This window comes from Cellulophaga baltica (assembly GCF_900102165.1).
Classification (GTDB): domain Bacteria; phylum Bacteroidota; class Bacteroidia; order Flavobacteriales; family Flavobacteriaceae; genus Cellulophaga; species Cellulophaga baltica.
The window spans coordinates 1-115,343 of record NZ_FNBD01000003.1 but is presented as its reverse complement, the minus strand read 5'-3'; the positions used below and the strand labels follow the sequence as shown (position 1 = coordinate 115,343).

The window sequence follows — 115,343 nt, the reverse complement described above, 5'->3', positions numbered from 1 at the left end:
TACAGCTAAGAATGGTTGCAAAAGGAAATTGCCCTTCACTTGTGTCATTTACTTGCTCCAGTAAATTACGATTTGCTTTTAAATTATTTTGAAAACGCTGATTTCCTTCTTTTAGAAAATCCAATGCTTTTTGAGGAGTCATTGTAGATTGCGTTTCTCTTGTATGTGCCTTCATATATTTTTAATTTTATTAATTATATTATTTATGGAGACCTAGCTTAAACTTAAGTCAGATTTTGGTCGTTCATTAAAGAACTCAATATAACTTGTAGGGTTTTCCACAGTACCACGCTTAGATACTAATTTAATGTCTATATTTCTTTCTTTTGCTTTTATAGAAAAATCTTCTAAGATTTCTATAATATCATTATCCAAATATCGTGTATTTAAAAGATCTAATTCTAAATAGGTGTCTTTAGGTAAGCTATCCAATTCTTTTAAAATAGCGCCTTTATTAAAGAAGGTTACTTCTTCCGCTAAGGTCATTTTAATTTTGTGCTTTCCATTACTATTGTCTTCAATATGTAGAAAGTGAGAGTTTTGGTAACTTTTTAAAAGAATCACTACGATACCTACGGCTAAACCTAATCCAATTCCTACCAATAGATCTGTAAAAACAATCCCTAAGACCGTTACAAAGAATGGTATAGACTGCTTCCAGCCTAATTGATACATTTTTAAAAACAAGGAAGGTTTTGCTAATTTAAATCCTACAATAAATAGAATAGACGCCAATACAGATAACGGAATCATATTCAAAAATGTTGGGATAAGGATCACAGAAATTAATAATAATAAACCATGAATAATTGCAGATACTTTAGACTTTCCTCCAGATTGGATGTTTGCAGAACTACGAACAATTACTTGTGTTATAGGTAAACCACCAATAAGTCCAGAGATTACGTTTCCTGTTCCTTGTGCTAATAATTCACGGTTGGTAGGGGTTACATTTTTATCAGGGTCTAGTTTATCTGTGGCTTCAACGCACAGTAGTGTTTCTAAACTAGCAACCAAGGCAATTGTAAAACCTGTAATCCAAACTTCTGGATTCGTGATAGCGCTAAAATTCGGAAATTTAAATTGTGCTAAGAATGATGCTGCATCTTCTGGAATAGGAACACTAACTAAGTGCTTCGCAGAGATCGCCAATGTTTCATGGTCTTTTGTTAAAGAGAAATATAAGATGCCAAGAACTACAGCAACCAAAGGGCCCTGAATTATCTGGAAAAACTTCCCCATTTTGGAGAATACTTTATCCCATAATAATAGAATAGCTAAACCTATTATAGCAATTAATGTTGCTCCAGGACTAATATTGTTAATTGTTTTAAAAATTTCAGAAAAGGTATTTTCTCCATCAACTTGAAAAAAGGAAAAATCTCCTTCTGGATCTGGATCATAACCAAAAAAGTGTGGAATTTGTTTTAGAATGATAATAATACCAATACCAGTTAGCATTCCTTTTATTACAGATGATGGGAAATAATAACCAATAACTCCCGCCTTTAAAATACCAAATATAATTTGGATAACTCCTCCAATAACAACAGCTACTAAAAAGTTTTGATATCCGCCAAGCGTACCGATGGCTGTTAATACTATTGCCGCTAATCCTGCGGCCGGGCCACTAACTCCAATTTTAGAGCCAGACAGAGCTCCTACGACAACACCTCCAATAATACCAGAAATTATTCCAGCGAATAATGGTGCGCCACTTGCTAAAGCAATCCCTAAACATAAAGGTAAAGCAACGAAAAATACAACGACACTTGCAGGCAAGTCGTTTTTTAATGTTTTAAACATACATAACTAATTAAGCCTTCATTAAGATTTGGTAAAGGCAGATTTATAAACTACTAAAAAATACTCAGGATTAAATAGTAGCGCCCTCGGGAGGAGGAAGTATAATTTTAGCGGTATGTAATGAATTGTTTAAGGTGGTTCTGTCGTTGACAGAAATATTTCTTTGATCAGAAATGTAAAGTCGGAAAGAAAAATCTGAAGCGATGAATTTTTCTACTTCGTTGATTTTTTTACATTGGTGTTGTTCTTGTTGCTCCTCTTCGTTCATGTTATTTACAAGCACAGAAGAATCATCGTCAATAAAAGTAACGATGGTAGGAGCCGCTAAGGCAAAAAGCCAAAAAGCGAGCAAGATAAACTGGATTGTATTTTTTGAGATACGTAACATAGAAAAGAGTAAAGATAATAGTATTACTATTAAAAACTGTTAAGAAATGTTTAAATATCTTTTAGGAGTTTAATGTCCTCTGCCGAAATCCATCCTGTTTTTCCGTCGGCAATCTTTACTTTATACCAATCATTAAGTGTCTCGAGTACCATAACTTTGGTACCTTCATGTAGTCTGAATGATTCCGAGCTTCTTGCATTGGGTTCGGTTTGTATGACACTCTCTTCTGCAAAAACAATGGCAGGATTATCATTTTTAAACTCCTCATATTTTATATAGGCTAAGGCTATTGATGCTATCGCAACAAATAAAAACACCAAAGAACTTATAAATAAAATTCTTTTTAAAACAGCGCTGGCTAAGAAATAGTATAGGAGGTAAGCAATAACAAAAAGGAAGATTAGAAAAACGCTGGTGTAGGCCCACTGTTCAAAAGAAAAGAAAGAGGTAGCATTCTTATATATTTTCTTAAGTCCCGTTTCTGGTAATATTGTAATTGCATCCAAAGTCATGTTTTGGGCATACGCTAGGTTATTCTTGATGTCAGGATCATTGGGTTTTAAAAGCAGCGCTTTCTCATAATAATAGATACTAGGCGCTATATTGTTTTGCTTATAGTAAACATTTCCAAGATTAAAATAGAGCTCAGATGAGGCCTCATCATTAGTTAATATTTTCAGATAGGTTTTTTCTGCTACTTCATATTTACCGTCATTATAAGCTTTGTTTGCAGCATCAAATAAGGCTGTGCCTTGTGAAAAACCCAAAGCACTTGAGAATAAAATGAATATGAATAGTATGTTTTTCACTTTTTATATATTTTATAATTGCTTATCCATTGTAGAGATTACTTCGCTTGCAGCATTGTAGTCTTGTTGCATTTGAACATTTGAAAAAGGACTGTACCGTGCCATTTCGCAATTCTTTAACAAGGCAATAAACCCATCAGATGTGGCTTGGCTAACTTGCTTTTCTGCCAATAGTTGGGCAATTTTATCTTTGCTAAATTCTGATGTTTCAATTTTTAACTTCGCTTTCAAGTAGTTATGTAGTGCCTTTTCTAGAGCCACATAAAATGCTTCTTTATTTCCTAAGGTTTTCTTTGCTGCCGATAAATATTTTCTAGACAATTTATTCGCCTTTTTGATTTTGTTTCCTTGAACATCACCACGTATTGCTTCTCTCTTTTTGCCGAATAGGATGGCTAGAGGAATGAAAATTAAGGGCGCTAGGAGCCATAATAGATACGCTGTAGAGCCAAAGAAATAACTATTTCCTTTTGGTTTTAATTCCGTTTTAAGTTTAATAAATTGAAATTGATTACCCGTACTGGCTACCTCTTGTTTGTTTGTTGCGCTTACAGTGTTGTTGGAAGCTGATCCGTTAGAAGGGCCTTCTATAACATTTATCAGTATTTGTTCTGATGTTAAACTGATGTACTTTTCTGTTTTGGGATCAAAATAATTAAAGCTAATACTAGGAATGGGGTATTTGCCTTTGTAGCTAGGTACAATCGTGTAATTATTTTTTACGCTGCCCTGCATTCCCGCAATGGTTGTTTTGATACTTTCATCAAACTCTGGCTCATAGACCTCTAGTGCGCTAGGTAAGTTTGGTTCTGGTAATTGAAATAACTTTAGGTTCCCAGAGCCGCTTACTTTTACAGAAGCCTGTAAAGATTCTGATGCGTTTAACGATTTTTTGCTAGTAGTGACAGAGAAATCAAACTTCCCTACAGCTCCACTAAAGTTTTCAGGCTTGCCTTCTAGTGGCAATTCTTTTACGTTTAGTGTTCTTCCCCCTGCAGAAACAGTTTTGTTTGTGGCAGTATACAATGGCCGCCCAAAAAAGTCACGTCTGCTTGTGGGTACTTCTACAGAAACATCTAAAGAAAGAGGTTCAATATCTAATTTTCCAGTTTTCTGAGGATAGAGTACAATACGTTTTAAAATTACATATTGATAAGGCTTACCTTCATAAGTTCCTTGCTGCGCGCTGTACTGTTGTACTGGCATATCTTGGCTCCAGAAATTATTGTATTTGGGGCTATCTATCGGTCTAAAGTTTGTGACCCGGATAGAATTGCTTACATAGAGTTTGTAGACCACGCTAACCGCCTCATTAAGATAAGGATTGCTTTTTGATACTTCTGCTACTAAATGTAAATTATCATCGGCAATAGATTCTGCAGAGGGTGGCGCATTAGGGTCTTCAACAGCAGCACTTACTTCTATTTTTTTTGTGAGTGATTTATAGGCCTTGCCATCTACAATAATACTTGCTTGGCCAATGGTAAATGTTCCTTTCTCCGTTGGCATTAATGTATAAGAATAACTTTTTGAGTAGGACCTTACACCATTTACCCAAGAGTTTCTAATAGATTGAGCTGGGCCCATCACGACGCGGAAGCCTTCAAAATCTGGCGGATTAAAATTATCTCCGTCACGGTTCATTGTGAAGTCTACGCGTAGTCTTTCGTTTAAGCCAAGCTTTTCTTTGCTTACAGCCATTTCAAAAGTTACTTCATCTTCTTGAGCTTTTACTACAAAAGCTAAGAACATTAGGGTAAGTAACGTAATATATTTCTTTAGCGTAAATACCATTACCAGTCTTTTTCGTTTCTTGTTTTAACGCCTTTTACTTTTTGGGCGTCCATCTTTTCTTGTACTTTTTTCTCTTCATTCTGCATGGCTTCTAAGAGATTTTGTACTTGCTGTTTAGATAGTTGACTTGGTCTTTTTTGCTGTTCTCCTTTTTTGTCTTCAGGCTTATCTCCTTTGCTAGGATCCTTTTTTTCATCTTCTTTTTTATCGCCTTCTCCGTCTTTCTTGTCTTCTTCTTGGTCTCCTTTATCGCCTTCGTCTCCCTGGTCTTTATTTTTATCGTCTTTTTGATCTCCTTGATTCTCGTCTTTATTGTCGCCTTCCTTTTTGTCTTCGTCCTGATCTTTTTTATCGTCTTTATCTTGATCTTGGTTTTTCTTGTCTTCTTCCTGTTGCTTTTTAAGCATTTCTTGGGCCAAAGCGAGGTTGTAGCGTGTTTCTTCGTCTGTAGGGTTATTACGTAGTGCTTGCTTGTAAGCTTCTACCGCTTTTTCATATTGCTTTTCTTTCATAAATACATTCCCCATGTTGTGGTATGCTTTATGTTTATCTTCTTTACTCGTGGCTGTTTCACCAGCTTGTTTATAGCGCGTAAAAGCTTCTCCAAAACTTTCATTTGAGTAATACGCATTTCCCAAATTATAAGGTGCAGAGCTATTTTCTGTGCTTTTAGCAATCGCCTTTCGGTATTCTGCTTCGGCGTTTATAAAATCTTTTTCCGATAATGCTTTATTAGCATCCCAAGTATAATTTACAGACTCTTGTAAGTTTTTTAGGCGCAGTTTTTCTTTCTCTTCCTTGTCTTCTTGTCCAAAAGAATAAGTGGCAACAAGAAGTAATAGGTATACTAAGTTTTTCATGTTACTCTTTTTTATTTTCATTAAACAAATTTAGTTTTCTTAACCATTTCGTTTTTCGATCCAAAACAAATATATCTAAGAATAGCAATAGGAAAGCGCCGCCAACAAACCATTGAAATTGGTCTTTATACTCTGCAAATTGCTTCGCTTCAAACTCCTTCTTGTCCATTTGGTTTAGTTGTTCCTTGATATATTCTACAGCTTCACTAGTATTATCTCCATTTATATACTCCCCATTACCTTCTGCTGCAATTTCTTGTAATATAGCTTCATTAAGCTTGGTAATTACTACGTCACCATTCATATCTTTTTTTAAACTCTCTACAATACCATTTCTTTTGATTGGAATTGGAGCACCTTTGGTTTTACCTACGCCGATGGTGAAAATTCTAATACCCTCTTCCGTTGCTTTTTCTACAGCTTCTTCCGTGGTGCCTTCTGCATGATCTTCCCCGTCAGAGATAATGAAAAGTACTCTATTGGTTTGGTTTTCATCATCATAATAAGTAGATGCTAGTTCTATAGCTTCATTAATTGCCGTTCCTTGAGATGAAAGCATATCGGTATTCATACTTTGCAAGAACATTTTAGCCGCACTATAATCGGTTGTAATAGGTAGTTGTGGGTAAGCTTGTGCCGCATAGGCTATAATTCCGATTCGATCACTACCCAGATGATTGATGATTTCAGATACCAATCGCTTTCCTTTTTCTAGTCTATTTGGAGCAATGTCTTCCGCTAACATACTTTTAGATACATCAAGAGCAAAAACAATATCTACTCCTTCTCTTTTAACCGTTTCTAATTTGGTTCCAATTTTAGGATTTACAAGTCCGACAACCAGCAAAGCTAATGCGACTAAGAATAGCACTAATTTTAGGGTAGACTTAAATATAGATTTTGAAGGTGTTAACCTTTTTAATAAGGTAAGATCTCCAAATCTTTTCTGTGCTTTACGTTTCCAAAATTGTAAAAGCACAAAAACCACCACCAATACAGGAATGGTGAACAACAGATAAAAATATATTTTTTCTTCTAATTGAATCATGTTAAAATTCTTGTTGTGCTAAAATATACACTTATATAAAGCTCTTAAATAGGGTGTGTCTTAACAGCCACTCTACGAGTAATAATATACCTGCTAAAAATAACCAAGGCCTATATTTCTCTTCAAATTGTGTGTATTTAAACTCTTCTATTTCTGTTTTTTCTAATTTGTTTATCTCATCGTAAATAGATGCTAAACTTTTATTATTGGTGGCTCTAAAATAAGCGCCGCCTGTTGTTTCTGCTATCTGCTCTAATAATGCTTCATCTATCTCTACTGGTTTCATACCGTATCTAAAAGACCCGTCACTATTAATGGCGATAGGAGATAATGCGTTTCCATTAGTACCTAATCCAATGGTATAGGTTTTTATGTCATATTCTACCGCTAATTCTGCTGCAGTTTGTGGTTCTATAAAACCAGAATTATTGATCCCATCGGTAAGTAGGATGATGACTTTGCTTAAGGCTTTACTTTCTTTTAGTCTGTTTACAGAAGTAGCTAGCCCCATTCCTATAGCTGTACCATCTTCTAAACTACCATAGGTAATTTCTTTGAGCGCATTTAAAACAATGCCTTTATCACTTGTTATCGGTGTTTTAGTATAGCTTTCTCCTGCATATACTACTAATCCTATACGGTCATTAGGTCTTTTTTTGATAAAATCTGCAGCTACTTTTTTTAAGGATGCCAAACGGTTAGGTTTTAAATCTCTAGCAAGCATACTAGAGGAAACATCAATAGCCATTACAATATCTATACCTTTAGTTGTTTTTGTTTTTGTAGAAATATCTTCTGTTTGTGGTCTTGCCATAGCTACGATAATTGCGGCTAAGGCTAGTAAGCGAAGTATAAAAAGAAAAGGCTTTAATTTGGGTAGTAAACTATCTGTAGCAAACCCTTTTATAGTTGTAATCTTTAAGGAAGCTGTTTCTTGTTTACGCTTAAAAAAATACCAAAGCACAGCTACTGGAAGTAGTAAAAACAACCAAAAAAATTGTGGATTAGCAAATTCTATATTCTCAAGCATTTATTATTCTGTTTTTACATCTATGGTTGATAAAATACGGGCTACTACATCATTGGCATAGGTGTCTTCTTCTAACCAAGTAAGTATTATTTGCTGTTGAAAACCTTTACCGCCAAATGTTATAATCGTATATTTTCCATTGACCAATTCATCAGATCCTGGTACTGAAAACTTCCCAGAACCATATGTTTTTAATCCTTTTGCAGCGCTTGCTGTGGTAAATTCTTCGGTTTTGGTTATAATATTTTTTGCTCCTTGTGCTTCAAATTGCTGAATCACAGCATTTACAGAGAGCTCCATATTTGGCTCTACAGGCTTTGTAAATGTTGTGGAAGATACACCAACGCTAAATAGGTCAATAGAACTTCTGTACATAAATACTTGTACCTCTTTTATATCTGCTTTTAATTCTGGGGTAAGCTCAAACTCTTGTCGTATTAAAACTTTAGGAGTTTCTATGGTGATAGGAGGATACCCATAGGTACTCGAGATCCATTCCGTTTCTAAAAGCTCTTTTGTCGGATGCCCTAACACCGTATCTTTTACGTAGCTAAATCCAAAATAACTCACTGCACTTACTATAGAAATTATGACCACAGCGGCTGCAATAACTGCTGTAATGATAATTTTATTGCGGTGTTTTTTGCGTGCTAATTCTTCTAGATATTCCTCACGCTGCAACAATTCTTCTTCGGTAGGCGGGGGAATAGCATCTTTAGTCTTTGTAACGATATTTTCAATAGCCTTTCTGTCTTGCTCAGCTACAGAGGTATCTGGCTTAGATTTAGCAAATTTCACTAAATCTGATGTTTGTAAAATATTTTTAAACTGACGAATGGTTTCTTCATCTAATTTTAAATTTCCAGCATCTTTAAGCATTTCTAGCTTGTTTATCAACTGGTCAGTAGTACTCTCTAATGCAGAAATATGAACGTCTTCTTCAAGATAAGAACGAACAATATCTGTTAGTTCTGAATAGTATTGCTTGTATTCATCCTGAATTAAGTATTTAGAGTTTTCTAATTTTTTAAGTTCAAGCATCGCTCTATCGTAGGGCGGTAATAAAGCAACTTTCTCTTCCTCTGTCAATTTCTTTTTTCTCCAAATGAAGAAATACAGTAATCCTGTAAGGATTAATAGACCTGCTATGATTGCAAAAATCCAAAACCAAGGAAAACTGCTTTTCTTTTCAACATTAATCATATCCTTAATGTCAAAAAGTTGTTGTGCTATGGTGTCTACAGGCACAGTGTTTACGTAAATGTTTACAGAATCTGTAGTAAACATTTTTTCGTTAATGATGATCTTTTGAGGCGGAAGCGTATAAGAACCAGAATCAAATTGTGTTAATGCGTATTTCTTTATTAAAGTAAGCTTCCCATTTTCTGGAATGGTATCTATGGCAAAAGACTCTACCATTTCTAGAGGAGCAAAGGACTGTGCCTCTTCAGGAAATGTTACCTGGTCTACTTTATCTACACTCACATTTACCGTGAAGTTTATTTGCTCTCCAATTTTAATATCTTTTATATCAACAGCAGAAGCTACTTTGGAGTCTGACTGTGCAAAGCCAAATGCGCTTACAAAAAGTAAGCACAGTAATATGTATCGCTTGTGTAACGAAAAGTAAGAAATAAGTATGGTGTTATGTTTTATCATTTTTATCCTCTTCGCTTAAAATAACCTAATAGTTTTTTGACATAGCTTTCATCTACACGACATGCAAGAACACCGCAACCAGATTTTGAAAATGTAGTCTGAAAATAAGAGATGCGCTCTTGGTAATATTTACCATAATTAAGGCGCACCTTTTTAGATTGTGTGTTTACTAATTGTAACTGGCCAGTTTCTGCATCTTCCATTTGTACCATTCCAATGTTAGGGATGGTTTCTTCGCGTTCATCATAAATGCGAATTCCTGTAACATCATGCTTTTTACCGGTAATACGTAAAGTTTGTAAGTAATCGTCTGTAATAAAATCAGAAAGAACAAAAACAATGGCTTTCTTCTTCATTACATTGGTCAAATACTTCAGAGCAACCGCTAGATCTGTCTTATTGCTTTTAGGTTTAAATTCAATAAGCTCTCTGATAATTCTCAGCACATGACTCTTTCCTTTTTTAGGCGGAATAAACAGTTCTATTTGGTCTGAGAATAATATTAATCCCACTTTATCATTATTCTGTAAAGCAGAAAATGCAAGGGTAGCAGATATTTCTGTAATTATTTCGTTTTTAAATTGATTAGAAGAGCCAAAAAGTTCGGAACCACTCACATCTACCATAAGCATCATGGTGAGTTCTCTTTCTTCTTCAAAAACTTTAATGTAGGGTTCGTTATATCTTGCCGTTACGTTCCAATCAATAGCGCGCACATCATCACCAAATTGGTATTGACGTACCTCGCTAAATGTCATCCCTCTGCCTTTAAATGTGGAGTGGTATTCCCCTCCAAAAATATGGTCAGAAAGACGACGCGTCTTTATCTCGATTTTACGAACTTTTTTTAATAACTCTTTGGTATCCATTTTCCTCTCTCTACCCTTTCTCCAGAAGAGAAAGGTCTTTTAAAAACTTAAATTTTTAGTACCCCTAGTAAAATACTTCCTGATGGGAAGGACTTTAGGATGAGATTTAAGGAACCTCTATTTCATTTACAATTTTGTTAATGATATCTACTGAAATTATATTTTCTGCTTCCGCTTCGTAAGTAATTCCAATTCTGTGTCTTAAAACATCATGTACCACAGCTCTAACATCTTCAGGAACAACATATCCTCTTCTTTTTATGAAAGCGTAACATTTAGCAGCATTTGCTAAATTGATACTCCCTCTTGGAGAGGCTCCAAAACTGATTAATGGTTTTAAATCTTCTAACTTATATTTTTCTGGGTAACGTGTAGCAAATATGATATCCAAGATATATTTTTCAATCTTTTCATCCATATACACTTCTCTTACCGCTTTTTGAGCGCTAAGAATTTGTTCTGTAGTTACTACCGCATTTACCGTTTCATAGCTTCCTGTTAGATTTTGACGCATAATTAATTGCTCCTCATTCATTTTAGGATAATCAATTACTGTTTTCAACATAAAACGGTCAACTTGGGCTTCTGGTAACGGGTAAGTTCCTTCTTGCTCTACGGGGTTTTGTGTTGCCATTACTAAAAATGGTTTGTCTAATACAAAGGTTTGATCACCAATGGTTACCTGCTTTTCTTGCATCGCTTCTAAAAGAGCCGATTGCACTTTTGCAGGTGCACGGTTAATTTCATCTGCTAAAACAAAGTTGGCGAAAATAGGACCTTTTTTAATAGAAAAATCATTGTCTTTCATATTAAAAATCATAGTACCAACAACATCTGCAGGTAATAAATCTGGTGTAAACTGTATTCTACTAAAACTACCTTTTACTGCTTTCGCTAAGGTGTTAATCGCTAAAGTTTTTGCTAATCCAGGAACACCTTCTAGTAAAATGTGTCCTTGACCTAAAAGCCCAATTAGCAATCTTTCAACCATATACTTTTGACCAACAATAACCTTGTTCATCTCCAGCATTAATAAATCTATAAAAGCACTTTCTTGCGCAATTTTCTCGTTGATAGCACTAATATCGATTGAAGTATTTTCTTCCATATGCATTATATATTTGGACAAGCTAATAAATAGATACGCAAATTGAAAATTTATTTAGATATCCGCTGTTAACAATTGGTTAAAAATTAACAAAAGCCCTAAGTTTTATGAAGGCTTTAAGGTATTTATTTTTTAATTTCACATTCTGATTGGAAATAAGACAAATTATTCGAAAATTATAGCAGGAACCATGACTTGGGGAAGTTGGGGAAAACAACTTTCTACGGAAGAAATGGTGGTATTAATGGAGAAATGTCTGGCGCTGGGAATAACTACATTTGATCACGCAGATATTTATGGGGATTATGGAACGGAAGCAGCTTTTGGAAAAGCATTTAGAGCTAGTACTATTGATAGGTCTAAAGTGCAGTTTATAAGTAAGTGTGGAATTCAAATGACCTCAGGAAGGGAAAATAATGTAAAGCATTATCAATACGATAAAGATTACATTATTTCATCTACAGAAGCATCCTTAAAAAAGCTTAATACAGAATATTTAGATATGTTATTGTTGCATAGGCCAAGTCCGCTTTTACAACCAGAGGAGGTTGCAGATGCTATATTGAGTCTTAAAGATTCAGGAAAAATTAAAAAATTCGGTGTATCTAATTTTACACCTTCTCAAATAGGCTTGCTAGAATCAGAAATAACCGTGTCTTCAAATCAAATAGAATTCTCTTTAACTCAGAATGATGTTATGGATAACGGTACGCTAGATGATTGCATGTTGCATAAACGGATGACCATGTGTTGGAGTCCTTTAGGGAGTTATTTCAGGGAACATAGCGCAAAATCAGAACGTATAGCCTTAGTGCTTAAAACACTTACGGAAAAATATAATGCCTCAGAGAGTCAGCTACTCTTAGCCTGGTTGTTGAAACATCCAGCATCAGTACTTCCTGTAGTGGGCACTACTAATTTTGAACGCTTGTCTGAATCTGTAGCCGCTGTTGAAATAAATTTAGAATTACAAGATTGGTTCTTACTATTAGAGGCAAGTCAAGGAAAGGAAGTCGCATAATTAATTTTTAAAAATAAGCATGAATAAAACAGTTTTAATTACCGGAGCAACCAGTGGAATAGGAAAATCTACAGCTATTTTATTCGCTGCTAATAAATTTAATTTAGTGTTGTGTGGTAGAAGACAAGAGCGCTTAGATGCCTTGCAGCAAGAGTTAGGTAAAGAAACAAAAGTACATACCTTAAATTTTGATGTGAGGGATAAAGTAGGGGTTTTTGCCGCAATACAATCCTTGCCATCAGATTTTGCTACTATTGATATCCTTATCAATAACGCAGGGAATGCTCATGGTTTAGATACTATTGATGATGGAAATACAGAGGATTGGGACGCAATGTTGGATATTAATGTAAAAGGATTACTCTATGTTTCTAAGGCTGTTATTCCTAAGATGACCGCTAGGAAATCTGGACATATAATTAATATAGGTTCTACAGCAGGCAAAGAAGTGTATCCTAAAGGCAATGTGTATTGTGGTAGTAAACATGCTGTTGATGCCATCACGAAGGGAATGTTGATAGACTTAAACCCTTACGGGATTAGAGTAGGTGCTGTTAATCCTGGTTTGGTAGAAACAGAATTTAGTAAGGTTCGGTTCAAGGGTGATGAAGATAAAGCAGAAAACGTCTACAAAGGATTTCAACCTTTAAAACCAGAAGATATAGCAGATATTATTCATTTTGTAGTCACCAGGCCTTACCATGTAAATATTGCTGACTTAATTGTGATGCCAACAGCTCAGGCGAGCTCAACAATTGTAAATAAAAATTTATGATTAATAAACGCTTGCTTGTGAAAAACCTTCTTGCACACAATGACGAGAATAGTTTTTACGATAAAAAGCGTTTTATAAGTATTGGAGAGCGCGAGGGAAAGGCTAAGTTTTTAAAACATGTTTGCGCCCTTGCAAATAGCAATCCTAAAAATAATTCTTTTATAGTTATTGGGGTAGAAGATGAGGATAATAAAATTGTTGGCGTAGATTTTTTCGATGACAGCAAAATTCAAAACCTAGTTAATGCCTATTTAGATCAGCCACCATTAATTTCCTATGAAAATATTCCTTTTCCTAATTTGCCAGAAGGAAAAGTAGTTGGTTTGGTGACCATAAAGTCTGCGGGTAAAGTCTGTTCACTCCGTAAAAATATCTGGAAATATTATGGAGGCTCTGTGTTTTTTAGAGAGGGGAGCATAAGTTTGCCAAAGGCCTACGATATTGAATTAAAAGACATGAATTCTGAGGCTGTAGCTACCATTGAGTTGCATGCAAGAAATAATATCGAATTAACTTTAGATGGTGTTATAGATTTTATAAACCATCGTCATAAGGATTTGAGCAGCAGCTATAAAGTCTTTAAAGAACAATTTGTAGTTTGCTGGGCGGGTAATAAAAAAAAGGTAGCAAATGAAACCTATTATTCACGTGTAGATATTGAGCTTATAAATGAGCAGGTAAAACTTTTTTATTCTGCCTTAGATGAAATTACTATTCATTATGATGAGGATTCTTTCAATACGGTAGAGTATGTTCAATTGGGGTTAGGAGAACAGCAAAAATATTATCCTTTAGAAAAGGTGAAAATTACCTTTCATGAGAATGGCACCTATACCATCCATAGTCAGTTGGTTTTTGAGGCTCCGCAGTATGATAAAAAAGTGTTACATCATATTTATAATTCCAATGGTGTACTGTTGCAGAAGTTAGAGAAAAATATGGCGTTATCACGATCAGAAACTAAAGATCTAGAATTATTGCCAGCGACCTATCTAATTTGCTTTTTAAACGGATTTGAAGAAGCAAAAGATTTCATGGAAAGTGCAAGGCCGCTTCTGAAAAAAATAAATGGGAAGGTGTATCAGTCTTTAAAAGAATCTTTGCGAATAATGAGAAAAGTAAAATATAATTAATAATTACATCTATTGGTGCTTTTTAAGGAATTAGGTATCTTGATAAAAAATAAATAAACACAAACCGAAATGGGACTATTTGACGAAATAAAGAAAAAACTGAGTCACGAATTTATAGATATTATAGAGTGGCTTGATACTACAGATGATACTATTGTGCATAGATTTGAAAGGTATCAAAATGAAATAAAGAATCAGGCAAAATTAATTGTTCGTGAAGGCCAAGTAGCGGTATTCATTAATGAAGGGCAATTAGCAGATGTTTTTAAACCAGGTACGTATACTTTAGATACTCAAAATTTACCATTGCTTACAACCTTGAAAGGGTGGAAATATGGGTTTGATAGTCCGTTTAAAGCGGAGGTGTATTTTGTAAATAAACATTTATTTACAGATGAAAAGTGGGGTACAAAAAATGCGATTATTTTAAATGATGATCGTTTTGGATTAACTGAAATTAGAGCTTTTGGTACATATAGCTTCCGCATACAAGATGCAGGAAAATTTGTAGTAGATGTGGTAGGTACGGATGGTAATTTTACCAATTATGAAGTCAATGAGCATTTAAAGAGTCTAATTGTTACTCGTTTTACAGATACCGTGGGAGAGGCTAATTTACCTATAGAATTGTATGCTGCAAATACCTCAGAATTGTCTGAAACTTGCCAGGAGGTTATGCAGCCAGAATTTGGTCGTGTCGGTATTCTATTAGAGAAATTCTATATCGAGAACGTTTCTATGCCCGAAGAGCTTAAAAAAGAAATCTTCGAATATTCTAGATTGGATAAACTAGATATGGGCAAACTTACACAGTTCAAGACGGCAAAAGCCATAGAGGAAGCTGCTAAAAATGAAGGTGGTACCGCTGGCGCAGGAATGGGCATGGGTATGGGCTTTGCTTTAGCACAACAAATGGGTGGAATGATGAATCCGCAAATGACACAACAGAGTAATCCTAATATGCAGCAAGCAGCTGTTCCACCACCTATGCCAGTGCAGGTACTATATCATTACGCTGTAAACGGTGCGCAGATGGGGCCTGTTCCTTTTGAGAAATTAAAAGAGCTTTTTGCAAATAGAACGGTAAATAAAGATTCTTTGGTTTGGAAGCAAGGAATGGCCAATTGGTCTGCTTTGCAAGAAATAGAAGAGCTTAAATCGTTTTTAGGAGGTAATACACCACCACCGCTTCCTGTCTCATAATCCTATTTAAATAAAAATAAGTGTTGGTGTGCCATAAATCCAATGTACAGTTTAATGGTAATTCATGGAAGAAACATTTTTAAGTGAACATAAGAAATCATGTGCCAGCTGCGGTGCGGAGCTTAAATTTAAGCCAGGTTCTGATCAGCTAAAATGTGAATATTGTGGTTATGAAGAATTTATAGAGCAAGCAAAAAGTAGCTTTGAAGAGCTAGAGCTTCAGCATTATCTCAAAGTAGTTGGAGACAATGCGTATACAGAAACAATAGAATTACTTCATTGTAAAAACTGTGGTGCCAATCAGCATGTAGAAGAGAATTACAAATCTTTAGATTGCGTGTATTGTGGGGATCCTTTGATTCGAGAAGATGTTGTAAAAGAAGGGTGGATTTTACCCGGGGCATTAGTGCCTTTTCAAATTGATGCTAAAAAAGCCAAAGCGACTTTTAAAGCATGGGTTAGTGGCCTTTGGTTTGCTCCAAACAAATTAAAAAAAGCGGCCTTAGATGCAGAAGGCTTGCATGGTTTGTATGTGCCTCATTGGACTTTTGATGCCAATTTATATGCTACCTATCAAGGACAAAGAGGGGACTATTACTATGAAACACAACGCTACAAAACAAAAAGCGGAACACAAACTAGGCAAGTGCGTAAAACGCGTTGGTCTAGCGCATCTGGTTCTGTAAATGGTTTTGTGGATGATATTTTAATAAATGCTTCTCAAAAAAAGAGAAGAGATATTCCTGCCAAAATTGCACATTGGAACCTGAAGGAATTAGTAGGGTTTAATTCAAAATATTTGTCTGGTTTTGTTACCGAAAAATATACTATTTCTTTAAAAGAAGGGCACCATCAATCTTTTCAGGAAGCAAAAAATATTGCCTATAGTTGGATTCGTGGAGATATAGGCGGAGATACACAAAGGGTAGATCATGCAGATATTAAACTGTCTGATGAAACCTTTAAACATATTTTAGTACCTGTTTATATAAGCTCATACAGCTACAATGGTAAAGAATATCAATTTTATGTCAACGGGCAAACGGGTGCCATTAGTGGCGTGAGGCCTTATTCTTTTTGGAAAATATTTTTTTTAGTACTTTTTATCATCATTATTATAGCAGTTATTGCGATTTTTACACAATCATGAGAGTATTAGCCATAGGAGATATCCATTCAGGATTAAAAGCATTAGAGCAGGTTTTAGCAAAAGCAGAAGTGACCACAGAAGATCAATTGATTTTTTTGGGGGACTATGTGGATGGTTGGAGCCAAGCTACGGAAACCATAAATTACTTGATAGGTTTAAAGAAAACACATAACTGTATTTTTATCCGGGGCAACCATGATGAATTGTGTAAATCTTGGTTAACAGAAGGAAAAGATAATCCTACGTGGTACCAACATGGTGGTGAGGCTACCGCAAATTCTTATGCAAAATTAGACAAGCGCTCTAAAGAATTGCATATTGATTTTTTTAATACATTGGAAGACTATCATTTAGATGAAGATAAGCGTTTGTTTCTTCACGCAGGATTCACTAACTTAAAGGGAGTAGATTTTGAATATTTTTCAAAAACTTTTTACTGGGATAGAACATTGTGGGAATTAGTACTTTCGTTAAATCCTAATTTAACGCCAGATCATGAGTATTACCCCCAACGGTTAATTCATTATTCAGAAATTTTCATAGGGCACACACCGGTAACAAGAATAGGTAAAACTACACCACAGAACGCAGCGAATGTGTGGAATGTAGATACTGGAGCGGCATTTAAAGGTCCTCTTTCTGTTATTGATATTGAAACAAAACAAGTATGGCAAAGTGATCCTGTTTATACATTTTACCCCGATGAAAAAGGGAGAAATTGATTGCCTAAAATATAAAAAGATTATAACCTAATTATAAGTATTATTACGAACTTTGAAAAAAACAGAATATGTCAGCACAAAATATTAGAATAGAAGTAATGCGGGCGATTGAGGAAAAAGTTAATGGTTTTATCGATCAGTACTTAATCCCAATTCAAGACATTTGGCAACCAACAGATTTTTTGCCAGATCCGCAAAGCGATGGATTTCTTGATGCTGTAAAGCAAATACAAGAAGAGTCTAAAGAGCTAGGGTATGACTTTTGGGTTACCATGGTTGCAGATACCGTTACAGAAGAAGCATTGCCAACCTATGAATCTTGGTTGATGGATGTTGAAGGTGTAGATCAGCATGGTGAAAACAAAAATGGTTGGTCTAAATGGGTACGCCATTGGACTGCGGAAGAAAACCGCCATGGAGACGTTTTAAACAAATATTTATATCTATCTGGAAGAGTTAATATGCGTGAGGTAGAGATTACTACACAGCATTTAATTGCAGATGGTTTTGATATAGGTACCGATAGAGATCCTTATAAAAACTTTATATATACTTCTTTTCAAGAGTTAGCTACCAATATTTCGCATAAGCGTGTTGGGCAGATGGCTAAGAAGAAAGGTAATGTTTTATTAGGTAAAATGTGTACGATCATTGCGGGAGATGAGATGCGTCATCACTTGGCTTATAGGGAGTTCGTAAAATCTATTTTTGAGCATGATCCAAATCAAATGATGTTGGCGTTTGCCGATATGATGAAAAAGAAAATTGTAATGCCTGCGCACTTTTTACGTGAGTCTGGTGGTACAATTGGTTCTGCATTTGAGAATTTTTCTAATTGTGCACAACGTTTAGGAGTGTATACGGCATTAGATTATATTGATATTCTTAAGAAATTAAATGCTTACTGGGAGTTAGGTAATATTCGTGCTTTGAATGACGATGGTGAGCGTGCTAGAGATTATTTAATGAAATTACCAGATAGATTGGAACGTATAGCAACGAGAATGAAATTTCCAGAAGATCAGTACCATTTTAAGTGGGTTGATGCTAACGGAAGGTTATAAAAGCAGTAAAGGCGATATTTTAATATCGCCTTTACTATTTAAAGTAGTTTGTATAGAATTACAACTTACCATGCTTATGTTCGTCTTGCCATTTGGTTAATTCAGTCCATTTACCTTCATAACACATTTTTGCTTGCATAGGCCATGAGGCAGGATCATGAATTTTATATCTATTACCTCCGCCATCAAGAACTTTTTGACAATCAGCAACAGATGCGTCAGATAATGCTTTCCATGTTTTAATGCCACTTTCTTTAAACATAGATTCAATTTTCGGCCCAATTCCTTCTACTAATTTTAAGTCATCTTGTTTAATTGTTTTGCCAAAAGCTGCTTTTGCTGCTGCGGCATCAAATGCAATTGCTGGTATTACAGGTGTCACAGGAGTTACTGGGGTTATGGGAGCAACAGCGGCAGGTGGTTCAGGTGCTGCAAAGTTGGAAACAGGAGCAGGTGCTACGGGTTTCGCATTTAATTTCTGCTGACAGGCATATAAATCTGCTTTTAAGCGTGCATTTTTTTCTTCACACATGTTCAAATCTGCAGAATTATCAATAGTAGTATTCCCTGATTTTCCTAAAAGATACCCTAAGATTGCACAAATAATTCCGACTAAAGCTGGGATGATCCAACACCAAATATTTAAGTTTTCAAAATTCATTTTAATATGTATTTATTGTTTAGGTGATTATTTAGTTTAAGGTGATAACCGTTCTTCTGTTTTGACTGCGACCTTCTTCGGTATCATTGGAAGCAATTGGACTGTCTGGCCCTTTTGAGGTAGCTATGATTTTTGAAGCCTCAATACCGTTGTCACTGAGGTATTGCTTTGCGAAGTCTGCGCGTTTTTGTCCTAAGCCAATATTTGTAATTCTATTTCCTTGGCTGTCGGTATGGCCAACAACACTGCAATTGGCCCCTGCTACCTTATCAAGATATTTAGAGATGTCTGCAATTTTTTGACGCTCATCAGCGGTAAGGTTTATAGAGGCTTCGCCAGTATTAAAGTAAAGTACTAGTGGGTCTGCTTTAATCTTGTCATAAAGCGCTTTCATCTCGTCTTCTAGGTCTTCGTGCTCATTTGAGAAAGCGTAGCTTACAGGTCCTAGAAATACGTTTTCAGAAGAGCTTATCATGTCTTCCTTCAGTGCTCCTAAAATATTTAAGGAAGATGAAGGTATCCCTTGTGCAACCAAATGATTTTTAATGGCATTTGCTCTGGCGATACCTAGATTTGGAAAAGCAGATTTATTAGCTTCATCGCTAGTATAAAAGCCTGTAATGTCAAATACTTTACTTGCATTTTCTCCTAAATAAGATTTAATTCCGTCAATGCCTTCCGTTACTTTTGCTGATAAAGGCATTAAAATGGAAGAGGAAGATCTGTTGAAATTAAAATTATCATTGGTTTCATAAGAAAAAGACCCATCCGAAAATTTAAAAGGATATGCCGTTGCTTCTGGCAGGCTTTCTTCTGCAACCTTAGTTTCTGTAATTTCTGTGGTTTCCTCACAACAGCTACAACAGGTCATAAAGAAATAGGTGCCTAGTAGAATGGTAATGATTATTCCTAAGAGGTAAAAGGTTTTTTTTGTCATTGTTAATGGTTATTTAGGGTTAACTACACCAAAGTATTAAAAAAAACCTTAAAATGTTAAATTTTTCTATATTAAATATTCATTATCAAACAGATAACTAATTGTGAGTGTTAAATTATGTTGCGGAAGTAGGAAGTTAAAAATCATCAAACCATACAGTTTTTCCTACCATCTGTACGAAAATAGGCGTGTTTTTAAACTTAATTTTAGATATTAGAACTGTAAAAAAGAAACCCTTATTTCTCCCGACAAAGTTCCGGCATTGAAATAAGGGTTTTTATATAAAGAAGCAGTTTTTATAAAAATAAAAATTGCTTTAAACTTTTTTGATTAGTTAGTTGTAAGCCACGTAATATGTAATAAGATATTATGTGGCTTTTTTACAACTTAAAGATCAAATTTGATTCCTTGAGCAAGAGGGAGCTCTGTAGTGTAATTTATGGTGTTTGTTTGTCTACGCATATAAACTTTCCAAGCATCTGATCCAGACTCACGTCCTCCGCCAGTTTCTTTTTCTCCTCCAAAAGCACCACCAATTTCGGCACCAGAAGTACCAATGTTTACATTGGCTATACCGCAATCAGATCCTTGTACAGATAAGAAAGCTTCTGCTTCACGTAAATTGTTGGTCATTACGGCAGACGATAAGCCTTGAGCAACTCCGTTTTGAAGTTTTAAAGCATCATGAATATCTCCGGTGTATTTTAGTAAATATAGAATAGGAGCAAAAGTTTCATGCTGAACAATTTCAAAATTATTTTTAGCTTCTGCAATGGCTGGTTTTACATAGCATCCAGATTCATAACCTTCACCAGAAAGTACGCCACCTTCAACTACAATAGTACCACCCTCTGCTTTTACTTTCGCCAATGCAGCTTCGTACATTTTCACAGCATCCGTATCTATAATGGGGCCCACATGATTATTTTCGTCTAATGGGTTGCCAATACGTAATTGTCCATATGCTTTTACTACAGCATCTTTAACGGTATCATAAACAGATTCGTGGATAATTAAACGTCTTGTAGAGGTGCAACGTTGTCCTGCGGTACCTACGGCACCAAAGACCGCGCCAATAACCGTCATTTTAATATCTGCGTCTGGTGTCACAATGATGGCATTGTTTCCGCCTAATTCTAATAAGGACTTTCCTAAACGGCCAGCAACAGTTTGAGCAACAATTTTGCCCATTCTTGTAGATCCTGTAGCCGAAATTAATGGTATTCTAACATCGCTAGTCATATACTCTCCTACCTTATGGTCACCATTTATTAGGCAAGAAATACCTTCAGGTAAGTTGTTTGCTTTAAGAACTTCGGCTGCAATATTTTGGCAAGCTACACCACATAAAGGTGTTTTTTCTGATGGTTTCCAAACACAAACATCACCACAAATCCATGCTAAAGCAGTATTCCATGCCCAAACAGCAACAGGAAAATTAAAAGCTGAGATAATACCAACCACTCCTAAAGGGTGATACTGCTCATACATTCTATGTCCTGGACGTTCAGAGTGCATGGTAAGTCCGTGAAGTTGTCTTGACAATCCAACAGCAAAATCACAGATATCTATCATTTCTTGAACCTCACCTAGCCCTTCTTGGTATGATTTTCCCATTTCATAAGAAACCAATTTTCCTAAGGCTTCTTTTTTCTCTCTCAATTTATCACCAAATTGTCTTACAATTTCCCCTCTTTGTGGAGCTGGCATCGTTCTCCAAGTTGCAAATGCTTTAGTCGTAGCATCCATCACTTTGTCGTAATCTGCTTTTGTGGTTGTGGTTACTTTAGCAATTAATAGACCATCAACTGGGGAGTAAGAAGAAATCTCTTCGCCTGAGCTAAAAAATTCTGATCCTGTTGAGGTTCCTAAATTACTATCTGAAATACCTAAGGTCTTCAGGGCAGTATCAATTCCAAAGTTTTCTGCTATTTTTGACATTTTATAACTTTTTAGACGTGTTTTGTTACATTTGTTTCAAAGTTACAAATATTATCTTACAAAAATGTTATTGGAGAAACACTAAAATTATACCAATAAGGGCAGGGATAGTTTGTACAAACATAATTTTCTTATCTACTGTTGCGGTGCCATATATTCCAGCGATAGCCACGCAACTTAGGAAAAATAGGGCAATATTATTTTGCCATTCTAGGGTATCTATAAAAAAAGTCCATAGAAGTCCAGCTGCTAAAAAACCATTGTATAAGCCTTGATTGGCAGCCATGGCTTTAGTGGGTTCAAATAAGTCTTTTGGAAAACTACTAAAGACTTTTCTTCCTTTGGTAGTCCAAGCAAACATTTCAAACCATAGAATATAAATGTGTATGAAGGCAATGAATCCAATACAAATTTTGAGTGCGATATTCATAGTTTATTTTTTTGCTATAAAGCGTTCATCAACAGGCATTACCGTACCACAGTTATCACAAGTTCGTAATGCTTTAGAACTGTAGAAGTGTTTAAAATGTGCTAAAAAATCTTTTTCAATATCATTAAGTGTAAAGTAGGTTTCATATAATTTGTGATTGCAATTATCACAAAACCAAAGTAAGCCATCATCTACGTTCATGTGGTTTCTTTTTCGTTCAATCACAAGGCCAATAGAATTGTCTTGTCTTGCAGGAGAATGCGGAACTTTGGCTGGGTGCAAATACATGTCTCCAGGACCTAAAGCCATGGTTTTCTTTACACCATCTTCCTGTATGTGTACTTCAATATTACCTTCTAATTGGTAAAATAATTCTTCCGTTTCATTGTAATGGTAATCTTTACGTGCATTAGGTCCTGCAACGATCATAACAATATAATCGCCAGCATCTTTATATAAATTTTTATTACCAACCGGTGGTTTTAGAGAAGCTCTGTTTTCTGAAACCCACTTATTCAAATTAAAGGGAGGGGCAATTGCCATAGTATTAGTTTTTTTACGAAAGTTAAAAAAACTAATACTAAAACGGTAGAAAATTAACTGATATTGCTAAATATAATGGGTGTAACCAATGATCAGCATTTAAGCTTGATCCTTTTAGAGGTGCGATAAACTGTTTACTTATAATAAAGTTGTGTAAAATAATATGTGCCATCAGTGGCTGTTTTAACACTTACGGCAGAATGTGTAAAATCGCCTTCAATAGCTTTTCTATGTACATTACTGGCCATCCATGCATTAAATGTGCTAAGGGCGTCGGTATAACTTTTCGCTACGTTTTCGGAGATTAAAGTAGCGTTCACTTCAGAGGAAAAATTGGAAGCTCTAGCGCTAAAATTGTCATGACTGGTGCTGCCATTTGAAATCATGTAATCTGTATGTAAATTGGCATATTTGTAAGCGATACTGCTATATTCCAAATTTTTCAGATCGTTCTTAACTCTATAGTTGTTCACTAGAGTCATTAATTCATTTTCTACGGTAATCACATTCTTAGATTCTATTATAACTGTATTGCTTAAAGACTCTGTACTACAAGAGTAAATAACGAATACAAATAAAACTAAGATTGCCGGTTGCATTCTCATTTTCATATAAGTTCTATTTGTAAGTAGTAAGAGGTAGAAATGGGGGGATTTCTAGTGTTCTTTTGGTTCTCGTAAACCGTTCTTCTAAGATTGTGAAAATAAACAAAACAAGCTGTATAATGTGTTGTTTTTTCGATGAAATACATGGTTTTTAATAAATATGACACTTTTTGTCATAAATAGTTGGCATTAATATAATAGAACTCTGATTCTTATGTTTAAGGAATAGTCGGTGCGGTAAATTTTCTAATATTTCACTGTTTTCAGTGATTTAGATCTTTATAAACCCTTTATATTTACAAGTAGTAAAAAACCAACCTATGAAACTAAAATACCTTCAAATTGTCAGTTTACTTTTTCTTGTCCTTGCCGGATGTAAAGACAAAGTAAATACCATGGAAAATCAATCAGACAACCTCAATAAGTATCAGGAGTATGTTAGTGAGGTTACCCACGGAATTATTTCTGCAAGAAGCGAAGTAAGGCTTGTTATGAAACAACCTGTAGCTTCATGGGAAAGTGGCAAAGAATTGAATGATGTTTTAACTGTTTCTCCAAAAGTTAGTGGGAAAGTTGTTGTTTTAGATGACAGGACTATCTCGTTTGTTCCTGAAAAAGCATTTAAGCAGAATACAGAATATGCTTTTACGTTTGATTTAGAACAGGTGATCACAGATGTTCCTGAAGATTTAGAAGAATTAACGTTTGTCATCAAAACTTTGGAACAACAGTTTTCTATATACACGAATCCTATACAGTCTTATTCAAAGGAGAAACAATACATAGAAGGACAATTACGTAGTGCAGATGTGTTGTCTTTGGAGGTAGCAAAACAATTGGTAAACGTTACGCAAAATGGAAAAGAGATAAAAATAAAATTTGATGACACGGTAAAAGAAGGAATGCTTTTTCAATTTAAAATTGATAGTATACAGCGTTTTGAAGAAGATAGTGAGTTGCAGATTTCTTGGGATGGCGCTAAACATGATATAGCTACCAAAGGAGAAAATAAAATAGTAATTCCGGGTAAAAATAACTTTGTTGTTCTTGATGTTGTCGTAAAGAACACAGGAAAGCCGCAAGTGTTGATTAATTTTTCTGATCCTCTTAAGAAAGATCAGAATTTCAAAGGTTTGGTGGTTTTAGAAGGCGATAATTCTTTAAAGTATAGTGTGTCAGGAAACACGCTTAAAGTATATCCTTCTAATGAAATTAACGGCACAGCACAATTAGAGGTGTTTGATGGAATTTCTAGTGCAGATGGTTTTAAACTGAAAACTAAATTTAAAGAGTTGATTGCTTTTGAGCAAATAAAGCCACAAGTAAGATTGCTTTCAAATGGATCTATTTTACCTTCTTCCAGTAATCTTAAAATTAATTTTGAGGCCGTAAATTTAAAGTATGTAGATGTTTCTGTGCTTCGGGTGTATGAGAATAATGTACTTCAATTTTTGCAGAATAATAACCTTAATGGTAACTACGGCTTAAAACAAGTAGCGAGACCAATAGCCACTAAGCGTTTAGAATTGGTGAGTAACTTAAGTGTTAATACTGGTAAATGGTCTGCACACGCTTTAGATTTAAAAGAATTAATTACTCCAGAACAAGGAGCTATCTACCGTGTAGAATTTTCGTTTAAGCCTTCTTATAGTACCTATAGTTGTGAGGAGACTAATTATGAGGACGAGGAAGATGTTGAAGAAAGTTATGATGAAGAATCAGAAGCTAGTTCTTGGGATGGTGTAGAAGAGTATTATGATGATTACTCGTATAACTATGATTGGAGTGAGCGTGAGAATCCTTGTCATACTTCTTATTATTATGATAAAAAAGTAGGAGTAAATGTTTTGGCTAGTGACCTTGGGGTTACCGTGAAAAAAGGATTAAATAAGAGCTATTTTGTGGCCGTTAGTGACATCGTTACAACAAAGCCTGTCTCTGGAGCAAAGGTTACTTTTTATAATTATCAGCAACAAGCTGTAGGAACCGTTACTACAGAAGCAAACGGTACTTCGTTTTTCGATGCAGAAAATAACCAAGCTTATTTTGTGGTAGCAGAGAATAATGGACAAAAAACATATGTAAAAATCAATGACGGTAATGTATTGTCTGTAAGTAAATTTGATGTTTCTGGAGTTTCTTTACAAAAGGGAATAAAAGGATTTATTTTTGGAGAGCGTGGTGTTTGGAGGCCGGGTGATAATATCTTCTTATCATTTATGTTGAATGATAATGCAAATAAACTACCTGCAAATCATCCTGTGAAATTAGAATTGATAGATCCTTATAATAAAGTGGTTCATCGTGAAGTGAAGACCTATGGTTTGGATAATTTTTATCATTTTAATTTAAAAACAGATGAAAATGCACCTACGGGTAATTGGTTGGCGAAAATATCTGTTGGTGGTGCTTCCTTCACCAAGACGATAAAAATAGAAACCATCAAGCCAAATCGTTTAAAAATTAAAACCGAATTTGATAGTGAGATTTTAGGAGGTTCAAGTCCTATTCACGGAACAATGGAGGTAAAGTGGTTGCATGGCGCGATAGCTAAAAATTTAAATGCGGATATAACTGCAAAATTTAATGCAACAACCACAAGCTTTAAATCGTTCCCGGGGTACATTTTTGATGATCCTACACGTAGCTTTTCATCAGAAGATCAAGTAGTTTTTGATGGTAGCGTAGATGGGGAAGGGAAAGCAAGCTTTAGTATTAATCCGCAATTAAACGGTAATGCTCCTGGAATGCTAAATGCTGCGTTTATTACTAAGGTGTATGAAAACGGAGGCGATTTTAGTACTGATGTGTTTACAAAAACCTATGCCCCATTTAAGACCTATGTGGGTATAAATGTTCCTAAAGGCGATAAGTCAAGAGGAATGCTTCTTACAGATGTAAAACATAAGTTTGAGGTAGTTACGGTAGATGAAAAAGGAAAACCTAAATCAACGAGTAATCTTAAAGTATCTATACATAAAGTAAGCTGGAGATGGTGGTGGGATAATTCTGCTGATAATTTATCATCTTATAGCAGTAGTGAATACCATGAACAAGTTTATGAAGAAACAATCAGTACTTCTTCTAATGGGAAAGGTTCTTTTAATTTTGAATTAAAGTATCCAGACTGGGGTCGTTATTTAGTGCGCGTAGAAGATCAGTCTGGCGGGCATGCTACTGGAAAAGCTGTATATATAGATTGGCCAGGGTGGGCAGGAAAATCACGTAAGAATGATCCTTCTGCAGCTACGATGTTATTGTTTTCAACCGATAAAGAAAAATATAATGTAGGGGAGGATGCTACCATCACTTTCCCAAGTTCAGAAGGTGGCAGAGCATTAGTAACTATAGAAAATGGGAGTGAAGTCTTAGAATCTTTATGGGTAGAGACGACTAAAGGTGAAACTAAATTTAAGTTACCAATAAAGGAAATTTATACGCCCAATGTGTATATAAATATAGCCTTGTTACAACCACATGCCTCTACCTTGAATGATTCTCCTATTCGTATGTATGGTGTGGTAGGAATTGGAGTAGAGAATCCTAAAACAAAACTAGAACCTCAGATTATGATGCCAGAAGTACTGCGTCCTGAGGAAAGTATTACGGTAAAAATTGGAGAAAAGAATAGCAAGGCCATGACCTATACGATTGCTATTGTAGATGAAGGTCTTTTAGATTTAACGCGCTTTAAAACTCCAGATGCCTGGAGTACTTTTTATGCCAGAGAAGCTTTAGGTGTAAAAACTTGGGATATTTATGACGATGTGATAGGTGCCTTTGGTGGGAAAATTAACCAAGTATTTGCTATTGGTGGTGATGATGAACTAGCAGGAGCAAAAAATAAGAAAGCCAATAGGTTTGAGCCAATGGTGGTTCACTTAGGACCGTTTACACTAAAAGCAGGTGAAACTAAATCGCATAAAATTGCCATTCCTAAATATGTAGGTTCTGTAAGAACAATGGTAATTGCAGGGAATGCAGCCAGTGAAGCTTATGGTCTAGCAGAAAAAACAACTCCAGTAAGAAAGCCTTTAATGATCTTGGCTTCGTTACCTAGAAAAATAACGCCAGGTGAAAAAGTAACATTACCAGTGACTGTATTTGCGATGGAGTCTAAAGTGAAAAATGTTACGGTTAAGATAAAACAAGACAAAGCATTTAAGGTGTCTGGGAGTGCTACGCAAACGCTTACGTTTAGTCAGCCAGATGAGAAAATGGTGTATTTTGATTTAGATGTGGCAGATTTTAAAGGGATAGGAAAAGTAGTTGTAGAAGCTTCGGGAGGAGGAGAAACAGCATCTTTTGAAATACCAATAGATGTCGTGAATCCGAACCCTATGACTTCTGAGATTCAAGATATTGTTCTTGAAGCAAATGCAAGTAAGCAAATAGATTTAGAAACTTTTGGTATTGCCGGTAGCAATTCTGTTCAAGTAGAATTTTCAACTTTGCCACCTATGAGTTTCAATGGGCGCATGCAGTACCTAATAAGGTATCCGCATGGTTGTGTAGAACAAACTACTTCTGCTGCATTTCCGCAATTGTTTTTGAGTGATATCTTTGATTTAAGCTTAGCAAAAAAATCAGAAACACAAAAAAATGTTGAAAATGCTATAAAACGCTTAGGAGGGTTCCAGCGACCGGGAGGTGGATTTTCATATTGGCCAGGACTAAGTTCTACAGATGATTGGGGTACAACCTATGCAGGTCATTTTCTGTTAGAAGCAGAGAAGAAGGGGTATGTAATGCCTATCTCCTTTAAATCAAATTGGGTAAAATACCAACAAAATACGGCTAAAAACTGGCGTTCAGGAAGTTCATCTTCAGACCTAGCGCAAGCGTACAGGTTGTACACTTTAGCACTTTCAGGGAATGCAGATATTGCTTCTATGAATCGTTTAAGAGAAACTAGTGGTTTATCTGATGAAAGTAAATTTAGATTGGCAGCTGCTTATGGTTTAATTGGACAAGCAAGCGTGGCACAGCAAATTTTAAAAACAGCGTCATTAACGTTTGAAGCTAGTAAGAATGATTATTATAGTTATGGCTCTTCAGAAAGAAATAGAGCAATGGCATTGGAGACCTATATTTTACTAAAAGATAAAGCAAAAGCACAAGAGTTGGCTAAGGCTATAGCGGCGAGCTTAAAAGAGCAACGTTGGATGAGTACGCAGAGTACTTCGTATAGTCTTCTAGCTATGGGTAAATTTGCCAAAATGGTAGGTGGTAGAGGAATAAAAACGTCGGTAGCTGTAAATGGGAAAACAGAAAGTATTACAACGAGTAAAACTTTAGCCAGCAGAACATTAGAAATAAAGAAAGGAACCAATAGCCTAAGTTTAAAAAACTTAGAAGGTACTATGGTTTATGTAAGTATCATCAATAACGGAATTTTACCTGTAGGAAGTGAGAAAGAAATTCAACGTAATCTAGTGGTAAAAACAGCTTTTAAAAGCCGTGATGGTTCAAGAATTGATGTCTCTGCTATTACTCAAGGAACAGATTTTGTTGCTGAGGTTACCATAACCAATACTACAGGGAGCGCTGTTAAAAATATGGCTTTATCTGAAATATTCCCTAGTGGATGGGAAATTGTAAATACGCGTTTTACAGACTTTGGAAATTTTGCGCAGAATAACGTAACGCATACCGATTTGAGAGATGATCGTGCTAATTTCTATTTTGATTTTAGACTAGGTGAGACAAAAACATTTAGAATATTGTTAAACGCATCCTATTTAGGAACGTATTACCTTCCTGGAGTTCAGGTAGAGGCTATGTATGATAGTGATTATATTGCTAGAACAAAAGGGCAATGGGTAAAAGTAGTTCAATAGGAACATACTAGTAGTGTCTTTTAAGATGGCTATAAAATGTAATAAAGTGTCTATTAATTTAATAGGCACTTTTATTTGTTGTAGAATGAAAATTAGTGTGATTTCAAAAGACATTCTTAGAGGTATTACAATTAATGTCTTTAATTTGATGAGTTTGCAGAGTTGTACAAAGCAATTATTCTTGGAATACAGTTGTTGTTTAATTGGAAGAAGAAACTAAACATTCTTTTTTAGCCCATTCAATAGCATCTGTTAAACAGGTATAACGATAGATATTGGCATTCATAAATAGTTTTTCTAATAGGGTATTGGAATACCCTTTTTTAGAATAGGTAACAATAACATAAGCTTTAAGTCTATAACTACTTTTAAAATACTGTAACCACCCTACAGGATTTACAGAATATTTCTCTACTCTATTGGTAATATAAATTAATCCAGAGCCATTTTCATCGTATAAATTTCCGATATCTTCAGTGACAGTTTTTCCATGATCTTCCCAAGAGAAAACAACACCTTCATTGATCTCAGCAACAACATAACCGGCAAACAGATAAAACGTACCAAATGGGTAGGAAAGTTCGTTGAATGCTTCTTTGTAATAAGGGCTATTTTTAAGCTTTTGCAATATTTGTGTTTTAGAAATTATCATATTAATAAAACAAATGTACTTTGGACGCCTATTATTAGAAGAAAACTATCGTTGAATAACAGAAATATATGCCTGAAATCACCAAATCACTAAATTCGCCACTCGTAAATGAGGAAAATTCGTACATATAAATTTTAATAACCTAGCTTTCAGTCGGTTCAAATTTTAAAATATTACTAAAAATTAGCGCCCCGATTGCTTTTAAAGGTTCGTAGAGTTTAGATTCTTTCTTGGTTTCTTCGTTAATAAGATTGGTGGTTTCTGCCATCGAACTAAAAAAGAGAAGTAGTGCGCCAATGATAATAGATACTTTCAGAGCTCCAAAAATTCCACCAGCTATTTTATTCAAAAATCCAAGCATGGCAAAATCAGCAATCTTGGTCAACAGTTTTGCTGATAAATGAATTAAAACAACAATTATAATAAAGGTTATAACAAAAGAAGCAATATTCATATACTGTTCATTCCAATCCATATTTTCTGCTAAATACGTTCCAGTGATGTAGGAGAAATGTATTGCGCCATAAATACCAGCAATAAGCGCTATGATAGATGCTATTTCAACAAATAAGCCGTTTTTAAACCCTATATAAAACCCCCAAACAAGGATTAATCCAAAAACTATATCTAAAAAATTCATATTGCTTGCTTTAAGGCAAATATAAAACTTTGATTTGTACCTTTGAAAAGAATTAAAAATACTGTGTACCTATTAAGATAAGAATTGTCATAGGTAGTATATGAAGTGCTATTTTTATTCATTGAGATAAATGAAACTATAATGTCAAGAGATATACAATTAAAAGAACGTTGGGATGTGTTGCTAGAAAAATTATCAGCACAATTTGCAGACGGCGATACATTAGAATTAGACGCTATTATTTATTTGGTAGGTGTTCAGGAATTAGGAAAATACCATAGGTCCTACAAAAAGGACGAAAAGCTAGATCTTATGCATATAGCAATTTGTCGTTTATTGGAGCCTTATGGTTTTTATACGTTTGATTATTTTGATGAAGAAGGTTGGCCGCATTATATTATGAAAGAAGAATTACCGCCACTTAAGGCAGGAGAACAATCGGTATTAATGAAAGAAGCGATTGTAAATTACTTTATAGAAAAAGAATATATTAAATAGACGCACCATGAAAGAGCCTTACTATGCCGTAATTTTCACATCTACAAGAACAGATGGTGATCATGGATATGGGGAAATGGCTCAGGAGATGGAGGCCCTTGCGGAAAAAGAACAAGGTTTTATAGGTATTGAAAGTGCAAGGGAAGAAGTGGGTATTACGGTAAGTTATTGGACAAGTTTAGCAGCTATTGCAACTTGGAAAAAAAATTTAGACCATAGGTTTGCTCAGAAAAAAGGTCAAAAAGAGTGGTATTCTTGGTATAAAGTTCGGATTTGTTTGGTTGAAAGAGAGTATGAATTCAATACCCTCACTACTTGAAAGAAAGGCTATTTAAGATTCTAAAAAAGCACCCTAAAAAACTGTTAGTCCTAGCAGTGTTTTTAATTGCCTATTATTTTTGTTTGCCCACAGTATTGTTTAATGCACCCACCGCTACAGTCGTAGAAAGTAAGCAAGGAGAATTATTAGGGGCAAAAATTGCAGATGATGGTCAATGGCGCTTTCCTGTAGTAGATAGTGTTCCTTTTAAATTTAAAACATGCCTTCTTAATTTTGAAGATGCTTATTTTTATAAGCATCCTGGTTTTAATCCGGTTTCAATGTCTAAGGCTATTGGAGCAAACGTAGCAGCAGGAAAAACAGTTCGAGGAGGAAGTACACTCACACAACAAGTAATACGCTTATCTAGAGAGTATAAAAGTCGCTCTTACGCTGAAAAATTTGTAGAACTAATACTAGCAACGCGCTTGGAGTTTAGCTATTCTAAAGAAGAGATTTTAAATCTTTATGCTAGCCATGCTCCGTTTGGAGGAAATGTCGTTGGATTAGAAGTGGCTTCTTGGCGTTATTTTGGACTCTTACCACATCAATTATCTTGGGCAGAATCTGCAACCTTAGCAGTATTACCTAATGCTCCAAGTTTAATATATCCAGGAAAAAATCAATCTAAATTATTATTGAAGAGAAATAGGTTGCTGTTGAAACTCTTCAATCAAGGTGTCATAGATGGGACCACGTACAATTTAGCTTTGTTAGAAGACTTGCCTCAAAAACCTTATGCGTTGCCGCGTTATGCATCACATTTTGTGCATTATGTTGCTAAAACCAAAAAAGGACAACGCATTAAAAGCAGTATCAACCAAGAGCTGCAAAGAAATGTAAATGCTATCGTTCGCAAACAGTATAATACTCTAAAACAAAATCTAGTTTATAATACGGCAGTGTTGGTATTAGATGTAAAAACCAGAAAAGTACTGGCTTATGTGGGTAATGCACCAACAGATAAAGATCATGAGAAAGACGTAGATATGGTGCAAGCCAATAGAAGTACGGGAAGTGTGCTAAAACCTTTGCTTTATGCGGCTATGTTAGATGGTGGGGAATTGTTGCCAGATATGCTAGTGCCAGATGTGCCTACGCAAATTGCGGGGTATACTCCAGAAAATTTTAATGAATCGTATAGTGGTGCTATCGAAGCAAAAAAAGCATTAGCACGGTCGCTGAATATCCCTGCAGTACGTTTATTACAGTCTTATGGTTTAGAAAAATTTAGAGATCAATTAAATGTTTTTGAATTAGGCGGCTTGAATAAAACGGCAGACCATTACGGGTTGACCTTAATCTTAGGGGGGGCAGAAAGTAACCTGTGGGATTTGTGTAAAACCTATGCAAACCTTGCTTCTACCGTAAATCATTATAATAAAAGCTCTAGCGAGTATTTTAAAAATGAATTTACAGAGCCCACCTATTTTCATAATAGTACTTTAGATTTTGGTGCTAAATCTCAAAGCAAAACTGTTTTTGATGCAGGTAGTATTTACCTGACTTTTGAAGCGATGAAAGAAGTGAACAGGCCAGAAGGCAGTGAGTCTTGGGAATTTTATGATTCTAGCAAAGAAATAGCGTGGAAAACAGGAACTAGTTTTGGGAATAAAGATGCTTGGGCAATTGGGGTAACTACAGACTATGTGGTAGGTGTTTGGGTAGGAAATGCAGATGGAGAAGGAAGACCAAATACCACAGGGGTATCTAGTGCCGCGCCTATTTTGTTTGATGTTTTTGATGTGTTACCCAATTCTACTTGGTTTTCTAAGCCTTTAGATGAATTTGTTTCTGTAGTGGTGTGTGCTGAAAGCGGATATTTGGCTACAGAGGTTTGCCCTAAAAAAACGATTGATATTCCTAAAAAGCAAAACTATGTAAGTGCTTGCACCTATCATGAATTGGTTCATTTAGATCAGCATAGGCAGTTTAGAATCAATTCTTCCTGCGAAGATTTATCAAACACAGTTACAGCGTCTTGGTTTGTACTTCCTCCCTTAATGGAGTATTATTACAAGCGCACACATCCATCGTATAAAACACTGCCTGAATTTAGAAATGATTGCGTTTCTGTTATGGTGCCAACTATGGAGTTCATCTATCCTAAAGATAGAAGTCGCATTACTTTAGCTAAAAATTTTGAAGGGAAAAAAAATGAGCTCGTTTTAAAATTGGCACATGCGAAGCCCGAGACAAGAGTATTTTGGTATTTAAATAGTACGTACCTTAAAGAAACTAAGGATTTTCATGAACTTGCTATTTTACCAGATGAAGGTGATCATACGATATCAGTAGTTGATGAACTAGGAAATGAGGCTAGCATCGTGATCACCATTCAATAGGAATTGAGCTTAATCCAATTTATCGGTTAGGTCTTTGAATATTTTCTTGGCATTTTTATCATTGTAAAGCACTTGATAAACAGCATCTAAAATGGGCGTTTTAGATTTCTTTTTTCTATCGTTGTTTAGTTTGTAGGCACTTTTTGTTGCGTAGAACCCTTCTGCAACCATTTTCATTTCCATCATGGCACTTTTAACCGTGTAGCCTTTTCCTATCATATTCCCAAACATCCTGTTTCTACTAAAAACAGAATAGCCGGTTACTAATAAGTCGCCCAAATAGGCAGAGTTATTAATATTACGTTTCATGCTATGTACTCTTTTAATGTAACGTTTCATTTCGCGAATAGCATTACTCATAAGGACACTCTGGAAATTATCGCCATATCCTAAGCCATGAGCAATTCCGGCAGCAATAGCATAGATGTTTTTTAGCATTGCAGCGTATTCTGTACCTATGATATCATCAGAAATCTTTGTTTTGATATAATCGCTACTTAAATGTTCTGCTACAATTTCTGCTTTATGTTTGTCACCACATGCAATGGTTAGGTAAGATAAGCGCTCTAAAGCAACCTCTTCTGCGTGACAAGGACCCGTAATTACTCCAATATTTTCATAAGGAATAGTGTATTTTTTATGTAAATGCTCTCCAACAATGAGTCCAGTTTCTGGAACAATACCTTTAATTGCAGAAAACAAGGTCTTTCCTTTTAAAGAAACGGTTAGTTTAGATAGTTCTGCCTCTAAAAAAGCCGAGGGTACTACAAAAATGATAATATCAGCATTGCTTACGGCAATATTAATATCATTGGTTAATTGTAATTGCGTAGTATCAAACTCTACAGAGCTTAAATAATTAGGATTATGTCCTTGTGTTTCTATATGTTCTATGGCATCCGTATTGCGCATAAACCATTGTAAGGTGTCTACATTTTCTGTTAACATTTTTACAATTGCAGTTGCCCAACTTCCACCGCCCAAAACGGCAAATTTCAAATCTCTATTCATAATTCAATCTTTAAAAAATTAAAGTATTGTCTTTCTCCAAGGCTTAATAAAACCCATCTGTCTTTTGCAAAATTAGTCAAAATCAAGATAATATAAAATGATGATAATCAGTACTATAATATTTTTGGCACGAGAATTGTTTTATACCTAGCAACCATAAAATTTTAGATTATGAAAATAAAATTACTATTCGGATTTGTATTCCTAGGATTATTAGCTTCTTCATGTTATACAGAAGTTATTGTAGCAGATGATTTTATTGAGGAACCAGTGTTTAACGTTAATCAGGTTCTAGCATCAAAAGATTTATGGTACATAGATATTAATGCAACACAAGGAAATGGCGAAGTGCCATTTTTACAAAGAGCATTTACAGTTTCTTTTGTTGGGGGTACATTATATGCAAATAATAACTTAGTAGGTATTGGTAAATCTGGAAACGGCTTTGGTATAGATGTAGGCGTCTATGATGGCGCTCGTGGTCTTTTAGAAATAGATCACGACCTAGATGGCTTTTATGATCTAGAAGTTTTTGTAGTGAATAATGCTACAATAGAACTATACCATAGAAGAACAGATACGTCTTATTTTTTAAGGGGATACCAACGCAGCAATTTTGATTATGATATGGTGTTCTACGAGAATATTAAGTATTTCTTACAAGAATATGATGCATGGGAAAAAGTATTTACCAGTCAGGCAGGAGCAATAAACGATTTTGATAATGAGCATTTCTTACAATTTTTATCCGGAGACAATGGTGACTTTTTTAGATCATCTATAGATGGGCCAGGAACTAGTGTTGGTAATTTACAGTGGGATTTTGAAGGGGATTATCAAGTATATGATATAGCAAATGATGACTCTTTAAAAGCATTAACCTTAAGTTATGATTTTATAGGTGATGATTATTTTGAATTATATGTAATTAATGATGGTACTATAGAATTGTATCATCCGGATAGCGGAACTTCTTATGAATTTAAAGGACGTGGGTATATTCAATACTTAAAATCGGAGGATGCTGCTAATGCCAAAAAGAGGGTAAAAGTTTCTAACCCTACAATGAAGGTAACAAGACAGAAAAAATAGAAGAATTTTTAGTTGGTAGGTTGTTTAAACCGCTGTGAGAGTAAGCTCTTGCAGCGGTTTTTTAGTATAAAATTTTTAATTCTATTTAAGAATTGCTAAAAAGTAAAGGGCTAATCTGTTAATTATGTTATAATTAGAGGTAGGTGGTATTGCGCAGTTGAAAAGTGGTACTTTTGCAACTTCAAAAAAATTAGTACAAGAAATGAATTTTATCAAAAAACTTACTTCCAATCCTAAAAACGATTTTTTCGCAGGAGTTACAGTTTCCCTAGCGATGATTCCTGAGGTAGTTGCTTTTGCTTTTGTGGCAAACATAGACCCCTTAGTTGCCTTGTCAGGTGCATTTATTATTGGATTAATTACGGCCATATTTGGGGGTAGACCAGGGTTAATTTCTGGAGCTGCGGGTGCTGTAGCTGTAATTTTTGTAAACTTAATTAAAGAAGGTCATGTAAGAGGTTTAGAATTTGATATTCCGGTGGAAAATATGGGCTACTATTACCTATTAGGAGCCGTTATTTTAATGGGGATAATTCAAATATTTGCTGGGGTTTTAAAACTGGGTCGCTTTGTGCGTTTAATTCCGCATTCTGTAATGATGGGATTTGTAAACGGTTTAGCTATTGTAATATTCATGGCTCAAGTAAAAATGTTTAGCCATAAAGTGCCTAATACAGATCCTGATGCTGTTGAGAAATATATGAGTGTATTTATGCATGGCCCTGAATTATTTTTTATGATTGGGTTGGTGTTATTTACGATGGCTATCATTCATTTTTTACCAAAGCTTACCACGAAAATTCCTGCTGCGTTAACCGCTATTTTGATTACCACATTTGGAGTTATTCTTTTAGATTTAGATGTAACTACAGTAGGATCTTATATTAGAGAAGGTGGTGGAGATGGTTTAAGTGGTGAATTTCCAACACCAAATAAAGAATTATGGCAATTGTTGCCTTTCAATTTAGATACGTTTACGTTTATCTTGCCTTACGCTTTCTTAGCAGCTAGTGTGGGTTTAATTGAAAGTTTAATGACCTTAAATTTAGTAGATGAATTAACTGATAGCCGCGGTAGAGGTAATAAAGAATGTGTTGCACAAGGTATGGGTAACATTGCTAGTGGTTTACTAGGAGGTACTGGTGGTTGTGGTATGATTGGCCAAACGGTAATTAATATCAATGCTAAAGGTAGAGGTCGTTTATCAGGTATTGTAATGGCATTAACCTTACTTTCATTTATTTTATTTGCAGATACCTATATAGAGCAAGTTCCAATAGCAGCGTTGATTGGAGTGATGTTTATGATGGTAATAGAAACTTTTGCATGGTCTAGTTTTAGAATCTTAAAGAAAATACCTAGATCGGATGCTTTTGTATTAATAGCAGTATCAGCAATCACTGTATTTTTCGATTTAGCAATAGCAGTATTCATTGGTGTTATTATATCAGCTCTTGCGTTTTCTTGGGAAAATGCTAAGCGAATTAGGGCTAGAAAAAGTACGGATGAAAACGGAGTTAAAACCTATGAAATATTTGGTCCATTGTTCTTTGGTTCTACCACTGGTTTTACAGAAAAGTTTGACGTTGCAAATGATCCTGAAGAGGTTGTTATAGATTTTAAAGATAGTCGTATTGCAGATATGTCTGGGATTGAAGCGATTAATAAACTTTCAGAACGCTACAAGAATGCAGGCAAGAAATTGCACTTAAAACACTTGAGTAAGGATTGTATTAAATTATTAGCTACAGCAGATGATATTGTTGATGTGAACGTTTTAGAAGACCCTAAATATAAAGTTGTTGCAGATGGTTTTAATTATGATGATTAAATAAAGATTACCAAAACTTATAAAAATGATGTAGCGGGCCATGACCTTTTCCAAGGATATGGCTCGTACTATTTATAATCGCTTGTTCTAAATATAACTTACCTTCTTTTACCGCTTCTTCTAGAGAATTTCCTTTCGCTAAAAAAGTAGCAATAGCAGCTGAAAGCGTGCACCCAGTGCCATGCGTATTTTTAGTAACTACTTTCTTAGATGGTAATTCAATCAAAGTATTGTTTTCATTATTGTACAGAACATCTATAAGAAAGTTGTGATTTAAATGTCCAGCTTTTAATAATACAGAGGTGTTGTATAACTTCCCTAGTTTTTTGGCTAATACCTTTAAATCAGAAGTTTCTGTAATGGTTGTGTTGAGTAATAATGCACATTCTGGAATATTGGGAGTAATTAGTCTAGCAAGAGGGAAAAGATTGCTTTTTAAAGCGGTAATAGCGTCCATTCTTAAAAGTGTATCTCCTGAGGTGGCTACCATAACAGGGTCTACGACAATATTTGGTGTTTGGTATTTTGTTAGAGCATCAACTACCGTGTGTATTGTTTCTGCATTGTGCAGCATGCCAATTTTAAGAGCATCCGTTCCAATATCATCCAGAACAGCTTCAATCTGACTTTTTAAATGTTTTGCGGGAATTGGGTGAATGTCAAAAACGCCCAAAGTATTTTGCGCGGTAAGTGCCGTAATTGCTGTGGTTCCATAGCCTCCGCAAGCGCTTATGGTTTTTAAGTCAGCCTGTATGCCGGCTCCAGCTCCAGAGTCGCTACCAGCAATAGCCAATACGGTTTTAAATTTTTTCACAGCCATTTTGTGCTAAATTAAAGTCACAAAAGGAGCGGCTGCATAAATAACAGGTGTGTTGTTATTAAGCAATACTCGTTTCCCTTCGTTGCAATTAAACAAATCAGGTTCAAAGGGTAGTTTCTCAGCCCATACAGAGCACCCCTAACGAACACGTAAAGCTAAATGTACTATTATAAAGTTCTTAGATACTCGGCAATAGCTCTTGTATCTTCGTCAGACAAATTACTATCTAACATGATAGCATTGTTGTATTCTTTAAGTAAAGCTTTTGCGATAGGATCTTCTTTGATCATTTGTGTTGGGTTACTAATCATATTCATTACCCAAGAAGCATTTCTTCTTTCGTAAACACCAGATAAAGCAGGTCCAATTAAACGTTGATTAGGCATATGGCAAGCCGTACAAACTCCGTTGTATTTAGCTTCGCCTTTCGCTGCTAATTCAGTATCTATATCTTCAGGGAATGAAATGCCTTTAAAAGGGCCAATACCTTCATTGTCCATATCTACAGGAACTTCTGCATTGGTTTCTTCAGCTTTCTTTTCTGTTTTAGTACGGTTCATTTCAAAACCATCTTTTTTCTCTTCCTTTTTCTCACCACAACTAGCTAAAAGGACTGCTAATGCTAAAACGCCAACTATTTTTTTCATTTTTAAACATGAGTTAATTAATGTACTAAGATAAGTATTCTAATTATTTATTAGAGTTCATTCAAAAAATTTAAACATCTTTTCTCTGTGTAGGTGGTATTTTTAACGCCGTAAAAGCCCACATGACCGCCAAAATTAGGGGTTTCAAGAAACAGCTTTTCATTATTTTTTGCTTCGGCGTATGGGTAGCATTCCGGTCCTAAAAAAGAATCGTTCTTGCTATTAATAATCAAGGTTGGTATATTAATGCTAGGTAAAAATTGACGGCAGCTAGATTGGGTATAATAATCAATGGCATCCGTAAAACCATGTGCTCTACTGGTGTAGATATCATCAAAGTCTTTGAGTGTTTTGATGCTGTTAATATCTTGGTCTGATATTTTATCAGGGAAAAGTTTTTGTTTTGATTGTAATTTTTCTACCAAATGTTTCTTAAATCTAGCCGCATACAAGGCATTCTTAGGGCGCAACAATTGCTTTAAGGAACTATGAAGATCGCAAGGAACAGAAACCGCTACGGCACCTTTTATTTCTTTAGGAATTATCCGTTCTTCTCCTAAGTATTTTAAAGTTAAATTTCCACCGAGACTAAAGCCTTTGATAAAAATTTCAGTGTAGGATTTATTTTTTAATAAGTGATCAATTACGGCTTCTAAATCTTCTGTGGCGCCAGAATGATACGATCTAAATAAATAATTTGGGACACCGCTACAGCTTCTTAAATTAATAGCGCAAGCATCATAACCATTTTGATTAAAAACTTTTGCGCTACCTGTGATATACGGCCGCTGGGCGCTGCCTTCTAAACCATGTATAAGAATAATAACTTTATCTGACTTTTGTGTAGCAAAGCTCCAGTCAAGATCTAGAAAATCTGTGTCAGATAAAGTAATTCGTTCTCTTTCTTGTACAACACCGTCTATTTTTCTAAAAATACCAGAATAAATGGTAGATAAATGTCCGTTTTTAAATAAGATTGGAGGGTTGTAGTTAGAGGCTACTAAGGGCATATTTCATTATTTCGGATATACTTCTAGAACTTTAATTTGTTCTTCGATAGCAGATTTGAATTCGGTTTTAAGTTTTGAAACTAAATCAGCTACAGGTTCAATATCATCAATCATGGCAACACCTTGCCCTGCAGACCATATTGTTTTCCATGCTTTGGCTTCTGTGTCTAGTTCCTTTCCAAAATCAATTTTCACATCTTTCTTTAAATCTTCTTCTGTAATCCCAGCGGCTTTTAAACTTGCACCTAAAAAGTTAGCGTGTACACCAGAAATAGATGCGGTATAAACCACATCACTGGCACCAGCATCAATAATCATTTTTCGGTATTCATCCGTAGCTTTGCTTTCTGTAGTGTTGATAAAACGGGTACCCATATAGGCTAAATCTGCTCCCATTTGTAGGGCTGATGCAACATCTCTACCCGTACTAATGCATCCAGAAAGTAAAATGGTTTTGTGAAAAAACTTCTTTATTTCGGCAACTAAAGTCATTGGATTAATAGTTCCTGCATGGCCACCTGCCCCAGCAGACACAAGGATTAAACCGTCTACACCAGCTTCTGCTGCTTTTTCGGCATGTCTCTTTTTGATAATATCATGAAATACAATTCCGCCATAACTATGAATAGCATCTACAACCTGCGATACAGCCCCTAAGGAAGTTATGATTAATGGAACTTTATGTTTTACACATAATTTAACGTCTGCCTCTAATCTTGGATTGGTTGGGTGTACGATAAGATTTACACCAAACGGACCAGCCTTTTTACCTGTTTCTTTTTCAAAATCTGCTAAAGCGGTCTTTATTTCTATTAACCACGCTTCAAACCCTTCGCTAGTTCGTTGATTTAATGCAGGAAAAGTACCTACAACACCATTTTTACAACATTCGATGACTAATTGCGGTCCAGATATTAAAAACATTGGTGCTGCAACAATTGGTAACGATAAATTTTTGATGAACGACGGCTTTTGATCCATAAGATTAGATTTTGATACTATAAAAATACTACAATTTTTTAGGAATATTTTTCCTTGATTTATCAAAACTATGGTATTTTTACGATTATTATGCATGCATAACAAAAAAATTACAGGATGTATTTAAAAGATTTTGAAATTAGATGGAGTGATGTAGATGCTAATAGGCACCTTGCAAACTCGGCATATTTAAATTTTATGAGTCATACACGTATGGCTTATTTGATGGAATTAGGTTTTACACACCAAACAATGGCAGAGCATGAAATTGGCCCTGTTGTGTTCTATGAGCATATTTATTATTTTAAAGAAGCTTTTTTGGGTAAGCCTGTAAAAGTGTCTATGGAAGTAGTAGGAATGAGTGAAGATGGAAAGTTTTTTGAATTTCATCATAATTTCTACGATAATAAGGGAAGAAATTTTGCGCATTGCGAGATGATGGGAGCTTGGATAGATTTAAAAACAAGAAGCTTAACCGGACTAACAGATGATTTTTTAAAGGCTTTTAATAAGGCGGAAAAGCCTGATAATTTTAGAGTGCTATCTAAAGAAGATACACGTAAATTTGTAAAAGTACCTAAAGACTTGGTTTAGCTTTTTTGCTAACCAAGTATACCCCCAAGAGCACGAGTAACATGGCTGTTAATTTTAGTAGGTTTAATTGGTCTTTACCTGATAAAATCGCAAATACGACACCAATTAATGGTTGCAGGTAAGCGAATGCGCCAACGGTAGTTGCTTTTAACTGTGTTAATGCAAATCCATTAAATAAGTAGGTGCAGAATGTAGTTCCTAGAATTACGAAAGCAATGGCTCCTAAAATATTAAAAGGTAGATCAGCCCATTGAATTTCTAAAAAATCAGGTAAGGTTAGCGGTAAACTGATTAGTGTGCCGATTAAAAACAACCATTTTAGTACACCAAATGGGTGATATTTGGTGATCAGTTTTTTTACGAGAATAAGATATATTCCGTAGGAAAGAGAGTTTATAATAAATAAGAAATTACCTAAGGGGATATTTGCAGCATCGGTTCTGTTTTCCGCACCAAAAAGCACTAAAGTCAGTGCGCCGATAAGTCCAATAAAAATCCCTACTCCTTTTTGCCACGTTATTTTCTCTTTAATAAATAAGGCAGATAATACCACAACAATAATGGGCGTCACTGTAATTAATACGGCGCTATTTATAGGGGTAGATAGTTCTAGGCCTTTGAAGAAAGAGAGCATATTAATGCCCATTCCTGCAATGGCACAAATAAGAAACCGACCCCAATCACGTCGTTCAATTTTCTCATTTGGAATAAAAGGCGTCATGCACCAAAATAAAACGGTAGCACCCATCAACCTTAAAAAAATAAACCCAAAAGGTTGTACATAAGTAGGCATTACTTCTTTTGCAATCGTATGATTAATGCCATAGATAAAAGTAGCGCCAAAAGCGGCTAGTAATGCTAGTGTTCTTTTGCTCAATGGTGTATGTATTCAGAGGCAGCGGCTACTACTTTTTTACTGTTACCAACGAAAATTTTATCCTGTACGATAATTACGGGGCGTTTTAGAAAAGTATACTGTTCCAAGATTAAATCTCTGTAGTCTGTTTCAGTTAAAGCTTTTTCGTTTAATCCTCTTTCTCGGTATAAGCGAGCTCTTTTACTGAATAGGGCTTCATAGCTCTGCGTTAAAGCATGCATTTCTTCAAGTTGTTCTGGCGTAATGGTTTCTGTTTTGATATCTTGAAGCGTAAAGCCTTCTAAAGGTTGAAGTTCTTTTATAATTCTTTGACAAGTATCGCAGGTGCTTAAGTGGTATATTTTCTTCATCGCCTTCTAAACAATTAAATTGATGTTAATCTTACTGCAAAGAAACCCAATTCTATAGAAATGTTCTATTTTTAAAACATAATTAAACAGAACATTTTGGAAAAGCTTTTTAATATCACACTTCAGAACAGAAAAATCTTATATAAATTTTTAAAAGATACTCCTAGAGAGCAATTACTAAAAATTCCCGAGGGTTTTCGTAATAATATATGGTGGAATATTGCGCACGTGGTGGTTACGCAGCAAGTGTTAATTTATAAATTAAGTGGTGTACCAATGCGTGTTTCTGATGAGCTTGTAGAGAAATTTAGAAAAGGCAGTCTTCCTGATGGGAATGCTACAGATGAAGAAATAGATTTAATTTCAGGTTTTCTTTTTTCTACCGTAGAATGGATGCAAGAAGATTATGATAAAGGTGTTTTTAAATCGTTTGCAGCCTATACCACTAGTGTAAATATTACATTGAGCAAAGTAGAAGATGCCATTGCTTTTAATGTATACCACGAAGGTTTACATATGGGAGCAATTCTAGCTTTATTAAAAGTACAGCTATAATCTACTTTTCTTTTTTTATTTTAACAGTGATGTAGTTTTTAATTTCATCATAAGGGAGAACAAGCTTTATTGGGCCATCGGCATAGGATGCAACTTCATATTGATTGTAGATCAATAGGAGCCCTTTTTCTGTGAAGCCCATGTTGTTAGGAAGGTAGAAAATGTCATTTTCAAACATAAAACCTGTACTGTTAATATACCCATTTTGAGGGATGTCTTCTTGAATCTTAAATTTTATTTCAGCCAAATGTGTAAAACGATCTTTATCTTTAATAAGCTGCCAGTTTTCTAATTGATCTCCTTTTTTCTTATCAAAATTTAGAAGTCTAGTAGCGCTATATCCGTGTGCTCCTCCTGTAAAAATATAGGTTTCTAATTTGATAGTGAGAATATCTTTGTTTTCAAAAATAATGTCACCTTTAATAGTAGCCTCCCAGCTAAGAGTTTCTTCGGGATACATTTTTTTAAGATCTAGATAGCCCTCTTTAAAGGAGCTAATAGCTTCCTCAACAGTGGCAACCTTAACTTCATCATCATATAGTAATTCATTGATGACTTCTTTTTTAAGGCTCGCATTTATATTTTTAGAAAGATCGGTATCGTCTTTAAATTCAAAAATTTCGATAAGTACCTCAGGACAATCTGCGCAATTTTCGCTTTTATAGTTTAAAGGAGCAAGGGTTAATTCATCTTTTTTTTTGCATCCTAAAACAACTAGGGAAAAGATTAAAATGGTTAACTTTAGTTTCATATTTCTAAGAATTTTTTCTAAATCTGTACTGTAAATGCTGCGGCAAAGATAACAGTACATTTGTAAGTACAATCATGTGTTATGAATGAAAATAAAATAAAATTTAATACTAAGGTTATTCACGGAGGTCAAGAGCCAGATAAAGCATATGGTGCCGTGATGCCTCCTATCTATCAGACATCTACATATGCTCAAGCTAGTCCTGGTGAACATCAAGGTTTTGCCTACTCTCGAAGTGCTAATCCTACCCGCTCTGCTCTTGAAAAATCATTGGCGAGTATAGAAAACGGAAACTATGGTATGGCATTTGGAAGCGGTTTGGCTGCCATTGATGCGGTCTTAAAATTGTTGAGTCCTGGTGATGAAGTTATTTCTACTGACGATCTGTACGGTGGTAGCTATCGTTTATTTAAAAAGATTTTTGAAAAATACGGAATTGTATTTCATTTTGTGGGGATGCAAGAACCTGCTGCTATAGAAGCCTACATCACAGCCAATACTAAACTTATTTGGGTGGAAACACCAACCAATCCAATGATGAATATTTTAGATATCAAGGAAATTGGGGTGCTCGCGAAAAAGCATAAGGTGTTGTTGGCAGTAGATAATACCTTTGCAAGTCCTTTTTTACAGCAACCGTTAGATTTAGGAGCAGACATTGTAATGCATTCTGCTAGTAAGTATTTAAGTGGACATAGTGATGTGGTTTTAGGAGGTTTAGTAGTCAAGGATAAAGAATTGGCAGAACAGCTATATTTTATTCAGAATGCGAGTGGTGCCATTTGTGGTCCTATGGATAGTTTTTTGGTACTTAGAGGTATAAAAACGCTACACGTAAGAATGCAAAGACACTGTGAAAATGGAGAAGCTATTGCTCGTTTTTTAGCACAGCATCCGAAAATAGAAAAAGTATTTTGGCCAGGTTTTGAAAACCATCCCAACCATAATATTGCTAAAGCGCAAATGAATGGTTTTGGAGGCATGATTTCTTTTGTTCCTAAAGGGAGTAATAAGGACGATGCGATGAAAATTATCGAGCAGCTTAAAATATTTACCATAGCAGAGTCGTTAGGAGGAGTAGAGAGTCTAGTGGGGCATCCTGCAAGTATGACGCATGCAAGTATTCCAAAAGAGGCCCGTGAAAAGGTGGGTATTGTCGATGCATTAATCCGATTAAGTGTTGGTATTGAGGATGTAAATGATCTAATTGCTGATTTGGAGTACGCTTTGCGATAAATATTTATTAAATTTTTAAAAAAAAGGACTTCAAATTACGATAATAGTATAATTTTGCCGTTATATTTTAAATTCAATAATAAGGACCTTTAACGAGTCGAAGTTAGCAACAGAATCTATTTAAAGATATGGACGAAAAAATTAGAGTATTTATGGAGGAGGTAAAGACCAGAAACGGTCATGAGCCAGAATTCATTCAAGCAGTGCAAGAAGTAGCGGAAACTGTAATCCCGTACATTGCAAAAAATAAAATCTACAATGGCAAGAATATATTGCTACGTATGGTGGAGCCAGAGCGCTTAATTTCTTTTAGAGTTGCCTGGGTAGATGACAAAGGAGAAATACATGTAAACAGAGGTTATAGAATTCAGATGAATTCTGCCATAGGCCCTTATAAAGGTGGCTTACGTTTTCATCCATCTGTAAATGCAAGTATCCTTAAATTCTTAGCTTTTGAGCAAGTATTTAAAAACAGTTTAACCACATTGCCAATGGGTGGTGGTAAAGGAGGGTCAGATTTTGATCCTAAAGGAAAATCGGATGACGAAGTGATGCGTTTTTGCCATGCCTTTATGTTAGAATTAAACCGTCATATTGGGCCAAATACAGATGTGCCTGCGGGTGACATTGGTGTTGGTGCAAGAGAGATTGGTTTCTTATTCGGAATGTACAAGAAGATTAGAAATGAATTTACCGGAGTATTAACGGGTAAAGGACGTTCTTGGGGTGGTTCATTAATCCGTCCTGAAGCAACAGGATATGGTACGGTGTACTTTGCACAAAGTATGTTGCAAACGCAAGGAAAAGATTTTGCTGGTAAGAATGTGGTAATTTCAGGTTCTGGTAACGTTGCGCAATATGCTGCAGAAAAAGCATTGCAATTAGGGGCTAAAATATTAACCCTTTCAGATTCTCAAGGATATATCCATGATAAAGATGGTATAGATACAGAGAAGTTGGAATTTGTAATGGATCTTAAGAACAACCAAAGAGGTCGTATTTCTGCATATGCGGATAAATATGCTTCGGCAACTTTTCATGCAGGAAAAACACCATGGGAGGTGAGTTGTGATATTGCATTGCCATGTGCTACTCAAAATGAATTGAGTGGTGCTGATGCAAAAACATTAATTAAAAATGGATGTATTTGTGTGGCGGAAGGTGCAAACATGCCTTCTACTCCAGAAGCGATACATGAGTTTCATGAGGCTAAAATATTATTCGCTCCAGGAAAAGCGTCTAACGCAGGTGGTGTAGCAACTTCAGGATTAGAAATGTCTCAAAATTCATTACGTATTAGTTGGACAAGAGAAGAGGTTGATGGTCGTTTAAAGGATATTATGAGTGATATTCATGATTCTTGTATTGAATACGGGAAAGATGAGAATGGGTATTGCAACTATGTAAAAGGAGCAAACATTGCTGGTTTCGTTAAAGTTGCCGATGCCATGCTAGCACAAGGAGTTATTTAAGATTAAGACCTTAATATATGTAAAATGCGAAGTTTCTGTGAGGAAGCTTCGCATTTTTTATGTCATTTTTTGATTGCTTTTAGCTTAGAAATCTAACCAAGCAAAACCCTATCTTTGCACTACTTTAAAAAGCAAGATGCAAGTCACCACCAAAGCCATAGTATTATCCGCTTTAAAATATGGAGATACCAGTTTGATTGTAAAAATTTACACAGCATCAGACGGATTAAAATCATACTTGCTCAAAGGAGTGTTGGCTTCTAAAAAAGGAAAGCTAAAAACCGCGTACTTTCAGCCATTAATGCAATTAGAATTGGTGGCCTATCATAAAAATAAAGGAACATTAGAAACGGTTAGAGAGGCAAAACCTAGCTACCATTACCAAAGTTTACACACCAACATTGCTAAAAATGCGTTAACCTTTTTTCTAGCAGAAATGCTAAGTAATAGTATTCAAGAAGAAGAAGATAATGATAACTTATTTGAATTTTTAGAAGCATCCTTGCAATGGTTAGACAGTCATGATGAAATTTCAAATTTTCATCTTTATTTTTTAATGGTATTAACCAAGTACTTTGGTTTTTATCCAGATATATCAGAAAGCAAAGCACCTTATTTTGATTTGCAAGAAGGGGCTTTTTCCTATTCACTATCACTAAATCCAATAGTGCTAGGGGAGAATTTATATTATTTCAAACAGTTTTTGGGCATAAATTTTGATGCAATTAGCGCAATAAAGATGAGTAAACGGCAGCGTCAAGAACTCTTAAAATCAATAATTCTTTATTATGAATTACATTTGCACGGATTTAGAAAACCTAAGTCACTTGCTATTTTAAATGAAGTTTTTAGTTAGAATGTATAAAAGTTTTGCAATACTATTATTCTTTATTTCTGCATCTATAACTGGACAAGAGATTACTATTTTAGATATAGAGTCTAAAGAGCCTATTGTAAATGTGGCTGTTTATAATACCGATAAATCAAAGACCAGCATTACAGATTTTGATGGAAAATGTGATTTGAGTCTCTTTGATCAAAATGAACGCATCTTTTTTAAGCATCTAGGTTATGATATTTTTAAATCAACAAAAGCAGTAGTGCTAAAAAAAGAGAATATCTTATACCTTTTTCCAAAAGCTCAGGAGCTCAATGAAGTAGTCATGTCTATTTCTAAATGGGAACAACAAAAGAAAGACATTCCTCAAAAAATAGTTTCTATTGATGCAAAATCTATCGCTTTTTCTGCGCCACAAACTTCGGCAGATTTACTTCAAAATAGTGGTAAGGTGTTTGTTCAAAAAAGTCAGTTAGGTGGTGGTAGTCCTATGATTAGGGGTTTTTCAACCAATAGGTTGTTGCTTTCAGTAGATGGGGTGCGCATGAATAACGCCATATTTAGAGGTGGTAATATTCAAAATGTAATTTCTATAGATCCGTTTACAGTGAAAAATACGGAAATTATATTTGGCCCTGGATCTGTGATATATGGTAGTGATGCTATTGGCGGGGTCATGAATTTTTTGACTAAAAAAGTGCAATTCTCTACTACAGATGAGACTCTTTTTAATGGAGTAGCAAACTATAGGTATGCTACTGCAAATACAGAAAATACAGCTCACGTAGATTTTAACATTGGTAAAAAGCAATGGGCTTTCTTGACGAGTGTATCTTATAATGATTTTGGCGATTTAAAAATGGGCAAGCATGGTGAGGATTCCTATTTGAGAGAAAACTATGTGCAAACTAATAATGGTGAAGATGTTTTAGTGGCCAATACGGATAATAGATTACAGGTGCCAACAGGCTATAATCAAATTAATCTACTTCAAAAAATAGCATTCAAACCCAATACAAATTGGGATATTAATTGGAGCAATTACTATTCAGAAACTTCAGATTATTCTAGGTATGATCGTTTAATTAGACCCAATAGCGCTGGAGATGGCTTACGTTCTGCGGAATGGTATTACGGGCCTCAAAAATGGTTGATGAGTAACTTGCAGTTCAATAAAAATGGAAAAGGAAAGTTTTATGATGGCTTAAAAATTACTACCGCCTACCAGCATTTTGAAGAAAGCAGGCATGACCGAGGTTTTCAAGATTCTATTTTGTATAGTACAGAAGAGAAGTTAGATGCCTTATCTACAAATATAGATTTTGAAAATAAACGAATTGGAGATTTGCGCTTGTATTACGGTGGGGAATATATTTTTAATAAAGTGCATTCTACCGGGAGTCAGTTAGATAGTAATACAGAAGAAACTGCGGCTACAGCAAGTAGGTATCCAGATGGGGCTACATGGCAAACGTTAGCGGGGTATATAAATACAGAATATAAGGCGAAGCCTAATTTTTCTTTGCTGTCAGGAATTAGATATAGTCATGTTTGGGTAGCGGCAGAATTTGACGATACGTATTATAGTTTTCCTTTTGATAATGCAGATTTAAGTACAGGAGCACTTACCGGTAGTTTAGGAATGAGCTGGTTTCCAAAAGCAGATTTGCAAATTACGGCAAATGCATCTACAGGTTTTAGAGCGCCGAATATTGATGACGTGGGTAAAATTTTTGATTCTGAACCTAGTTCTGTTGTAGTTCCCAATCCAGATCTAGAACCAGAGTATGCTTATAATATGGAGCTAGGGATTCAGAAAAATATTAAAGACAAAGTGATGTTGAAAGGGGCCACTTTTTATACGTATATGGTGGATGCTTTGGTACGCAGGGATTTTGAATTTAACGGAATGTCTGAAATTGAATATAATGGCGAGCTGAGCAATGTGCAGGCCATACAGAATGCAGCTAAGGCTTACGTATATGGCTTTGAATTTGGTGTAGATGTGACCTTTTCAGAACGGATGTCATTAATTTCTAACCTTACCATTACCAAAGGAATAGAGGAAGAAGATGATGGGACGGATTCTCCAGGAAGGCATGTGGCGCCTACCTTTGGTGATATTCATTACATCTGGAAAAATCAGAAATTTAAAACCGATGTATTCTTGAGTTTCAATGGGGAAGTTGCTTTTGATGATCTTGCTGTTTCTGAGCAGAGTAAGGCATATATTTATGCCGAAGATGCAAATGGCAACCCATATGCGCCCTCTTGGTATACTTTAAATATTAGGTCTCAGTATGCCATTTCCAATGCGATAAAAACTACTATTAATTTGGAGAATATTACAAATCAAAGGTATCGCAGTTATTCTTCTGGGATTGTAGCTCCTGGAATAAATCTTGTTTTAGCGGTAGCATATACTTTTTAAACATAAAAAATCCGTAACAAAATGTTGTTAGGGATTTTCTTAAGTATTGTAATATGTGCTTATTGCTTAATTTTAGCAGCAGCTTCTTCTGCACTTGTCTTAACTTCAGTACCTGCAGCTTTTGCACCGTCAACCGCTTTAGTCCCTAGTTCTTTGGCACCATCTACAGTTTTAGTTCCTAACTCTTTTGCATCGTCTACTGCTTTTGTTCCAGCGTCTTTAACTTCCGTACCGGCTTCTTTCATTTTAGTAGCAGCGTCTTCACCTAATTCTTTAGTGCCTTCAATAGCATTGTTTCCAGCTTCTTTCATGTCTGTACCTATTTCGTCTGCTTTGTTTGCAGCATCTTCACCCATATCTTTTAGGTCTTCACCAGCCTCGTTCATAGCATCGCCAGTAGCTTCTGTCGCTTCCGCAGCTTTGTCTGCAGCATCTCTACAAGAAACAAAACTAGTACTTAATGCAAGCATCATTACGGCACTTAAAATAACTTTTTTCATGTTTTTAATTTTTGTATTTATAATAGTTAATGACTTGCAAGTTAACCATAATAATTGAGCTTTGGTTTTTGCTGCGGGTTAGCAAAATGTTGTCTTTTAAATTATTCGTGCATATCATTTTAAAGGAACACCTATTTATTCAATCTAAATTTATAATTTTGCAGGCTTAAAATGTAGTACCAGAAGTAGTTATTATGAAGTTTGCGGAATACAAAGGATTAGATTTACCAGTAGTTGCAGAAGAGATTTTAAAATACTGGAAAGAGAACGATATTTTTGAAAAAAGTATTGCTACTCGTGAGGGAAAAGAAAGCTATGTGTTTTTTGAAGGGCCACCTTCTGCAAACGGTATGCCTGGTATTCACCATGTAATGGCGAGAACTATAAAAGATATTTTTCCGCGTTACAAAACAATGAAAGGATTTCAAGTAAAGCGTAAAGCTGGTTGGGATACTCATGGATTACCAATAGAACTTGGTGTAGAAAAAGAATTAGGAATTACCAAAGAAGATATTGGCACTAAAATATCTGTAGAAGAATACAATGCTGCTTGTAAAAAAGCGGTAATGCGTTATACAGATGTTTGGAATAAAATGACCGAACAGGTTGGGTATTGGGTAGATATGGAAGACCCATACATTACCTACAAGCCTAAATACATGGAAACGGTATGGTGGTTGTTAAAAGAAATTTATAATAAAAACCTTATTTATAAGGGATATACTATTCAGCCGTATTCTCCAAAAGCAGGAACAGGTTTAAGTTCTCATGAATTAAACCAACCAGGAACTTATCAAGATGTAACAGATACTACGGTTACGGCCCAGTTTAAAGCGGTAAGGGAGACGTTGCCTTCATTTTTTGATGACATAAAAGGCGATATTCATTTTATTGCTTGGACAACCACTCCGTGGACTTTACCGTCGAACACGGCATTAACGGTAGGGCCTAAGATAGATTATGTCGTAGTTAAAACCTTTAATCAATATACGTTTGATCCTATAACGGTTGTTTTAGCAAAGCCTTTGGTAGGGAAGCAATTCGCAGGAAAATTTAAAGCTGTAGCAACAGAAGAAGAATTAGCAAGCTATAAAGAAGGAGATAAAAAAATACCTTATCTAGTTTTAGATACTATTATTGGTAAAGATCTAGTAGGGGTAAAATATGAGCAACTTATAGATTATGTGTTGCCATATCAGAATGCAGAAAATGCATTTAGAATTATTGCAGGAGATTTTGTAACTACAGAAGATGGTACAGGTATAGTACATACCGCACCTACTTTTGGAGCAGATGATGCTATGGTGGCAAAACAAGCAGTACCAGAAATTCCTCCAATGTTAGTCTTGGATGAAAATAATAATCCAGTTCCTTTAGTAGATTTACAAGGTAAATTTAGACCAGAATTAAAAGAATTTGGTGGCAAATATGTGAAGAATGAATATTACGATGATGGCGAGGCGCCAGAGCGTTCTATTGATGTGGAGCTTGCTATTAAATTAAAAGAGGAGAATAAGGCATTTAAAGTAGAAAAGTATGTGCATAGTTACCCTAACTGCTGGCGTACGGATAAACCTATTTTATATTACCCGTTAGACTCATGGTTTATTAAGGTCACAGATGTTAAAGATAAAATGTTTGAGCTTAATCAAACAATAAACTGGAAGCCCAAAGCTACAGGAGAAGGTAGGTTTGGTAACTGGTTGGCAAATGCAAACGACTGGAACTTATCACGTTCTCGTTATTGGGGAATTCCTTTACCTATCTGGAGAACAGAAGACGGCAAAGAAGAAATAATGATTGGTTCTGTTGCGGAACTGAAAGGAGAAATGCAAAAAGCATTAGCGGCAGGAGTTCTTGAGAAAGATATTTTTGAAGATTTTGAAGTCGGGAACATGACCGATGAAAACTATGATAAAATAGATTTACATAAAAATATAGTAGATCAAATTACCTTAGTTTCAGCATCCGGAAAACCAATGAAGCGCGAAAGTGATTTAATTGATGTTTGGTTTGATTCTGGTTCTATGCCGTATGCTCAATGGCATTATCCATTTGAAAATAAAGATTTGATTGATGATAATAAAACTTTTCCTGCAGATTTTATAGCAGAAGGTGTTGATCAAACGCGTGGATGGTTTTATACTTTACATGCTATTGCTACAATGGTGTTTGACTCTGTAGCATACAAGAATGTGGTCTCTAATGGTTTGGTGTTAGATAAAGAAGGTAAAAAGATGTCAAAGCGTTTAGGAAACGCGGCAGATCCTTTTGAAACTATGAATGAGCATGGTGCTGATGCTACGCGTTGGTACATGATATCAAATGCGAACCCGTGGGATAATTTAAAGTTTGATTTAGAAGGTATTGCTGAGGTAAAGCGCAAATTCTTTGGAACCCTTTATAATACCTATTCGTTTTTTGCTTTGTATACAAATATTGATAATTTTCAATATAAGGAAGAAGATATTCCCTTGAAGGAAAGACCGGAAATAGATCAATGGGTATTGTCTGAGTTACATACATTAATTAAAACGGTAGATGAAGCGTATGCAGATTATGAGCCAACACGTGCCACACGTGCCATCTCAGAATATGTACAAGAGAATTTAAGTAACTGGTACGTGCGTTTATGTAGAAGACGTTTTTGGAAGGGCGATTATCAAAAAGATAAGATTTCTGCTTACCAAACACTTTATACTTGTTTAATAACGGTTTCTAAATTATCTGCTCCTGTTTCTCCATTTTTTATGGACAGGCTTTACAAGGATTTAACGAATACAACACATACAGAAAATTTTGAAAGTGTACATTTGGCCGATTTCCCAGTTTATGATGAAAACATTGTAAACAAAGAGTTAGAGAGCAAAATGGCCAAAGCGCAAACCATATCGTCGTTAGTACTTTCTATTCGTCAGAAAGAGAAGATAAAAGTACGCCAGCCATTACAAAAAATTATGATTCCTGTTTTAGATGAAAAGCAGAAGAATGAGATTTTGGCGGTATCTGACTTAATTAAGTCGGAAGTGAATGTTAAAGAAATTGAGCTCTTAGATGATGCTTCTGGAATATTAGTGAAGCAAATAAAGCCAAATTTTAAAGTTTTAGGACCAAAATTTGGTAAAGATATGAAGCTGGTTGCCAGTGAAGTAGCTAAATTTTCTCAGGAAGATATCCAAAAAATTGAGCAACAGGGCGAAATTTCAATTGAAATTAACAATAAAAGTAGTATTTTACAGCTGCAAGACGTTGAGATTTCTTCTCAGGATATTGAGGGTTGGCTAGTGGCAACTTCAGGACCATTAACAGTTGCATTAGATGTAACTATTAATGAGGAATTAAGAAAAGAAGGAATTGCAAGAGAGCTGGTTAATAGAATCCAGAATTTGAGAAAAGACTCTGGTTTTGAAGTAACAGATAGAATTAATATTAAAATTTTAAAAAATAGTTTGGTTGAAGATGCTGTAGCTAGTAATCTTGATTATATAAAAACAGAGACCTTAACTGCTGAGCTAAATTTTGAAGAAGAATTAGAAAATGGTACGGAAATTGCCTTTGATGAGGTGAACACCAAATTGTTTATCCAAAAACACTAAAAACTATGGTTGAAGATTTAAAAGTTAGATACTCTGATAAAGACTTAGCAGAATTTAAAGAGCTTATTACAGACAAAATTGAAAAAGCTAAAAGTCATTTAGAACTTTTAAAAAGCTCTTATATGAATGATGGAAATAATGGTACAGATGATACCTCGCCAACATTTAAAGCTTTTGAAGAAGGTTCTGCTACAATGAGTAAAGAGGCAAATACGCAGTTGGCTATTCGTCAAGAGAAATTTATTCGTGATTTGAAAAATGCGGTACTGCGTATTGAGAACAAAACATACGGAATCTGTAGAGTGACTGGAAAATTGATTAATAAAGAGCGCTTAAAATTAGTTCCGCATGCTACCTTAAGTATCGAGGCTAAGAATATGCAGTAATTTTTCTTCAATAAAAATTTAAATCCCGTGTTTGATGTCACTTGTTAAGTGCATTGGTACGGGTTTTTTTATGCAAGCCAAAATTATAAAATGAAAGTACTTTGCTTTATTTTTTTAGTTGTATCAATGCAATTTGGGCAGGCTCAGAAGGTAGTTGAGAAAACAATTTTTGATACAGTAGATACTGCAATTGAAATAGATGCGAGCAATTGTTATGCAGTTTTCGTAACAACTTCAAAAAGTAATAAGGTAATAGTAGCGGCTAAAATGGCCGGAGAATATAGCGATAATCTTAGTTTGAATATTCATGAAGAAGGGAGCACCTTATTGATTGATACTGGCTTTAATTTAAACTTTGAAGCTCCAAACGATAAGTTAAGTGCGCATAAGGTGGTGTCTATTTCATTGCATGTTAGTGTGCCAGAACATTTAAGAGTAAGAATTTTTGGAACTTATAGCAATATAGACGTTTCTGGTTTTTATAGAAACTTAGACGTCTCATTAAATGATGGAAATTGTACCCTCAGAAACACGGGCGTAGACACTAACGTACAAACACAAAGTGGAACAATTACCGTAGTTGCTGATTCTGGAACAATAACAGCCAAGACCAAATATGGGCGGTTGTCATCTGAAGAAATAAAGAGCGGAAGCGATGTTTATAATCTTAAATCAGTTACCGGAAATATACATCTTAAGAAACTCAATTAATATAACTATTTTTGCACCACGTTTATAAAATAAGCATGAGTTTAAAAAAATCAATTCTACTAGTTTTAATAATTCTAGTTATAGATCAGATAAGTAAAATATACGTAAAAACACATTTCACCTATAATGAAACCTTGGAGGTTTTTAGTTGGTTTAAATTTGTGTTTATTGAAAACTCAGGTGCCGCGTGGGGTACTAAGCTAAGTGACTTTTTACCTATATCTGAAGAAACAGGGAAATTAATCTTAACTGTTTTTAGACTATTTGCCGTAGTTGGTATTGGCTATTGGTTGTATGATACGGTAAGAAAAAATTTATCCAATACGTTGGCAATTGCTGTTTCCTTGATATTTGCGGGAGCTTTGGGGAACATTATAGATTCTGTTTTTTACGGAATGATATTTTCTGAAAGCCTTTATGGGGGCGAATTGGCTACTGCCTTTTCAGGTGAACCTTATGGGAGTATTTTTCATGGTAAAGTGGTAGATATGCTTCATTTTCCATTTATAGAGAATGCGGTGTGGCCAGAATGGGTTCCTTACTTTGGTGGTAATACATTTAGTTTCTTTGAGCCGGTATTTAATATTGCAGATATGGCAATTAGTACAGGGGTGGGAATCTTACTTGTGTTCAATAAAAAAGCATTTGCTAAAACAGAGGAAGAAGAAAACATTGAAGCGACAGAACCACAAGAAGGAACTGTTTAAAATGTATACGTCTTGTTTGGTGTAACGCAATAATCTAGCTTAATGTCGGTAGCTAAGATGTCTGTGATTGTATCAGCAGCTTCAAAGAATGAAAGTGCCACTTTAAGGCAGTTCTCATTACAATCAGCTAAGAATTTATCATAATATCCTTTTCCATAACCCACTCTGTTTCCAAACGCATCAAATGCTAATAAAGGAATGAAAACCACATCTATACTTTTTGCTGGTATTTCTATGCCATCTACAGGTTCAGGAACGTTCCATTTATTTTTTTTGATCAGTGTATTGTCTGTCAAAAGATAATGTTGCAACGTATGGCTATCTAGCATTTTTGATAAAATTACATTTTTATCTTTGCCTTGTAAAATGGATAAAATGAAGCTAGTGTCTATTTCTTTTTTTTCAGAGATAGATAAGTATAGGTGGTAATTATTTTTATTCCAGATGGGAAGTTGAAGTAGGTTGTTGGCTATAGAAATGCTTGAATCTATAAGTTCATCGGGAGAAAGTTTCTCGCGTCTTGAGGAGTACGTTAATCTAAGATCTTTTTTTATCATATAAAATCTTGGTTATAACGTAATAATTGATACTAAATTGTAATGTCTATTCTTTAGCAGAAACTGCAACGTAAATTTTAAAGAAAAGCATTAAAATCAAATATGTTCCTAAGGTTATGATGTAATTTTCCATAGCAGTATTAATTTTCTATAATCTAAATGTAAATAAAAAAACAATATAACTCCGCGAACTGCATTCAAAAATCGTTGAAATGCACTGTTTTAATAAAAAATTATGATTTTGTAGGAATTGTAGGAAGAATTACTTTTCTAAAAATAGCATTTAAAATAGTGATATTCAAATTTTTAAGAGAACTTTAAGGGGGGTCGATGTGAAATCAAAAATTAAGGATAGGTCTATATTAGTTTACAATTTCTTAAACAGAATTATTTGATTATAATTTATAGCAATTAGTACCTTTTTTACCAACGGTTACAATCATTAGAATTTGAAGTTAAAACGACCTAAAAATTATAGCTTTTGCTAAAAACAGAGTAATTTAACGGTCTTTATCGTAGATTAAATGTTTAGATTAATTTAATGCAAGAACCATCTTTAGAATTACAGCTAAGTACACTGCCTAATAATCCAGGAGTCTATCAGTTTTATGATGCTGAAGATAAAATGTTGTATGTAGGTAAGGCTAAGAATCTAAAGAAAAGGGTAAGCTCTTATTTTACTAAAAACCATGAGATTGGTAAAACGCGTGTATTAGTAAAGAAAATACGGAGTATAAAACATATCGTTGTTCCAACAGAGTCTGATGCACTTCTTTTAGAGAATAATTTAATAAAGAAATACCAGCCTAGGTATAATGTTCTTTTAAAGGACGATAAATCTTATCCTTGGATTTGTATTAAGAACGAACGTTTTCCAAGAATTTTTCCTACCAGAAGGCATATAAAAGACGGGTCTGAATATTTTGGACCATATACGAGTATGAAAACGGTAAAAACCTTGCTTGATTTAATTAAGAGTGTATATCCGTTGCGTACCTGTAATTATGATTTGTCAAAAGAAAAAATAGAGTCTGGTAAATATAAAGTATGTCTTGAGTATCACCTTAAAAACTGTAAGGGCCCTTGTGAAGATTATCAAGACGTAGAAGAATACCACAGACAGATAGAAGAAATTCGTGAAATACTAAAAGGTAATTTTAAATCCTCACTTCAGTATTTTAAAAATCAAATGAAAATTTTTGCTCAAGAAATGCGCTTTGAGGAGGCGCAAGATATCAAGGAAAAAGTAGCAGTGCTAGAGAATTATCAAGTGAAAACTACTATTGTAAATCCTAAAATTAACAATGTAGATGTTTTTTCTATCATATCAGATGAAGCTTTTGCATACGTGAATTATTTGCAACTTTCGCATGGCTCCATTATACGTTCACATACCTTAGAGATTAAAAAGAAGTTAGATGAGTCTGACGCAGAGCTTTTGGCTTTGGCTATTGTAGAAATTCGTCAAAGATTTAAATCCTTGACAAGAGAAATATATGTACCGTTCTCTGTAGAGGTAGAGCAGGATGTTAAGATTACTATTCCTAAGTTAGGCGATAAAAAAAGAATTCTAGAATTATCAGAGCGGAATGCAAAACTTCAACGACAAGAGCGTTTCAATCAAATAAAAATCATGGATCCAGATCGCCATACGAATAGGTTAATGGCGCAGATGAAGAAAGATTTAAGATTGTCTGAAGAACCAAGGCATATAGAATGTTTTGATAACTCTAACATTCAAGGAACCAATCCTGTTGCTGCTTGTGTCGTGTTTAAGAATGGAAAACCGTCTAAGAAAGAGTATCGCCATTACAATATTAAAACTGTGGATGGTCCAGATGATTTTGCTTCGATGGAAGAAGTGGTTTTTAGGCGCTACAAAAGACTTTTAGAAGAAGAAGAGCCGCTACCTCAGTTAATAGTTATTGATGGCGGTAAAGGGCAATTGTCATCGGCATTAAAAAGTCTAGATATATTAGGTTTGCGGGGTAAAATAGCGATTATCGGAATTGCGAAACGTTTAGAGGAAATTTATTTCCCAGGAGATTCAATTCCCTTATATTTAGATAAAAAGTCAGAAAGTCTAAAAGTTATTCAGTTTCTTAGGAATGAAGCGCACCGTTTTGGAATTACATTTCATAGAAATAAGAGAAGTGCTGGGGCAATTTCGTCTGAGTTGGAAGCTATTGAGGGTATAGGTGGTAAAACGATCGAAGATCTGCTGAAAAAATTTAAATCGGTAAAAAGAGTTAAAGAGGCTTCATTAGAGCAATTAGCCGAAACAGTAGGAATGGCTAGAGCAAAAAAAGTATACGAGAGTTTTCATTAATTTGAAAAGCAACACTATGAATAGAATTTTATTTTTATCGGCTTTTCTGTTTTCCATTTTTACAGTTGTAGCACAGAACAACACTAAAAAGGAAGATGTAAAAGTAGGTCTAGTCCTTAGTGGTGGTGGAGCAAAAGGATTTGCGCATATTGGGGCGTTAAAAGTCATAGAAGAGGCCGGAGTAGAGATAGATTATATTGGAGGCACAAGTATGGGGGCTATTGTAGGTGCGCTTTATGCTTCCGGCTATTCGGCAAATGAATTAGATTCTATTTTTGGAAATACAGATTTCACTAAATTAATACAGGATAACCTGCCACGAAGCTCAAAAACCTTTTATGAGAAAGATGATTCTGAACGCTATGCGTTAACCTTGCCGTTTAATCACTTTAAAATATCTTTCCCTTCTGCAATTTCTAGCGGTCAAAGTATTTATAATGAGTTGGTAAGGTTGCTATATCATGTAAATAATGTAGATGATTTTAGTAAATTACCCATTCCGTTTTTCTGTATTGCTACGGATGTGGAGACAGGAAATGAAATAATTTTAAATAAAGGGTATCTTCCGGAAACCATAATGGCGAGCGGAACCTTTCCCTCTCTTTTTGAGCCTACTGAAATTGATGGAAGGGTGCTAATTGATGGTGGTGTGGTTAATAATTATCCGGTAGATGGGGTCCTGAAAATGGGTGCCGATGTAATTATTGGTGTAGACGTGCAGCACGGATTGTCTAGTAGAGAAAACTTAGGATCAGCGACAGAAGTGTTACTGCAAATAAACAACTACAGAACCGTAAAAGATATGGTGGAGAAGGTGGAGAAAACAGACATCTATATAAAGCCCAACATAGAGAAATATTCGGTCATAGATTTTGCTTTCTTATCTGAAATTGTAAATAGTGGAGAACTTGCAGCAAGAGAAAATTATATAGCTTTAAAAGAATTGGCAAGCAAACAGAATAGAAAAAAGTTTAAGAGAGTTCCTATAATTTGTAAAGATACTTTGCAATTAAACAACCTTATTATTAATGGTAGCGATAACTACTCTAGAGGTTTTGTAAAGGGTAAGCTGAGATTTCCATTAGATAACCATGTAGCTTTTGAAAAATTACAACAAGGAATAGGAAACTTGTCTGCAACGGGCAACTTTAAAACGATCCGGTATCGGTTGGAACCCGATGATAAGAAAACAGATTTAGTATTAGATTTACGCGAGAGTAAAACCAAGACCTTCATAAAAATAGGGGTGCATTATGATGATTTGTTAAATAGTGCCGCCATTTTAAATCTGACCAAAAAAAATATTCTATTTGATGATGATGTGGTTTCGTTTGATTTTATTTTAGGGGATAATGTCAGGTATAATTTAGAATACTATATAGATAAAGGCTCTTATTGGAGTTTTGGTATAAATTCTAGATTCGTAGGGTTTGGACAAAATATAGATTACCAAAATTTTGAATCTAATTTTGATGTTCCTGTAGATCCTAATATTAAAAATATAAATATTGATGTGTCAGACATCACCAACCAAGCTTACTTGCAGACAGTAGTTAAGGAAGAGTTCGCATTTACATTGGGAGTAGAGCATAAATTTTTAAAGTATAGTACAGAAACCATTGGGGAGTTATCAGATGATGAGAATGCTGTAGTAGACGATAGGTTTTATTTTGAAAAAAGTAATTTTTTTAGTGCCTATGGTAAGTTAACTTTAGATACCTATGATAGTAAGTACTTTCCGAGTAAAGGATTATATTTTGATGGTGATTTTCATTTCTATTTAGGGTCATCAGATTTTACCAATAATTTTAGAGAATTTTCAATAGCACAATCTAAAATGGGTGTTGCTTTTCCTATTTTTAAAAATCTATCGCTGAATATTGAAACAGAAGGCGGTTTTAAATTGGGGACATCCGCGGTTACGTCTTTTGATTTTGTTTTGGGTGGTTTTGGAGCGGCTAGAATAAATAATTTTATTCCTTTTTATGGTTATGATTTTTTAAGCTTACCAGGGAACAGCTTTGTAAAAGGAATGATGAGATTGGATTATGAATTTACACCAAAAAATCATTTAATCTTTGCTGCAAATTATGCCAATGTAGATGATGATCTTTTTAGAACAGGAGAATGGTTTAAAGAACCCACTTTTTCAGGATATGGTGTAGGTTGTGGTTGGGAGTCATTTGTTGGTCCCGTGCAAGTAATTTATTCTTGGTCTCCAGAAAAATCTCAGTCCAATTTATTTTTCAGTGTAGGGTACTGGTTTTAAAATAGGGCTAAATGGTTTGTCATTAATTTACTACAAAAGTTAGCCTTAAATTACGATATTTGTAAAATGCTACAATACAGAGTTGATATTACGGCGCATCTTCGAGCCATGTGGTAAAGCCATTTTTAATTCTTTCTCATAAGAAAGATAAAATTGTGTACACATACTTTTTATAAATCATTTCAAGATAAATATCATGGCAGCAGAAATAAAAAACCTAAAAGATTTAAAGAATACGGAATACTCGTTAAAAAAACTGTTTAAAGAAGCAGAGGATTTTCTTCCGTTACTAGGTACAGATTACGTGGAGCTTTACGTGGGGAATGCAAAGCAATCTGCACATTATTATAAAACAGCTTTTGGGTTTCAGTCAGAAGCATATGCGGGTTTAGAGACAGGAGTTAAAGATCGTGTTTCTTATGTATTAAGGCAAGATAAGATCCGCTTGGTCTTAACAACTCCACTAGAAAAAGACGGCGAAATTAATAGGCACATTAATGAGCATGGTGATGGTGTAAAAATTGTTGCGCTATGGGTAGAAGATGCCACTAAGGCATTTGAAGAAACGACCAAGCGTGGTGCAAAACCTTATTTAGAACCAACAAGAGAGGAAGATGAAAACGGACATGTAGTAAGATCGGGAGTGTATACTTATGGGGAAACAGTTCATTTATTCGTAGAACGTAAAAATTACAAAGGGCTTTTCTTGCCAGGATTTAGAAAATGGGAATCTCATTACAATCCGGCACCAACAGGAATCAAGTTTATTGATCATATTGTTGGTAACGTAGGTTGGAATGAAATGAACACGTGGTGTAAGTTTTATGGCGAAGTAATGGGTTTTGCTCAAATCGTATCATTTGCAGATGATGATATTGCTACGGAGTATACAGCGCTTATGAGTAAGGTAATGAGCAATGGCAATGGTCGTGTGAAGTTCCCAATAAATGAGCCTGCGAAAGGGAAAAAGAAATCGCAAATAGAAGAGTATTTAGATTTTAATAATGGACCAGGAGTTCAGCATATGGCTCTGGCTACAGATGATATTGTAGTCACAGTATCGGCAATGAGAGATCGTGGAGTGGAGTTTTTATATGTTCCTGACGAGTATTATGATGATTTGTTAGAACGTGTAGGAGATATTGATGAAGATGTAGAAGTGCTCAAAGAACATGGCATTCTAATAGATAGAGATGAGGAAGGATACCTGTTACAATTGTTTACAAAAACTATTGTAGATAGACCTACCTTATTTTTTGAAATTATTCAACGAAAAGGTGCGCAATCTTTTGGAGTAGGAAACTTCAAAGCGCTTTTTGAGGCGATAGAAAGAGAGCAAGAAGCTAGAGGAACGCTCTAATTTTGATCAATTTTCTTAATGAATTATTAATTTTTATCAGACTTCTATAAATTACTGTTAAGACTATAGTTAAAGTCCGTTAAAACTAATTTTAGAATAAAAGGTTTGTTTTAACTTTGTCATCAAATAAGGGGTGGTTCCCTTATTGACTTTAAGTATTGGTTTTTCATAATTTAAAGTTTGGTTGGTTATTTAGGGAAAGCCCAGTGGAAACACTGGGCTTTTTTTATTCTTTTTTTTCAATTACAATAGTTTGGAATAAATTTTGTTTATCTAAGTGTAAAGTTAATCCTGTGGAATTTGTTTTTTACTATTTTTACAGTGTTTGCTATAAATTAACCTCTTATCGCAATTATATTCTTTAAGGCAATAGATAAAGTATGAAAAAGATTTTACTACTCATATTCGTTATAGCAATCGGTGCAGTTCATGCACAGGAGAAAAGTGAACCATTTAAATCTGGAGAATGGCTAAAGTTTCGTATTCATTATGGTATTTTTAATGCGAGTAGTGCCACGCTTCATCTTACAAATGATTATGTAGACGGGAAAAGCGTTTACAAGGTTCGTGGAGAAGGTAAAACAACCGGAGCAGCGAGAGTTTTTTATAAGGTAGATGATGTTTATGAAAGTTACTTTGATAAAGAAGATGGCAGGCCTTATAAATTTGTCCGTAAAATAGATGAAGGTGGGTATACTAAAGATATTGAAATCAATTTTGATTACAATAAGAAAAAAGCTGAGCTAAACGATAAGAAGAACGAAAAAAAGGAAAACTTTACGATAACAAATAAGGTTCAGGATTTAATTTCTGCTTTTTATTATATCAGAAAAAATTACGACTTCAATGACCTTACGGAGGGTGAGTTTATTAAGTTAGATATGCTATACGATGATGATGGAGTATATCAGTTTAAATTAAAATATGTGGGTATAGATACCCTAAAAACAAAATACGGAAAAGTAGCTTGTTTAAAGTTTAGACCATATGTGCAATCTGGTCGTGTTTTTAAAGAAGAAGAAAGTTTGTCTTTATGGGTTTCCAATGATGATAATAAAATTCCAATTCGGATCAAAGCAGATATTGCTGTTGGTTCTATCAAGGCAGATTTAGACGGGTATAATGGTTTAAATAACCAGTTTAAAATTATAATGGATTAAATTTTCTGGACTATTTTGTTAAATAAAGTAGTATTAGGCTAGCGCAATAAAACTTGACTTCAATAAAGAATTCTATTTTAATTCTTTATTCTATTTTTGTCAAAACATTGTTTTTTCAAAGTATTCAGTTAATCTAAATTTATTCCCATTGAAAAGTAAAGAAGATATCGATCTGCAAATTTCGAAGCTTGAAGAAAAGTATAAGAATTCTGGTCAAGATTTAAGTTCCTATTTAGATGGTCTTCTTTATCAACGCTACTTAACTTATTGGGATTATATACATTTAGATACGCTTCTAAGTCTTCAAATACCAAGAACGCACTTTCCTGATGAAGAAATATTCATCATGTATCATCAAATTACAGAATTGTATTTTAAGCTAATACTTCATGAGCAAAAACAATTAGTAGATGACAAAACACAAGAAGTAGATTTCTTTATTGAAAAAGCAAATAGAATAAACAGTTACTATAGGGTGCTTATTTCATCATTCAGTATCATGATAAATGGAATGGAGCGAGAGCAATTTCTGCAATATAGAATGGCTTTATTACCAGCAAGTGGTTTTCAATCTGCACAATACAGGATGATTGAAATTTATGCTACTTCTATGAAGAATTTGGTGCATCATACAGAGAGAGCTAGTTTTTCTTCAGAAAATGAAATAGAAGAACTTTACGAACATATTTATTGGAAAAAAGGAGCTACGGATAAAGCTACTGGTGAAAAAACCTTAACCTTAAAGCAATTTGAATATCGGTATACGCCTAGATTAATTCGTATTGCTAATCAAGTAAAAGATAGTAGTATTTATGCCAAGTATCTTCAGCTCCCAGAAAAAGTTAAACAGAATGAATCTTTGATTAAGGCATTGAAAGAGCTAGATGTAAATGCTAATGTAAATTGGCCATTAATGCATATGGGTTCTGCATACCGTTACCTTGCTAAGGATAAAAAACCAATTGATGCTACAGGAGGAACAAATTGGAAAGAGTATTTGCCTCCAAGTTTCCAAAAAGTTGTGTTTTTTCCGGAGTTATATTCTAAAGATGAGTTAAATGATTGGGGAAAACAATGGGTAGACCATATCTTTAACCCTGAAAAAAGCACACATTGAGAATGCAGAAGATTTGTTTGATTATATTGGCTTGCCTTTTTTTGAGTTCATGCGGAGATGAAAAAAAAGAAAAAGATACAGTAGAGAAAGTAGAAGTGATTGAAAAGCCTATTGTTGAGGCTTACGGTTTTAATTTAGAAGATTTTGTTGTTTTAAAAGATACGGTCCGTAATGGAGATAGTTTTGGTGACCTTATGATTAAAAATAAGGTAGACTATCAGAAAATATTTAAAATATCTACGGAATTCAAAGACACCTTTGATGTGCGAAAAATTAAAATTGGAAAGCCATATGCAATTTTAAAATCTAAGGATACCTCAGAGATAGCTCAATATTTTATTTATGAAGATGACCGAATTAACTATACGGTGGTTGATTTAAGAGATTCTGTTATTGCTTACCATGGTAAGAAAAATGTGAAATATGTAGAAAGGGTAGCATCTGGTGTTATTAATTCTAATTTGTCTACTGCTATAAACGAACAAGGCATCGATTATATGGTTACAAATAATTTATCTGAAATCTATGCTTGGTCTATTGATTTTTTTAGACTACAAAAAGGAGATAAATTTAAAGTGCTGTATAAAGAGAAATATATTAATGATAGCATTTATGCTGGAGCAGAGCCTATAGAAGCAGCTTTTTTTGAGCACAATGGGGAGTCTTTTTATGCATTTTCGTATGAAACAGATTCTGTGAATAACATATCAGAATACTATAATGAACAGGCTAAAAATTTACGAAGAGCTTTTTTAAAAGCACCAGTGGAGTTCAGTAGAATTTCTTCTCGTTATAATTTAAATAGAAGAATAGCTTACTATGGTTATAAAGTTAGGCCACACAAAGGTACAGATTATGCTGCTCCAATTGGGACGCCTATTCTAGCTACGGCCAACGGTACAGTTATAGAGTCAACCAGAAGAGGTGGTAATGGTAAGTACGTTAAAATAGAACACAATAGTACCTATAGCACTCAATACCTGCACATGAAAAATCAAAATGTTAAGAAAGGTCAATATGTCAAACAAGGAGATGTAATTGGTTGGATTGGGATGACAGGTAATACAGGAGGACCTCATGTATGCTATCGTTTTTGGAAAAATGGAAAACAAGTTGATCCGTTAAGAGAAAAATTACCAGTAGCAGAACCAATTGTTGATTCATTAAGAGGACGATATTTAGAATTTATAAGTCCAATTAAGGCAAAATTGGATAGCGTACCTTATATAGAAGTAAAAATACAAGAAGAAGTAAAAGAAGAACAACCGTTAACACTTAAATAAAATGGCACTACAAAATATAAACCCAACGAGTACAAAAGCGTGGAAACAATTAACAGATCATTTCAATGCCAATAAGAATCACGAGATAAAAGAATATTTTAAATCAGATGCAACCCGTGCTGATAAGTTTACTATTGAGTGGAATGATTTTTTAGTTGATTTTTCAAAAAATAGACTTTCTAGAGAAACTTTAGGTTTACTTCTTAATTTAGCAGAAGAGTTGAAATTAAAAGATGCTATAGGTAAATATTTTGAAGGTGATATTATAAATGAAACAGAAGGTAGGGCTGTACTTCATACGGCTTTAAGAGCTAAGAAAACAGATTCAGTTCTGGTTGATGGTGAAAATGTGGTGCCAGAGGTTTATGAGGTTAAAGAAAAAATAAAGGCATTTACGGCGTCTATTATATCAGGAGATAAAAAAGGATTTACCGGTAAGAAGTTTACAGATGTTGTTAATATAGGTATTGGTGGTTCAGATTTGGGACCTGCAATGGTTGTAGAGGCATTGAAGTTTTATGGCAACCATTTAAAAATGCATTTCGTAAGCAATGTAGATGGTGATCATGTGTATGAAACGTTACGTCATTTAGATCCTGAAACTACGTTGTTCGTAGTGGTTTCAAAAACTTTTACAACCCAAGAAACATTAAGTAATGCAACCACCATTAAAAAGTGGTTTTTAAAGCATGCAACACAAGCTGACGTTGCGAAACATTTTGCTGCAGTTTCTACCAATACGGAGAAGATTTCGGAATTTGGAATAGCTTCTGAAAATGTATTCCCAATGTGGGACTGGGTTGGTGGTCGTTTTTCATTGTGGAGCGCAGTAGGGTTATCAATTGCCTTGGCGGTAGGTTTTGAGAATTTCGATGCTTTATTAGAAGGCGCTAATGAGATGGATGATCATTTTAAAGAAGAAGATTTTGATCAAAACATTCCTGTGGTATTAGCATTAATAAGTGTTTGGTATAATAATTTTTATGGTGCTGAAACGGAAGCTATTATTCCTTACACGCAATACCTAAGTCGCTTTTCTGCATATTTACAACAAGGAATAATGGAGAGTAATGGTAAAAGTGTAGATAGAGCAGGGAATCCTGTAACATATCAAACGGGTACAATTATTTGGGGAGAACCAGGTACAAATTCTCAGCATGCATTCTTTCAATTAATACATCAGGGTACAAAAGTAATCCCAACAGATTTTATTGGATATAGAAATTCACTTCACGGTGATACCGATCATCACAATAAACTAATGGCAAACTTCTTTGCTCAAACAGAAGCTTTGATGAATGGTAAGGAAGCTGCTGAAGTAAAGAAAGAGTTGGTAGAAAAAGGAATGGATGAAAAATCATTAGATAAATTACTCCCATTTAAAGTTTTTCAAGGTAATAATCCAACAAATACATTATTGATAGATAAGTTAACTCCTAAAAGTTTAGGAGCGTTAATAGCAATGTACGAGCATAAAATATTCGTCCAAGGTGTTATTTGGAACATATTTAGTTATGATCAATGGGGTGTAGAACTTGGAAAACAATTAGCAACTACAATTCTTAAGGATATTGAGAATTCCGAAATTGCTAATCATGATTCATCAACATTAAATCTTTTGCATAATTTTAAGAAATAATTAGACTTCTTCTCTTTTTCTTAATAAAAGTTGATAAGTTCTTGTTTTACAGGTGTTAGACACGTGTTTTTATGTTAATTTTGGCAAAACTAATTTAACGTTTTGTTAATATACAAGTGTAATTAAAGTTTCACTTTTGCAGCAAAACTAAAACTAAAATAACACTTAGAAAAATGAGAAAAATGTATTTCACAATTGTCGCATTACTTTTTACGGCAATTGCTTTTTCACAAGGTACAATCACCGGAACAATTGTTGATGGTGATTCAGGTGAATTTTTGCCAGGGGCAAATGTAGTAGTGAAAGGAACAATTAATGGTGCTACAACCGATTTTGACGGTAAGTATTCTTTAAATGTTTCTCAATCTTCAGGGACTTTAGTAATTTCTTATATTGGTTATAAAACCAAGGAAATTTCTTTTACAGCAACTGGGGGTAAATCTGATTTAGGTAGAACAACCTTAGAAGCGGATGCTAGTGCTTTGGATGAAGTTATTGTTACAACGTACTCTTTGGCTATTGACCGTAAAACACCAGTAGCTGTTTCTACAATTAAAGCTGCCGAAATTCAGACAAAATTAGGGAGTCAGGAGTTCCCTGAAATTTTAAAATCTACTCCAGGAGTTTTTGTAACTCGTGGTGGTGGTGGTTTTGGAGATGCCAGTTTACGTATGCGTGGTTTTAATTCTGAAAACGTTGCTGTAATGATTAATGGTATTCCAGTAAATGATATGGAAAATGGAGTTGTTTATTGGAGTAACTGGTCTGGTTTGTCTGATGTAACAAGTACTGTACAAGTGCAGCGTGGTCTTGGTGCTTCAAAATTAGCAGTGCCTTCTATTGGAGGTACAATGAATATTGTTACTAAATCTACTGATGCAGTTAAAGGTGGTAATGTTATTATGACCACAGGTAATAATGGGTATACAAAATATGGTTTTACATTATCTACAGGGATGTTGGAAAATGGATGGGCTACGACAATTGCAGCATCTAAAACCTCAGGTCAAGGTTTTGTTGATGGAACTGAATTTTTAGGATATTCTTACTTTTTAAATATTGCCAAAAAAATCAACGACAATCACAGTTTGTCATTAACAGCATTTGGTGCGCCACAAACACATGGTCAACGTCAAAACAGATTATTGATAGATGATTTTAGAACAAGTGAAAGAGGCATAAAAACAAATACAGATTATGGGTATAAAAATGGCCAATTTGTAAGTATAGAAGATAACTTTTATCACAAGCCAAAAATGATATTAAACCATTTTTGGACAATTTCAGACAAGTCTAATTTAACAACTTCAGTTTACGCATCTTTTGGAACTGGTGGAGGTGGTGGTTTTTCTGGAGTTAATAAATTCGGAAAATACAATTTAAATTATCGTGATGATGAGTTTGCACCTGTAAATTTAGACATCATTGTGGATGAAAACAAAGCTTTAGGTTTAGCAGGTTCTGAAACTATTTTACGAGCTTCAAGAAATAACCATAGATGGTTTGGAGCTATATCAACTTATAGCACTGCACTTACAGATAATATTGAATTAATTGGTGGTGTGGATATCAGATCTTATAAAGGAGAGCACTTTACTGAATTAACAGATTTATTAGGGGGTGAATTCTTTATTGATAATGGCGATCAAAATAATCCAGGAAACATCGCAAGAGTTGGGGATAAGATTAGTTATTATGATGAAGGTTTTACTTCTTGGTTAGGGGCTTTTGCTCAAGTAGAATATAGTAAAGATAATCTTTCAGCGTTTGTATCACTTGCTGCTTCGAACACAGGATATAAAAGATTAGATTATTTCTCTTATGTAAATACAGATCCTGAAAGAGAAACAGATTGGATTAACTTTTTTGGATATAGTGGAAAAGGTGGAGCAAACTATAATCTTGATGAAAAAAACAACGTTTTTGCAAACATTGGATATTTTGAAAGAGCACCTTTTAATAATGCAGTATTCTTAAATTTCAGAAATGACATCAATGCTGGTGCAGAAAATCAAAAGATTTTTAGTGCTGAATTGGGTTATGGTTTTAGAACTTCTGAATTAAAATTAGATTTAAATGTGTACCGTACACAATGGAATGATAGAACAGAAACGGTAAGTTTCCAAAACCAAGACGGCACGTTTAATTCAGCTAACGTACTAGGTGTTAATGCATTGCACCAAGGAGTTGAATTAGAGGCGCAATACAGACCTACAGATAAATTAAGACTAACAGGTATGATTTCAATTGGTGATTGGACTTGGCAGAATGATGTTACTGGTGTTAAGATATTTGATGATCAGCAAGTAGAAGTTGATGAAGTAGACATTTACATTGCAGGTCTTAAAGTTGGTAACTCGGCACAAACTACATTTGCACTTGGCGGAAGTTATGAAGTTTTAGAATCTACAACTTTACGTTTAGATTATAACTATGCGGGTAATAACTATGCTGATTATGACCCATCTGCTAGAGGTTTAAGTGCTGCAGGAGTACAAGCTTGGGAAATGCCAGCTTACGGACTTTTTGATGTTGGTCTTACACATAGATTTGATTTTGGTGGTTTTAAAGCTAGTTTGAATGCTAATGTTTACAATTTGTTCAATTCAGAATATATTACAGATGCTCGTGATAGTAATGGAACTGCTTCAACTGCATTAGTTTACTTTGGTGCAGGTACAACGTATACAGTAGGAGCTAAACTTAATTTTTAAAAAAAAATAACATGAAAAAAATAATTTATTTATTAACGATAGTAGCTGTAGGCTTAGTTTCTAGCTGTAACCCAGTGGATGATATTTATGATGACCTTGAAGCTCTAGAGAAAAACCCTCTTATTCAAGTTGGAGATGTAGTTTTGGAATTATCGGATGATGATTATAATGCAATTGGGAAAACATATGGTAATTTCAATTCAACCGATGAAGCAAAAGATTTAATTTCCGATTTATTGAAAACTAAGTATCCAAATTTGGACGTTTCTTCATCTGCATTAGTGACGTATAATGTTTATGCCCCAAAATCTTCGCATAAAAAGTTATATAGATATACGGTAACTACTGAAGATTATGATGCAAATGATGATACGGCAGAATTTGATAATTTTGATGATATTGCTCAAGTTTATGCGTTCATTGATACTAAGTATCCTACTCCTGCAGATAGAGATTTAGTTTCTCTTACGTATAAATATTATAGTGGTACTTTAAATACCTTAAATAATGGGTTTTTCTTCATTGACGGTGCTTGGGAAATGATACAAGGATTTACTGATGCCGAATATACTTTAATGGGCGAAGGTTTTCCTAATTTCAGTAGTTCTGATGAAGCAGCTGTTAAAATTCCAATCTACTTAAAAGACAAATTTAAGTATGAGCCTAAAGAGGCTGGTGACATTGTATCTATTATGTATAAATTATACACTACAGACGTTGACGATGTAGATGGTGATGGGAGAGTAGATGATAATACTACAGTTAGTTTAATTGGATATTTTATTTATGATGGAGCTGAATTTTCTAAATATAATAATGAAATAATGGAAACGCTTCAATTTGGTTTTGATGGCACAAATTGGATTCCAGATAATACAATTAAATACACCCTTGGAAGAGACGATTATACGTTAATAGGTGATGCGCTTTTAGCTACTTATGCTGGTCCAGCAGGTAGTGCAGCTCGTTATGGTAATTTTGATAGAAGAGCAGGTAATGCAGCAGAGTGGACATATGCTATGTTAGTAGAAGGTATGGGTATTTTATTAAATAGTATAGCTCCTAATGCAGATGAAGGTCAAAAATATATAATGACTTTCGATATTTACAATGGTTCAGCAGGTACAGAGAGTATCAGTGTTATTAAAACTGGTGGTGTTTGGGTAGCGAACTAAACCTTAAATAAATTTTATACATTAAAAGCCTTCACAATTTTTTATAGTGAAGGCTTTTCTTATTTTTATATGATGAAAAAGATATCGATTTTAACATTGTTTAGCGTTGTGTTTTTTGGATGTAGTAGCGATAGTGGTACAACCGAACCCATAGAACCCACACCAACACCTGATCCAATCGCTAAATCAGTAGCAGTGAATGATGCTATTCAAGCAATAGAAGACCAGGAAACTATAATTTCAGGTTTATTGTCCAACGATACCGTGGAAAATAATGCTAGAATTACCAGATTTGACGGAAATTCTAACAATGGTGGGACTATAGTTGATAACCGAAATAATACCTATACCTATGAACCCGCTAAAAGTTATGTAGGCGTTGATACATTCACGTACACTATTTGCGATTCGGAAACAGTACCCAATTGTTCTACTGCTACTGTTGCTATTACTGTAGAAGATGAAGGAATGCCTATCGCAATGGATGATATTTTTTATACTGTAAAAAATACAGCAATTACAATAAATAACGCGCTTGTGAATGATTCTGTATTAGATGACGCTAGTTTGGCGTCAATTGATAGTGCAAGTTCTTTTGGGGTAATAGCTATAAATTCAAATGGAAGTATACAATACACACCTGCTGCAGATTTTACTGGAGATGATACATTTACGTATACTATTTGTGATGATGATACTCCAAATCCAACATGCGCAACAGCAACAATAACTGTTAGCGTGTTAAATGCTATTAATTTTAATATACCAGCTGGACTGGATTATTATTATGGAGATTTAATTTTAGCCAATAATGTAGATGTAAGTTACAATCAGTTAAAAAATCATACGGTAAAGAACCATACTACTATTTTATCTTATGGTCAAAGACATACATATTTGTACAATGCTGATGCTGATTTAAGTAATTCCGACAATGTAATTTTAATGTATTCCAGTGAAAGTAGGTATTGGCAAGAATATACTTCTGGCACTAATGCATACCAGCCACAAACTTTTAACACAGAACATATTTATCCACAATCTAAGTTAAATTCAGACTTAGCTGTATCTGATTTACATCATTTAAGATCTGCAGATGCAAATATAAATTCAGAGCGTCTTAATTATCCCTATACTTCAGGTAGTGGAACGTATCAATTAATAAATAATAATTCATGGTATCCAGGTGATGAATGGAAGGGTGATGTAGCTAGAATGATTTTTTACTTAAATGTTCGTTATGGTGAGACCTTTGAAAAAGTTGGAACTTTAGAATTATTTTTACAATGGAATGTTGAGGATCCAGTTTCTCCGTTTGAGGAACAGCGTAATAATGTTATAGAATCTGCTCAAGGGGATAGAAATCCATTTATTGATAACCCTTATTTAGCTACCCTTATTTGGGGAGGAACACCAGCTGAAAATAAATGGCAATAAAAAATTGAACCCTGCACTACGCAGGGTTTTTTTATGCTTAATTTTCACTATTTTTGAGACAACAAATTAAAATTTAAAATATGATCTACGAAATAATTTATAAGCTGCATTCTTTCTTTGCTTATATCGTTTTAGCTGTATTGATATTGGCCGTAATAAATGCAATTACGGGCTTAACAAAAAATAGAATGTTTACTTTAGAAAAAGACTTTAGAATAAGCCTTTTTGCGCTAATACTATCGCACATACAATTATTAATTGGTATCATTCTGTATTTTGTTTCTCCTAAAGGATTTTATACCATCAGTGAGCTGGGAATGGGCGGACTAACATCTGCTTCAAGACTGTTGGCGGTAGAACATCCTTTTATAAATATTATAGCCTTGGTTTTTATTACCATAGGATGGTCAAAACATAAAAAAATAATGGAAGCGAACCGTAAGTTTAAAACAATAGCAATCTTTTACGGAATCGGATTGGTGTTGATCTTGACTCGCTTACCATGGGGACAATGGTTTGCTTAAATCATTAACCTATGATAATTTATAAAAAAGCTTTGAGGGAAATCTCGAGGCTTTTTTTATTCATCGCCACTAGACATATAGGGTACGGCTTTAATTAAATAGAGGTATACAGGAAAATGATCACTATAGCCTCCTACATAATTACCGCCAGCATAGGTGCGTAAAGGGTACCCTTTATATTTTCCTGTTGGATCTAGTAAATAGGAAGGAGTAAAGACTCCTGCTTTCCAATAAGTATAGTTTTCTTTATTTTCTGAAATTAAATTACTGGTAAAAAAAAGTTGGTCAAAAAGGTTCCATTTGTCTCGGTATGCTAAAGAGCCTATTCCTTTTTTGTGTAGCTTTTCCATAGGGTTGTATAAATCATTTTCTTCTAAGTTTCTTTCATCCCCTTTAGTCTTTAGAATCTTTTTTAGGCTATCACTGGTTGGATCGTCATTTAAATCGCCCATGCTTATAATTTTAGCGCTTGCATCCGTCTTTTTAATAGAGTCTATGATTCGTTTGTTCAATTTGGCGGCTTCTATGCGGTTTGGTTTACTTCTGGCTTCACCGCCGCTTCTAGAGGGCCAGTGATTAACTATAAAATAAACTTGTTCGTTATCTAGTAGTCCTCCAACAATTAATTGATCTCTTGTGTAGTCTCTGTATCCTTCATCGTTTTGAAGTAATAAGCGTTGGCTCTTGAAAGAAGTAGGCATAAATGCATTTTTCTTGTAGAGTAAAGCCACGTCTATTCCGCGTTCATCTGGGGAATCAAAATGAACAATTCCATAATTTTTTTCTCTTAAGTTTTTATGATTGATTAAATCTGCTACAACTTCTTGATTTTCTACTTCGCAAATGCCTATAATATCGGGAGAAGATTTTGATACAGTTTGCCCTATTTCAGCAATTACTTTAGAAAGATTATTTAATTTTTGCAGGTATCGATCTTCGGTCCATTGGTCTTTACCATTTGGAGTTCTGTCATCATCATAAGTGAGACTATCATTTTTAAGGTCGAATAAATTCTCTAAATTATAAAAGGCGATTGTGCGTATTTTGTAGCTCTTTTTCTGAGAGTGTAGGTTTAGGTGTATAACGAGGAGAAGGAGAAAAAGCCGTGTATTCATTGTGCTATATTGTGGTTAGATGAGCTATTTGCTTATCGAAAATAATCTGGTTTGTTTTGTAATATTAATAATAATATTCCTATATTACTCCATAAATCATTGAAATAGTAGCTGTTAACATGTTTAAAATCCTTTTGTTTATTGTTTTTTCTATATCGGTTAGTGTGAGTTTTTCACAAACTAATAGGATAGTAAAAGGGAGAGTAGTAGATAAGCAGCAGAAGGATCAACTTACAGGTGTTCGTATTATAGTCGAAAAAACTAAGCTGCTAACCGCTACAGATAAAGATGGTATTTTCTCCATTTCAGTGCCTGATTCGGGTGATTATATTCTAAGTTTTCAGTATACGGATTATATTTTAAAAAGGGTGCCAGTTACTTTAGGAGATCGTATTCTAGATTTAGGTACGGTATATCTCGAAAAAGATATTACGGTAGAGTTAACCGATAATTTAATTACGCTGACCGATTCAGAGCTACATGATGACGAACAAAGTGCTAGTTCTGTTGGACTCTTACAAGCTACAAAGGATATTTTCTTGCAACGGGCTGCTTTTGATTTTGGTCAGGCATTTTTTCGTGTTCGTGGTTATGATTCTCAGTATGGGAAAGTTTTGATGAATGGTGTTTCTATGAATAAGTTTTATGATGGGAGACCGCAATGGAATAACTGGGGTGGATTAAATGATGTAACCAGAAATCAAGAGTTTAGTAATGGGCTATCTGCATCTGCTTACAATTTTGGAGGAGCATTAGGAGTAACTAATATTTCTACAAGACCCTCAGCCTTCCGTCCAGGAATTAGAATATCATCTTCGGCTTCTAATAGAACTTATGCGGCAAGGGTCATGGCTACATACACTTCCAGTATTTCAGAGAAGGGCTTTAGTTATAGTGTCTCGGGATCGAGAAGATGGGCTAAAGAAGGTTATTTTGCGGGTACATTATATGACGCATATTCGGCTTTTGGAGCTATGGAATATCAAGTAAATCCAGCGAATAGTCTGCTATTTACAGGAATGTTGGCCTCTAATAGGAGAGGTAGGTCTTCTGCAGTTACCGAAGAGGTATTTAATCTGGTGGGTAGCCAGTACAATCCTTATTGGGGAGCCCAAAATGGAGAAATTAGAAACTCTAGGGAACGTACAATAGCCGAGCCAATCTTAATGTTTAACCATATTTTAGAGACCTCGAAATTAAAATTAAATACGGGAGTAAGTTATCAGTCCGGGATTAACTCAAGATCTAGACTTGGGTATTATAACGCGCCAAATCCTGATCCCACGTACTATAGATATTTGCCTAGTTACTATATTAATAGTACTATAGGGACTAACTTTCTAAGTGCAAATACAGCCAAGGAAGGATTTCTTTTTAACCCACAACTTAATTGGAATCAGATTTATAAAGCTAATGATGCTATTAAAGCTGCCTATGTACTTTATGATGATATTGTGAAAGACTCGCAAATAGCGGCAAATAGCATCGCTAATATTACATTAGGGACTCAATTTAAAATTGATCTTGGAATAGGATACAAATCATTAGCGTCTACCAATTATGCAGAGATTTCCGATTTATTTGGGTCAGAATATCATGAGGATATTGATGTTTTTTCAAATACTTTGAACGATAGTGATGGAGCTTTGCAAAAGTATGAGGACGATATTTTTAATTATCATTATGATATAGACGTCGAGCAACTAGAAACTTTTGCTCAGATAATCTATGAGCATAATGGTTGGGAAGGTTTTTTAGCAGGACAATGGGAAACTTTGAACTATAGTAGAAACGGGCGTTTTAAAAATCAACGTTATGAAACTACTTCACTTGGAAGAAGTAAAGATGTTAGCTTCTCAAATTTCAGTTTCAAAGGCGGATTTTCATATAAAATTAATGGAAGAAATTGGATTGAGTCCAATGCTATGTTGCAACAAAAACCTCCAGTATTGCAAAATGTTTTTATTAATCCAAGAGAGAACAATTTGGTGGTGCCTGACTTAAATTCTGAGAAAATTACGAGTGTAGACGGATCTTATTTTTTTAGATTCCCTAAATTAATTGGTCGTGTTACTGGTTTTCACACCAGGTTTCAAGGAGTTACGGACGTAAATTTTTTCTTTGTAGATGCAGGTGTTGGTTCAGATTTTGTTCAAGAGGTTTTAACAGGCGTAGATAAGTTACATATGGGTACAGAATTGGGTGTAGAGTATCAGGTTTCATCCTCGGTACAATTAACGGCGGTTGCAGCTATCGGTAAATATGTATTTGCTAATCATCCAAATGTTACTATAAATTTTGATACCACCAATGCAGAAGATGAGCTCATAAATTTGGAGGGAAGCAAAGACTTAGGGAAGGCAAATATTAAGGATTATAAATTAGGGCAAGGTCCTCAGAAAGCATTTGCTATTGGTATTAATTATCAAGATCCTAAATATTGGTGGGTAGGAGCTACAGCAAATTATTTAGAGAATAACTATGCTAATATATCGACCATTACTAGAACTAATAGTTTTTATATAAACCCAGAAACAGGAAGTAATTTCCCTGATGCCACTAATGATAATGTTTCCCAATTACTTGCTCAACAGTCACTAGATAATTTTTATTTGCTCAATTTAGTTGGAGGTAAATCATGGTTGAAAAATGGGAAATATATTAGTGTTTTTGCTAGCATAAATAATGCATTTGATGCCACTTTCAGATCGGGCGGGTATGAGCAAAGCCGAAATGGAAATTTTGGACAGCTTAAACAAGATGCTTTGAGCGGATCGCCTTCTTTTGCGCCTAAATATTGGTATGGCTACGGAAGAACCTATTTCTTGAATTTTGCAATAAGTTTTTAATCATATTATGGTATATAGATCATTTTTATTTAGGGTGTTAATGGTAATAAGCGTACTTCTAATGCTTCCTTGTTCCTGCGTAAAAAATAGAGATTTTGATCAGTTGAAAATTTCTTGTGAGAAAGAACTCCTTGCAAATACTACATTTACACAGATTTTTAATTTGTATGATGAGGAAACAATCCAGATACAAGAAGATTTGATAATAGAAGGCTACGTAATATCATCTGATGAGGCAGGGAATTTTTTTGGAGTTCTCCACCTTCAAGATGATTATCAGTATCCTACAGAAGGCTTGCAGATTGAATTAGATATTCGAGACAGTCATTTGTTTTATCCTATTGGAAGCAAAATTTTAATAAAATTAAAAGGATTGTATCTAGGTAAGAGCAAAGGTGTCTATAAGATTGGGGGTGTATTTAGTTCTTTTGGGAATATTTCTGTAGGTAGATTACCAGCCCCAGTTGTAAATCAGCATATATTTATTTCTTGTGAACAAGCCAAGGAGCTTGCTCCTACTTCAATCTCGCTTCAAGATAGTTTGGTACGATTTAAAAATACGTTGGTGCAGATTGAACAAATTGAATTTGCTAGTGCAGAGTTAATAGAAACGTATGCTGTTAAGGAGCAAGAGACTGATAGGACTCTAATAGACTGTTTGGATAGAGAGATTGTTATAAGAAATAGCGGGTATTCGGATTTTCAGAATATAAACTTACCAAAAGGAAGTGGGTCAATCACGGGAGTACTCCTTCAGGAGAATGATGATTATTTTTTAGTGGTAAGAGATACCAATGATTTGAAATTTGATCAAGAACGCTGCGAAGATTTAATAGATGAATTTACATCAAACTCGGTTTTTATCAGTGAAATTGCAGATCCAGAAAACAATGCAGATGCTCGGTTTATTGAACTGTATAATTCGGGAGCTTCATTAAGTTTAAAAAATTGGCGTTTGCTCAGGTATATCAATGCAAATACAACGGTTGGTGCAACAATTAACTTATCAGGGATTGTTTTGGAGGCGAACTCTACACTAGTTATTTCCCCAAATGGAAAAGAATTTAATACCGTATATGGTTTTACTCCAGATATGGAAGTTGCGACGAGTAGTGCGGCAGATTCAAATGGGGATGACATTATAGTATTGGTAGATCCATTTGATACAGTAATTGATATTTTCGGGGTTATAGGAACAGATGGTTCCGGTACCAATCATGAATTTGAAGATGGTAGAGCATTACGTAAGCCTGTAATTAATAAGGGGAATACTGCTTATTCATTTGATGAATGGCTTATTTATAATGACACTGGAGCTTCAGGAACAATTAATATGCCTCAACAAGCACCAGTTAATTTTACGCCTGGGATTCGTTAACGAGACAAACTTTAATTTTGTTTAAATCTGCCGGGGTAATAGGTTTAACTATATAATCATGAACAACAGGATAGTTTTTAATCATGTCTATCTCTAAGGGGTTGATAGAAGAGCTCATTACAATAATTTTAATCTGCTCTTTATTCTCTATGGGGGCCGCTTGAAAACTATCAAGAAATTCCCAACCACTCATCACGGGCATGCTAAGGTCTAAAAAGATTACGGTAGGTAATAACTCATTTTGTTGATCACATTCTATTAAAGCTTCAATAGCTTGTTTTCCATGCTCAAATTCTGCGATAGACTCCGTAAATTTTTCTTCTTTCATCAATTTTTTAGATATGAAAACGAAAATAGGGTCGTCATCTACAAAGTAGATTTTTTTTATAAAAGGATTCATAGCTAAATGGTTTGGAAATTAATGGTGAATTTAGTGCCTACATTTACTTCGCTAGTTACAGTTATCGTGCCCCCCATGGCTTCAATTTGGTTTTTTGTAATATATAACCCAACACCTCTAGCATCTTTGTTACGATGAAAAGTCTTGTTCATGCCAAAAATATTTTTACCAAATTTTGCCATATCGATGCCTTTGCCATTATCTTCAAAAGTTAGTTGAACTTTTTTATCGATTAATGTTGTGCAAATTTTGATAATTGGTGATCTGGTCGTTGCGCAATATTTTAGACTATTGGTAAATAAATTAAGTAAGACACTGTCAAGATAGGCGGGTACCACATGTACAGAATAGTCTGGATCAACGTCTAACATACAGATTCCCTTTTTTTCTTGAAATAACGTACCAATATTGTTTTGAACGGTGGTTATTGCTTTTAGAATATTGATTTGAGTTAATTTAGACTGGATATTAGTGTCCGTAGATTGTACCACTTCATTCAGATTATACACAGTGCTGTTTAAACTATTGGTAGCACTTTTTAACATCTCTAAAATCTGTTTGCGTTCCTCTGGGTCTTTCTCATCTTCAATCAATGAAGTTAAAACAGAAAGATTGGTGGAATGCGAGCGTAAATCATGAGAAACCATATGCGCAAAATTGGTGAGGCTATTATTTTGCTCGCCAGTAATTTCTGCAAATTTTTTCAATTTTATTTCGGTATTCTTTTCGTTGGTAATGTCTTGACAAATACCTAAAGCTCTAAATTTATTATTTTTTGGTCCTGTTAAAATGGTAACACTTGCTTTAATATTGCGAACACTATTATTGGGTAACAGCACTCGGTACTCCAGTACTCCTGAGCCATTTCCATTGTAGTAAGAAACCACTTCATTGTGTACGCGTTTAATGTCATCTGGGTGTAGTGATTTTTTCCAATTCCGATAGAGGCTCCCGGTGTAATTTTCTTTATCGATATCATGTAATTCAAAATTAATATCATCCCATATAGTATGTCCTGTATTTAAATCATACTCCCAGGTGCCCACATTAGAAGCAGATATTGCGCTTTTTAATTTTTCAGCAGCCTCCCTATACGCTAATTGTGGTCTTTTATAGGGATCTATATCTTGGCAGATACCATAAATTCTAACACATTTTCCATCAACAAATTCGGCACGCCCCTTTGTTCTAATCCAAAGTTCTTTACCTGTACCTGTTATCATGATTACTTCTTCATCCCAAGGGGTGCCATTTTCAATAGCCTCATGAGTGGCTTTAAGAATCAGATCTCGGTGCCGGCCTTCTTTGAAATGTACAAAGCATTCATCAAAAGTCTGAGGAACATAATCCAGAGGCATTTCATGAATAATATTCACCATCTTAGTCCATTGAGCCTTGTATGTAAGTAAGTTGAGCTGCCAACCTCCTGTTCTAGCTACTTCTTGAGCTTCTTTGACTAACTCGTCAATATTTTTGTGATCGGTAATATTTTCCAGAACAATAACAAGGCCACCTACAGAACCGTCTTCTTTTGTCCAAGGGTTAATTTTCCATTTAAGCCAAACGTTTCTACCATCCTGTAAAAGATACTTTTTACCCTCATTTTGACAAGAATTTCCTAATAAACAGCGGTCTAAGATTTCTTTAAATGCGGGAGGGAAGCTAGGAAGAACATCAAAAAAATTCTTATCAATGATATTTTCAATTGTAATGCCGTGTTCCTTTAAAAACATCCTTGATGAGGATAGAAATTCACATTCACTATTTAAGGTCGCAACTGGGATTGGCGCATCTCTTATTAAGGATTCGTTGACTTTAATCTGTGAAAAAAAAGAACCCATAGAAAATACTTAATAGTTGATTATTAAATTTAAGAAAAGATTTACAACAATTATTGAAAGTCAAGATTTATATAACTCTAATGTAGTTGATTTATTGCGAAATTTCGTCAATTACCTTCTGTAAATCATTAGTCGTTACAGGCTTTACGAAGAAATTATTTACCGCACTATAACTTTTAGCTTTTATCAAATCTCTAGGGTCAACAGAAGAGCTTATAATATAAATTCTAACATTTTTTCTGTTTTCTTCGGGTATTTTAATAAAGTCTTCTAAAAAATCCCAACCATCCATGATGGGCATATTTAAGTCTAAAAATATAATTGGAGGTATGTTACTATTAGTGTTTAGTAAATCTTTTAGTCCATTTATGGCTTCGTATCCATTTTCATAAACGATAATTTCTTTACAGAATTTTGTTTCTTTAATTGTTTTCTTTAAACCAAATACAGAGATTGGATCGTCATCTATCACACAGGCATTTTCTACATATTCTATCATTGGGTTATGCTTTTTCAAAAGTTAATACAAAGGTTGTTCCCTTGTTTACGGTGCTATGTACAGTTATAGACCCATTCATGGCTTCAACTTGATTCTTGGTAATAAAGAGCCCTATTCCTTTTGCATCTTTATGGTTATGGAATGTTTTATACATGCCAAATAGTTTTTCTCCGTGTCTTTTCAGATCGATTCCTTGTCCGTTATCAGAGAAATGTAAGGTAACCTGATTATTGGTAATTTTATTTTTTATATGTATTTCTAGGTTCCGTTCTTGAGAAGAATATTTTACACTATTGGTAAATAAATTTAGTAAGATACTATCTAGATAGGCCGGAACAGCTTTAATAATAACGTCCTTTTCTACCAAAATGTTACAACTGGCATTTTTTTCTTTAAGTAAGGCTAATATGTTCTTTTCAACACGCTTAATAGAATCAAATAAATTTACATTACTTAAATTTTCTTGAGTATTAGTGGTAATGTGAACAACTTCATTTAAATGGTGTACCGTTTCACTTAAACTTTCAGAAGCATCACTTAACATTCTTTCTAAATTTACTTTCTCACCATTATCAGTTTCCTCTTTTAGGAAGTTGGTTAGCATTGATAAATTTGTAGAATGCGATCGTAAATTATGAGAGACAATGTGAGCGAAATTTAATAGGCTTTCATTTTGGTGTTTCGTGATCTCTAATAAAGATTTAGTTTTATTTTCGGAAGCAATCATTGCCGTTACATCTATCACTTGAGCAATGAAATGTGATAGTTTTCCGTTAACTTTATGAACTGTTGTAACCGTTAACAAGGCATTTACAATGGTGCCATCTTTGTGAAAAAAGCGTTTTTCAATGGTGTAATTCGTAAGTTTACCTTCATGCATCTTTTTAATAAAGTGCGAATCTTTGGTCCAATCATGGGGGTGCGTAACCTCAATGATTTTTTTCTGAATCATCTCTTCTCGGCTGTAACCAACACTGGTACATAGACTTGAGTTTACATCAATCCAATTGCCTTCTAGGCCAATTAGAGCCATACCTACAGAAGAATTCTCAAATGCTTGTTGCATAGATTCTTCACTTTTGGTTAACTGTAATTGTGTGTAAATTAACTCTGTTACATCCCAATTTGCACCAACAAGTTTTTTAGCGTCACCAAAAATATCTACTTCTGTATAAGCAACAGATTTGATATTCCTTATTTTTCCGTTGGGAAGAATTATTCTAAATTCTACTTCTAAATCTTTTTTCAGTTCAAAAGCTTCTTTAACTTTCTGCATGCAAAATTCTCTGTCTTCGGGATGTAAGCTTTGATCCCAAAAACTCTTGTGACCATCAAAATCTGCTTTTTGTATTTTGTAGAGATCAAACATCTCATCACTCCAAAATAAGTTTTTGTTGGTATAATTATATTCCCAAATTCCAATTTTAGCAGTTTTTGTTGCTATTTTCAACCTTTCGGCAAGGCGGGTGTAGGCAATGTCTTTTAATTTCTGTTCATGAATATCTTGAAAAGTTCCGTATACACGTACGCATTTGCCATCTATAATTTCGGTTTCTCCACGTGCACGAACCCATTTTTCAGTATTATTAGCGGTGATGATAATTAATTCTGTATCCCAAGTATCACCAGTGGCTATAGAATCGCTTACAATTGCAGTAATGGTTTCTCTATGATGTCCGGCCTTATAAAAATTTATGCCTTTTTCTAATGTAGGTGTATAGTCTTCAGGAACTTCGTGTATTATTCTAGTTATATCGGTCCAAAATAATTTATTGGATATTAAATCTAACTCCCATGCGCCAATTTGTGCTACTTGCTCTGCTTTTTTTAATAATTCTCTTTCTCTTCTTTCTTCCGTGATATTCTTAGCAATAATAATGATACCCGAAAAGTTATTTTCACTCGAAAAAGAAGGGGAAAGTTTCCATCGGTACCAAGAATTTAAATGGTTTTTTACTTCTAATTCTATAGGTGTAATTTGTTGACTCTCGGTCATTTTCAACACCTCTACTTTTACTTGCTGCGGTATTGAATGATATTCTAAGAATGATATAGAGCTAGAATTAAAATCATTAGGAAACTCTTTTAGCCATGCGCTAGATTGATTTTTAATTTTAAAATTCAAATCAATCACTGTTATAGCGATAGGCAAATCTTGGAGATAATTTAGGGAGGATAATATACTCAAAGCGCTTTGTGATTATGGGTTATATGTTCATTATTCTTAATAAAGTAAGAAAAAACGAGCAATATGTAAGTGTTTAATGTACAAAATATTATTTTAATCTAATGTTCAATCTAAGTAATACATCTATTTAAGTATCCTATTTAAATACAATAAACGTGATTATATACAGTCTTTAAGCGTAAATTTGGCGGTAAAAGTACATATACTTGTAAGATTTAACTTCATTTTATTAAAAATTTTCAGATTTGAAATTGTGGGTAAGCTTACAACTAATCAATTTGTTAGAGTAATTAAATGAATTAAATGCTTATTTTATATCTTTATATATCAGATTTATCCTATGAATGAATTTTTTTTCAATGAAATAAGAAATGGCAATTTTACAGAAGTAAATGCTATGCTTAAGCAGAATCCGGTTTTATTACACAGTAAAGATCAACGCGGGTCTTCTCCTTTAATTTTAGCTACCTATTATGATCAATTAGAAATTGTAGAATTATTACTAAATAGTGGAGCCAAAATAGATATGAAAGATGCTTCTGGCAATACCGCTTTAATGGGGGTTTGTTTTAAAGGTTATGAAGATATTGCTAAAATATTGATTGATAAAGGAGCAAATGTTAATGAGCAAAATAGCATGGGAGCTACGGCGCTAATTTATGCTGCTACATTTAATAGAGCAAACATTGCGAAATTACTTTTGGAGCACGGCGCGGACAAAACAATAAAGGACGTTCGGGGCAAAACAGCCTTAGAACATGCAGAAATGCAAGCGGTACCCTCGCTTATTGCGTTATTTAAGGATTAATAAATTAGATAGATGTCTAATACGTTGAATATAGCTATAGTACAGACAGCGTTGCACTGGGAGCAGCCCCAAAAAAACAGGGATCATATTGCTACTGTGCTTAACACTCTTAAGGCAGAAGTAGACTTAGTACTACTACCCGAAATGTTTACAACGGGGTTTACGATGCATCCCGAAAATATTGAGGAAGCTGAAGGTGAAAAAACCTTAGATTGGATGCGCAAGATGGCTATACAGAAGCAAATTGCAATCTCGGGGAGTATTGTATACAGTGAAAATGGCAACTATTATAACCGACTTTTTTTTGTGGAACCAAACAAAGTTTCTGTTTATGATAAACGGCACACATTTACGCTAGCGGGAGAAAGTAAGGTATATACTGCTGGTACAAGTAAAACCCTCATTAATTTCAAAGACTTTAAATTATGTCCGTTCATCTGTTATGATTTACGATTTCCTGTATGGTCTAGAAATGTAGAACAATATGACGTGCTTTTTTATCTGGCTAATTGGCCTAAACCTAGAATTAATGCTTGGGATGCTTTACTAAAAGCTAGAGCTATTGAGAATATGGCGTATTGTATAGGTGTAAATAGAACAGGATTTGATTTCTTAGGGCATGAGTATCCAGGACATTCTGCGGTGTATGATGCGCTAGGAGAAGAGTTGGTATTCTCAGATATACCTGGGGTTAGCTATGCCACACTATCTAAAGATCATATTGATACCACTAGAAAAAAATTAAAATTTCTTGAAGATCAAGATACTTTTAGTCTAGAAGTATAAAATCAAATTTCTCTTCCCAGTTGGCACGCATTTCTATAAGTTTTGGAGAATGACTCACACGTTCTGGTTGTATATTTTTTAAATAACTACCCGTATCCCATTTACCGTTGCTATTTGTATCAGAAATTACACGAACTAAATACTTCCCGGGACTAATGTTACTGAATAAAATATCTTTAGGTTCTGTGGCGTACTGTTCTCGCTTTATTTTTCCCTTCTCATCTGTCAAGTGAATAATAGCAGGGTAGGTAACATTTCCACTTAAGGTTAGGACAAAATTACCATAATCCGTATATTTGTTTGTCTTTAGATTAAATACAATAGTATCATTGGTATTTTCAAAGAAATCTTCAATCAACCCAGGATAAATAGCAAGCTTATAAGCCTCTTGTGGCTCTTTATCAAAATTAATTTCAAGACTATTTTTTAGACTATCTAATGACGCTGTGTATTTAACGGCAATAGAATCTTTATTGATGAACGCTATTTTCGTGGTGTCAATTTTAGTAATAGGAGTATTGGCCTCAATGGCAAAATTTTCATTAAAACCAATAGTTCCGTTTATAGTAGGTTTCAAAACAAGAGAGTCTAATGCTAGCTTTCTTTTCTTAACGACAAAGGTGTCTATTACTTTTTGCCTTTCATTAGTTACGGTAAATTGTAATGAATCCATTTCAAATGGGGTAAACCAATAGTTTAGGGTATCCTTATCCCTTAGTTTAGTCACCATTGTTCTTACGGTGTCTGGTAGTTTTGAGAGGGTATTTATTTTGATGTCTTTATAGTTTCCTTGATACCCAAAAATAATTTTATTTTTCGCTTCAAATTTTGGAACAGTAATGCTATAATCTGGCTCTTCTTTAAATAAAGTAAGCAAGTATATTTCTTCGGTAGGTAATACTACAGAATCTTTTATAAATGCAATTTTATCAACTTTTTGGTCAAACAGGTTATTCTTTCCCTCGTCTTTTAGTCCAAATAAGGCATAGGTACCTTTCTTAAGGTTTTTAAGCTCAAACAAAACCGTACTGTCTAAGGTATTAGTAATATAATTCGGTGGTTTTTTATAGATAGTAGAATCGGTATACGTACTATCCATTTCATAGAGCATAACGCTTACAAAGGTTTCGGCTTCTTTATCAAAAGCATCTTCAACAACCCCTTTAAGGTTTAAAGAATCTATATAAGAACCTGTAGAAAAAACGTACGTAAAAAAGCTATTAGGATTTCCTTCATTATTATCTACAATACTCTGCCCAAAATTTAAAGTATAGGTGGTGTTCTCTTTTAAAGTGTCTTTCAGTTGTATTTCTACATATTTACTAGCAGCACCTGCAGGAGTAATTATAGGCGTGTTTTTTAGTGGAGGTGAAACAATGAGCTGATTCTGTACATCATTTAATTTGATGTATTCATTGAAATAAAGGCGAATTTTATTCCCTTTGAAATTCACCGTCATATTTGCTGGTTCCGCCTTTTCCAATTTTGGCGGAATGATATCTTTAATACCACCAGAAGGGGTTCCTCTACGAGCACATTGGTATAAAGAAATTGAAGCTAATAATAGAAACAAGCAAGCAAGGAATCGTCTGATCATAATAAAAGTCAAATTCTAAATAACAAAGAAACAACTATTTTACTAAAATTTCATTTTGATCTAGGAGTAAAAAATAAAACAAAATGTTAAGTTTATAATACAATAGCCATCGTAAGAAGGTAGATAGTAACTCCTTTTTCTGTTTCAAAAGCTTTTACGCAAGATTCTAAAGTAGCACCAGTAGTTACTACATCATCTACGATGAGGATATTCTTATTGGTGACTATGTGGGTCGTATTTAGCTTGAACAAATCTTGATTACTCTGCCATCGGAAAAAACGGTCTTTCTTTGTTTGCGTTTTTGTGTTTTTAGTTTTTATAAGCACATCTTCAAGGAAAGTTGCATCTAGGTGATGGGCAATTTTTTGAGCAAACAAACTAACTTGATTGTATCCTCTTTTTTTTAATTTCTTTTTGTGTAGCGGCACAGGAATTACAAGGTCCATGCTAGGAATATTTCCGTTCTCTTTAAGGATACTTCCGCACCAATCTCCTAAAAAAGCTCCAATTTGTTCTTGATTTTTGTATTTTAAGTGATGAATAAGATTTTTGACGATACCGTTTTCCGTGAAGAATAGAAAAGAATTTGATTTTTTTACAGAAACGCGACCATAAAAAATACTATCAAAAGGGTTTTCTACGTTATAGGTATACTCGGTAAGCGGCAATTGGTTTCGACAAACGGTGCAGATTAATCGTTCACCTTTACTCAAGTGTGCATTACATCCAAAACACCCCCTGGGTACTAGGATGCTGTTAATATCATTTAGTATCTTTGAAAACCTTATATACATATATTTGATTGACTAAAACCGAATTACAAAAACCTACTTAGCCTTAAATGAATTATCAAGATACTAAATTCAATTATAAAATACTCCTTGCGGCACTAATTGCTGTTGTGATTGGTATTCTAATTGCATTTTACTATAGCTATGCGCAATCTCAAAATAAAATTGATTATTTAGAGGATGAGAAAGCTATATTGGTTAAAGATTTAACCATGATGAAAGCAGAGGTTTCTAGGCTTTCTACTTCTAATGAAGTGAATGAAATAGAGATGCAGCACGCGCAATACCGAATTGATCAGCTACTGGATTCTGTAGGGGTTTTAAATTTTGATATCGCAAAGCTTCGTGAATACCGCAAAGAGCTTCGTAAAATGGAGTTAATGCATGATACGCTTAGGCTTAGAAACAATTCTTTACGTTATAACAATTCTATTTTGTCTCAAAAATATAACGAGACAAAAACTAAGATGGAAATTTTAGAAAATAAAACAGGAAAGTTAGAAGAAGCAGAAGCTACCTTACTTAAGCAAAATAAGATTATTAGTGAGAAGCTAAAAATTAAAAGCTACCTAAGGCTGCAAGGACCAGAGGGTACTGGGTATAGAATTCGTGGAGGTGATCCAATACAGACCAACAAAGCTTCTACTATTTCAAGGCTTAGAGGTTGTGTTGCTGTTGCTGCAAATGTAGATGTAATTCGGGAAGAGAAGATTATCTATTTACAGTTTCTAGATCCGCAGAAAAAGGTAATTGCACACAATGCATTTACCATAAATGTAAACGGTAACACCTATAGTAAGAAAGTTGAATTTATTTTTGACGGTACTAGAGAAGATATTTGTGATGCTATAAGTGTGCCCGAAGGATCGTTAGAACAGGGAACTTATACCCTAAATGTATTTGAAAACGAAAAATTGCTTACTTCAACTGAATTTCAGTTAAAATAAATTATTCGTTTTTAGGGTAATATTCTATTTTTGCCGCATGGCAAATCAAGAAGACAAATTTAAAAAAGTAATATCGCATGCTAAGGAGTATGGATATGTTTTTCAATCTAGTGAAATTTACGATGGTTTAAGTGCGGTTTATGACTATGCTCAGAACGGTGCGGAACTAAAAAAGAACATTCGAGAATATTGGTGGAAAGCCATGGTTCAAATGAATGATAATATTGTAGGGCTAGATTCTGCTATTTTCATGCATCCAACGGTTTGGAAAGCTTCAGGTCACGTAGATGCCTTCAATGATCCATTGATAGATAATAAAGATTCTAAAAAGAGATATCGGGCAGATGTTTTAGTAGAAGATTACACTGCTAAGATTGAAGCTAAAATAGATAAGGAAGTAGCTAAAGCAGCAAAACGCTTTGGAGATACTTTTGATAAAGATCAATTTCTAGCCACCAATCAACGTGTTGTAGATTATCAAGAAAAGATAAATACTATATTAAAACGTTTGGGTAAATCATTAGAAAATGAAGATTTAGTAGATGTTCGTAATTTAATTGATGAGTTAGATATAGTTTGCCCTATCTCTGGTTCAAAGAACTGGACAGATGTTAAGCAGTTTAACTTAATGTTTGGTACCAAATTAGGAGCATCTGCAGATAGTGCTATGGACTTATACCTAAGGCCAGAAACAGCACAAGGTATTTTTGTAAACTTTTTAAACGTTCAGAAAACAGGACGTATGAAAATTCCTTTCGGAATTGCACAGGTTGGGAAAGCTTTTCGTAATGAAATTGTAGCACGTCAGTTTATTTTTCGACAACGAGAGTTTGAGCAAATGGAAATGCAATTTTTTATACAACCAGGTACGCAACAAGAATGGTATGAAAAGTGGAAAGAAAACCGTATGAAATGGCACCTTTCTTTGGGTATGGGGCAAGACAATTACCGTTTTCATGATCATGAAAAATTAGCACACTACGCGGATGCTGCTGCAGATATCGAATTTAAATTTCCATTTGGATTTAAAGAATTAGAAGGGATTCATTCAAGAACTGATTTTGATTTATCGCAGCACGAGAAATTCTCTGGTAAGAAATTGCAGTATTTTGATAACGATTTAAAAAAGAATTACGTTCCTTACGTGGTAGAAACTTCTATTGGTTTAGACCGTATGTTCTTAGCTGTTTTCTCTAATTCTCTAGAGGAAGAAGAATTAGAAAACGGAACAACAAGAACCGTATTGAAACTTCCTGCTGTTTTAGCTCCAACAAAAGCAGCGGTATTTCCTCTGTTGAAAAAAGACGGACTTCCAGAATTAGCTCATGAAATTATTGATGAATTAAAGTGGGAGTTTAATGTGTTTTATGATGAAAAAGATGCCGTCGGAAAACGTTATAGAAGACAAGATGCTAATGGGACACCATTTTGTATTACAGTAGATCATCAATCTTTAGAAGACAAAACAGTTACTATTCGTCATAGAGATACGATGGAGCAGGAAAGAGTGGCTATTGAAGATTTAAAAACCATCATAGGTAAAGCGGTAGCTATGAAAGAATGGTTGATGAAAATGCAATAATATTTTTTAATGATATTTTAAGGGTCTAGAATTTTTAATTCTAGACCCTTTTTTTGTGCCTTAAGAATTATTTACAATCTAGTAATAGAAAATGTAAAACATTTAACCGCTATTTTTTGTATTTTCATTGAGAATCAGAAACTTAATTGCAATATAGTTTTTATCTATTAAAAAAATATATTCAATAGATAAACATGTGGTACTTTAGCTTTTGTTACGATAGAAAATCAAAAAAAACAGTTTTATAATGGAAAATAATGCTAATTCAGGGAGCGCTCCCCAAGGTAAAAACTTCGACATTAATGAAAGTTCGGCAAAATGCCCTTTTTTAAGTGGCACAAATAAACATACAGCAGGTGGTGGTGTAGAAAATAGAGACTGGTGGCCAAATGAGCTAAAGCTTAATATTTTACGTCAAAATGCTACAAAATCTAATCCTATGGGAGAAGATTTTAATTATGCAGAAGCCTTTGCTAGTCTAGATTTTGCAGCACTTAAAAAAGATGTCACAGATTTAATGACAGATTCACAAGATTGGTGGCCGGCAGATTATGGTCATTATGGAGGATTAATGATTCGTATGGCTTGGCATAGTGCAGGCACCTATAGAGTTGGAGACGGACGCGGTGGAGCAGGAGCTGGTAACCAAAGATTTGCACCTATTAATAGTTGGCCAGATAATGGTAACTTAGATAAGGCACGTTTATTATTATGGCCTATAAAACAAAAATATGGTAACAAAATTTCCTGGGCAGATTTAATGATTCTTGCTGGTAACTGCGCTTTAGAATCTATGGGCTTTCCTACATTTGGTTTTGCGGGTGGTCGTGAAGATGTTTGGGAGCCAGAGCAAGATGTATACTGGGGTAGTGAAACAGAATGGGGAGCAAATGAAGAACGTTATAAAGAAGGAGATTTAGAAGATCCTTTAGCAGCGGTTATGATGGGGTGGATTTATGTGAACCCAGAAGGGCCAAACGGAAACCCAGACCCTTTAGGTTCTGCACATGATGTAAGAGAGACCTTTGGAAGAATGGCAATGGATGATGAAGAAACGGTAGCGTTAGTGGCTGGAGGGCATACCTTTGGTAAAGCACACGGAGCTGCAGATCCAAATGAATATGTTGGAAAAGAGCCACATGGAGCACCTATTGAAGAGATGAGCACCGGTTGGAAAAATAGTTTTGGAACAGGGGTTTTAGATGATACTATTACGAGTGGTATCGAAGGAGCATGGACACCAAACCCTATACAATGGGATGCTGATTATTTTGATGTTTTGTTAAATTATGATTGGGAATTAACTAAAAGTCCGGCAGGAGCACATCAATGGAAACCAACAGCGGCCTCTAATGCTAAAAGAGCTCCAAAGGCAGGAGATGCTAATGGAAGACAAGATTTAATGATGACTACTGCGGATATTGCTTTAAAAGTAGATCCGGCATATTTAGAAATATCAAAACGTTTTCATGCGGATCATCAAGCATTTGAGGATGCATTTGCACGCGCTTGGTACAAATTAACACATCGTGATCTGGGACCAATATCTCGTTATTTAGGACCGGAAGTGCCTAAAGAAGAATTATTGTGGCAAGACCCTATTCCTGCTGTTAATTATACTTTGAGTGATGCAGACCTTTCTACATTAGAAGGTATGATTTTAGATTCAGGATTAACCATCTCACAATTGGTAACTACAGCTTGGGCTTCTGCATCTTCATTTAGAGGATCTGATAAAAGAGGTGGCGCAAATGGTGCTCGTATTAGTTTGGAACCACAAAGAAGCTGGGAAGTAAACAATCCATCGGAACTACAAAAAGTACTAACGGTTTTAGAAGGTATTAAAGCCGATTTTAAAGGAGAGATTTCAATAGCCGATTTAATTGTATTAGCAGGAAATGTAGGGGTAGAACAAGCCGTTAAGAATGCAGGATACACTACTAAAGTGCAATTTACAGCAGGTAGAGGAGACGCTACGCAAGAACAAACTGATATTGAAGGATTTAATTACCTGAAACCTTTAGCGGATGGTTTTAGAAATTACATGAAACCTGGTTTGAAAATAGCGGCAGAAGATTTGTTAATTGATAAAGCAAATTTACTGACTTTATCAGTTCCAGAAATGACAGTTTTAGTGGGAGGTCTACGTGTGCTAGGAGCCAACTATGATGGTTCTAACCATGGAGTCTTTACAGATAATAGAGGAAGTTTAACAAATGATTTCTTTAAAAACATTTTAGACTTCACCTATACATGGAAAGCAACTTCTAATGATGATAGCTTATTTGAAGGTCGTAATCGTAAAACAAATGAAGTAGTTTTTACGGGAACGCGTGCCGATTTAATTTTTGGTTCTAATACGGAATTAAGATCAATTGCAGAAGTATATGGTGCAAGTGATGGCCAAGATCGTTTAGTGAAAGATTTTGTTGCAGCTTGGACGAAAGTGATGAATTTAGATCGTTATGATTTGAAAAAATAATAACGTAATAAACTTTATATATAAGGTGGTCTAGAAATAGACCACCTTTTTTTATTGCGATATAGTGTAAATGATACTGTCAAGTGTAATAGATTCAATTCTTCCTGGACTTTATTTCTACATGATTTTTATACGTAACAATTTCTGCAACAGATTGGTCCTTATTATAAAAGATGGTGTCACCATTTAATTGACCATTTTTCCAATCTGATTTTGATTTGAGCTCCCCTGTATCATAATATTCAAGGGTAGTGCCTTCTTGTGCGCCATCTTTCCATTTTGCAATAATTTTTGCCTGTCCATTATCATAATATTCGGTACACTTTCCAAATTGTTTTCCACCATAACTGCCACAGCGGTCTCCCATCGCAAATGCTGCTCCAATTTTCTTATAACCTTCAAATAACTTATTTGGTTTTAATTTGGCTTCGATGACCTCACCATCTGCTTTTATTTCTACGAACTTTACTAAAACGTGGTTAGCATCATAACTGTAGTTATAGGCTTCATAAATGGCAGAGGATCCTGCGTAATAACCATATCCATTGTAATAATTTGTCCTCCCTACCTCTTTTTGTCCTACCCCGTGTCCTACAAATTCCAAATTACATTGAATATAGTATTTTCCAGGTCTCATTTTGTAAAAAGTAAAATTCCCGTTTTGATCAGTTTCTGCTTCAAGACGATAACTAAAAGCTTTTTCAGTCATAATTACGCGGCCAGAACCACCAATAACTTTTTGTAGTTTGGAAACTTCTATTAAGTATTCGGTTACGGGAAATAGGAGCACTTTAGTGTGTTCTTTGGCTTTATGCTTCTCTCTTCCGGTATAGACTTGGTTAGTTTCAAAAGTAAATGCACTCCCAGTTATGGTACCATTACCTTCCGTTAATTTTGCAGTGGCATCTTTTTCATCGAACCAAACTTGCGGATATAATACATTCTCTTGGGCTACTAGTTTCTGAGAAACGTTAGTAAAGAAGAAAATTGAATACAAAAGTGAAGCAACTATTTTCATAAAAATTAAATACAATATTATAGTATCTAATGTACTGAATAGCTTTGATTTATAATTAAAAAATAATCACATTTTTTAATCTATGAAAGATGCATTTGTTTATGGTGTAATGCACTACGTTATTTTTTTGGGTTAGTTTTCTTTGTTATAATTTAACCAATTCTACGCGCCTGTTTTTTGCTTTGCTTTCTTCGGAATTATTAGGTGAAAGTGGGTTGCTAGCACCAAAACCTTTTGCTTGTAAGCGGTGAATAGCAATACCTTTAGCTGCTAGGGCATACATGACAGTGTTTGCTCTATCCATAGATAGTTGTTTATTTCTCTCCACATCTCCACTTGAATCAGTATGCCCTTCAATAGATAACTTTAAATTATTGTTTTCATTTAATAAGGTGAATATTTCAGCAACCAATTTTTCGCCATCTGGTTTTAAAGTTGCTTTATCCGTGTCAAAATTGATGTTTAGAATTGCCTTTCCTGTTTTGTCAATGTCAGATTTTATTTCACGAGCAGTTGGGGCTTTTATGGTTTGATTAAAAGCTTCTAGTTCAACAACGCCAACTTCAGCGCGGGCAGAATTACTCCATACCTGGAAAATTATTTTTCCGTTTGAATGATTCAGCACATAGTGCTTTACAGGCGAACTATTATAGGGGTCTCCTTGAATATAGTTAAAAACAGTCTTATCATCTTTTTTATTTAGGTCCTCAATTTTCTCTCGAGGAATTTGACCTTCAAAAATTAAGTGTGCCCCGATACTTGCTAAATACTGCTCCATACTTTGGTCAAATTTGTACTGATTAAATTCGGTATTAGGATCAGTCATAGCAAAGTCCAGTTCTGCCTTTTTTCCTTCAGCATTGAAAAAGTTAGTGCCTGTATAGGTTATTAATTTGTTGAAATTAGAATATTTAGTCATTCCATTTTCTGCAATTTCGTTATGTCCATCCTTCCAAATGATAAAATTTTCAGGTGCAGTTATATATGGAAATTCGCCAATTTCAGTATTGGAAACTGGAATCGGAGACCAGTCAAAATCTGTAAACGCTGCTTGGGTATTATTTATCTCTACAGTTTGTAGTTCAGGTGTTTCTATTTGTACTTCTATTTCTTTCTCTGTTTTCTTATCGCTTTTACAAGACAGTAGGACAAGATTTAATGCAGCTATAAATAATAGTTTTCTCATCAGTGTTCCAAGTTATAATTATCTGCTAAAATTATTTTTTTAGGGATTTATAAACTCGATGAAAAGTTACATACTTAGTGGGTAAGAAAAAGGTTAAGAAATTTTAAAGTTTGTGTTGTGAACTCGTAAGATTTTAAAATCGAAATCCTATAGAAAGTCCAGCTCTGTACATAAAAGTGTTTTGATATTCTTGAGGGTTCACATTCCGACCTAAGCCAGCATTGAACTCTAGCGTGAACTTCTGACTACGGGTTGCAAATTTGTGGCCTATACCTATACCGATTGCGGTAGTGTTGTAGCGATGGTTTAGAGTGCTACCCGTAAATTCAGGATCATCAATTTCTCCAGAATAATACAATCCAAATGCTTCAGCAAAAAAGCCACTACGTGGTGCATAACCAAAATAGGCCCTAAAATTTGGACCTATTCCAAAGTTTCCATTGTAATTCAATGGCGTATTATCAAAATACAAGGTGCCGCCAATACTGGTATCTTCATTTAAATAATATTCATAACTGCCTTCTACCGTGGTGGAGGCTAAAAACAGACCAATATTAAATTTCAATTCATGGTTTTGATTGTAGGTTCTATATGCTTGTGCGGAAACCAACCCGCTACTTAAAACAAGCAGTGCTACTAATATTTTTTTCATTTGAATAGTATTTGGGGATTAAAAATCAATTAGCATACCAGAAATTAAAACCTTAGAAATAGATAGCCTTTTAAATGGCTTCAAGCTTGCTTGTTATGGAGAACATTATGTATTTTCGGCAATCAATAAGATTCATAAAATAAATCCTTCAGGAGAAAAATAGCTACAGATGAAAATTGTTTCGTACAACGTAAATGGAATTAGAGCAGCGATAAATAAAGGTTTTATAGATTGGTTAAAAGCCGTAAATCCAGATGTGGTTTGTTTGCAGGAGATTAAAGCAATGGAGGAACAACTAGATCTAAACTTGTTTGAAGACGTGGGATACTCGTATAATTATTGGTATAGCGCACAGAAGAAAGGGTATAGTGGGGTCGCTATTTTATCTAAAATAAAGCCCAATAATGTGGTGTACGGTACAGGTATAGATTATATGGATTTTGAAGGCCGAAATATTCGTGCAGACTATGATGGTGTATCTGTTATGAGTATGTATTTACCTTCTGGCACCAATATGGATCGCTTGGATTTTAAATTGAAATACATGGCCGATTTTCAAGAATATGTTACAAAATTAAAGGAGGAGCATCCTAATTTAATAATTCTTGGGGACTATAATATTTGCCACAAGGCCATAGATATTCATAATCCTGTGGGCTTAAAAAACACTTCTGGTTTCTTGCCTGTAGAGCGAGAATGGATAGGCACTTTTATAAATAGTGGTTTTATTGATAGTTTCCGGTATTTTAATGATGAGCCAGATAATTATACGTGGTGGAGTTATAGGGCAAATGCTAGAAACAATAATAAGGGATGGCGTTTAGATTACGCCTTAGTAAGTGAGCCTTTAGAAGAGCGCTTACAAAGAGCTGTAATTTTAGCAGAAGCAAGGCATAGTGATCATTGTCCTATTTTAGTCGAATTGAGTTAATTTTTATTTCAATAGGAAAGAAATAGGCAGTTGATATGCGTATTTTTGGTTTTTAAATTTTTTCAACTCATTTGTTATGCTTTATACTAAATTACCACATACCGATATAGAAGTTAGTAAGATTTCCTTAGGAACAATGACTTGGGGAAACCAAAATACAGAAGCTGAGGGTCATGAGCAAATGGATTATGCCGTATCTCAAGGGGTTAATTTTTTTGACACTGCAGAATTGTACCCTATTCCTGCGCATCCAGATCGCAAATCGGCAACGGAAAAGATAATAGGTACTTGGTTTGAAAAAAATAAAAATCGCGATAAAATTATCCTAGGATCAAAAATTGCTGGGAGAGCAGAATTTACAAAATTTATACGGACTACGGGTTTTGATAGGCCATCGCTTATTGAAGCGGTAGAGGACAGTTTGGAACGTTTAAAGACTGATTATATAGATTTATACCAATTGCATTGGCCAGAACGAAATACCAATTATTTTGGTAAACGTGGCTATACCCATGATGCAGCAGATTTTTGGGAAGATAATTTTCATCAAGTTCTAGAAACATTACGTGATTTAAAACAAGAAGGGAAAATAAGAGAAATAGGTATATCTAATGAAACTCCTTGGGGCGCTATGCGCTATTTGGAAGAAAGTAAGGTGCATATTACTTTACCTAGAATGATCACGATTCAGAATGCATATAGTTTATTGAACAGACAGTTTGAAACTGGATTATCAGAAATAGCACATCGTGAGAATCTTGGCCTTTTAGCATATTCTCCATTAGGATTTGGAGTTTTAAGTGGTAAATATTTAGGCGATAGACTGCCAGATAATTCTCGATTAAAACTTTTTCCTAACTACAATAGATACAGTGGAAAAACTGCAATAGCAGCCACACAAAAATATTATGAGTTGGCACAAGATAATGATTTGTCCTTAGCGCAAATGTCTTTAGCTTTTGTGAATACGAGACCTTTTCTAACAAGCAATATTATTGGGGCAACGAGTATGCGTCAATTGGAAGAAAATATAGCGAGTATTAATGTGGAGTTAAGTGCGGATGTTTTAGAAGGTATTGAGAAAATTCATAATGAATTCCCGAACCCAGCACCTTAATTTATCCAAATAAATAGTTGGCTACATCTTCAATTTTTGCTACAAGTTGAATGTTTATCTGTGTATTTTTTAGACTAATTTTATTGTTCTTGGAAACGAAAATAGTGTCAAATCCTAATTTTTCGGCTTCCGTGATGCGTTGTTCTACGCGTTGTACAGGGCGTATTTCGCCAGCTAATCCAACTTCGGCAGCAAAACATACTCCTTTTTCTATGGCAATATCTTCATTGCTGGAAAGTATAGCGGCAATTACGGCCAAATCAATGGCAGGATCGTCTACGGAAATACCTCCAGTAATGTTTAAGAATACATCTTTTGCGGCTAATTTAAATCCAGCACGCTTTTCTAATACAGCTAAAAGCATGTTTAAACGTTTGGCATTATAACCCGTTGTAGAACGTTGAGGTGTACCGTAAACAGCAGTACTTACCAAAGCTTGTATTTCTATCATAAGAGGGCGCATGCCTTCTACAGTAGATGCTATTGCGGTACCACTTAAGCCTTCGTCATTTTTAGAAATTAGAATTTCAGACGGATTGTTCACTTCACGCAAACCACTGCCTTGCATTTCATAAATTCCCAGTTCAGAGGTAGAGCCAAACCTATTTTTTAAGGAGCGTAAAATGCGGTATACATAATTCCGATCGCCTTCAAATTGAAGCACACTATCTACCATGTGTTCTAAAATTTTTGGACCGGCAATAGAACCATCTTTGGTAATATGGCCAATTAAAATCACGGGAGTATTGGTTTCTTTGGCAAATTTAATAAGCTCTGCAGTACATTCTCTAATTTGAGAAATACTTCCGGCGGCAGATTCAATATGATCAGAATGTAGCGTCTGTATGGAATCAATCACGACAATATCAGGCTCGGTATCTTCTATCTGCTTAAAGATATTTTGAGTTTTTGTTTCTGTAAGAATAAAGCAAGTATCGCTATTGGGGTGAATACGGTCTGCACGCATTTTTATTTGCTTCTGACTCTCTTCTCCAGATACGTATAGCGTTTTGTAAGGTAGTTTTAAGGCAATTTGAAGTAGTAATGTACTCTTTCCTATGCCAGGTTCACCACCTAAAAGTGTCAAAGAGCCAGGAACAAGACCGCCGCCTAAAACACGATTAAACTCTAGGTCAAATGTATTTAATCGTAATTCTTTCTCCGTGCTAATTTCGTTAACTCGTAAAGGCTTGGAAACTTTCTTAGTGGTATTTGTCGGAGTCTTCCAACTAGATTTTTCTTCTTTTTGGACTACTTCTTCAACAACGGTATTCCATTCTTTACAGGCGGTACATTGTCCTACCCATTTAGCATATTGTGTGCCGCAATTCTGACAAAAAAAAGCTGTTTTTGTTTTAGCCATTCCCTCTTTTAGGTTTTGGATAAAGGTAATAAATACCGTGTAATTAAATAGGGAAAATTTAAGCGTAAAAAACACTTAGAGGGATATGTAAACACTCGAAATCTATATTTAATATCCGAAATCAGCTTTTAAAGCATCAATTTTCTCTAGTGCCATGTCTTTGGTCAAGAAATCTATTTCTTCCATTCCAAACGCTTTTTCAAAAGTTCTTAGTGCTTTTTTAGGTTCACCCATTTGTTCTAGGTATTCGCCTTCAAAATAGAAACCTAACATAGTTTCTGGGTATTCTTTTTTACACAAATCGGCCAAAGGCTTTAGTGATTCAAAATCTTCTTTTTTACGAGAAGCTGCATAGATGGCCATAATATCATTTAAATCTACACTTTTTCTAAACCCAAATAATTTTTCAATCATTTCGTATTTGTTAGATAGGTAATCAAATACAGGCTCTTCAGACGTTAAAATTTGCGTTTTATATTCAGTAGGGCTAATGGGTTTAAACATCGTAAACACATCATCAAAGGCTTTCCCGATGCTGTAGGTAGCTACAGAAATATGATCTGCATCTTTATATTCGTCATAGAAATAGTGTAAATTTTCTTTTTCTATAGCTTTAATTGCCGTATTTAAAATAGGTGTTTGCGTATCTTTCTTTGCTTTTTCACCATCAGTGATCAAATGATAAAATATTGTTTTCTCCATAGCGCTTAATCGGGCCGGAACTCTTGTTTCCATTTCCGGGGCTAAGGTTGGAGATATACTTACGTAAGAATTAAAAAGAGAATCTTCTTTAAAAAGATAGTAGTTGCTAAAATTGGCTGTAATATCATACCCAACAATCATTTTAAAAGGTGCTGTATTATAGCTCGTTTCTAGATATGGAATAAGCTCCATGCCCAGAAATTCAAAAAATAGTTTAGAGCTGTCAGAGGGCAGACCAGTGGCTTCGTCAAAAGCACAATCTTGATAGCGTTCATTGTCTTTAGATTGATTCACACCTGCAATAATAGCTTCGGGCATACCATGAAATCTGCTGTAAAACTTAGCCGTGGCTACAACATTTTCAAACATATATTCAGCATCTAAAACAATAATTAACGGATACTTTTTTTCTTGGGTGTAATTTTCAGGAATGTAATATTGTACATCTCTTCTCTCTTGAAGCTTAAAAGATTCAAAAATTTCTTGAGTAACTTGTGCGTTAGATCCAAGGTATAAAAAGAAAGTCAATACGGTAAGTATGCATTTCATGACAGAAAGATTTAGGTGCTTGCGTTATTATTTTCTGTTTAATAACGGTAATACAAGAAAAGATATTGCACCAAAAACAACAACCATTAAAGTTTGTGAAATCCACATGATCCAACCAAATGCATCTCCCGATACGCTACTGATTCCAAAAATGGCTAAAGCACTACTTACTACAATAGGGTAAAGCCCTATACCCCCGTTAGTTGCTGTCATAGCAAAGGCACCAAAAACAAAGGCTACAAGAAGTTGGCTGATGGTTAAAGTTATGGTTTCTGGAACGGTAAATTTGATCACCCAAAACATAGAAATGTAGATAAACCATATAAATAGAGTATGGAATATAAACGCCCATTTATGCTTCATTTTAAAAATACTAGTAACTCCTTGAAGTAATCCTAGTCCAAAGTTTTTAATTTTTAAAAGAAAAGGGTTTGATGATTTTTTTAAAAAGAAAAATGCAAGTCCAGCAAGAACTATACCGGCGCCTAAAACTAATAATAGTTTATTTAAATTAAAGCCTTTCTCTTCAAAAAAAGCTAATATGATATCTGTTTGAAGAAAGAAAGTAATAGCAATGATGGAAAGTAGCATAATTAAATCTACTACTCGTTCCGTAACAATAGTGCCAAACCCTTTTTCAAAAGGGACATTCTCATAAGTACTTAAGGCCGTGGCTCTAAGGATTTCTCCAGACCTAGGAATTCCTAGATTCGCAAAATAGGAGGTGAGAATGATAAAAATATTGTTTGCTATTTTGGGCTTATAGCCTAGCGGTTCTAAAAGATAGTTCCACCGTATGGCTCTCGAAACATGGCTTAAAATTCCCATTAAAACAGAAATACCTACCCAAAATAAATCAGCTTCTTTTATGTAAAAAATAATTTGAGCTCTATCTTCTTCTGATGTAGCATTATAGGAATACCAAACTAAAAAAACTCCCAAGCCAATTGGGAGTACTGTTTTTAGTGTTTTTTTTAAAGATTTCTTCAAGAGATTAATTCAGTAAGTTAGTCTCCTCGTTAGGAAATACTAATGACGGATTAAACGTCTTTGCTTCTTCAATATCCATTTGTCCGTACGTGATAAGGATTAGAATGTCTCCTACGGCTACTTTTCTGGAAGCTGCGCCATTTAGAGTTATTTCCCCGCTCTTTCTAGGTCCAGGAATAGCATAAGTCTCTAAACGCTCTCCATTGTTATTATTCACAATCTGAACTTTCTCTCCTCTTATGATATTTGCAGCATCCATTAAATCTTCGTCAATGGTGATGCTCCCTATGTAGTTAAGGTCTGCTCCGGTAACTTTTACACGGTGTATTTTAGATTTTACAACTTCTATTTGCATGGTACAAAGATAATAATTTACAAAGCAATGTTATCAATTAGTCGAATGTCATCAACAAAAACTGCAATAAACGCTCTGTATTTTTTGTTATTTAATTTTTCTGTTACAGATTTTAGCGTATCAATATCAGCAATTTGAAAATATTCTAAGGATAAGAATTCATTATTTTCGAACTGATTTTCTACCCATTCTACTACTTGTATTGCATTTTTTGTGCCAAACATTTCTTTGGCATCTTTAAGTGTTTTGTAGATAAAAGCAGCCTCTTTGCGCATCGGTGTAGAAAGTCTTTCGTTTCTTGAGCTCATCGCTAATCCACTTTCTTCGCGAACAATTGGGCAGCCAATAATTTCAACAGGAATAGCTTTTATCTGAATGAGTTTTTTAATAATTTGTAATTGCTGAAAATCTTTTTCTCCAAAATAGGCTTTATTGGGAGCAATACTGGTTAGAAGCTCTTCAACAATAGTGCCTACGCCATTAAAATGGTTGTCTCTAAACTCTCCTTCCATGACAGTGTCAAGCCCTTGAAAGTCGTAAATTTCTGCAGAAACGTTATTTTGATAGATTTCTTCAACAGAAGGAGTGTAAACAATGATGTTATTTGACACTGTTTTGATCAAATTTAAATCGTTTTCTAAAGTTTTTGGATACTTTTCGAGGTCATTTTGGTTATTAAACTGCGTTGGGTTCACAAAAATGCTCACAACTACCTGATCATTTTCTTTTGACGCTTTTTCAATTAAAGAAAGATGGCCAGAGTGCAAAGCGCCCATGGTTGGTACAAGTCCCAGCGATTTTGAATCTGAAATAAATGCTGACAAATTGTCTTTTAACTCCTTTTTAGTCTCTATTACTAACATTTGTTTGTATTTAACAACCCGCAAACTTATATAATTACTGCTAATCTGCATAATTTTTGTAATTTTGCACTCACGCCAATAAAAAAAATAAAAAATAGCTTTTATGGATGGTAAAAAGATATTGTTTGTATCTTCTGAATTAGTACCTTACTTGCCGGAGAACGAGGTTTCACTGATGTCATACGAAACACCTAAAATGGTAAATAGCAATGGAGGTCAAATACGAATCTTTATGCCGAGGTATGGTAATATCAATGAGAGACGTCATCAACTGCATGAGGTAATACGTTTGTCAGGGATGAATCTAGTCATCAATGATATGGATATGCCTTTAATTATTAAAGTAGCTTCTATACCTAAAGAACGTATACAGGTTTACTTTATTGATAACGAGGAATACTTTAAAAGAAAAGCAACTTTTGCTGATGAAAACGGAACTCTTTTTCCGGATAACGATGAACGCGCCATCTTTTTTGCAAAAGGGATCGTAGAAACAGTTAAAAAATTAAACTGGTCTCCAGATATTATCCATGTACACGGATGGATGGCTTCATTAGTGCCGTTGTATTTGAAAAAATATTATGCAGATGAGCCTTTATTTTCAGAGAGTAAAGTGGTTACTTCTGTTTATTCTAAAGGATTTGAGGAAGAATTAAATCCGGACATTGTTAAGAAGATAGAATTTGATGGTATTCCAAGTGATGCTATCCCTACGCTTGCAAAGCCAGACTATAATAATTTGTTAAAAGTAGCGGTGGATTATTCAGATGCTGTTATTTTAGCGTCAGAGGAAATTTCGGAGGACTTAAGTACGCATATTACAAACCTTCAAAAACCAGTACTTCCGTACGTTCCTTTTCATGAGTTTGAAGAAGCTTATGCAAATTTTTATAACACTGAAGTTCTAAAGTGAATTACATGACATTTATTAAAAAAATAAGCTTTTCTGTTGTTGCAGGATTAGTGGTAGCTGGGTTATTTTCATCTTGTGAAGATGAGGTTACAACCATAGGTTCAGGCGTTATTGCGGGTGAACCATTTGGAACAGGCAAAGCTGTTTTTGATGTTTTTGCTTACAATAATAAAATTAATACGGTAAAGTCTAACCGGTTGCCTATCTATCAATTAGGAAACCTTAACGACCCATTGTACGGTAAAACTACCGCAACAATAACTTCTCAACTACAGCTTTCTACTGTGGCGCCAACTTTTGGCACCTATACACAGGCTACGGAAGACGTAGCAGTATCAGATACAATACCAGCAACCATTGTAGAGAATGAAACAGTAAAGAGTGTTTATCTTTATATTCCTTATTTGCAAGATGTAAAGGATACAGATGGTGATGGGGTTCCGGATGATTTGGATGTTGATGCATCGGATGCTAATAGTGATACAGATGGAGACGGAATTTCGGATAACCAAGAACGAATTTCTGGGTTAAATCCGCTAAGTAATGATACAGATAATGATGGAATTTTAGATGCTGAAGATGGTGAGAATGGCCTGGCAGCATATCCTAAGAAATTTATTTTAGATAGTATATATGGTTCTGGAAAAGCAAATCCATTTCACTTAAAAGTACAGCGTTCTACTTATTTTTTAAGAGATTTAAATCCTGATACAAACTTTGAGGATTCACAAGATTTTTATTCAGATCATGATTTTACGCCTTTTCTTACAGATGTTTTGTTTGAGGGCACAGAAACGGTTCGTGATACAGAAATTATAACCTATAATGAGGATGATCCTGATACGGAAGATGTAGATGAAGAGGGTACTGTAGATCAAACTATTGGTGCAGGTATATGGGTGCCTTTGGATAACCAGTTTTTTCAAGAAAATATTTTGGATAAAGAAGGTTCTCAAGAACTTTTAAATAATACAAATTTTAAAAATTTCTTACGAGGTATTCATGTTTCTATTGATGCTGCTGATGATATTTTTATGTTGTTGAATTTAGCAGGGGCAAATATTACCATTACCTATACTCACGACTCTATTGATACAAACGGCACTGCTACAGACGAATCCGATGATGAGAGTGTGGTTTTGGAGAAACGATTTGTAATTAATCTGGTTACAGGTGATGGCATATCAACAGCTATTACAGGGAATGCAGTAAATACTTTTATTAATGAAGAGTATTCTCCAGAGGTCTTAGAAGCATTGAGTTCAACCGAAAATGCAGAGAAAATTTATCTAAAAGGTGGGGCAGGTACCTACACGCAGCTTAAGTTATTTGCAGAAGAAACGGCATTGAGTACAAGCGTTATTAGCCAGATAAAAGCTAATAATTGGATTATTAATGAGGCTAATTTAGTGTTCTATGTAGATAGAACTAGTTTAGATGCTGCTCCAGGGGTAATAGAGCCTATGCGTCTTTATCTGTATAACGCTGAAACAAATGAAGTCTTATATAATACCGTAACAGAATTTAGTGTTTCTAACCCAACAGCATTATCTGTATTTCCTTTTTATGATGGCGTGTTGCAAAAAGAAAGTGAGAAAGGAATTAAATATAAGATCCGAATTACAGATTACATCAATAGATTAATTAGTGGCGACTTATCTATTGCTACACTTGGTTTATCTGTTACTTCAGATATTAGAGTAGTGAGCATAGGGAGTGCAAAATTAGAAACTTCTGAAGTTAAAATTCCGATAATGTCAACTATTAACCCATTCGGTACCGTACTTTATGGTAGTAATACATCAGATCAAGAAAAGAAACTTCAATTAGAGATTTTATATACGGAAGTAGAGTAAGTAATTGCTTATAAGTATACCACTCAAAGTTTTTATTCGTTTTACGTCTATAGTTAGTTTAGAAATTGTTGCGTTATCCATAGTTTTGCGCAGAATTTTTGAGCATTAACCAAATTATTTATTTAGTATGTGTGGAATTGTAGGATATATAGGGCATCGTGATGCCTACCCAGTTATAATAAAAGGACTTCAAAGGTTAGAGTATAGAGGTTATGATAGTGCAGGAGTTGCTATTTATGACGGTTCTACTATTAACTTATGTAAGACTAAAGGAAAAGTAGAAGATCTTAAGAATAAGGCTGAAGCTGGTATGGCTTTGGGAGGGAATCTAGGAATTGGCCATACAAGATGGGCAACTCATGGGGTTCCTAATGACGTAAATTCACATCCTCATTATTCCAATTCGGGCGATTTAGTGATTATTCATAATGGAATTATAGAAAACTATGATTCTATTAAAAAGGAATTAATAAATCGTGGGTATGTTTTTCATTCAGATACGGATACTGAGGTATTGGTGAATCTTATTGAAGAGGTAAAGAAAAAAGAAAACGTCAAATTAGGTAAAGCAGTTCAGATTGCATTGAATCAAGCTGTCGGAGCATATGCTATTGCTGTTTTTGATAGAAATAAGCCAGATGAAATTGTTGTAGCTAAATTAGGTAGTCCATTGGCTATTGGAATTGGTGAAGATGAATTTTTTATCGCTTCAGATGCATCTCCTTTTATTGAGTTTACAAACAATGCAATGTATTTGGAAGATGAAGAGATGGCAATTATTCGTCTTGGAAAAGAAATTAAACTTCGTAAGATAAAAGATGATTCTGTTGTATATCCTATTATAAAGGAATTGCAATTAAACATTGAAGAAATTGAAAAAGGTGGTTACGATCACTTTATGTTGAAGGAAATTTATGAGCAGCCTAGAGCTATTCAAGATACGTACCGTGGTCGTCTTCTGGCAGATCAAGGTTTGATAAAAATGGCGGGTATTGATGATAACTTGGAAAAGTTCATGAATGCTAATAGAATTATCATTGTAGCCTGCGGTACTTCATGGCACGCAGGTCTTGTAGCAGAATATATTTTTGAAGATATTGCGAGAATACCGGTTGAGGTAGAGTATGCATCTGAGTTCAGATATAGAAATCCTGTAATTACAGATAAAGATGTATTAATAGCTATTTCTCAATCAGGAGAAACGGCAGATACCTTAGCAGCTATTAAATTAGCAAAAGAAAAAGGTGCTTTTGTTTTTGGAGTATGTAATGTAGTTGGATCTACAATTTCAAGAGAAACAGATGCTGGTGCATATACGCATGCAGGTCCTGAAATTGGAGTAGCTTCAACAAAAGCATTTACAACTCAAATTACAGTATTAAGCTTAATTGCTTTAAAATTAGCGAAAGAAAAAGGTGTGCTTTCTAAAAGTAAGTACCATGAGTTCTTAACGGAACTTGAAAACATCCCATCAAAAGTAGAAAGGGCTTTATTGTCCAATGAATTGATAGAGAAAGTAGCAGAAGTTTATAAAGATGCTACTAATTGTCTTTATTTAGGAAGAGGGTATAATTTCCCAGTAGCCCTAGAGGGTGCACTTAAGTTAAAGGAAATTAGTTATATTCATGCCGAAGGATATCCTGCTGCAGAAATGAAGCATGGTCCTATTGCACTTATTGATGAGCATATGCCGGTTTTTGTTATTGCAACCAAAAAAGGTCATTATGAAAAGGTGGTCAGTAACATTCAAGAGATTAAATCTCGAAAAGGAAAAATTATTGCTATTGTAACAGAAGGTGATGAAGCTGTTAAAGAACTTGCAGATCATGTTATTGAAGTGCCAGAAACTTTTGAAAGCTTAACGCCGTTACTAACTACAATTCCTTTACAGTTATTGTCGTACCACATTGCATTAATGAGGGGTTGTAATGTAGATCAGCCAAGAAATTTAGCAAAATCAGTTACGGTAGAATAGTAACTACATTAACATATAGGAAAAAAGGGGAAGATGGCAACATCTTCCCCTTTTTTTATGCTTTGAAATGAGGCTTTTGCACTCTCTTGTTTTACAAAATATTCAATAATTTGGGTGTCTTGTTGTCAAAATAGTACTATGCATGCATAATTTTTTTTATTTTCTTAGAAATCATATAAAAAATTCTGTATCTTCGATTTTAAACTAATTAAACTTAACTCCCTCGAATGAAAACAATAATGTATGTATTCTTCCTTTTGGTGGGAACATTGGGATTCTCTCAAACCACAGTAAAAGGAAATGTAGTAGATCAAGATGGGCAACCAATTCCTGGTTCAAATGTAGTGATCGTCGGTAAAACTGTAGGAACAGTGTCTGACTTTGATGGTAATTTTGTACTGGAAACATCAGAAGTACCCCCTTTCAAATTAAAAGTCTCAAGTATAGGCTATTCTGAAAGTACAGTGAGCATTACGGCTAATAACCAAAATGTTTCTGTTTCTTTAACGGAATCGCAAACACTTTTAGATGAAATTGTCATATCGGCTTCAAGAACACCAGAGCGTATTTTTGAATCTCCAGTAACCGTGGAGCGATTTGGGATTGAACAAATTAAAAATACAACGGCGGCCGATTTTTACGGTGGCCTGGAAAATTTAAAAGGTGTAGATGTTAACACCAACAGTTTAACATTTAAGTCTGTAAATACAAGAGGGTTTGCAACCTTTGCAAATACTAGATTCATGCAATTGGTAGATGGAATGGATAATTCTACTCCAGCATTAAATTTCCCGATTGGAAATTTAGTGGGTATGGTAGAGACAGATGTTCAAAGTGTAGAATTGCTGCCTGGGGCGTCTTCTGCGCTTTATGGTGCGAATGCCTTTAATGGTATTCTTTTTATGAGAAGTAAAAGTCCGTTTGATCATGAGGGTATTAGTGTATCTATAAAAAGAGGTATCACTTCTCAAGAAGCTTCTGGAGATAATGCTTATACTGATTTTGGAATTCGTGCAGCTCACAAATTCTCAGATAAATTTGCAATCAAAGCTAACTTCGGATATTTAAAAGGTACGGATTGGGCTGCTACAAGTGAAGTAGATAAATTTGATCCTACGAGAACAAGAGCCAACTATAATTATGATGGTATCAATGTGTATGGAGATGAAGTTTCTACAAACATTCGTTCTGCTTCTGGTTTGGGAATCATTCCAAACGTGGTGGTAAGTAGAACTGGGTATAATGAAAGCGACTTAACCAATTACAATGCAGAAAGTATTAAGGCAGATTGGGGCCTTTATTACCGTCCTATAGAAGATAGTAATCTTGAATTCTCTTACGTAGGTAAGGTGGGTACGGGAACTACGATCTATCAAGGAACTAATAGGTATAATATTAATGGGTTTTTTCAGGAACAACATAAATTAGAAATTAAAAATGATAATTTCTTTGTAAGAGGTTATTTAGTTGGTGATAAAGCTGGTGATTCTTATGATATGGTTTTTACTGGAATCAACATCAACAGATCATGGAAGTCAGATGCAGATTGGTTTGGGGATTATATTCAGACGTATGCAGGAATCGAGCTTAGTGGTAATCCTTCAGGTTTAACAGATGATCAAAAACATGCTGCGGCAAGATCAGTTGCAGATACAGGTCGTTATTTGCCTGGAACGCCAGAATTTCAATCGGCATTTGATCGCGTAATTAAAGATCCAGATTTAGCGACAGGATCTCAATTTAAAGATGCTTCTAAATATTACCATGCAGATGCTAATTATAACTTCGGACATTTAACAGATTTTGCAGAGATTCAATTGGGTGGTTCTTTTAGAAGATATAGATTAAATTCTTTTGGAACTATTTATACAGATTTTGATGGGCCTATTGGATACTCAGAGTATGGTGTTTATACACAAATTCAAAAGAAATTCGATTTTTCGGATGATAAGAGTTTAAAATTAACAGGTTCTGTACGTTATGATAAGTCGGAATTTTTCGATGGTTTCTTTTCTCCACGTATTTCTGCAGGCTACAGCTTAAACAGAGATCATAATATTAGAGCATCGGTGCAAACTGGTTTTAGAAATCCAACTACTCAAGATTTATTTATTGGATTAGATGCGGGTAGAGCAATTTTAATTGGTTCTGCGGAAGACAATTTAGATCGTTATACCAGAACATTTGCGGTTAGTGAAAGTGGTCAGTTAGATGGTAATCCAGCAGAAGTTACGCAAACAGGTGCGGTTGCTTATGGTGATACCTACTCTGCACAATCAGTAGAAACATTCAAGGTAACCAGAAATGCTGATGATTTAAGGGTGTCCAATGCAGATTTAGTAGAAGCAGAACAAGTTACTTCTTTTGAAGTAGGCTATAGAGGTAAAATAAATAAGTTAGTGGTAGATTTTAGTGCTTACTATAATAATTATAAAGATTTTATTTCGCAAGAAGTTGTAGATGCTACTTTCTATGGTGTTGCCGGTGATGGTGGTGCTTCTGTAGATGCAATTAGAAATGATGATTTTCAGCGCTATAGTGCGTATACCAACTCCGATGTAGATATTAATTCTTACGGTGCTTCATTAGGTTTGACCATGAAAGTCTTAGGAAATTATGATTTAGGAGGAAGTTATACCTTCACGAAGCAAGATTTTGATCAAGAAGCAAATCCAGATTTCATGTCTAGCTTCAATACACCAGAGCATAAGTTTAAAGCTAATTTCGGGAATGATGCCTTATTTGAAAATTTTGGTTTCAATCTTGCGTATAGATTTAGTGATGATTATTTCTGGGAAGCTACGTTTGGTAATGGTGTGGTTCCTGAGTTCCATACATTAGATGCTCAAATAAGCTATACGGTTCCAAGTATTAAATCTTCTTTCAAATTGGGAGGTACCAATATTTTAGGTGATGAATATTTCACAGCCTTTGGTACAGGATTTATAGGATCTATGTACTACTTATCTTGGACAATTAATAACTAATAAACTAAAAAATTAAGATGAAGAATATAAAATATATCCTGTTGTCTGCGGTGTCACTTACATTTTTTGCGTGTAATGATATTGAAGATGTAGATAGAGTAGAGGCAGAGTTAATGGTAGATTCCCCTGCGCTTGTAGCGGGTTCTGCAGACTTTTCTAATTTTGTTGCTGTTGGTAATTCACTAACGGCTGGTTTTACGGATAATGCATTATTTATTGCATCGCAAGAAAACTCATTGCCTAATATGTTATCTCAGAAATTTGCATTAATCGGTGGTGGAGAGTTTACGCAGCCATTGATGAATGATAATTTTGGAGGAATTGCTGTTGGTGGTAATAGAATTTTAGAACCACGCTTGGTATTTGGTGGAGCCGGTCCGGTTTCATTAGAGTCTATTATAGGGCCAGTTACTGTAAGTACAGATTTAGCTTTTAATAACCCTACGGGGCCTTTTAATAATATGGGAGTTCCTGGGGCAAAAAGTTTTCATCTATTAGCGCCTGGGTATGGCAGCTTAGCAAATCTATCGCTAGGATTAGCGAACCCATATTTTGTTCGTATGACCGGGGCAACCCCAAATGTTAGTGTGTTAGATTTAACCTTAGCACAAGCGCCAACGTTTTTTTCGTTGTGGATTGGTAATAATGATGTTCTCGGCTATGCGTTATCTGGTGGTGATGGTACAAATCCTTTAACTCCTGTAGAAGGAGCAGTAGGCGTTGGTTTTAGTGCAACTTATGCTACATTAATTGGTGCTTTAACGGCAAATGGCGCAAAAGGAGTTGTGGCTAATATACCGAATGTAACTAGTATTCCTCATTTTACTACGGTACCGTTTAGTCCTTTGAGTCCTGCTAATGAAGCATTTGGGCCTCAGATTCCAACCCTTAATGGCGTATTTGGTCAATTAAATCAGGTGTTTGCATTTTTAGAGAGCCAAGGAGTTACTGGTGCTACAGATCGTCAAATAGTTTTTTCAGAAACCGCGGCTAGTGCAGTGGTGGTTAAAGATGAATCGTTAACGGATTTATCTGCACAGATTGCAGCAGTGCTAAGTGCTAGTGATACATTTCCTGTATTTGTACAGTCTTTTGGTTTGCCAGCGCAGGCAGCGCCATTAGTAGCAAATCTATTTGGTACTATATATGGTCAAGCAAGGCAAGCAACTGCTGAAGATTTATTAGTGTTACCTAGTTCTTCAATAATAGGTACAGTAAATACAGATTCGGTTGCATTCTTACAATCGCAAGGTTTGTCAGAAGCTTTGGCTACACAGTTTTCTTTAGAAGGTATAACCATGCCTTTGGCAGATAAATGGGTGTTACTACCTAGTGAACAAGAAGAAATAGCAGTAGCAGTGAGTGCTTTTAATGATATTATAGCGGCAAATGCTAGCCAAGCAGGCTTAGCGCTTGTAGATGTAAATAGTATCTTAAGTGAATTGGCTACTTCAGGTATTGCAACGGGAGACTTCATATTAAAGTCTAACTTGGCTACAGGTGGTGCCTTTTCTTTAGATGGTGTTCATCCAACAGCTAGAGGGTATTCATTTTTAGCGAATGAATTCATGAAAGCTATTGATGTAACATATGGTTCTAACTTCGAAGCTTCGGGTTCTTTGTTAAGCCCTTCAGATTATCCAACAAACTATGCTGCTGGTTTACAGTAGGTATAGCATAAATAATAGTAAAAAAAAGCATCTTTTTAAGGGTGCTTTTTTTATGTTCATAAAAAAGAAAAAAACAATTTCTATTTAAAAGTTAAAAACATATCTTTGCAGCCTGAAAAACACAGGAAGCTAAAACATAGCGGATTGTATTTCTCACACGCTTTAATTCTAAACATAAATACTTAGGTAATGTCTAAAGTTACAGGTAAAGTTTCCCAAATAATCGGGCCGGTTGTTGATGTTGAATTTCAATCAGGTTCTGAACTTCCAAAAATCTATGATTCTCTAGAGATCAAGAAAAAGGATGGTTCTCTTTTAGTATTAGAAGTTCAATCTCACATTGGTGAAAATTCCGTTAGAACTATTTCTATGGATTCTACTGATGGTTTAAGTAGAGGAACCGAAGTTGTTGCTACAGGTAGTGCAATACAAATGCCAGTTGGTGATGATGTATACGGCCGTTTGTTCAACGTAATCGGAGATGCTATTGATGGTCTTGGAGATTTACCTAAAGCAGGTAAAGATGGTCTTCCAATTCACAGAGAAGCTCCAAAATTCGAAGATTTATCAACATCTACTGAAGTACTTTTTACAGGTATCAAAGTAATCGATTTAATTGAGCCTTATGCTAAAGGTGGTAAAATTGGTTTATTCGGTGGTGCAGGTGTAGGTAAAACAGTATTAATCCAAGAGCTTATTAACAACATTGCAAAAGGTCATGGTGGTCTTTCCGTATTTGCTGGGGTAGGGGAGCGTACTCGTGAGGGTAATGATTTACTTCGTGAGATGTTAGAATCAGGGATTATAAAATACGGTGATGATTTCATGCACTCTATGGAAGAAGGTGGATGGGATTTATCTAAAGTAGATAAAAACTTAATGAAAGAATCAAAAGCGACTTTCGTTTTTGGTCAGATGAATGAGCCTCCTGGAGCACGTGCGCGTGTTGCTTTATCTGGTTTGACAATCGCAGAATATTTCCGTGATGGTGCAGGTGAAGGTCAAGGTAAGGATGTTTTATTCTTCGTAGATAATATTTTCCGTTTTACGCAAGCAGGTTCAGAGGTTTCGGCTCTTTTAGGTCGTATGCCTTCTGCGGTAGGGTATCAACCAACTTTGGCAACAGAGATGGGTGCCATGCAAGAGCGTATTACATCAACAAAAAGAGGTTCTATTACATCAGTACAGGCGGTTTACGTTCCTGCAGATGATTTAACAGATCCAGCACCAGCAACTACGTTCGCGCATTTAGATGCAACAACGGTACTTTCTCGTAAAATTGCAGAGTTAGGTATTTACCCAGCGGTAGATCCTTTAGATTCTACATCTAGAATTTTAACTGCAGATATTTTAGGAAAAGATCATTATGAGTGTGCTCAAAATGTAAAAGAGTTATTACAACGTTATAAAGAACTTCAAGATATTATTGCCATCTTAGGGATGGAAGAATTATCTGAAGAAGATAAATTAGCAGTAGGTAGAGCTCGTCGTGTACAACGTTTCTTATCTCAGCCTTTCCATGTAGCAGAACAGTTTACAGGACTTAAAGGGGTGTTGGTAGATATTAAAGAAACTATCAAAGGATTTAATATGATTATGGATGGTGAGTTAGATCACTTACCAGAATCTGCTTTTAACCTTAAAGGTACTATCGAAGAAGCTATTGAAGCTGGTGAGAAAATGCTAGCGGAAGCTTAAATAGAATAAAGTAGCTGGTACTAAGAAATCTTAGTGCTAGCTACAAACTACTTAATACTAAAAAGATGTATTTAGAAATCGTATCACCAGAAGCTACCTTATTTTCAGGAGAAGTTATTTCGGTAACTGTACCAGGAATAAACGGAGAGTTTCAAATGTTAGCGAATCACGCACCTATCGTTTCTTTATTGCAAGAAGGTGTTGTTAAAATTCAAGGTAACAATGTAGTTATTGCGGAGGCTTACAAAACAAAATTTTCTAAGTCGGCTACAGGAGCAATTACTTTAGTAATCTCTAGTGGTACTGTTGAAATGAAAGATAATAAAGTCATCGTTTTAGCAGATTAAGCAAAATTAAATAAATGGTCTTCTTTTATAGGAGAACAATTACACGTATTATAAAAATCCAGTGAAGTTCTCTTCGCTGGATTTTTTTTGTTTTATGGCTGTTTACCTTTATTGGTTCTAATAAGTGTTCTTGCTTTAGTCTTCAAGCTAAGGTGGGGTTAGTGGTTTGTAGCGGTAACTTCATGTGGTTCTATGCTGTATGATGACCTGTTTTCTTTTTTGTCTGTGCGTTAAGATGCTCCTGTGGTTGTATTTCATTTGTTTTTGAGTTGATATGCTTTTTTATAAATGATTTGTTTTTTGTTAGGCCTTTATGTTCCCTTTCTTTTTAAGGTTGATGTTTTGTGGGTTGTTTAGGGCTCTTATGGCTCCTTGCTTTTAATGGGTTATTTTATAGTTTGTAGATCTGCGGTTTTGTAGCTGTGGAGTGATTATGTTTCAAATTAAACATCGATTTTTTTAGCTGATGTCGGTGTATTTGTTTTCGAGTGGTCATTTAGTTATGCTTAAAAATGATGTTTGCTACTTTCTAAGAGGTTTATTTTGTTTCTAAAAAGAACTGTTAGGTAATTTTTGGTCTTTCTGTAGTAGAATTTCATGTAATCTTGAGAGCGAGGGTAAGCTTATCTAGATCTTTTTTGGTTATTTGGGTTATGGCAGTGAGGGTTCTTTCTTAAATAAGAATGCTGATTTCTGTATTTCTTTGCTATAATTTCAAAAATTAATTTGTTGTTAAGTCTTTGTTTCTAGGGTGTTATAAAAACGTCAAAAAAAAGATTGAATTTTTTTTCCAAAAACGCTTGTGGGTTTTAAAAGAGGGTGTATATTTGCAGCCGCTTAGGGAAACAACGATACTTAATTAGGCGGAGAGTAAAAGAGATAAAAAGTTCATTGACATATTGTAAGACAGCGTTTAATTACTGGAAACGGTAATTAAATAAATTGAATTAACATAATAGCTTAAAGAATATAGAGGGCTAGGATTCGGATGATTTATTGGTTGGTTAATAGATGTTATATAATATTTACAAAACAACGATGAAGAGTTTGATCCTGGCTCAGGATGAACGCTAGCGGCAGGCCTAACACATGCAAGTC

The 115,343-nt window shown here is 34.8% G+C and carries 94 protein-coding genes, 1 rRNA gene and 1 riboswitch (1 of these 96 running past the window's edge); of the genes, 51 read left to right on the top strand and 44 right to left on the bottom strand.

Annotated elements, in window-relative coordinates; genetic code table 11:
* The 11 genes from BLQ19_RS06170 to BLQ19_RS06120 form a co-directional block, all read right to left on the bottom strand.
* A protein-coding gene (locus BLQ19_RS06170) for a carbonic anhydrase family protein (RefSeq protein WP_024482578.1) crosses the window boundary here: on the bottom strand, window positions 1-175 show its 5' end (the start). It extends 452 nt beyond the left edge of the window; the window shows 175 of its 627 coding nt (coding positions 1-175); the start codon lies at window positions 173-175; the stop codon falls past the left edge of the window.
* A 38-nt stretch (window positions 176-213) separates the two neighbouring features.
* On the bottom strand, window positions 214-1,806 hold the full coding sequence (locus BLQ19_RS06165) for a SulP family inorganic anion transporter (RefSeq protein WP_024482579.1): 1,593 nt from the start codon (window positions 1,804-1,806) through the stop codon (window positions 214-216).
* A gap of 70 nt (window positions 1,807-1,876) precedes the next feature.
* Window positions 1,877-2,194 (bottom strand): hypothetical protein, encoded by a 318-nt coding sequence (locus BLQ19_RS06160; RefSeq protein WP_024482580.1) that lies wholly within the window; start codon window positions 2,192-2,194, stop codon window positions 1,877-1,879.
* A 50-nt stretch (window positions 2,195-2,244) separates the two neighbouring features.
* Window positions 2,245-3,003 carry an SH3 domain-containing protein gene (locus tag BLQ19_RS06155; RefSeq protein ID WP_074537757.1) on the bottom strand — a complete coding sequence of 253 codons (759 nt, stop codon included), beginning with the start codon at window positions 3,001-3,003 and terminating at the stop codon, window positions 2,245-2,247.
* 12 nt (window positions 3,004-3,015) lie between these two features.
* Window positions 3,016-4,797 carry a BatD family protein gene (locus BLQ19_RS06150; protein WP_025616451.1) on the bottom strand — a complete coding sequence of 594 codons (1,782 nt, stop codon included), beginning with the start codon at window positions 4,795-4,797 and terminating at the stop codon, window positions 3,016-3,018.
* Window positions 4,797-5,657, bottom strand: coding sequence for a tetratricopeptide repeat protein (locus BLQ19_RS06145; RefSeq protein ID WP_029450540.1), 861 nt, complete (start codon window positions 5,655-5,657; stop codon window positions 4,797-4,799). Before BLQ19_RS06145 ends, BLQ19_RS06150 begins: the two co-directional genes overlap by 1 nt.
* A gap of 1 nt (window position 5,658) precedes the next feature.
* Window positions 5,659-6,705 (bottom strand): VWA domain-containing protein, encoded by a 1,047-nt coding sequence (locus tag BLQ19_RS06140; RefSeq protein ID WP_074537756.1) that lies wholly within the window; start codon window positions 6,703-6,705, stop codon window positions 5,659-5,661.
* Window positions 6,706-6,736: 31 nt separating this feature from the next.
* Window positions 6,737-7,735 carry a vWA domain-containing protein gene (locus tag BLQ19_RS06135; RefSeq protein ID WP_074537755.1) on the bottom strand — a complete coding sequence of 333 codons (999 nt, stop codon included), beginning with the start codon at window positions 7,733-7,735 and terminating at the stop codon, window positions 6,737-6,739.
* Between the two features lie 3 nt (window positions 7,736-7,738).
* Window positions 7,739-9,394 (bottom strand): hypothetical protein, encoded by a 1,656-nt coding sequence (locus tag BLQ19_RS06130; RefSeq protein ID WP_074537754.1) that lies wholly within the window; start codon window positions 9,392-9,394, stop codon window positions 7,739-7,741.
* Between the two features lie 2 nt (window positions 9,395-9,396).
* On the bottom strand, window positions 9,397-10,263 hold the full coding sequence (locus tag BLQ19_RS06125; protein WP_024482587.1) for a DUF58 domain-containing protein: 867 nt from the start codon (window positions 10,261-10,263) through the stop codon (window positions 9,397-9,399).
* 106 nt (window positions 10,264-10,369) lie between these two features.
* The gene (locus BLQ19_RS06120; RefSeq protein WP_074537753.1) at window positions 10,370-11,371 is read right to left on the bottom strand and encodes an AAA family ATPase; all 1,002 of its coding nucleotides are present in this window, start codon (window positions 11,369-11,371) and stop codon (window positions 10,370-10,372) included.
* A gap of 148 nt (window positions 11,372-11,519) precedes the next feature.
* Between BLQ19_RS06120 and BLQ19_RS06115 the strand changes: the two genes are divergently transcribed.
* The 7 genes from BLQ19_RS06115 to BLQ19_RS06085 all read left to right on the top strand — a co-directional run bounded on the left by BLQ19_RS06115 (window position 11,520) and on the right by BLQ19_RS06085 (window position 18,439).
* Complete coding sequence (locus BLQ19_RS06115; protein WP_074537752.1) at window positions 11,520-12,392, top strand: aldo/keto reductase; 873 nt, start codon at window positions 11,520-11,522, stop codon at window positions 12,390-12,392.
* A gap of 19 nt (window positions 12,393-12,411) precedes the next feature.
* Window positions 12,412-13,167, top strand: a complete 756-nt coding sequence (locus BLQ19_RS06110; RefSeq protein WP_025616456.1) for an SDR family NAD(P)-dependent oxidoreductase — start codon at window positions 12,412-12,414, stop codon at window positions 13,165-13,167.
* Window positions 13,164-14,300, top strand: coding sequence for an ATP-binding protein (locus tag BLQ19_RS06105; protein WP_025616457.1), 1,137 nt, complete (start codon window positions 13,164-13,166; stop codon window positions 14,298-14,300). Before BLQ19_RS06110 ends, BLQ19_RS06105 begins: the two co-directional genes overlap by 4 nt.
* A 69-nt stretch (window positions 14,301-14,369) precedes the next feature.
* Window positions 14,370-15,503 (top strand): SPFH domain-containing protein, encoded by a 1,134-nt coding sequence (locus tag BLQ19_RS06100; protein WP_074537751.1) that lies wholly within the window; start codon window positions 14,370-14,372, stop codon window positions 15,501-15,503.
* A gap of 64 nt (window positions 15,504-15,567) precedes the next feature.
* Window positions 15,568-16,653, top strand: coding sequence for a TFIIB-type zinc ribbon-containing protein (locus tag BLQ19_RS06095; RefSeq protein WP_024482593.1), 1,086 nt, complete (start codon window positions 15,568-15,570; stop codon window positions 16,651-16,653).
* Window positions 16,650-17,375 (top strand): metallophosphoesterase family protein, encoded by a 726-nt coding sequence (locus BLQ19_RS06090; RefSeq protein WP_024482594.1) that lies wholly within the window; start codon window positions 16,650-16,652, stop codon window positions 17,373-17,375. The genes BLQ19_RS06095 and BLQ19_RS06090 overlap by 4 nt, the downstream gene beginning before the upstream one ends.
* A gap of 68 nt (window positions 17,376-17,443) precedes the next feature.
* Window positions 17,444-18,439: an acyl-ACP desaturase gene (locus BLQ19_RS06085; protein WP_024482595.1), complete on the top strand. Its 996-nt coding sequence runs from the start codon at window positions 17,444-17,446 to the stop codon at window positions 18,437-18,439.
* 58 nt (window positions 18,440-18,497) lie between these two features.
* Here the strand turns inward: BLQ19_RS06085 and BLQ19_RS06080 are convergent, their stop codons facing one another.
* From BLQ19_RS06080 to BLQ19_RS06055, 6 genes are all read right to left on the bottom strand, one after another.
* Window positions 18,498-19,100 carry a helix-hairpin-helix domain-containing protein gene (locus BLQ19_RS06080; protein ID WP_029447672.1) on the bottom strand — a complete coding sequence of 201 codons (603 nt, stop codon included), beginning with the start codon at window positions 19,098-19,100 and terminating at the stop codon, window positions 18,498-18,500.
* A 31-nt stretch (window positions 19,101-19,131) separates the two neighbouring features.
* Window positions 19,132-20,037, bottom strand: a complete 906-nt coding sequence (locus BLQ19_RS06075; protein WP_074537750.1) for an OmpA family protein — start codon at window positions 20,035-20,037, stop codon at window positions 19,132-19,134.
* A 387-nt stretch (window positions 20,038-20,424) separates the two neighbouring features.
* Window positions 20,425-21,978 carry an L-piperidine-6-carboxylate dehydrogenase gene (amaB, locus tag BLQ19_RS06070; RefSeq protein ID WP_074537749.1) on the bottom strand — a complete coding sequence of 518 codons (1,554 nt, stop codon included), beginning with the start codon at window positions 21,976-21,978 and terminating at the stop codon, window positions 20,425-20,427.
* A 67-nt stretch (window positions 21,979-22,045) separates the two neighbouring features.
* Window positions 22,046-22,408, bottom strand: a complete 363-nt coding sequence (locus tag BLQ19_RS06065; protein ID WP_029447675.1) for a DUF1304 domain-containing protein — start codon at window positions 22,406-22,408, stop codon at window positions 22,046-22,048.
* Between the two features lie 3 nt (window positions 22,409-22,411).
* Window positions 22,412-22,951 (bottom strand): 3-hydroxyanthranilate 3,4-dioxygenase, encoded by a 540-nt coding sequence (locus BLQ19_RS06060; RefSeq protein ID WP_074537748.1) that lies wholly within the window; start codon window positions 22,949-22,951, stop codon window positions 22,412-22,414.
* A 134-nt stretch (window positions 22,952-23,085) separates the two neighbouring features.
* A complete protein-coding gene (locus BLQ19_RS06055) occupies window positions 23,086-23,562 on the bottom strand; it encodes a CAP domain-containing protein (RefSeq protein WP_024482601.1) in 477 nt (158 codons plus the stop codon).
* Window positions 23,563-23,876: 314 nt separating this feature from the next.
* On the opposite strand from BLQ19_RS06055, the gene BLQ19_RS06050 reads away from it, so the two are divergent.
* Window positions 23,877-29,396, top strand: coding sequence for an alpha-2-macroglobulin family protein (locus BLQ19_RS06050; protein WP_074537747.1), 5,520 nt, complete (start codon window positions 23,877-23,879; stop codon window positions 29,394-29,396).
* Between the two features lie 199 nt (window positions 29,397-29,595).
* On the opposite strand, the gene BLQ19_RS06045 is transcribed toward BLQ19_RS06050, so the two are convergent.
* Both BLQ19_RS06045 and BLQ19_RS06040 read right to left on the bottom strand, forming a co-directional pair.
* Window positions 29,596-30,024: a hypothetical protein gene (locus tag BLQ19_RS06045; protein ID WP_226989947.1), complete on the bottom strand. Its 429-nt coding sequence runs from the start codon at window positions 30,022-30,024 to the stop codon at window positions 29,596-29,598.
* Between the two features lie 166 nt (window positions 30,025-30,190).
* A complete protein-coding gene (locus tag BLQ19_RS06040) occupies window positions 30,191-30,688 on the bottom strand; it encodes a CvpA family protein (protein WP_025616465.1) in 498 nt (165 codons plus the stop codon).
* Window positions 30,689-30,829: 141 nt separating this feature from the next.
* On the opposite strand from BLQ19_RS06040, the gene BLQ19_RS06035 reads away from it, so the two are divergent.
* From BLQ19_RS06035 to pbpC, 3 genes are read left to right on the top strand one after another with little or no spacing between them, the layout of a single operon-like run.
* Window positions 30,830-31,186 carry a hypothetical protein gene (locus BLQ19_RS06035; RefSeq protein ID WP_024482605.1) on the top strand — a complete coding sequence of 119 codons (357 nt, stop codon included), beginning with the start codon at window positions 30,830-30,832 and terminating at the stop codon, window positions 31,184-31,186.
* A gap of 7 nt (window positions 31,187-31,193) precedes the next feature.
* The gene (locus BLQ19_RS06030; RefSeq protein ID WP_024482606.1) at window positions 31,194-31,505 is read left to right on the top strand and encodes an antibiotic biosynthesis monooxygenase family protein; all 312 of its coding nucleotides are present in this window, start codon (window positions 31,194-31,196) and stop codon (window positions 31,503-31,505) included.
* On the top strand, window positions 31,502-33,850 hold the full coding sequence (pbpC, locus tag BLQ19_RS06025) for a penicillin-binding protein 1C (protein ID WP_074537746.1): 2,349 nt from the start codon (window positions 31,502-31,504) through the stop codon (window positions 33,848-33,850). Before BLQ19_RS06030 ends, pbpC begins: the two co-directional genes overlap by 4 nt.
* A 9-nt stretch (window positions 33,851-33,859) precedes the next feature.
* On the opposite strand, the gene BLQ19_RS06020 is transcribed toward pbpC, so the two are convergent.
* On the bottom strand, window positions 33,860-34,861 hold the full coding sequence (locus tag BLQ19_RS06020) for an NAD(P)H-dependent glycerol-3-phosphate dehydrogenase (protein ID WP_074537745.1): 1,002 nt from the start codon (window positions 34,859-34,861) through the stop codon (window positions 33,860-33,862).
* A gap of 171 nt (window positions 34,862-35,032) precedes the next feature.
* Between BLQ19_RS06020 and BLQ19_RS06015 the strand changes: the two genes are divergently transcribed.
* A complete protein-coding gene (locus BLQ19_RS06015) occupies window positions 35,033-35,953 on the top strand; it encodes a nicotinic acid mononucleotide adenyltransferase (RefSeq protein WP_074537744.1) in 921 nt (306 codons plus the stop codon).
* Between the two features lie 202 nt (window positions 35,954-36,155).
* Window positions 36,156-37,784, top strand: a complete 1,629-nt coding sequence (locus BLQ19_RS06010; protein ID WP_074537945.1) for a SulP family inorganic anion transporter — start codon at window positions 36,156-36,158, stop codon at window positions 37,782-37,784.
* Window positions 37,785-37,791: 7 nt separating this feature from the next.
* On the opposite strand, the gene thiD is transcribed toward BLQ19_RS06010, so the two are convergent.
* From thiD to BLQ19_RS05990, 4 genes are all read right to left on the bottom strand, one after another.
* Entirely contained in the window at window positions 37,792-38,604 is an 813-nt protein-coding gene (thiD, locus tag BLQ19_RS06005; protein WP_074537743.1) for a bifunctional hydroxymethylpyrimidine kinase/phosphomethylpyrimidine kinase, read from the bottom strand.
* A gap of 57 nt (window positions 38,605-38,661) precedes the next feature.
* Window positions 38,662-38,754: riboswitch (TPP riboswitch) on the bottom strand.
* A 17-nt stretch (window positions 38,755-38,771) separates the two neighbouring features.
* On the bottom strand, window positions 38,772-39,251 hold the full coding sequence (locus tag BLQ19_RS06000) for a c-type cytochrome (protein WP_029447683.1): 480 nt from the start codon (window positions 39,249-39,251) through the stop codon (window positions 38,772-38,774).
* 50 nt (window positions 39,252-39,301) lie between these two features.
* A complete protein-coding gene (locus BLQ19_RS05995) occupies window positions 39,302-40,261 on the bottom strand; it encodes a YheT family hydrolase (protein WP_074537742.1) in 960 nt (319 codons plus the stop codon).
* 6 nt (window positions 40,262-40,267) lie between these two features.
* The gene (locus tag BLQ19_RS05990; protein ID WP_074537741.1) at window positions 40,268-41,242 is read right to left on the bottom strand and encodes an NAD(P)H-dependent flavin oxidoreductase; all 975 of its coding nucleotides are present in this window, start codon (window positions 41,240-41,242) and stop codon (window positions 40,268-40,270) included.
* Between the two features lie 117 nt (window positions 41,243-41,359).
* On the opposite strand from BLQ19_RS05990, the gene BLQ19_RS05985 reads away from it, so the two are divergent.
* Entirely contained in the window at window positions 41,360-41,836 is a 477-nt protein-coding gene (locus tag BLQ19_RS05985) for an acyl-CoA thioesterase (RefSeq protein WP_074537740.1), read from the top strand.
* On the opposite strand, the gene BLQ19_RS05980 is transcribed toward BLQ19_RS05985, so the two are convergent.
* Both BLQ19_RS05980 and BLQ19_RS05975 read right to left on the bottom strand, forming a co-directional pair.
* On the bottom strand, window positions 41,820-42,713 hold the full coding sequence (locus BLQ19_RS05980) for a DMT family transporter (RefSeq protein WP_024482616.1): 894 nt from the start codon (window positions 42,711-42,713) through the stop codon (window positions 41,820-41,822). The two genes, BLQ19_RS05985 and BLQ19_RS05980, sit on opposite strands and share 17 nt — an antisense overlap.
* Window positions 42,710-43,063 carry an arsenate reductase family protein gene (locus BLQ19_RS05975; RefSeq protein ID WP_029447686.1) on the bottom strand — a complete coding sequence of 118 codons (354 nt, stop codon included), beginning with the start codon at window positions 43,061-43,063 and terminating at the stop codon, window positions 42,710-42,712. Before BLQ19_RS05975 ends, BLQ19_RS05980 begins: the two co-directional genes overlap by 4 nt.
* Window positions 43,064-43,159: 96 nt before the next feature.
* On the opposite strand from BLQ19_RS05975, the gene BLQ19_RS05970 reads away from it, so the two are divergent.
* On the top strand, window positions 43,160-43,618 hold the full coding sequence (locus BLQ19_RS05970; protein WP_025616474.1) for a DinB family protein: 459 nt from the start codon (window positions 43,160-43,162) through the stop codon (window positions 43,616-43,618).
* A gap of 1 nt (window position 43,619) precedes the next feature.
* Here the strand turns inward: BLQ19_RS05970 and BLQ19_RS05965 are convergent, their stop codons facing one another.
* The gene (locus tag BLQ19_RS05965) at window positions 43,620-44,369 is read right to left on the bottom strand and encodes a DUF3298 and DUF4163 domain-containing protein (protein WP_074537739.1); all 750 of its coding nucleotides are present in this window, start codon (window positions 44,367-44,369) and stop codon (window positions 43,620-43,622) included.
* Window positions 44,370-44,450: 81 nt separating this feature from the next.
* On the opposite strand from BLQ19_RS05965, the gene BLQ19_RS05960 reads away from it, so the two are divergent.
* From BLQ19_RS05960 to BLQ19_RS05945, 4 genes are all read left to right on the top strand, one after another.
* Window positions 44,451-45,605: a cystathionine gamma-synthase gene (locus tag BLQ19_RS05960; protein WP_074537738.1), complete on the top strand. Its 1,155-nt coding sequence runs from the start codon at window positions 44,451-44,453 to the stop codon at window positions 45,603-45,605.
* 128 nt (window positions 45,606-45,733) lie between these two features.
* A complete protein-coding gene (gene gdhA, locus BLQ19_RS05955) occupies window positions 45,734-47,077 on the top strand; it encodes an NADP-specific glutamate dehydrogenase (protein WP_074537737.1) in 1,344 nt (447 codons plus the stop codon).
* Between the two features lie 136 nt (window positions 47,078-47,213).
* On the top strand, window positions 47,214-47,933 hold the full coding sequence (recO, locus tag BLQ19_RS05950) for a DNA repair protein RecO (protein ID WP_074537736.1): 720 nt from the start codon (window positions 47,214-47,216) through the stop codon (window positions 47,931-47,933).
* Window positions 47,917-50,346, top strand: coding sequence for a TonB-dependent receptor (locus BLQ19_RS05945; protein WP_083332203.1), 2,430 nt, complete (start codon window positions 47,917-47,919; stop codon window positions 50,344-50,346). The genes recO and BLQ19_RS05945 overlap by 17 nt, the downstream gene beginning before the upstream one ends.
* Window positions 50,347-50,405: 59 nt before the next feature.
* Here the strand turns inward: BLQ19_RS05945 and BLQ19_RS05940 are convergent, their stop codons facing one another.
* On the bottom strand, window positions 50,406-50,846 hold the full coding sequence (locus tag BLQ19_RS05940) for a hypothetical protein (protein ID WP_024482624.1): 441 nt from the start codon (window positions 50,844-50,846) through the stop codon (window positions 50,406-50,408).
* Window positions 50,847-51,040: 194 nt separating this feature from the next.
* Between BLQ19_RS05940 and ileS the strand changes: the two genes are divergently transcribed.
* The 4 genes from ileS to BLQ19_RS05920 all read left to right on the top strand — a co-directional run bounded on the left by ileS (window position 51,041) and on the right by BLQ19_RS05920 (window position 56,246).
* Complete coding sequence (gene ileS / locus BLQ19_RS05935; protein WP_074537735.1) at window positions 51,041-54,442, top strand: isoleucine--tRNA ligase; 3,402 nt, start codon at window positions 51,041-51,043, stop codon at window positions 54,440-54,442.
* A gap of 5 nt (window positions 54,443-54,447) precedes the next feature.
* On the top strand, window positions 54,448-54,828 hold the full coding sequence (locus tag BLQ19_RS05930) for a TraR/DksA family transcriptional regulator (protein WP_025616482.1): 381 nt from the start codon (window positions 54,448-54,450) through the stop codon (window positions 54,826-54,828).
* Between the two features lie 90 nt (window positions 54,829-54,918).
* A complete protein-coding gene (locus BLQ19_RS05925; protein WP_029447695.1) occupies window positions 54,919-55,539 on the top strand; it encodes a DUF4097 family beta strand repeat-containing protein in 621 nt (206 codons plus the stop codon).
* Between the two features lie 35 nt (window positions 55,540-55,574).
* Window positions 55,575-56,246: a lipoprotein signal peptidase gene (locus BLQ19_RS05920; protein WP_029450551.1), complete on the top strand. Its 672-nt coding sequence runs from the start codon at window positions 55,575-55,577 to the stop codon at window positions 56,244-56,246.
* Here the strand turns inward: BLQ19_RS05920 and BLQ19_RS05915 are convergent.
* Window positions 56,243-56,803 carry a 5-formyltetrahydrofolate cyclo-ligase gene (locus BLQ19_RS05915; protein WP_074537734.1) on the bottom strand — a complete coding sequence of 187 codons (561 nt, stop codon included), beginning with the start codon at window positions 56,801-56,803 and terminating at the stop codon, window positions 56,243-56,245. The two genes, BLQ19_RS05920 and BLQ19_RS05915, sit on opposite strands and share 4 nt — an antisense overlap.
* 541 nt (window positions 56,804-57,344) lie before the next feature.
* Here BLQ19_RS05915 and uvrC point away from each other — a divergent pair.
* From uvrC to BLQ19_RS05860, 11 genes are all read left to right on the top strand, one after another.
* Window positions 57,345-59,132 carry an excinuclease ABC subunit UvrC gene (gene uvrC, locus BLQ19_RS05910; protein ID WP_074537733.1) on the top strand — a complete coding sequence of 596 codons (1,788 nt, stop codon included), beginning with the start codon at window positions 57,345-57,347 and terminating at the stop codon, window positions 59,130-59,132.
* A 16-nt stretch (window positions 59,133-59,148) separates the two neighbouring features.
* A complete protein-coding gene (locus tag BLQ19_RS05905; RefSeq protein ID WP_074537732.1) occupies window positions 59,149-61,401 on the top strand; it encodes a patatin-like phospholipase family protein in 2,253 nt (750 codons plus the stop codon).
* 196 nt (window positions 61,402-61,597) lie between these two features.
* Window positions 61,598-62,761: a 4-hydroxyphenylpyruvate dioxygenase gene (hppD, locus tag BLQ19_RS05900; RefSeq protein WP_074537731.1), complete on the top strand. Its 1,164-nt coding sequence runs from the start codon at window positions 61,598-61,600 to the stop codon at window positions 62,759-62,761.
* A 380-nt stretch (window positions 62,762-63,141) separates the two neighbouring features.
* Window positions 63,142-63,921, top strand: coding sequence for a DUF3108 domain-containing protein (locus tag BLQ19_RS05895; protein ID WP_074537730.1), 780 nt, complete (start codon window positions 63,142-63,144; stop codon window positions 63,919-63,921).
* Between the two features lie 148 nt (window positions 63,922-64,069).
* The gene (locus BLQ19_RS05890; RefSeq protein ID WP_074537729.1) at window positions 64,070-65,038 is read left to right on the top strand and encodes a tryptophan 2,3-dioxygenase family protein; all 969 of its coding nucleotides are present in this window, start codon (window positions 64,070-64,072) and stop codon (window positions 65,036-65,038) included.
* A gap of 2 nt (window positions 65,039-65,040) precedes the next feature.
* Window positions 65,041-66,321: a M23 family metallopeptidase gene (locus BLQ19_RS05885; protein WP_024482635.1), complete on the top strand. Its 1,281-nt coding sequence runs from the start codon at window positions 65,041-65,043 to the stop codon at window positions 66,319-66,321.
* A gap of 1 nt (window position 66,322) precedes the next feature.
* Entirely contained in the window at window positions 66,323-67,960 is a 1,638-nt protein-coding gene (gene pgi / locus BLQ19_RS05880) for a glucose-6-phosphate isomerase (RefSeq protein ID WP_074537728.1), read from the top strand.
* 173 nt (window positions 67,961-68,133) lie between these two features.
* The gene (locus BLQ19_RS05875; RefSeq protein ID WP_074537727.1) at window positions 68,134-70,674 is read left to right on the top strand and encodes a TonB-dependent receptor; all 2,541 of its coding nucleotides are present in this window, start codon (window positions 68,134-68,136) and stop codon (window positions 70,672-70,674) included.
* A gap of 11 nt (window positions 70,675-70,685) precedes the next feature.
* Window positions 70,686-71,849: a hypothetical protein gene (locus tag BLQ19_RS05870; RefSeq protein WP_074537726.1), complete on the top strand. Its 1,164-nt coding sequence runs from the start codon at window positions 70,686-70,688 to the stop codon at window positions 71,847-71,849.
* 72 nt (window positions 71,850-71,921) lie between these two features.
* A complete protein-coding gene (locus tag BLQ19_RS05865; protein ID WP_139150208.1) occupies window positions 71,922-73,286 on the top strand; it encodes an endonuclease in 1,365 nt (454 codons plus the stop codon).
* A gap of 80 nt (window positions 73,287-73,366) precedes the next feature.
* Window positions 73,367-73,810, top strand: coding sequence for a hypothetical protein (locus tag BLQ19_RS05860; RefSeq protein ID WP_034666307.1), 444 nt, complete (start codon window positions 73,367-73,369; stop codon window positions 73,808-73,810).
* Window positions 73,811-73,866: 56 nt separating this feature from the next.
* Here the strand turns inward: BLQ19_RS05860 and BLQ19_RS05855 are convergent, their stop codons facing one another.
* Entirely contained in the window at window positions 73,867-74,925 is a 1,059-nt protein-coding gene (locus tag BLQ19_RS05855) for an endonuclease/exonuclease/phosphatase family protein (RefSeq protein ID WP_074537724.1), read from the bottom strand.
* 119 nt (window positions 74,926-75,044) lie between these two features.
* On the opposite strand from BLQ19_RS05855, the gene BLQ19_RS05850 reads away from it, so the two are divergent.
* Both BLQ19_RS05850 and BLQ19_RS05845 read left to right on the top strand, forming a co-directional pair.
* A complete protein-coding gene (locus BLQ19_RS05850; protein ID WP_074537723.1) occupies window positions 75,045-77,774 on the top strand; it encodes a TonB-dependent receptor in 2,730 nt (909 codons plus the stop codon).
* A gap of 61 nt (window positions 77,775-77,835) precedes the next feature.
* Window positions 77,836-79,152, top strand: coding sequence for a DUF5689 domain-containing protein (locus tag BLQ19_RS05845; protein ID WP_254788251.1), 1,317 nt, complete (start codon window positions 77,836-77,838; stop codon window positions 79,150-79,152).
* Here BLQ19_RS05845 and BLQ19_RS05840 read toward each other — a convergent pair.
* From BLQ19_RS05840 to BLQ19_RS20910, 4 genes are all read right to left on the bottom strand, one after another.
* The gene (locus tag BLQ19_RS05840; RefSeq protein ID WP_024482642.1) at window positions 79,133-79,552 is read right to left on the bottom strand and encodes a response regulator; all 420 of its coding nucleotides are present in this window, start codon (window positions 79,550-79,552) and stop codon (window positions 79,133-79,135) included. The two genes, BLQ19_RS05845 and BLQ19_RS05840, sit on opposite strands and share 20 nt — an antisense overlap.
* 2 nt (window positions 79,553-79,554) lie before the next feature.
* Window positions 79,555-81,393: a PAS domain-containing sensor histidine kinase gene (locus BLQ19_RS05835; RefSeq protein WP_074537721.1), complete on the bottom strand. Its 1,839-nt coding sequence runs from the start codon at window positions 81,391-81,393 to the stop codon at window positions 79,555-79,557.
* Between the two features lie 91 nt (window positions 81,394-81,484).
* Window positions 81,485-81,892 (bottom strand): response regulator, encoded by a 408-nt coding sequence (locus tag BLQ19_RS05830; RefSeq protein ID WP_074537943.1) that lies wholly within the window; start codon window positions 81,890-81,892, stop codon window positions 81,485-81,487.
* A gap of 4 nt (window positions 81,893-81,896) precedes the next feature.
* Window positions 81,897-84,080 (bottom strand): PAS domain-containing sensor histidine kinase, encoded by a 2,184-nt coding sequence (locus BLQ19_RS20910; RefSeq protein ID WP_139150207.1) that lies wholly within the window; start codon window positions 84,078-84,080, stop codon window positions 81,897-81,899.
* A 340-nt stretch (window positions 84,081-84,420) separates the two neighbouring features.
* Between BLQ19_RS20910 and BLQ19_RS05815 the strand changes: the two genes are divergently transcribed.
* Window positions 84,421-84,888, top strand: coding sequence for an ankyrin repeat domain-containing protein (locus BLQ19_RS05815; protein WP_024482646.1), 468 nt, complete (start codon window positions 84,421-84,423; stop codon window positions 84,886-84,888).
* Between the two features lie 12 nt (window positions 84,889-84,900).
* Window positions 84,901-85,674 carry a nitrilase family protein gene (locus BLQ19_RS05810; RefSeq protein WP_074537720.1) on the top strand — a complete coding sequence of 258 codons (774 nt, stop codon included), beginning with the start codon at window positions 84,901-84,903 and terminating at the stop codon, window positions 85,672-85,674.
* Here BLQ19_RS05810 and BLQ19_RS05805 read toward each other — a convergent pair.
* Both BLQ19_RS05805 and BLQ19_RS05800 read right to left on the bottom strand, forming a co-directional pair.
* Complete coding sequence (locus tag BLQ19_RS05805) at window positions 85,658-87,271, bottom strand: Ig-like domain-containing domain (RefSeq protein WP_074537719.1); 1,614 nt, start codon at window positions 87,269-87,271, stop codon at window positions 85,658-85,660. The genes BLQ19_RS05810 and BLQ19_RS05805 overlap by 17 nt on opposite strands.
* A gap of 92 nt (window positions 87,272-87,363) precedes the next feature.
* The gene (locus BLQ19_RS05800; protein ID WP_367888684.1) at window positions 87,364-87,984 is read right to left on the bottom strand and encodes a ComF family protein; all 621 of its coding nucleotides are present in this window, start codon (window positions 87,982-87,984) and stop codon (window positions 87,364-87,366) included.
* Window positions 87,985-88,112: 128 nt separating this feature from the next.
* Between BLQ19_RS05800 and BLQ19_RS05795 the strand changes: the two genes are divergently transcribed.
* From BLQ19_RS05795 to katG, 3 genes are all read left to right on the top strand, one after another.
* Window positions 88,113-89,009 (top strand): DUF8428 domain-containing protein, encoded by an 897-nt coding sequence (locus BLQ19_RS05795; protein WP_024482650.1) that lies wholly within the window; start codon window positions 88,113-88,115, stop codon window positions 89,007-89,009.
* A 37-nt stretch (window positions 89,010-89,046) separates the two neighbouring features.
* A complete protein-coding gene (locus tag BLQ19_RS05790; RefSeq protein WP_024482651.1) occupies window positions 89,047-90,591 on the top strand; it encodes a glycine--tRNA ligase in 1,545 nt (514 codons plus the stop codon).
* 247 nt (window positions 90,592-90,838) lie between these two features.
* Window positions 90,839-93,073: a catalase/peroxidase HPI gene (katG, locus tag BLQ19_RS05785; RefSeq protein WP_074537717.1), complete on the top strand. Its 2,235-nt coding sequence runs from the start codon at window positions 90,839-90,841 to the stop codon at window positions 93,071-93,073.
* A 94-nt stretch (window positions 93,074-93,167) separates the two neighbouring features.
* Here katG and BLQ19_RS05780 read toward each other — a convergent pair whose 3' ends face one another.
* From BLQ19_RS05780 to BLQ19_RS05770, 3 genes are all read right to left on the bottom strand, one after another.
* On the bottom strand, window positions 93,168-94,091 hold the full coding sequence (locus BLQ19_RS05780; RefSeq protein ID WP_074537716.1) for a toxin-antitoxin system YwqK family antitoxin: 924 nt from the start codon (window positions 94,089-94,091) through the stop codon (window positions 93,168-93,170).
* A gap of 145 nt (window positions 94,092-94,236) precedes the next feature.
* Window positions 94,237-95,277 carry an OmpA family protein gene (locus BLQ19_RS05775; protein ID WP_025616502.1) on the bottom strand — a complete coding sequence of 347 codons (1,041 nt, stop codon included), beginning with the start codon at window positions 95,275-95,277 and terminating at the stop codon, window positions 94,237-94,239.
* A gap of 133 nt (window positions 95,278-95,410) precedes the next feature.
* Complete coding sequence (locus tag BLQ19_RS05770; protein ID WP_074537715.1) at window positions 95,411-95,929, bottom strand: DUF3575 domain-containing protein; 519 nt, start codon at window positions 95,927-95,929, stop codon at window positions 95,411-95,413.
* 169 nt (window positions 95,930-96,098) lie between these two features.
* Between BLQ19_RS05770 and BLQ19_RS05765 the strand changes: the two genes are divergently transcribed.
* Both BLQ19_RS05765 and BLQ19_RS05760 read left to right on the top strand, forming a co-directional pair.
* Complete coding sequence (locus BLQ19_RS05765) at window positions 96,099-96,860, top strand: exodeoxyribonuclease III (RefSeq protein WP_074537714.1); 762 nt, start codon at window positions 96,099-96,101, stop codon at window positions 96,858-96,860.
* Window positions 96,861-96,936: 76 nt separating this feature from the next.
* Window positions 96,937-97,977 carry an aldo/keto reductase gene (locus BLQ19_RS05760; RefSeq protein WP_074537713.1) on the top strand — a complete coding sequence of 347 codons (1,041 nt, stop codon included), beginning with the start codon at window positions 96,937-96,939 and terminating at the stop codon, window positions 97,975-97,977.
* Window position 97,978: 1 nt separating this feature from the next.
* Here the strand turns inward: BLQ19_RS05760 and radA are convergent, their stop codons facing one another.
* The 5 genes from radA to panC all read right to left on the bottom strand — a co-directional run bounded on the left by radA (window position 97,979) and on the right by panC (window position 102,799).
* On the bottom strand, window positions 97,979-99,340 hold the full coding sequence (radA, locus tag BLQ19_RS05755) for a DNA repair protein RadA (RefSeq protein ID WP_025616507.1): 1,362 nt from the start codon (window positions 99,338-99,340) through the stop codon (window positions 97,979-97,981).
* A 108-nt stretch (window positions 99,341-99,448) separates the two neighbouring features.
* Window positions 99,449-100,591: an alpha/beta hydrolase gene (locus tag BLQ19_RS05750; RefSeq protein ID WP_025616510.1), complete on the bottom strand. Its 1,143-nt coding sequence runs from the start codon at window positions 100,589-100,591 to the stop codon at window positions 99,449-99,451.
* Window positions 100,592-100,618: 27 nt separating this feature from the next.
* On the bottom strand, window positions 100,619-101,581 hold the full coding sequence (locus tag BLQ19_RS05745) for a lysylphosphatidylglycerol synthase transmembrane domain-containing protein (protein ID WP_025616511.1): 963 nt from the start codon (window positions 101,579-101,581) through the stop codon (window positions 100,619-100,621).
* A 4-nt stretch (window positions 101,582-101,585) separates the two neighbouring features.
* Window positions 101,586-101,936, bottom strand: a complete 351-nt coding sequence (gene panD, locus BLQ19_RS05740) for an aspartate 1-decarboxylase (RefSeq protein ID WP_024482662.1) — start codon at window positions 101,934-101,936, stop codon at window positions 101,586-101,588.
* Between the two features lie 17 nt (window positions 101,937-101,953).
* Window positions 101,954-102,799: a pantoate--beta-alanine ligase gene (panC, locus tag BLQ19_RS05735; protein ID WP_074537941.1), complete on the bottom strand. Its 846-nt coding sequence runs from the start codon at window positions 102,797-102,799 to the stop codon at window positions 101,954-101,956.
* A 103-nt stretch (window positions 102,800-102,902) separates the two neighbouring features.
* Here panC and BLQ19_RS05730 point away from each other — a divergent pair, with 103 nt between their 5' ends.
* The 8 genes from BLQ19_RS05730 to BLQ19_RS05695 all read left to right on the top strand — a co-directional run.
* Window positions 102,903-103,712, top strand: a complete 810-nt coding sequence (locus tag BLQ19_RS05730; protein WP_024482664.1) for a glycogen/starch synthase — start codon at window positions 102,903-102,905, stop codon at window positions 103,710-103,712.
* 5 nt (window positions 103,713-103,717) lie between these two features.
* Complete coding sequence (locus BLQ19_RS05725; protein WP_074537712.1) at window positions 103,718-105,568, top strand: DUF4270 domain-containing protein; 1,851 nt, start codon at window positions 103,718-103,720, stop codon at window positions 105,566-105,568.
* Window positions 105,569-105,695: 127 nt separating this feature from the next.
* Entirely contained in the window at window positions 105,696-107,543 is a 1,848-nt protein-coding gene (gene glmS / locus BLQ19_RS05720; RefSeq protein WP_074537711.1) for a glutamine--fructose-6-phosphate transaminase (isomerizing), read from the top strand.
* 227 nt (window positions 107,544-107,770) lie between these two features.
* A complete protein-coding gene (locus BLQ19_RS05715) occupies window positions 107,771-110,530 on the top strand; it encodes a TonB-dependent receptor (RefSeq protein WP_074537710.1) in 2,760 nt (919 codons plus the stop codon).
* Window positions 110,531-110,547: 17 nt separating this feature from the next.
* Window positions 110,548-112,200 carry an SGNH/GDSL hydrolase family protein gene (locus BLQ19_RS05710; RefSeq protein WP_074537709.1) on the top strand — a complete coding sequence of 551 codons (1,653 nt, stop codon included), beginning with the start codon at window positions 110,548-110,550 and terminating at the stop codon, window positions 112,198-112,200.
* A 189-nt stretch (window positions 112,201-112,389) separates the two neighbouring features.
* Entirely contained in the window at window positions 112,390-113,898 is a 1,509-nt protein-coding gene (gene atpD, locus BLQ19_RS05705) for a F0F1 ATP synthase subunit beta (protein ID WP_024482669.1), read from the top strand.
* 65 nt (window positions 113,899-113,963) lie between these two features.
* On the top strand, window positions 113,964-114,245 hold the full coding sequence (locus BLQ19_RS05700; RefSeq protein WP_025616516.1) for a F0F1 ATP synthase subunit delta/epsilon: 282 nt from the start codon (window positions 113,964-113,966) through the stop codon (window positions 114,243-114,245).
* Between the two features lie 1,035 nt (window positions 114,246-115,280).
* Window positions 115,281-115,343: ribosomal RNA gene (locus tag BLQ19_RS05695) — 16S ribosomal RNA — on the top strand; the annotation flags it as partial.

Excerpts from the sequence above, each read along its gene's own strand:
- BLQ19_RS05940 (WP_024482624.1), bottom strand. The coding sequence starts at position 50,846 with ATGAAAAAAGTTATTTTAAGTGCCGTAATGATGCTTGCATTAAGTACT.
- BLQ19_RS05795 (WP_024482650.1), top strand. The coding sequence starts at position 88,113 with ATGAATTATCAAGATACTAAATTCAATTATAAAATACTCCTTGCGGCA.
- BLQ19_RS05830 (WP_074537943.1), bottom strand. The coding sequence starts at position 81,892 with ATGATAGAATATGTAGAAAATGCCTGTGTGATAGATGACGATCCAATC.
- BLQ19_RS05895 (WP_074537730.1), top strand. The coding sequence starts at position 63,142 with ATGAAAAAGATTTTACTACTCATATTCGTTATAGCAATCGGTGCAGTT.
- BLQ19_RS05945 (WP_083332203.1), top strand. The coding sequence starts at position 47,917 with ATGAAGTTTTTAGTTAGAATGTATAAAAGTTTTGCAATACTATTATTC.
- amaB (WP_074537749.1), bottom strand. The coding sequence starts at position 21,978 with ATGTCAAAAATAGCAGAAAACTTTGGAATTGATACTGCCCTGAAGACC.
- BLQ19_RS05875 (WP_074537727.1), top strand. The coding sequence starts at position 68,134 with ATGAGAAAAATGTATTTCACAATTGTCGCATTACTTTTTACGGCAATT.
- BLQ19_RS06145 (WP_029450540.1), bottom strand. The coding sequence starts at position 5,657 with ATGAAAAACTTAGTATACCTATTACTTCTTGTTGCCACTTATTCTTTT.
- BLQ19_RS06035 (WP_024482605.1), top strand. The coding sequence starts at position 30,830 with ATGTCAAGAGATATACAATTAAAAGAACGTTGGGATGTGTTGCTAGAA.
- BLQ19_RS06020 (WP_074537745.1), bottom strand. The coding sequence starts at position 34,861 with ATGAATAGAGATTTGAAATTTGCCGTTTTGGGCGGTGGAAGTTGGGCA.
- BLQ19_RS06135 (WP_074537755.1), bottom strand. The coding sequence starts at position 7,735 with ATGCTTGAGAATATAGAATTTGCTAATCCACAATTTTTTTGGTTGTTT.
- BLQ19_RS06000 (WP_029447683.1), bottom strand. The coding sequence starts at position 39,251 with ATGAAAAAAATAGTTGGCGTTTTAGCATTAGCAGTCCTTTTAGCTAGT.
- BLQ19_RS05975 (WP_029447686.1), bottom strand. The coding sequence starts at position 43,063 with ATGAAGAAAATATACCACTTAAGCACCTGCGATACTTGTCAAAGAATT.
- BLQ19_RS05995 (WP_074537742.1), bottom strand. The coding sequence starts at position 40,261 with ATGCCCTTAGTAGCCTCTAACTACAACCCTCCAATCTTATTTAAAAAC.
- BLQ19_RS05905 (WP_074537732.1), top strand. The coding sequence starts at position 59,149 with ATGAATAGAATTTTATTTTTATCGGCTTTTCTGTTTTCCATTTTTACA.
- panC (WP_074537941.1), bottom strand. The coding sequence starts at position 102,799 with ATGTTAGTAATAGAGACTAAAAAGGAGTTAAAAGACAATTTGTCAGCA.
- BLQ19_RS06040 (WP_025616465.1), bottom strand. The coding sequence starts at position 30,688 with ATGAATTTTTTAGATATAGTTTTTGGATTAATCCTTGTTTGGGGGTTT.
- BLQ19_RS06080 (WP_029447672.1), bottom strand. The coding sequence starts at position 19,100 with ATGAATTTTGAAAACTTAAATATTTGGTGTTGGATCATCCCAGCTTTA.
- BLQ19_RS06095 (WP_024482593.1), top strand. The coding sequence starts at position 15,568 with ATGGAAGAAACATTTTTAAGTGAACATAAGAAATCATGTGCCAGCTGC.
- BLQ19_RS05700 (WP_025616516.1), top strand. The coding sequence starts at position 113,964 with ATGTATTTAGAAATCGTATCACCAGAAGCTACCTTATTTTCAGGAGAA.
- BLQ19_RS05920 (WP_029450551.1), top strand. The coding sequence starts at position 55,575 with ATGAGTTTAAAAAAATCAATTCTACTAGTTTTAATAATTCTAGTTATA.
- ileS (WP_074537735.1), top strand. The coding sequence starts at position 51,041 with ATGAAGTTTGCGGAATACAAAGGATTAGATTTACCAGTAGTTGCAGAA.
- BLQ19_RS05805 (WP_074537719.1), bottom strand. The coding sequence starts at position 87,271 with ATGATCAGACGATTCCTTGCTTGCTTGTTTCTATTATTAGCTTCAATT.
- BLQ19_RS05730 (WP_024482664.1), top strand. The coding sequence starts at position 102,903 with ATGGATGGTAAAAAGATATTGTTTGTATCTTCTGAATTAGTACCTTAC.
- BLQ19_RS06160 (WP_024482580.1), bottom strand. The coding sequence starts at position 2,194 with ATGTTACGTATCTCAAAAAATACAATCCAGTTTATCTTGCTCGCTTTT.
- BLQ19_RS05770 (WP_074537715.1), bottom strand. The coding sequence starts at position 95,929 with ATGAAAAAAATATTAGTAGCACTGCTTGTTTTAAGTAGCGGGTTGGTT.
- BLQ19_RS05810 (WP_074537720.1), top strand. The coding sequence starts at position 84,901 with ATGTCTAATACGTTGAATATAGCTATAGTACAGACAGCGTTGCACTGG.
- BLQ19_RS05790 (WP_024482651.1), top strand. The coding sequence starts at position 89,047 with ATGGCAAATCAAGAAGACAAATTTAAAAAAGTAATATCGCATGCTAAG.
- BLQ19_RS06015 (WP_074537744.1), top strand. The coding sequence starts at position 35,033 with ATGAAAATAAAATTACTATTCGGATTTGTATTCCTAGGATTATTAGCT.
- BLQ19_RS06090 (WP_024482594.1), top strand. The coding sequence starts at position 16,650 with ATGAGAGTATTAGCCATAGGAGATATCCATTCAGGATTAAAAGCATTA.
- BLQ19_RS06030 (WP_024482606.1), top strand. The coding sequence starts at position 31,194 with ATGAAAGAGCCTTACTATGCCGTAATTTTCACATCTACAAGAACAGAT.
- BLQ19_RS05765 (WP_074537714.1), top strand. The coding sequence starts at position 96,099 with ATGAAAATTGTTTCGTACAACGTAAATGGAATTAGAGCAGCGATAAAT.
- BLQ19_RS06085 (WP_024482595.1), top strand. The coding sequence starts at position 17,444 with ATGTCAGCACAAAATATTAGAATAGAAGTAATGCGGGCGATTGAGGAA.
- BLQ19_RS06130 (WP_074537754.1), bottom strand. The coding sequence starts at position 9,394 with ATGATAAAACATAACACCATACTTATTTCTTACTTTTCGTTACACAAG.
- katG (WP_074537717.1), top strand. The coding sequence starts at position 90,839 with ATGGAAAATAATGCTAATTCAGGGAGCGCTCCCCAAGGTAAAAACTTC.
- BLQ19_RS05960 (WP_074537738.1), top strand. The coding sequence starts at position 44,451 with ATGAATGAAAATAAAATAAAATTTAATACTAAGGTTATTCACGGAGGT.
- BLQ19_RS05750 (WP_025616510.1), bottom strand. The coding sequence starts at position 100,591 with ATGAAATGCATACTTACCGTATTGACTTTCTTTTTATACCTTGGATCT.
- BLQ19_RS06125 (WP_024482587.1), bottom strand. The coding sequence starts at position 10,263 with ATGGATACCAAAGAGTTATTAAAAAAAGTTCGTAAAATCGAGATAAAG.
- BLQ19_RS05985 (WP_074537740.1), top strand. The coding sequence starts at position 41,360 with ATGTATTTAAAAGATTTTGAAATTAGATGGAGTGATGTAGATGCTAAT.
- BLQ19_RS05815 (WP_024482646.1), top strand. The coding sequence starts at position 84,421 with ATGAATGAATTTTTTTTCAATGAAATAAGAAATGGCAATTTTACAGAA.
- BLQ19_RS06100 (WP_074537751.1), top strand. The coding sequence starts at position 14,370 with ATGGGACTATTTGACGAAATAAAGAAAAAACTGAGTCACGAATTTATA.
- BLQ19_RS06150 (WP_025616451.1), bottom strand. The coding sequence starts at position 4,797 with ATGGTATTTACGCTAAAGAAATATATTACGTTACTTACCCTAATGTTC.
- BLQ19_RS06165 (WP_024482579.1), bottom strand. The coding sequence starts at position 1,806 with ATGTTTAAAACATTAAAAAACGACTTGCCTGCAAGTGTCGTTGTATTT.
- panD (WP_024482662.1), bottom strand. The coding sequence starts at position 101,936 with ATGCAAATAGAAGTTGTAAAATCTAAAATACACCGTGTAAAAGTTACC.
- BLQ19_RS05965 (WP_074537739.1), bottom strand. The coding sequence starts at position 44,369 with ATGAAACTAAAGTTAACCATTTTAATCTTTTCCCTAGTTGTTTTAGGA.
- BLQ19_RS05930 (WP_025616482.1), top strand. The coding sequence starts at position 54,448 with ATGGTTGAAGATTTAAAAGTTAGATACTCTGATAAAGACTTAGCAGAA.
- BLQ19_RS05855 (WP_074537724.1), bottom strand. The coding sequence starts at position 74,925 with ATGAATACACGGCTTTTTCTCCTTCTCCTCGTTATACACCTAAACCTA.
- recO (WP_074537736.1), top strand. The coding sequence starts at position 47,214 with ATGCAAGTCACCACCAAAGCCATAGTATTATCCGCTTTAAAATATGGA.
- BLQ19_RS05840 (WP_024482642.1), bottom strand. The coding sequence starts at position 79,552 with ATGAATCCTTTTATAAAAAAAATCTACTTTGTAGATGACGACCCTATT.
- BLQ19_RS05885 (WP_024482635.1), top strand. The coding sequence starts at position 65,041 with ATGCAGAAGATTTGTTTGATTATATTGGCTTGCCTTTTTTTGAGTTCA.
- thiD (WP_074537743.1), bottom strand. The coding sequence starts at position 38,604 with ATGGCTGTGAAAAAATTTAAAACCGTATTGGCTATTGCTGGTAGCGAC.
- BLQ19_RS06105 (WP_025616457.1), top strand. The coding sequence starts at position 13,164 with ATGATTAATAAACGCTTGCTTGTGAAAAACCTTCTTGCACACAATGAC.
- BLQ19_RS05860 (WP_034666307.1), top strand. The coding sequence starts at position 73,367 with ATGATCTACGAAATAATTTATAAGCTGCATTCTTTCTTTGCTTATATC.
- hppD (WP_074537731.1), top strand. The coding sequence starts at position 61,598 with ATGGCAGCAGAAATAAAAAACCTAAAAGATTTAAAGAATACGGAATAC.
- BLQ19_RS05850 (WP_074537723.1), top strand. The coding sequence starts at position 75,045 with ATGTTTAAAATCCTTTTGTTTATTGTTTTTTCTATATCGGTTAGTGTG.
- BLQ19_RS06120 (WP_074537753.1), bottom strand. The coding sequence starts at position 11,371 with ATGGAAGAAAATACTTCAATCGATATTAGTGCTATCAACGAGAAAATT.
- pgi (WP_074537728.1), top strand. The coding sequence starts at position 66,323 with ATGGCACTACAAAATATAAACCCAACGAGTACAAAAGCGTGGAAACAA.
- gdhA (WP_074537737.1), top strand. The coding sequence starts at position 45,734 with ATGGACGAAAAAATTAGAGTATTTATGGAGGAGGTAAAGACCAGAAAC.
- BLQ19_RS06010 (WP_074537945.1), top strand. The coding sequence starts at position 36,156 with ATGAATTTTATCAAAAAACTTACTTCCAATCCTAAAAACGATTTTTTC.
- BLQ19_RS05715 (WP_074537710.1), top strand. The coding sequence starts at position 107,771 with ATGAAAACAATAATGTATGTATTCTTCCTTTTGGTGGGAACATTGGGA.
- BLQ19_RS05925 (WP_029447695.1), top strand. The coding sequence starts at position 54,919 with ATGAAAGTACTTTGCTTTATTTTTTTAGTTGTATCAATGCAATTTGGG.
- BLQ19_RS05710 (WP_074537709.1), top strand. The coding sequence starts at position 110,548 with ATGAAGAATATAAAATATATCCTGTTGTCTGCGGTGTCACTTACATTT.
- BLQ19_RS06065 (WP_029447675.1), bottom strand. The coding sequence starts at position 22,408 with ATGAATATCGCACTCAAAATTTGTATTGGATTCATTGCCTTCATACAC.
- BLQ19_RS06075 (WP_074537750.1), bottom strand. The coding sequence starts at position 20,037 with ATGACAAAAAAAACCTTTTACCTCTTAGGAATAATCATTACCATTCTA.
- BLQ19_RS05775 (WP_025616502.1), bottom strand. The coding sequence starts at position 95,277 with ATGAGAAAACTATTATTTATAGCTGCATTAAATCTTGTCCTACTGTCT.
- BLQ19_RS06055 (WP_024482601.1), bottom strand. The coding sequence starts at position 23,562 with ATGAAAATGAGAATGCAACCGGCAATCTTAGTTTTATTTGTATTCGTT.
- BLQ19_RS05870 (WP_074537726.1), top strand. The coding sequence starts at position 70,686 with ATGAAAAAAATAATTTATTTATTAACGATAGTAGCTGTAGGCTTAGTT.
- glmS (WP_074537711.1), top strand. The coding sequence starts at position 105,696 with ATGTGTGGAATTGTAGGATATATAGGGCATCGTGATGCCTACCCAGTT.
- BLQ19_RS05845 (WP_254788251.1), top strand. The coding sequence starts at position 77,836 with ATGCTTCCTTGTTCCTGCGTAAAAAATAGAGATTTTGATCAGTTGAAA.
- radA (WP_025616507.1), bottom strand. The coding sequence starts at position 99,340 with ATGGCTAAAACAAAAACAGCTTTTTTTTGTCAGAATTGCGGCACACAA.
- BLQ19_RS06050 (WP_074537747.1), top strand. The coding sequence starts at position 23,877 with ATGAAACTAAAATACCTTCAAATTGTCAGTTTACTTTTTCTTGTCCTT.
- BLQ19_RS06140 (WP_074537756.1), bottom strand. The coding sequence starts at position 6,705 with ATGATTCAATTAGAAGAAAAAATATATTTTTATCTGTTGTTCACCATT.
- atpD (WP_024482669.1), top strand. The coding sequence starts at position 112,390 with ATGTCTAAAGTTACAGGTAAAGTTTCCCAAATAATCGGGCCGGTTGTT.
- BLQ19_RS05865 (WP_139150208.1), top strand. The coding sequence starts at position 71,922 with ATGAAAAAGATATCGATTTTAACATTGTTTAGCGTTGTGTTTTTTGGA.
- uvrC (WP_074537733.1), top strand. The coding sequence starts at position 57,345 with ATGCAAGAACCATCTTTAGAATTACAGCTAAGTACACTGCCTAATAAT.
- BLQ19_RS05760 (WP_074537713.1), top strand. The coding sequence starts at position 96,937 with ATGCTTTATACTAAATTACCACATACCGATATAGAAGTTAGTAAGATT.
- BLQ19_RS05780 (WP_074537716.1), bottom strand. The coding sequence starts at position 94,091 with ATGAAAATAGTTGCTTCACTTTTGTATTCAATTTTCTTCTTTACTAAC.
- BLQ19_RS06110 (WP_025616456.1), top strand. The coding sequence starts at position 12,412 with ATGAATAAAACAGTTTTAATTACCGGAGCAACCAGTGGAATAGGAAAA.
- BLQ19_RS05915 (WP_074537734.1), bottom strand. The coding sequence starts at position 56,803 with ATGATAAAAAAAGATCTTAGATTAACGTACTCCTCAAGACGCGAGAAA.
- BLQ19_RS06060 (WP_074537748.1), bottom strand. The coding sequence starts at position 22,951 with ATGGCAATTGCCCCTCCCTTTAATTTGAATAAGTGGGTTTCAGAAAAC.
- BLQ19_RS05725 (WP_074537712.1), top strand. The coding sequence starts at position 103,718 with ATGACATTTATTAAAAAAATAAGCTTTTCTGTTGTTGCAGGATTAGTG.
- BLQ19_RS05835 (WP_074537721.1), bottom strand. The coding sequence starts at position 81,393 with ATGGGTTCTTTTTTTTCACAGATTAAAGTCAACGAATCCTTAATAAGA.
- BLQ19_RS05990 (WP_074537741.1), bottom strand. The coding sequence starts at position 41,242 with ATGGATCAAAAGCCGTCGTTCATCAAAAATTTATCGTTACCAATTGTT.